The organism is Melioribacteraceae bacterium (genome assembly GCA_019638015.1).
GTDB lineage: Bacteria > Bacteroidota > Ignavibacteria > Ignavibacteriales > Melioribacteraceae > JAHBUP01.
This window is the reverse complement of the sequence record JAHBUP010000001.1, coordinates 1-115,343: the sequence shown is the minus strand read 5'-3', so window position 1 is coordinate 115,343 and position 115,343 is coordinate 1. Positions and strand designations below refer to the sequence as shown.

The 115,343-nt window shown below is 34.4% G+C and carries 99 protein-coding genes (1 of these 99 running past the window's edge); 54 read left to right on the top strand and 45 right to left on the bottom strand.

Annotated features, from left to right (window positions below; all coding sequences use genetic code 11):
- Nucleotides 1-603 carry the 5' portion of a glycogen synthase GlgA gene (glgA, locus tag KF816_00495; protein ID MBX3006480.1) on the bottom strand. Its footprint begins 879 nt before the window's first position, so only the first 603 of its 1,482 coding nucleotides appear in the window; the start codon lies at nucleotides 601-603; its stop codon lies beyond the left edge, outside the window.
- Nucleotides 604-847: 244 nt separating this feature from the next.
- Between glgA and KF816_00490 the strand changes: the two genes are divergently transcribed.
- Complete coding sequence (locus tag KF816_00490) at nucleotides 848-1,918, top strand: hypothetical protein (protein ID MBX3006479.1); 1,071 nt, start codon at nucleotides 848-850, stop codon at nucleotides 1,916-1,918.
- A gap of 114 nt (nucleotides 1,919-2,032) precedes the next feature.
- On the opposite strand, the gene KF816_00485 is transcribed toward KF816_00490, so the two are convergent.
- The 15 genes from KF816_00485 to dgt form a co-directional block, all read right to left on the bottom strand.
- Nucleotides 2,033-3,253, bottom strand: coding sequence for a 4-hydroxy-3-methylbut-2-enyl diphosphate reductase (locus KF816_00485; GenBank protein ID MBX3006478.1), 1,221 nt, complete (start codon nucleotides 3,251-3,253; stop codon nucleotides 2,033-2,035).
- A 4-nt stretch (nucleotides 3,254-3,257) separates the two neighbouring features.
- Nucleotides 3,258-4,106, bottom strand: a complete 849-nt coding sequence (locus KF816_00480; protein ID MBX3006477.1) for a DUF2911 domain-containing protein — start codon at nucleotides 4,104-4,106, stop codon at nucleotides 3,258-3,260.
- Between the two features lie 95 nt (nucleotides 4,107-4,201).
- Nucleotides 4,202-4,588 (bottom strand): hypothetical protein, encoded by a 387-nt coding sequence (locus KF816_00475; GenBank protein ID MBX3006476.1) that lies wholly within the window; start codon nucleotides 4,586-4,588, stop codon nucleotides 4,202-4,204.
- A 113-nt stretch (nucleotides 4,589-4,701) separates the two neighbouring features.
- On the bottom strand, nucleotides 4,702-5,163 hold the full coding sequence (locus KF816_00470; GenBank protein ID MBX3006475.1) for a hypothetical protein: 462 nt from the start codon (nucleotides 5,161-5,163) through the stop codon (nucleotides 4,702-4,704).
- Between the two features lie 170 nt (nucleotides 5,164-5,333).
- The gene (locus KF816_00465) at nucleotides 5,334-5,996 is read right to left on the bottom strand and encodes a hypothetical protein (GenBank protein MBX3006474.1); all 663 of its coding nucleotides are present in this window, start codon (nucleotides 5,994-5,996) and stop codon (nucleotides 5,334-5,336) included.
- 21 nt (nucleotides 5,997-6,017) lie between these two features.
- Nucleotides 6,018-6,860, bottom strand: coding sequence for a hypothetical protein (locus KF816_00460; GenBank protein ID MBX3006473.1), 843 nt, complete (start codon nucleotides 6,858-6,860; stop codon nucleotides 6,018-6,020).
- Between the two features lie 46 nt (nucleotides 6,861-6,906).
- A complete protein-coding gene (locus KF816_00455; protein ID MBX3006472.1) occupies nucleotides 6,907-8,784 on the bottom strand; it encodes a 5'-nucleotidase C-terminal domain-containing protein in 1,878 nt (625 codons plus the stop codon).
- Between the two features lie 100 nt (nucleotides 8,785-8,884).
- Nucleotides 8,885-9,568, bottom strand: a complete 684-nt coding sequence (locus KF816_00450; GenBank protein ID MBX3006471.1) for a response regulator transcription factor — start codon at nucleotides 9,566-9,568, stop codon at nucleotides 8,885-8,887.
- Entirely contained in the window at nucleotides 9,543-11,945 is a 2,403-nt protein-coding gene (locus tag KF816_00445; protein MBX3006470.1) for a hypothetical protein, read from the bottom strand. The genes KF816_00450 and KF816_00445 overlap by 26 nt, the downstream gene beginning before the upstream one ends.
- 159 nt (nucleotides 11,946-12,104) lie before the next feature.
- Nucleotides 12,105-12,587 carry a hypothetical protein gene (locus KF816_00440; protein ID MBX3006469.1) on the bottom strand — a complete coding sequence of 161 codons (483 nt, stop codon included), beginning with the start codon at nucleotides 12,585-12,587 and terminating at the stop codon, nucleotides 12,105-12,107.
- 14 nt (nucleotides 12,588-12,601) lie between these two features.
- A complete protein-coding gene (locus KF816_00435; protein ID MBX3006468.1) occupies nucleotides 12,602-14,542 on the bottom strand; it encodes a hypothetical protein in 1,941 nt (646 codons plus the stop codon).
- 123 nt (nucleotides 14,543-14,665) lie between these two features.
- Nucleotides 14,666-15,079 (bottom strand): hypothetical protein, encoded by a 414-nt coding sequence (locus KF816_00430; GenBank protein MBX3006467.1) that lies wholly within the window; start codon nucleotides 15,077-15,079, stop codon nucleotides 14,666-14,668.
- A gap of 272 nt (nucleotides 15,080-15,351) precedes the next feature.
- A complete protein-coding gene (locus KF816_00425) occupies nucleotides 15,352-16,773 on the bottom strand; it encodes a sigma-54-dependent Fis family transcriptional regulator (GenBank protein MBX3006466.1) in 1,422 nt (473 codons plus the stop codon).
- Between the two features lie 10 nt (nucleotides 16,774-16,783).
- The gene (locus KF816_00420; protein ID MBX3006465.1) at nucleotides 16,784-17,977 is read right to left on the bottom strand and encodes a PAS domain-containing protein; all 1,194 of its coding nucleotides are present in this window, start codon (nucleotides 17,975-17,977) and stop codon (nucleotides 16,784-16,786) included.
- Nucleotides 17,978-17,984: 7 nt separating this feature from the next.
- Complete coding sequence (dgt, locus tag KF816_00415; GenBank protein ID MBX3006464.1) at nucleotides 17,985-19,253, bottom strand: dNTP triphosphohydrolase; 1,269 nt, start codon at nucleotides 19,251-19,253, stop codon at nucleotides 17,985-17,987.
- A gap of 65 nt (nucleotides 19,254-19,318) precedes the next feature.
- Here dgt and KF816_00410 point away from each other — a divergent pair, with 65 nt between their 5' ends.
- The 6 genes from KF816_00410 to KF816_00385 all read left to right on the top strand — a co-directional run bounded on the left by KF816_00410 (nucleotide 19,319) and on the right by KF816_00385 (nucleotide 23,329).
- A complete protein-coding gene (locus KF816_00410; protein MBX3006463.1) occupies nucleotides 19,319-20,236 on the top strand; it encodes a cation transporter in 918 nt (305 codons plus the stop codon).
- Nucleotides 20,237-20,332: 96 nt separating this feature from the next.
- Nucleotides 20,333-20,914 (top strand): YceI family protein, encoded by a 582-nt coding sequence (locus tag KF816_00405; protein MBX3006462.1) that lies wholly within the window; start codon nucleotides 20,333-20,335, stop codon nucleotides 20,912-20,914.
- Complete coding sequence (locus tag KF816_00400; GenBank protein MBX3006461.1) at nucleotides 20,914-21,363, top strand: MarR family transcriptional regulator; 450 nt, start codon at nucleotides 20,914-20,916, stop codon at nucleotides 21,361-21,363. The genes KF816_00405 and KF816_00400 overlap by 1 nt, the downstream gene beginning before the upstream one ends.
- Nucleotides 21,364-21,378: 15 nt before the next feature.
- Nucleotides 21,379-22,335 carry a ring-cleaving dioxygenase gene (locus KF816_00395; protein MBX3006460.1) on the top strand — a complete coding sequence of 319 codons (957 nt, stop codon included), beginning with the start codon at nucleotides 21,379-21,381 and terminating at the stop codon, nucleotides 22,333-22,335.
- The gene (locus KF816_00390; GenBank protein MBX3006459.1) at nucleotides 22,332-22,682 is read left to right on the top strand and encodes a hypothetical protein; all 351 of its coding nucleotides are present in this window, start codon (nucleotides 22,332-22,334) and stop codon (nucleotides 22,680-22,682) included. Before KF816_00395 ends, KF816_00390 begins: the two co-directional genes overlap by 4 nt.
- Nucleotides 22,679-23,329, top strand: coding sequence for an alpha/beta fold hydrolase (locus tag KF816_00385; protein ID MBX3006458.1), 651 nt, complete (start codon nucleotides 22,679-22,681; stop codon nucleotides 23,327-23,329). The genes KF816_00390 and KF816_00385 overlap by 4 nt, the downstream gene beginning before the upstream one ends.
- 11 nt (nucleotides 23,330-23,340) lie before the next feature.
- Here KF816_00385 and KF816_00380 read toward each other — a convergent pair whose 3' ends face one another.
- Complete coding sequence (locus KF816_00380; GenBank protein ID MBX3006457.1) at nucleotides 23,341-24,033, bottom strand: response regulator; 693 nt, start codon at nucleotides 24,031-24,033, stop codon at nucleotides 23,341-23,343.
- A gap of 8 nt (nucleotides 24,034-24,041) precedes the next feature.
- Nucleotides 24,042-25,586 (bottom strand): DUF4118 domain-containing protein, encoded by a 1,545-nt coding sequence (locus KF816_00375; GenBank protein MBX3006456.1) that lies wholly within the window; start codon nucleotides 25,584-25,586, stop codon nucleotides 24,042-24,044.
- A 237-nt stretch (nucleotides 25,587-25,823) separates the two neighbouring features.
- Here KF816_00375 and KF816_00370 point away from each other — a divergent pair, with 237 nt between their 5' ends.
- Both KF816_00370 and KF816_00365 read left to right on the top strand, forming a co-directional pair.
- Nucleotides 25,824-27,158: a hypothetical protein gene (locus KF816_00370; protein MBX3006455.1), complete on the top strand. Its 1,335-nt coding sequence runs from the start codon at nucleotides 25,824-25,826 to the stop codon at nucleotides 27,156-27,158.
- A gap of 12 nt (nucleotides 27,159-27,170) precedes the next feature.
- Nucleotides 27,171-27,830, top strand: coding sequence for a TrkA family potassium uptake protein (locus tag KF816_00365; protein MBX3006454.1), 660 nt, complete (start codon nucleotides 27,171-27,173; stop codon nucleotides 27,828-27,830).
- Nucleotides 27,831-27,869: 39 nt separating this feature from the next.
- On the opposite strand, the gene KF816_00360 is transcribed toward KF816_00365, so the two are convergent.
- Nucleotides 27,870-28,247, bottom strand: a complete 378-nt coding sequence (locus tag KF816_00360) for a hypothetical protein (protein ID MBX3006453.1) — start codon at nucleotides 28,245-28,247, stop codon at nucleotides 27,870-27,872.
- A 311-nt stretch (nucleotides 28,248-28,558) separates the two neighbouring features.
- Between KF816_00360 and KF816_00355 the strand changes: the two genes are divergently transcribed.
- From KF816_00355 to KF816_00345, 3 genes are all read left to right on the top strand, one after another.
- The gene (locus tag KF816_00355; GenBank protein MBX3006452.1) at nucleotides 28,559-29,176 is read left to right on the top strand and encodes a hypothetical protein; all 618 of its coding nucleotides are present in this window, start codon (nucleotides 28,559-28,561) and stop codon (nucleotides 29,174-29,176) included.
- Nucleotides 29,177-29,317: 141 nt separating this feature from the next.
- Nucleotides 29,318-30,355 (top strand): histidine kinase, encoded by a 1,038-nt coding sequence (locus KF816_00350; protein ID MBX3006451.1) that lies wholly within the window; start codon nucleotides 29,318-29,320, stop codon nucleotides 30,353-30,355.
- A 54-nt stretch (nucleotides 30,356-30,409) separates the two neighbouring features.
- A complete protein-coding gene (locus KF816_00345; GenBank protein ID MBX3006450.1) occupies nucleotides 30,410-31,165 on the top strand; it encodes a response regulator transcription factor in 756 nt (251 codons plus the stop codon).
- A 26-nt stretch (nucleotides 31,166-31,191) separates the two neighbouring features.
- Here KF816_00345 and KF816_00340 read toward each other — a convergent pair whose 3' ends face one another.
- A complete protein-coding gene (locus KF816_00340) occupies nucleotides 31,192-32,064 on the bottom strand; it encodes an arsenic efflux protein (GenBank protein MBX3006449.1) in 873 nt (290 codons plus the stop codon).
- Between the two features lie 82 nt (nucleotides 32,065-32,146).
- Here KF816_00340 and KF816_00335 point away from each other — a divergent pair, with 82 nt between their 5' ends.
- The gene (locus tag KF816_00335; GenBank protein ID MBX3006448.1) at nucleotides 32,147-32,527 is read left to right on the top strand and encodes a transcriptional repressor; all 381 of its coding nucleotides are present in this window, start codon (nucleotides 32,147-32,149) and stop codon (nucleotides 32,525-32,527) included.
- 31 nt (nucleotides 32,528-32,558) lie between these two features.
- Here KF816_00335 and KF816_00330 read toward each other — a convergent pair whose 3' ends face one another.
- On the bottom strand, nucleotides 32,559-33,191 hold the full coding sequence (locus KF816_00330; GenBank protein MBX3006447.1) for a response regulator transcription factor: 633 nt from the start codon (nucleotides 33,189-33,191) through the stop codon (nucleotides 32,559-32,561).
- A gap of 89 nt (nucleotides 33,192-33,280) precedes the next feature.
- On the opposite strand from KF816_00330, the gene KF816_00325 reads away from it, so the two are divergent.
- The 5 genes from KF816_00325 to KF816_00305 all read left to right on the top strand — a co-directional run bounded on the left by KF816_00325 (nucleotide 33,281) and on the right by KF816_00305 (nucleotide 43,519).
- A complete protein-coding gene (locus tag KF816_00325) occupies nucleotides 33,281-35,218 on the top strand; it encodes a HAMP domain-containing histidine kinase (GenBank protein ID MBX3006446.1) in 1,938 nt (645 codons plus the stop codon).
- Nucleotides 35,219-35,339: 121 nt separating this feature from the next.
- Nucleotides 35,340-37,664, top strand: coding sequence for a FecR domain-containing protein (locus tag KF816_00320; GenBank protein MBX3006445.1), 2,325 nt, complete (start codon nucleotides 35,340-35,342; stop codon nucleotides 37,662-37,664).
- Nucleotides 37,665-37,680: 16 nt separating this feature from the next.
- Entirely contained in the window at nucleotides 37,681-42,465 is a 4,785-nt protein-coding gene (locus tag KF816_00315) for a PKD domain-containing protein (protein MBX3006444.1), read from the top strand.
- 139 nt (nucleotides 42,466-42,604) lie between these two features.
- The gene (locus KF816_00310) at nucleotides 42,605-42,964 is read left to right on the top strand and encodes a hypothetical protein (GenBank protein MBX3006443.1); all 360 of its coding nucleotides are present in this window, start codon (nucleotides 42,605-42,607) and stop codon (nucleotides 42,962-42,964) included.
- Between the two features lie 186 nt (nucleotides 42,965-43,150).
- Nucleotides 43,151-43,519: an anti-sigma factor antagonist gene (locus tag KF816_00305; protein ID MBX3006442.1), complete on the top strand. Its 369-nt coding sequence runs from the start codon at nucleotides 43,151-43,153 to the stop codon at nucleotides 43,517-43,519.
- Nucleotides 43,520-43,606: 87 nt separating this feature from the next.
- On the opposite strand, the gene KF816_00300 is transcribed toward KF816_00305, so the two are convergent.
- A complete protein-coding gene (locus tag KF816_00300; GenBank protein ID MBX3006441.1) occupies nucleotides 43,607-44,038 on the bottom strand; it encodes a SufE family protein in 432 nt (143 codons plus the stop codon).
- A 39-nt stretch (nucleotides 44,039-44,077) separates the two neighbouring features.
- Nucleotides 44,078-44,923 carry a DUF3078 domain-containing protein gene (locus KF816_00295; protein MBX3006440.1) on the bottom strand — a complete coding sequence of 282 codons (846 nt, stop codon included), beginning with the start codon at nucleotides 44,921-44,923 and terminating at the stop codon, nucleotides 44,078-44,080.
- 115 nt (nucleotides 44,924-45,038) lie between these two features.
- On the opposite strand from KF816_00295, the gene KF816_00290 reads away from it, so the two are divergent.
- Together KF816_00290 and uvrB are read left to right on the top strand one after the other, a co-directional pair.
- Entirely contained in the window at nucleotides 45,039-45,386 is a 348-nt protein-coding gene (locus KF816_00290) for a hypothetical protein (protein ID MBX3006439.1), read from the top strand.
- Nucleotides 45,387-45,445: 59 nt separating this feature from the next.
- Nucleotides 45,446-47,461, top strand: a complete 2,016-nt coding sequence (gene uvrB, locus KF816_00285; protein MBX3006438.1) for an excinuclease ABC subunit UvrB — start codon at nucleotides 45,446-45,448, stop codon at nucleotides 47,459-47,461.
- Nucleotides 47,462-47,521: 60 nt separating this feature from the next.
- Here uvrB and KF816_00280 read toward each other — a convergent pair whose 3' ends face one another.
- The 8 genes from KF816_00280 to dnaA all read right to left on the bottom strand — a co-directional run bounded on the left by KF816_00280 (nucleotide 47,522) and on the right by dnaA (nucleotide 58,534).
- A complete protein-coding gene (locus tag KF816_00280; protein ID MBX3006437.1) occupies nucleotides 47,522-48,712 on the bottom strand; it encodes an aminotransferase class I/II-fold pyridoxal phosphate-dependent enzyme in 1,191 nt (396 codons plus the stop codon).
- Between the two features lie 41 nt (nucleotides 48,713-48,753).
- Complete coding sequence (gene gyrA, locus KF816_00275) at nucleotides 48,754-51,192, bottom strand: DNA gyrase subunit A (protein MBX3006436.1); 2,439 nt, start codon at nucleotides 51,190-51,192, stop codon at nucleotides 48,754-48,756.
- A gap of 76 nt (nucleotides 51,193-51,268) precedes the next feature.
- The gene (locus KF816_00270) at nucleotides 51,269-52,261 is read right to left on the bottom strand and encodes a magnesium transporter (protein MBX3006435.1); all 993 of its coding nucleotides are present in this window, start codon (nucleotides 52,259-52,261) and stop codon (nucleotides 51,269-51,271) included.
- Between the two features lie 10 nt (nucleotides 52,262-52,271).
- Nucleotides 52,272-54,281 (bottom strand): DNA topoisomerase (ATP-hydrolyzing) subunit B, encoded by a 2,010-nt coding sequence (gene gyrB, locus KF816_00265; protein ID MBX3006434.1) that lies wholly within the window; start codon nucleotides 54,279-54,281, stop codon nucleotides 52,272-52,274.
- Nucleotides 54,282-54,297: 16 nt separating this feature from the next.
- On the bottom strand, nucleotides 54,298-54,597 hold the full coding sequence (locus KF816_00260; GenBank protein MBX3006433.1) for a DUF721 domain-containing protein: 300 nt from the start codon (nucleotides 54,595-54,597) through the stop codon (nucleotides 54,298-54,300).
- Nucleotides 54,575-55,687, bottom strand: coding sequence for a DNA replication/repair protein RecF (locus KF816_00255; GenBank protein ID MBX3006432.1), 1,113 nt, complete (start codon nucleotides 55,685-55,687; stop codon nucleotides 54,575-54,577). The genes KF816_00260 and KF816_00255 overlap by 23 nt, the downstream gene beginning before the upstream one ends.
- 1 nt (nucleotide 55,688) lies before the next feature.
- A complete protein-coding gene (gene dnaN, locus KF816_00250) occupies nucleotides 55,689-56,819 on the bottom strand; it encodes a DNA polymerase III subunit beta (protein ID MBX3006431.1) in 1,131 nt (376 codons plus the stop codon).
- Between the two features lie 320 nt (nucleotides 56,820-57,139).
- A complete protein-coding gene (gene dnaA / locus KF816_00245) occupies nucleotides 57,140-58,534 on the bottom strand; it encodes a chromosomal replication initiator protein DnaA (GenBank protein MBX3006430.1) in 1,395 nt (464 codons plus the stop codon).
- Between the two features lie 390 nt (nucleotides 58,535-58,924).
- On the opposite strand from dnaA, the gene KF816_00240 reads away from it, so the two are divergent.
- Complete coding sequence (locus KF816_00240; GenBank protein MBX3006429.1) at nucleotides 58,925-59,899, top strand: asparaginase; 975 nt, start codon at nucleotides 58,925-58,927, stop codon at nucleotides 59,897-59,899.
- Between the two features lie 38 nt (nucleotides 59,900-59,937).
- Entirely contained in the window at nucleotides 59,938-60,450 is a 513-nt protein-coding gene (locus KF816_00235) for a hypothetical protein (protein ID MBX3006428.1), read from the top strand.
- 35 nt (nucleotides 60,451-60,485) lie between these two features.
- On the opposite strand, the gene KF816_00230 is transcribed toward KF816_00235, so the two are convergent.
- The 4 genes from KF816_00230 to KF816_00215 all read right to left on the bottom strand — a co-directional run bounded on the left by KF816_00230 (nucleotide 60,486) and on the right by KF816_00215 (nucleotide 64,919).
- Nucleotides 60,486-61,748 carry a sodium:proton antiporter gene (locus KF816_00230; GenBank protein ID MBX3006427.1) on the bottom strand — a complete coding sequence of 421 codons (1,263 nt, stop codon included), beginning with the start codon at nucleotides 61,746-61,748 and terminating at the stop codon, nucleotides 60,486-60,488.
- 148 nt (nucleotides 61,749-61,896) lie between these two features.
- Nucleotides 61,897-64,101, bottom strand: coding sequence for a patatin-like phospholipase family protein (locus KF816_00225; GenBank protein MBX3006426.1), 2,205 nt, complete (start codon nucleotides 64,099-64,101; stop codon nucleotides 61,897-61,899).
- Between the two features lie 2 nt (nucleotides 64,102-64,103).
- The gene (gene mscL / locus KF816_00220; GenBank protein MBX3006425.1) at nucleotides 64,104-64,505 is read right to left on the bottom strand and encodes a large-conductance mechanosensitive channel protein MscL; all 402 of its coding nucleotides are present in this window, start codon (nucleotides 64,503-64,505) and stop codon (nucleotides 64,104-64,106) included.
- 51 nt (nucleotides 64,506-64,556) lie between these two features.
- A complete protein-coding gene (locus tag KF816_00215) occupies nucleotides 64,557-64,919 on the bottom strand; it encodes a co-chaperone GroES (protein MBX3006424.1) in 363 nt (120 codons plus the stop codon).
- A gap of 88 nt (nucleotides 64,920-65,007) precedes the next feature.
- On the opposite strand from KF816_00215, the gene KF816_00210 reads away from it, so the two are divergent.
- Nucleotides 65,008-65,601, top strand: coding sequence for a methyltransferase domain-containing protein (locus KF816_00210; GenBank protein MBX3006423.1), 594 nt, complete (start codon nucleotides 65,008-65,010; stop codon nucleotides 65,599-65,601).
- Here the strand turns inward: KF816_00210 and KF816_00205 are convergent.
- Entirely contained in the window at nucleotides 65,594-67,876 is a 2,283-nt protein-coding gene (locus KF816_00205; GenBank protein ID MBX3006422.1) for a tetratricopeptide repeat protein, read from the bottom strand. The genes KF816_00210 and KF816_00205 overlap by 8 nt on opposite strands.
- A gap of 188 nt (nucleotides 67,877-68,064) precedes the next feature.
- On the opposite strand from KF816_00205, the gene KF816_00200 reads away from it, so the two are divergent.
- The gene (locus KF816_00200; protein MBX3006421.1) at nucleotides 68,065-69,150 is read left to right on the top strand and encodes a hypothetical protein; all 1,086 of its coding nucleotides are present in this window, start codon (nucleotides 68,065-68,067) and stop codon (nucleotides 69,148-69,150) included.
- A 71-nt stretch (nucleotides 69,151-69,221) separates the two neighbouring features.
- Here KF816_00200 and KF816_00195 read toward each other — a convergent pair whose 3' ends face one another.
- The 3 genes from KF816_00195 to KF816_00185 are packed head-to-tail and all read right to left on the bottom strand — an operon-like array spanning nucleotide 69,222 to nucleotide 71,632.
- Nucleotides 69,222-70,085, bottom strand: coding sequence for a hypothetical protein (locus tag KF816_00195; GenBank protein ID MBX3006420.1), 864 nt, complete (start codon nucleotides 70,083-70,085; stop codon nucleotides 69,222-69,224).
- Between the two features lies 1 nt (nucleotide 70,086).
- Nucleotides 70,087-71,022 (bottom strand): NAD-dependent epimerase/dehydratase family protein, encoded by a 936-nt coding sequence (locus tag KF816_00190; protein ID MBX3006419.1) that lies wholly within the window; start codon nucleotides 71,020-71,022, stop codon nucleotides 70,087-70,089.
- A gap of 43 nt (nucleotides 71,023-71,065) precedes the next feature.
- Nucleotides 71,066-71,632, bottom strand: a complete 567-nt coding sequence (locus tag KF816_00185) for a TetR/AcrR family transcriptional regulator (protein ID MBX3006418.1) — start codon at nucleotides 71,630-71,632, stop codon at nucleotides 71,066-71,068.
- Between the two features lie 186 nt (nucleotides 71,633-71,818).
- Here KF816_00185 and KF816_00180 point away from each other — a divergent pair, with 186 nt between their 5' ends.
- From KF816_00180 to KF816_00115, 14 genes are all read left to right on the top strand, one after another.
- The gene (locus KF816_00180) at nucleotides 71,819-72,421 is read left to right on the top strand and encodes a TetR/AcrR family transcriptional regulator (GenBank protein ID MBX3006417.1); all 603 of its coding nucleotides are present in this window, start codon (nucleotides 71,819-71,821) and stop codon (nucleotides 72,419-72,421) included.
- Between the two features lie 9 nt (nucleotides 72,422-72,430).
- Entirely contained in the window at nucleotides 72,431-73,699 is a 1,269-nt protein-coding gene (locus KF816_00175) for a TolC family protein (protein ID MBX3006416.1), read from the top strand.
- Nucleotides 73,700-73,724: 25 nt separating this feature from the next.
- Entirely contained in the window at nucleotides 73,725-74,708 is a 984-nt protein-coding gene (locus KF816_00170; protein MBX3006415.1) for an HlyD family efflux transporter periplasmic adaptor subunit, read from the top strand.
- A 48-nt stretch (nucleotides 74,709-74,756) separates the two neighbouring features.
- Complete coding sequence (locus KF816_00165) at nucleotides 74,757-75,683, top strand: ABC transporter ATP-binding protein (protein MBX3006414.1); 927 nt, start codon at nucleotides 74,757-74,759, stop codon at nucleotides 75,681-75,683.
- A 58-nt stretch (nucleotides 75,684-75,741) separates the two neighbouring features.
- The gene (locus tag KF816_00160; protein ID MBX3006413.1) at nucleotides 75,742-76,485 is read left to right on the top strand and encodes an ABC transporter ATP-binding protein; all 744 of its coding nucleotides are present in this window, start codon (nucleotides 75,742-75,744) and stop codon (nucleotides 76,483-76,485) included.
- A gap of 4 nt (nucleotides 76,486-76,489) precedes the next feature.
- A complete protein-coding gene (locus tag KF816_00155; protein ID MBX3006412.1) occupies nucleotides 76,490-77,593 on the top strand; it encodes an ABC transporter permease in 1,104 nt (367 codons plus the stop codon).
- On the top strand, nucleotides 77,593-78,711 hold the full coding sequence (locus tag KF816_00150) for an ABC transporter permease (protein ID MBX3006411.1): 1,119 nt from the start codon (nucleotides 77,593-77,595) through the stop codon (nucleotides 78,709-78,711). The genes KF816_00155 and KF816_00150 overlap by 1 nt, the downstream gene beginning before the upstream one ends.
- Nucleotides 78,712-78,968: 257 nt before the next feature.
- Nucleotides 78,969-82,103 (top strand): VCBS repeat-containing protein, encoded by a 3,135-nt coding sequence (locus KF816_00145; GenBank protein MBX3006410.1) that lies wholly within the window; start codon nucleotides 78,969-78,971, stop codon nucleotides 82,101-82,103.
- A gap of 61 nt (nucleotides 82,104-82,164) precedes the next feature.
- Entirely contained in the window at nucleotides 82,165-82,806 is a 642-nt protein-coding gene (locus KF816_00140; GenBank protein MBX3006409.1) for a response regulator transcription factor, read from the top strand.
- Between the two features lie 115 nt (nucleotides 82,807-82,921).
- A complete protein-coding gene (locus KF816_00135) occupies nucleotides 82,922-85,438 on the top strand; it encodes an IPT/TIG domain-containing protein (GenBank protein MBX3006408.1) in 2,517 nt (838 codons plus the stop codon).
- Nucleotides 85,439-85,506: 68 nt separating this feature from the next.
- Nucleotides 85,507-86,088 (top strand): VOC family protein, encoded by a 582-nt coding sequence (locus KF816_00130; GenBank protein ID MBX3006407.1) that lies wholly within the window; start codon nucleotides 85,507-85,509, stop codon nucleotides 86,086-86,088.
- Between the two features lie 228 nt (nucleotides 86,089-86,316).
- The gene (locus KF816_00125) at nucleotides 86,317-87,384 is read left to right on the top strand and encodes a glycoside hydrolase family 88 protein (GenBank protein MBX3006406.1); all 1,068 of its coding nucleotides are present in this window, start codon (nucleotides 86,317-86,319) and stop codon (nucleotides 87,382-87,384) included.
- Between the two features lie 67 nt (nucleotides 87,385-87,451).
- Nucleotides 87,452-87,874 carry an ATP-binding protein gene (locus KF816_00120; GenBank protein MBX3006405.1) on the top strand — a complete coding sequence of 141 codons (423 nt, stop codon included), beginning with the start codon at nucleotides 87,452-87,454 and terminating at the stop codon, nucleotides 87,872-87,874.
- Nucleotides 87,871-88,212, top strand: a complete 342-nt coding sequence (locus tag KF816_00115; GenBank protein ID MBX3006404.1) for an STAS domain-containing protein — start codon at nucleotides 87,871-87,873, stop codon at nucleotides 88,210-88,212. Before KF816_00120 ends, KF816_00115 begins: the two co-directional genes overlap by 4 nt.
- Here the strand turns inward: KF816_00115 and KF816_00110 are convergent, their stop codons facing one another.
- Together KF816_00110 and KF816_00105 are read right to left on the bottom strand one after the other, a co-directional pair.
- On the bottom strand, nucleotides 88,213-89,301 hold the full coding sequence (locus KF816_00110) for a PAS domain S-box protein (GenBank protein MBX3006403.1): 1,089 nt from the start codon (nucleotides 89,299-89,301) through the stop codon (nucleotides 88,213-88,215).
- 113 nt (nucleotides 89,302-89,414) lie between these two features.
- Nucleotides 89,415-90,068, bottom strand: a complete 654-nt coding sequence (locus KF816_00105; protein MBX3006402.1) for a hypothetical protein — start codon at nucleotides 90,066-90,068, stop codon at nucleotides 89,415-89,417.
- A gap of 105 nt (nucleotides 90,069-90,173) precedes the next feature.
- Here KF816_00105 and KF816_00100 point away from each other — a divergent pair, with 105 nt between their 5' ends.
- Nucleotides 90,174-91,328 carry an aminopeptidase gene (locus tag KF816_00100; GenBank protein MBX3006401.1) on the top strand — a complete coding sequence of 385 codons (1,155 nt, stop codon included), beginning with the start codon at nucleotides 90,174-90,176 and terminating at the stop codon, nucleotides 91,326-91,328.
- On the opposite strand, the gene KF816_00095 is transcribed toward KF816_00100, so the two are convergent.
- Nucleotides 91,322-92,689 (bottom strand): TIGR00341 family protein, encoded by a 1,368-nt coding sequence (locus KF816_00095; protein MBX3006400.1) that lies wholly within the window; start codon nucleotides 92,687-92,689, stop codon nucleotides 91,322-91,324. The two genes, KF816_00100 and KF816_00095, sit on opposite strands and share 7 nt — an antisense overlap.
- Before the next feature lie 156 nt (nucleotides 92,690-92,845).
- Between KF816_00095 and KF816_00090 the strand changes: the two genes are divergently transcribed.
- Together KF816_00090 and KF816_00085 are read left to right on the top strand one after the other, a co-directional pair.
- Entirely contained in the window at nucleotides 92,846-93,868 is a 1,023-nt protein-coding gene (locus KF816_00090) for a serine/threonine protein kinase (GenBank protein MBX3006399.1), read from the top strand.
- Between the two features lie 20 nt (nucleotides 93,869-93,888).
- Nucleotides 93,889-94,326: a C_GCAxxG_C_C family protein gene (locus tag KF816_00085; protein ID MBX3006398.1), complete on the top strand. Its 438-nt coding sequence runs from the start codon at nucleotides 93,889-93,891 to the stop codon at nucleotides 94,324-94,326.
- A gap of 69 nt (nucleotides 94,327-94,395) precedes the next feature.
- Here the strand turns inward: KF816_00085 and clpB are convergent, their stop codons facing one another.
- On the bottom strand, nucleotides 94,396-97,014 hold the full coding sequence (gene clpB, locus KF816_00080; GenBank protein ID MBX3006397.1) for an ATP-dependent chaperone ClpB: 2,619 nt from the start codon (nucleotides 97,012-97,014) through the stop codon (nucleotides 94,396-94,398).
- A gap of 201 nt (nucleotides 97,015-97,215) precedes the next feature.
- Here clpB and mnmE point away from each other — a divergent pair, with 201 nt between their 5' ends.
- The 7 genes from mnmE to KF816_00045 all read left to right on the top strand — a co-directional run bounded on the left by mnmE (nucleotide 97,216) and on the right by KF816_00045 (nucleotide 105,216).
- On the top strand, nucleotides 97,216-98,571 hold the full coding sequence (mnmE, locus tag KF816_00075) for a tRNA uridine-5-carboxymethylaminomethyl(34) synthesis GTPase MnmE (protein MBX3006396.1): 1,356 nt from the start codon (nucleotides 97,216-97,218) through the stop codon (nucleotides 98,569-98,571).
- An 89-nt stretch (nucleotides 98,572-98,660) separates the two neighbouring features.
- On the top strand, nucleotides 98,661-100,535 hold the full coding sequence (mnmG, locus tag KF816_00070; GenBank protein MBX3006395.1) for a tRNA uridine-5-carboxymethylaminomethyl(34) synthesis enzyme MnmG: 1,875 nt from the start codon (nucleotides 98,661-98,663) through the stop codon (nucleotides 100,533-100,535).
- A 13-nt stretch (nucleotides 100,536-100,548) separates the two neighbouring features.
- The gene (rsmG, locus tag KF816_00065) at nucleotides 100,549-101,229 is read left to right on the top strand and encodes a 16S rRNA (guanine(527)-N(7))-methyltransferase RsmG (protein MBX3006394.1); all 681 of its coding nucleotides are present in this window, start codon (nucleotides 100,549-100,551) and stop codon (nucleotides 101,227-101,229) included.
- A 216-nt stretch (nucleotides 101,230-101,445) separates the two neighbouring features.
- A complete protein-coding gene (locus KF816_00060) occupies nucleotides 101,446-102,567 on the top strand; it encodes an SIR2 family protein (GenBank protein MBX3006393.1) in 1,122 nt (373 codons plus the stop codon).
- Nucleotides 102,568-102,621: 54 nt separating this feature from the next.
- Nucleotides 102,622-103,203 (top strand): PadR family transcriptional regulator, encoded by a 582-nt coding sequence (locus tag KF816_00055; protein MBX3006392.1) that lies wholly within the window; start codon nucleotides 102,622-102,624, stop codon nucleotides 103,201-103,203.
- Between the two features lie 174 nt (nucleotides 103,204-103,377).
- Nucleotides 103,378-104,361, top strand: a complete 984-nt coding sequence (locus KF816_00050) for an integron integrase (GenBank protein MBX3006391.1) — start codon at nucleotides 103,378-103,380, stop codon at nucleotides 104,359-104,361.
- A gap of 162 nt (nucleotides 104,362-104,523) precedes the next feature.
- Entirely contained in the window at nucleotides 104,524-105,216 is a 693-nt protein-coding gene (locus tag KF816_00045) for a hypothetical protein (GenBank protein MBX3006390.1), read from the top strand.
- A gap of 317 nt (nucleotides 105,217-105,533) precedes the next feature.
- Here KF816_00045 and KF816_00040 read toward each other — a convergent pair whose 3' ends face one another.
- On the bottom strand, nucleotides 105,534-105,746 hold the full coding sequence (locus tag KF816_00040; GenBank protein MBX3006389.1) for a BrnA antitoxin family protein: 213 nt from the start codon (nucleotides 105,744-105,746) through the stop codon (nucleotides 105,534-105,536).
- Between the two features lies 1 nt (nucleotide 105,747).
- On the bottom strand, nucleotides 105,748-106,029 hold the full coding sequence (locus tag KF816_00035; protein ID MBX3006388.1) for a BrnT family toxin: 282 nt from the start codon (nucleotides 106,027-106,029) through the stop codon (nucleotides 105,748-105,750).
- A gap of 245 nt (nucleotides 106,030-106,274) precedes the next feature.
- Here KF816_00035 and KF816_00030 point away from each other — a divergent pair, with 245 nt between their 5' ends.
- The 6 genes from KF816_00030 (at nucleotide 106,275) to KF816_00005 (ending at nucleotide 115,134) form a co-directional block, all read left to right on the top strand.
- Nucleotides 106,275-107,153, top strand: coding sequence for a TlpA family protein disulfide reductase (locus KF816_00030; GenBank protein MBX3006387.1), 879 nt, complete (start codon nucleotides 106,275-106,277; stop codon nucleotides 107,151-107,153).
- A 742-nt stretch (nucleotides 107,154-107,895) separates the two neighbouring features.
- Nucleotides 107,896-110,067, top strand: a complete 2,172-nt coding sequence (locus KF816_00025) for a DUF87 domain-containing protein (protein MBX3006386.1) — start codon at nucleotides 107,896-107,898, stop codon at nucleotides 110,065-110,067.
- Nucleotides 110,068-110,072: 5 nt separating this feature from the next.
- Nucleotides 110,073-111,434 carry a DNA double-strand break repair nuclease NurA gene (locus KF816_00020; GenBank protein ID MBX3006385.1) on the top strand — a complete coding sequence of 454 codons (1,362 nt, stop codon included), beginning with the start codon at nucleotides 110,073-110,075 and terminating at the stop codon, nucleotides 111,432-111,434.
- Nucleotides 111,431-112,555, top strand: a complete 1,125-nt coding sequence (locus tag KF816_00015; protein MBX3006384.1) for a hypothetical protein — start codon at nucleotides 111,431-111,433, stop codon at nucleotides 112,553-112,555. Before KF816_00020 ends, KF816_00015 begins: the two co-directional genes overlap by 4 nt.
- A 213-nt stretch (nucleotides 112,556-112,768) precedes the next feature.
- The gene (locus KF816_00010; GenBank protein ID MBX3006383.1) at nucleotides 112,769-113,638 is read left to right on the top strand and encodes a hypothetical protein; all 870 of its coding nucleotides are present in this window, start codon (nucleotides 112,769-112,771) and stop codon (nucleotides 113,636-113,638) included.
- Nucleotides 113,639-113,847: 209 nt separating this feature from the next.
- Entirely contained in the window at nucleotides 113,848-115,134 is a 1,287-nt protein-coding gene (locus tag KF816_00005) for a hypothetical protein (protein ID MBX3006382.1), read from the top strand.
- Nucleotides 115,135-115,343 lie beyond the last annotated feature (209 nt).

Sequence of the window (115,343 nt, the reverse complement as noted above, 5' to 3'; positions counted from 1 at the left end):
GCCCTCATATTCCCCTATGCCTCCATCAAGAAAATATTTGTATTCAATTTCAGCCTTGTGAAATGCCTCTTTAGAAAATCTTCCTTGGTAGGCAACATTATGTATTGTGAACACAGTCGCGGTATTATCAAAAAGTTTGTCCCACTTATAATTATCTCTCAGCATTAAGGGAATTAGTGCTGTCTGCCAATCGTTGCAGTGAATAATGTCGGGCTTCCATTTTAATCTTTGAATTACCTCAATTACTCCTTTTTGAAATAAAAGAAATCTCTCATCCTCGTCCCAGTTTTCCGTATAAATTTGCCCCCGGTAGAAATAGTAGGGGCAATCAATAAAATATACTTCCACATCGGAATCGGGCAGTAATGATTTATGAACATGCACCTGGTGAACGCGTCCATCAATTCTAATTGGCATTTCTCCAATATCCCATTGATACTCGAGACCATTTTTTTCTTCATCAATTAAATTGTACTTGGGCATAAAGACTTTTACTTCGTGCCCCATTTTTTTTAATTCAACCGGGAGCGATCCGGCAACATCGGCCAATCCGCCTGTTTTAGCATATGGGAATATTTCGCTTGACGCAAAAGCTATCTTCATTTTTCTCTTAGAATTTTGATTTTGATTGTGCAAATATATGCATAAACTTATACAACAGCGTGGGTAACTACTTGCTGTCGAGGAGTGGTCCTCGACAGCCTTGTGAATATCTCAGCCGTCAAGAACCACTTCTTGACGGCGGCAGTATTATTTTTTTTGTTACCCATACTTCTCTGTTTTTTAGATAAACTTGTCTATTTTAAAAATGCAATTTTGAAAAACTAGAATCATAAGTGGGGAATTTGTGAAACACCTTGCGATAACACTTTCAACTGCAATAATAATACTTACAGCAATCCTCTCTTGTGGTGAAGGAATAACCGAACCCGAAAAAAAAATTAAACACCCCAGAGAAATGACGTGGACTGTAGATACATTACAGATGCCTCAGGATGCCATACAAGTATTTCCGTATGATATTGTTGTATTATCCCCTAAGGATGTATGGCTTGCAACATGGGTAGGACATGGAGCAATGATGCATTATGATGGAAAAACCTGGAGTATGGTTAAAGAAATCGGGGGAGGAATAAGCCGCGTTATAGAAGGAAATAATAAAGATATATGGACAACAGGTTACATTGGGAGTGGCTTTGTTGAGGAATTTATACAGCTATCCTATTTCGGAAACTATCGTAACGGTATATGGACTGATTATAAACTAAATACGAGAAGTCAGATGCTAGGACTGACTAAGGATGACCAGGGTAATATATGGGGAGGGGGGAGAGATGGAATAATAATAAAATATGATGGAACACAATTTATTGTTGATACTATTAAACTTAATCTTGGACCAGAAACTAGCTATTTTTTGAGCGATATTTTATACCACCAAGGGAAGATACATGCGTTAGTCTGGTCATACAATCGAGAGACACATGCTGAGATACATTATTATATCCATGGTACTCTAAAAAATTGGCAGGTTGTTGAAACAATGGAGATAACAATGTTTTCAAGATGGAAGTGGGGTATTCAAGATTTATATGTAGATTCAAGTGGAGAGCTATATTCCAGCGGTCAGGGCGGGGTTTGGAAAAGAGAACAAGATAGATGGAATCCCATTTTACAATTAAATTATGGAATAAATGAAATATTTAGTTTGGATGAAAAATATATGTTCGCGTTAGGAGGCTATAGTCTAGTTTTTTTTTACAATGGAACAAATTGGGAAAACATCAGCGACCTTTTTAAAATCAAAGATCCGACAATATCATTTCAAGTAGGATGGACAGACGGATACGAAACGTTTATTGTAGGCTATGGAGAACTAAACGGCAATTTGGGCACATATATTTTTCACGGAAAATAGGGGGAAACTTTAATCCAAAGTAAAGTGCAGTCGAGGAGTGGTCCTCGACAGCCTTGTGAACATCTCCGCCGTCAAGAACCATTTCTTGACGGGATATAATTTAGAAAAGTGCTTTTACCTCACAGAGTTTTCAACTACGTCATCAATTTCAACATTGATAGAGTAAAAAGATAAAATTTTATTCAACACATCATCAACAATTGAATCGGGGCAGGAAGCTCCGCTTGTAATCGCAATCTTAACTTTTTCTTTACCTGGTAAAAATGATGAAACAACTTCAGACTTCTGATGCAAGTCGAAATGTTTTATTAATTCTTTGCTCTCAATCTTCCTCGAATCAGAAATAAAAAATGTTTTGAATTTACTTTCGAGGAGTTCAACAAGATGAGAAGTATTTGAACTGTTATACCCGCCAATTACAATTGAGAGATCGGCTTCATTTTCTAACAATCCTAAAGTTGCCGATTGATTATCATTAGTTGCATAACATAGTGTGTCCCGGGTATCGGCGAAATGATTTTTAATATTTTCATTTCCATATTTCAATATCATGGTTTGTCTTAAAAGTTCTGCAATTTCTTCAGTTTCACTGGCAAGCATTGTTGTTTGATTAACTACACCAACTCTTGTTAAGTCGGTTAATAAATTAAAACCATCAGAATATTTTCCACTAAAGAATGAATAGAATTCCTCTTCGGGACGATTGCCTAAAACAAACTCAGCAAGAATTCTTCCCTCTTCAATATCACGGATAATGATTGATTTGGCATTTCGAATACTGTGTGAAAAAGTTGCTCTTGTTTCTTCATGTTTTGCTTTACCATGAATTACCACCGAAAAGTTTTGGTTGCCAAGATCAACAGCTCTATTCCACACCTTTTCAACAAATGGACAAGTTGTGTTGTACTTTACAGTATCGATCCCTTTTTCGATCAACAATCTTTCAATTTCTATTGTTGTGCCGAATGCGGGAATAATAACAATATCATTACTTGTAATTTCTCCCCAATCAATAAAATGATTTCCGTAATTATCCATTATAAAATTAATGCCGCGACTTTTTAAATCTTCATTTACATGCGGGTTATGAATCATTTCACTTAATAGAAAAATTCTTTTACTGGGATTTTCATCAATTGTTTTGTAGGCTATTTCAATAGCGTTTTCTACACCATAACAAAACCCAAAATGACGGGCGATCAAGAAGGTAACCGCCCCGAAATCGAGAATTGTGGGGGAGAAATCCTTTTTTCTCGGGTCGAGCAGTTTTCTCTTCTCTTTAATTTTAGAAATTATCGAACTTCTGTAATGGTCGGGAATGTCAAATTTTTTCATGAAACTATTTCATTGCCGAATTAATTTGTTTTTCTAGAAAATCTATTTGAGAAACAAAACTCTGGTAGTTTTTCTCATTGCGTCCGGTTTCGCGGCATTTTGCCAGCGATTTTAATGCATCAACATAATTTTTAGATGAGTAAAGTACACGCGCTTTTTGAAAGTGAGAAACATATCCACCGCCCAACGAAACAGCTTTATCGGCCCACACAACTGCCTCATCTAAAAAAATGGAATTATCCGCGGCATATCTAACTGCTAAATTATGAATATCAGCCTTATCGGGATTTTGCGCTAGCGCTTCTTTTATTTTTTGATGTGCGTGTTTATAAATATCTTCTTTAATAGTGAATGATACTTTTAATTTTTCCCAGGAAATTGATAATGTTGCGGTTGAATCTGATACTTCTGTGAAAGAAAAAAGAAGCCGTTCGTTAAATTCAGATGTGGCCGGCTTAACGGTAAATCTCATTAAGTCATCATCACTTTTGTAATTATATGCGCCCCATTGTTTAAATGTTTTATTAAGTATGATAGTCCACTCATCTTTTTCGGGAATTGTAAATAACGAATAAATTCCGGCTGGCACACTCATTCCGTTAATTGAGACGTTTGTTGTAAATTGAATTGTGGTGGCGTCGTTAGCGCCGGTTCTCCAAATTTTTCCAAATGGTACAAGTGCGCCCCAAATCTCTCTTTCCTTTACGGCAGGACGATAATAATCAATTGTAATATTACAATAACCGATAGTTTGTGAGACTTGCGCTTTTTGGCTGACGCGTGGAAGTTCTAACTGGGCATTTATTGTTATAGCCGAAATTAAAACAAACAGAATTAAAATATTTCTTTTCATATTTAGATTACCTTTTTATTTATGAACAAAAGAAAGTGAATCGAAGTTCTACGATAGGTGAAATTGAACAGCGCAATTATTATTCTGCATTAAGATTATTTATTAATTGCAGTTACATTTTCACCCCGTTCTTTAAAAACACTAAATGCTTTTTCAGTAAACAGTTCTAATTCTTTGAATAATGGTTCATCAAATTTTTTAAAATTAAAACATGACTTTCCCTGCATCCTGTTTTTTAAAATTTCGGGTATAGAATCAATTAATTCTTGATACATATAAACCGGCATGAGATGAAAACTCACATAATTCTTTTTGATTTCTGTTCCGCCGAAATATAGATCCTGCTTAAATTTAGCCGAATATCCCCCATAATAGGAAATTGAAAATTCATTATTCACCACTACCTTAAACTTCTTATCATATTTTTTTAATATTCGTTTAAGTCGTTCAAATATTTTAAGGAACTCGATAGAATTACGCATAATTGCCCCATAAATTTTACGTAAACTTAAGAATTTGGAGTCAAACTTACAGCAAAAGAATTTTTTCTATTGAACAGACTTTGTGCAAACTCGGAGAGAGTAGATATCTGAATTTATTTTTTGTGCTTATCATTTTTCATCTTTAACAATATTTCCTGCAAAGTGGGAGTTTTTGAAACTAAATGATAGCCGAGAACTGTACCTACTGTTGCCCCCAACGCTCCCCCAAGTAAACCCAACCCAAAATTCTCTCCAATAGCATCAAACCCATTTTTTGTTTTTAACCCTAGAAATAATTTTCCTCCGGCAAGAGCAGTAAATCCGCCTAATACAATTGCGCTTGTATATTGATTGGATCTATCAATGTTATTGTTTAAATCTTCTTCGGAGATAAAGCCTAACTCATCATCATAAATTCCTAAAAACTCTATGTAACTTATATTACTTATGTTTATGTTACACGAAAAACCAGAATCATCAACAAAAAGAGAATCTTCTGAAAAGTAATAGTTAAATATTGGGCGTTCTCTCAGCAATCTTTGTTTCTGGTAGATTACTCCAGTAATGTTGTTCATTAAAGTAACTTTTACCGAGTCTTTGCAGGTGACTGTAATTTTTTGGCTAGTAAATTGTTTGTAGAGAGAGGGTTCAACTAATTTTAAATTATTGAGAGTTACTGTTTGACTAGCACATCCCATTAAACAGAAAAGGATTGAAAATATATTTTTTTCATATCAATTCTACCTCAATCAGTTTTTAATTTTAACCTTGATTCCCTGATTCTATTTATAGTTTCTTCGAAAGTAGGTTCTTTATTCGAAAAAATATACGCGCCCATTACGACACCAATCACAGCACCAACTACTCCCCCTTTAATTGAAGAAGAATTAATTTTTTTGTTATCAGATTTAGTCCCTCCACCCCATAGATTGAATTCGAGGCTAGAGAAACTTCCAATAAACGTCCCTGTTAAAAATCCGACTAATCCACCAACCGTAGCGCCCAGCAAAGCTCCACCCCCGGTGCTTAATTCAGATTGTGAAAACATATGAATTTCCTTTTCGCTAATAAATCCCAACTCATCGTGAATAATTCCCTTAAACACTATATCTCTTATTGAACTTATAGGAATACTCGATTTGAAGAATGGTTCATCAATAATTAACGAGTCGCCTTTAAAGTTATAATTTTCAATCGATCGATTTTCAAGTATAGATTTTCTTACAATTTGCCTAGAAGGATATGAGTAGTGAACTAAAACTGAATCGATGGTGGAGATTTGAATTTCCTGCCCGTTGAATTTATTAAATAGTGAGGAATCCCTAATAGTAATTTCGTCTATACTGATATGCGAAGAGGCGCAGGCTGCAAAAAGTAAACATGATAACAAAATTAAGGTTCGATACATAGTTAATCCTTTTAGAAAAATTTAAAAATTATAACAGAACCCAAGCCACGGCAAAAAAGGGAAACCGCCTGAAGCCTTTGAGCTGGTAATTAAACCGAAATCGGCGGCAAGATAATCTCCGAAAAATCTCAATCCAAAAGAGATGAGCATTTGATTGCTTCCAGGGGGAATCCAGTTTTCAGAGATTAGTTTTAAGCTATTTGAAACTTGAGCTTCACCCCCTATCACAATTACAGGCTTTTTAGCTAACTCTCCATCTGAAAAACCATATCCAATACCTAAGGTAAACGAGTGAGTTTTGCTTCCAATAGAAGTTACGCCATAAACAATTCCAAAATTGACCTCCTCTGCTGAAGCATAAATGATTCCTCCGCTTAATGAATACTTATCGCTTTGTACTACCCCGATGCGAGGTGCAATATAGAACAACTGATTATTCGCACCAGGGAAGAGAGTCATTCCTCCGCTTAGAGTGAAAAAATCAGTAATTCCCATTGAAATAAAGGGGAAGAACAGCCAGTAGTCCGAAATATATCCTTCACCGCCTTTCAACATCCTCCCAGTAGGCGCAAAGAAAAGTCTTGTTCTGTTAGGATCTATGCGAACATATTTATCATTTTCAAAATAACCGTTCAACAAATCTTGATCTGAAATATTTTTTTTATCAACTCCCAACTTAATTCCTAATGGGGTGGCAAAAAAGATAGAATCCGTTGTTTGATTTATAATCTTTGCAATAATTTCTGTATTATCTTTTAATGTAATACGAAAAACTTTAGCTGTGTCAGCTTGGGCACATGCACTGCTAATAACAAAACAAATAATGATACAAGCGTTGATTAAAGTATTTATTAAAATTTTCATGTTTATCTCCAAACTTTTATAATTAGGAAGTCATCAGCGACACTAATTATTTAATGAATAACATTTTCTTAATTTCTGAAAAGTTACCACACTTGAGCTGATAGAAGTAAATTCCACTAGCAACGTTCTCTGCATTCCAGAATGCTTTATAGTGTCCGGGTGATTGTTCCTTATTAACTAGTGTTGAAATTAATTGCCCAAGACTATCGTAAACCTTTAACTCAACAATTCCTTGTTCTGCAATTTGATATAAAATTGTTGTGCGTGGATTAAAGGGATTGGGATAGTTTTGTTCTAGTAGATATTGATTAGGAATTACCGCTTGTGTTTCCTCGAGCCCGGTTACCGGGGCTTTTAATTCGGGCACAAGAATTTCTTTTGCCATAACATAGTTTAGCACAACTTCAAATTCGGTGAGATCCTCAAAGACCTGGATGTTAGAAATATTAATTCCAAACATCGGAAACGCGTTAATTAGAAATTCATTGGTTGCTACAGAATATGTTGCAGTTGGATCAATCATTTTTCCTTTTACTTCAATATATTCGACTCTCTTGCCAACTGGACTATTAATATTAAATAGATATCTCATACCCGAAACTTGAGCTAATAGCTCATCATTTATTTCCATTTGCGACACACATGTTTCAATTCCTTTCCAAAGTTCCTCTCCTGTAATATTAAAGGTGGCAATTCTGTAACCAAGACCATTTTTTTCATTAAAGCCATAACCAATCATTCGAAAAACATCCACTGGTGTAACCGGACCTTTAAAAAGTTTTTGAGCGGATGACCCGCCTGTAATTAAAGCAATATCTGTTTTCATAGTTTCTAAAAAGGCGGTTGTTATTAAATTACCAACTGGAGTATCATACATTCCCGATGAATTCGAGTTTGCAACTTCTTCAAAATCATCCTGTGCATAAGCTATTGCTTTTGAAAAAAAAGGAATTCCAAAAGTTGATTCTAAATCAGAGATTAACTGATCAACCATATGTTTAACTGGCTCTAATTCGGGAATGGATTCATCCAGCGGTATCAATTCGTAATCTAGCAAAGATAAAGCATCGTTTTTCTGTTCTATCTTCATTACTCCTACGTATTTATAAAAGGCATCTGCTTGAACAATCCAGGTTTTATTTAATGGGTTTGAAATTTCAATTGGCGAAAAAAGCGCGAGATGATCATGTCCTCCCACAATTATATTAATACCAGGAACATTTTCTGCTATTTGTTTATCAATTGAGAGACCTAAGTGAGATAAGCATATTATAATATTACAACCCTCTTCCTTTAGCTGTGTTACGGTCTGTAAAGTCAGTTCAGGTAATTTATCATCAAATACAATCGGAGCGGGTAAGGAAAAAATATTTGTCTCTGGAGTGGTTAGTCCAAAAATTCCAATTTTCATTTTCCCCATATTCTTTATTATATAAGGATTAACAAAATTTTTAAGGGGCTTTACTTTTTCATTTTCACATAAAGCATTTGCTGATAATATGGGAAATCCACCATCGACAAAAGCATTTTGAAATACACCAAGAAGTGTTTCTGGTGTTAAATCAAATTCATGATTTCCAAGTGCCATTGCGTCAAAGCCAATTTCTTTAATTATATGCAGTTCGGGAACACCAAAGTAAAGGTTGAAAAAAATATCGCCTATAAAAAAGTCCCCAGCATGCAATGTTAAAACGTTCTTTTCAGTTGATTTCAAATTATAAATTAAACTTGCTGCTCTTGCGATGCCTCCTTTGGTTCCCAGAAGCGATTCCATTCTTGGTGCAAGCGGGGCTAAAGTTGAATGAGTATCGTTTAGGTGAATAATTGTTAAAGTATCGGCCGATTGTCCGTATATGCCAAATTTTGGGTAACAAAAACACTGAAGAATTATTAGTAGTCTAAGTAGAAATGTAAACTGTTTCATCTTGTTGCTCCTTGTGTTGTGATTTACGGAAGCAACATAAATTAACAGTAAGAGTGATTTGTCACAAAATTGTCATTAATATGTAAATGTTTTTACTAACTCATCTAACGAATTTGTAACCCGCCTTATGAATTGTTAACAAGTGTTTCGGTGCAGATGGGTTTTTTTCAACTTGTTTTCTGAGTGAAAGAATAAAATTATCAACCGTTCTTGTGGTGGGATAACTTTCGAATCCCCAGACTTCATCAAGCAGCATCTCCCTTGTAATTACTTCCCCCTCGTGCATAGAAAAATATTTTAGGATTTTAAACTCCATCGTGGAAAAATTAAGAGGATTTTTGTTTTTGAAAGCTTCTTGTTTTTTAAAATTGATAGAAATATTACTAAAATTAATTTCTTCGATGTCGTTTAAGGCGTACTTGTTTCTTCTTAATATTGCCTTTACTCGCGCACTAAGTTCTCTCAAGCTGAATGGTTTTGTAACATAATCGTCGGCGCCAATTTCTAAACCTATTATTTTGTCCACCTCATCCCCTTTACTCGTAAGCATTAAAATCGGAGTACTATTTTTTTTCATTCTTAAATCTCGACAAATCTCCATGCCATTTTTACTGGGGAGCATTAGATCAAGAATTATTAAATCAATTTTTGAATTACAGGCTAGCAAATAACCCTCTTCGCCATTATGAGAAGCCAATACTTCATAATTTTCATTACTAAAATATTCGCACAATCCTTTGGCGATGGAAACATCATCCTCAATTATCAAGAGTATATTTTTCATTTATTATTCCAGAAAACTGAATTGTAATTATTGTTCCAGCATTAATTTCACTCTCAAGATTAATTTGAGCATTGTGAGCATCCACAAAATGCTTTACTATAGCCAGTCCCAATCCTGCGCCTGCAATTATATCTTTATTCATCGATCCTCTTTCAAATGGAAGAAATATTCGAGATCTATCTTGTTCACATACACCAATTCCAGCATCTTTAATTTTGAAATAAATATGTTTGCCTTCTTTGTAGCTTGTTATTGTGATGAATTTTGTGTCAGTAGAATATTTAATTGAATTAGAGATAAGATTAATAATTGTTTCAACCAGCGAATCTCGATCCCCCCATAAAAGTAATTTATTTTGATCCAGATTTATTTCGTATTCAAACGCATCTCTTTCCAACTGATATTTCATAATACGCACTGCCTCTGTAATACATTCATTAAGGTTTACTATCTGATGCTGATACGTCTTAATTCCCTTTTCAATTTTAGTTGTATTTAGAACATTGTCTATCAGGCGTGTTAGTCTATCTGTTTCGTTTATAATTATTTCTGAGTACTCATTTTTTTTCTCGTCACTTAAACTTGAAGAATCTTCTATAAGTTCAGCAAAAAGTTTTATTGCTGTTAGCGGTGTTTTTAATTCATGTGTTACTGAAGAAACAAAAAATGACTTTAGTTCATTGAGTTCTTTTAATCGACGAGACTCTAATTCCTCACATATGAGCTTTTGCTGGAACAAAATTCGATCCATAGCAAGCGCTGTTTGATCGCAAATGCTAGAAATTAGGTCAACGTCCTCTAAGCTGAAACGGAAATGCGATTTCTTTTTACCGAGAAGCAATAAACCAATATATCCATTTTTGTTGGAGGCAATAATAAAAACCGCCGCCACGTTTGTTTGTCCATAAATGCCTTCAAGATTAATAAAATTAGACCCGGGTTCCATAACTTCTTTTTTGGCATAAGGCGGTATTTTGGTGCTATAATCAAGAGGCGGGAAATCATCAATCTTGTAATCTGAATCTCCACTAAACACAAGTCGAACGAATTCACAAGAGATGTATTTGTTGATAGTATTAACCACTAAATTATTTACTGAAATTTCATCATGACAAACAAGCAGTTGTTCTATAAACTCTCTTTCAACTTTTCGATATACATACTTCACATTAAAAAATTTTTTGTCAACAAATTGTGTTGACCAATTTTTTATAGGATGAAAAAGAGCGGCTATAATAACGGCCGAGATCGTTGATGAAATTAATGAGGTCGAAAATGAAAATGAATCAATAAATATTGTGGTTACGATTACCGAAATAATATAAATGATCAAAACAAAAAAGAGTACAATTAAATAAATAGTCCCTCGCTTAAATATAGAATCAATATTTAAGAGCTGATATTTAACAATTGCTATTGAACATGTAATTGGCACTGAGAGCATCCCTAGAACTACGTACTCTTCTGCTATTAATCCTTGTGAGAAAACAATTTGAGGTAATATCCACAAAAAAATTAATGCTGCCGGTCCAATTGCAAGACCAAGAAGTATCCATCTCAATTTTCTTCTTTCATATTCTTCTTTAGCTCGTATATACGATATAAAAATATTGTATATTCCCGCTATCACTGATAACACAAAGAAGATTCTGATAATATTAAAAGTCTGCATGTATTTCGAGAAGTAAACCAGATCAAAGTTGCTTGTAGCAATGTGAAAATAGGTCGCGCTGATTAAAGTCAATATAATTGCCGCCGCGTATAAATAAGGAAGCCCGCGATTCCATCTATTTTTTTTGGATGGAAATATTAGTGTAAAGTGTAAAAACATCACTCCGGTAAGAGAATAAGATAATCCGAACACACTCCTAATAAAATGTCCTACTCCGTGCGGGTCAATTGTATATCTTCCCCAAGTAGTGCAAATGATAATTGAGGAAAACATAAAAATCCAATTGAACATTTGGGCGCCAGGATCTTCTTTTCTTTTTACATAAACAAATAACGCTAGTGAAATAAATACTAGCGATGCAAAAAGCTGCATCACAAGATAGATTGTTGAATAGAATTGAACCAGTCCCTCTGTTAAACTTATTAAACGATAGTTTCTTTTAATAGTTAATAGAACGCTATCCTTTTTCGATTTTGAATCGAGAATAAATTCCAATTCTTCTTGAGAATTAATTGGATAATTATTAACCGAGACTATGCTGTCACTTCTCTGAAGAGTTGAGTTGCTCGAGAAAATTTGTTCGATTATTAGTTTATTATCTTTGAATTTTACAGGAATCCCCGCCTTTTCATAAACCTGATAAATTCCAAATAAACAGATTAGAATAAGAATAGAATTGATAAAATAAACCAACCGATTCTTCATTTTGTAAATATATAATCTATCTATAATTAATATTAAATCGCCGACTAAAAGCTAATTGAATAACGTGGACAAATCTATTTGCAAAATGAAGAAACTCAGTTTAAAATCAAACAAAATTCCTTACTGTCGAGGACCACTCCACGACAGTAAGCAAATTATCTACTCCTCAACCTCTTTTTTATAAGTAACAGAAAAGTTTTTCTTTGTAGGAAAAAGACATGTTTGATCGTTACATGGCTGATAAGAAACTTCACCCTCAATAGTAAAATTATTCTTATTAAAATTCCCTTTAGGACTCAATATTATTTTAATTACTGTTATATCATGAAAAAGAGCAAGTTCTGTTTCAGAAAATTCTAACTTTAAAATATCGGGGGCGGGGTATTCAATAGTTACTTCCGAAAAAAGCGTGCTATCTTTAATTGATACAAATGTCGGTGTTAAAAACTCATCAAGGGGTTTATTAGAATTTATATGCCATCTCTCTTTAATATCAAGTTTCAACTCAATTACTACCGGATCTGTATTAATTAATTCTGCGCTGATATCTAATACATCTTTTGAAGAGAGCATCTGGGCGCTCACATATCGGGTAATCAAGAGAAACCCAACTACAATTATTAATTTAGATCTGTATTTCATTTTAATTATTTCTCTTATTTAATATCAAAATACTTTGCCTGTATAATTTTTTTAGAAGTTACATCTTGGACATATACAGCAATACCCAAATTTGTGCGGTTAATATTATCAGGGCGTGCTCTCCATCCCGTAAATTTAGTTCCCTTTCTCCACGAAGGATGATTTTCCGGATTATCAAGATATTCCTTAATTCTTCTTTCAATCTCATAAACATCTATTATTTGACTGATTGTTTGGCTTCCTTTCTCTAAATTTAACAACACTCCCTCAGCACCATTAATTAAACTGCGAACCACATAAATATGTTTGCTTACTCCGTTAGCTCCGGTATAATCAACCGATTTTTCCAACAAAGCAATCTGCACAATGCTATTTTCAATTTGATTTTCTGATTTAAGTGTTACGTCTATGTTTATTATATCCTCTTTTGTGGTTGTCTTTCCAGAAATTTGAAGTTTGGGATTTTCCTTGTAATATTTATTAATTGAATGCTGATAAATATTTGCTCTGCTCGAAGCCACAAAATCGGGACCGCCCCCGACAAGTTTTTCTACTCCCTCAATAAATACGGTTGGCGTTCCAAAATTTGCTCCGTAAAATTGATATTTACTAAATGTATCTGGGTTAGTCATTGGATCGGGCCCCGGAATATGAAGATGATACTCAAGAATTAATAAATTTTCCTTTGAGTAATGCTCGGCGAGTTTATCGAAAGCTTCATCAGCGGCAACACATGGAGGACATTCCGCTCCTGTAAATAATTCCGCAACAACTACTTTTTTGCTCTCGGTTTTAAAGTGTCCCTCAAATTCAAAATTTCTAAATTCAGTTTTAATTGCCTCTGATTTTTCATCTAATTGAACTTGGGTTAAATTTAATTTTTGTGAAATTGTTTTGATTGCTTCAGCAACCTCAAAATTACCACCAAATAAATTTCCTGTTAAATATGATTTCAGCGCTTCCTCATCATTATTCATTTTTTGATAAATTTTTCCTTTTAGCAGATAGAAATCTGAATTGAAGGGGGCGGTAAATTTTTCGGCTTTTTTTAGTTCTTCTAGCGATTCGTTGAATTTATCCTTAGCAAAATATACCAGCGCAAGATTTTGCTTTATCATTACTATTTCATCGGCAGATGATTCATCATTTAACACCGAAGATGCTTCACTGGCTAGTTTGAGAGCTTTATCAAGATTTACTTTTAATGAAGCAAAAAAAGCAGCGGCTATTGATTTCATTACCGGCGTTTCTCCGGCGGCAAAGAAATTATTTGCTGTTTGATCTGCAACTTTTGTTCGCTCGTTTTGATCTGTAAGCCAGTTATTTAAATATTCTATTGATTTTGGATTTCTACCAAAAAGAGCAGAGAACCCCATATTTTTAACCGCTTCCTCTTTATTCCCCAATTCAAAAAGATAGATGCCATAATTCATCAAATATTCGGGATTTGAATCATTCCCGGCAAGGGCTTCCTCTTGAACAGTTACAGCCTCTTTAACTTTTCCCCGTTTGAAAAGAACGGAAGCTTGTGTATTTAAAATAGCATTGAGCCTTCTTGAATTATTCTTTCTGGCAAGCTGAACCGCTCTGTTCACGAATGATTCGGCGCTATCTAAAGCAATCCCCTTTTCGGCCAACTGGAATGCAAAATTTGAGTAGGGCGCTTCTTTCGAAACTTCCGGTACAGTTAAAATATATTTGTGTGCATAAATTAAAGCAGAGTCGGCATTTCCAAGTTGAACATATGCGCTAAACGTTTGAGATAATGAGTTCGAAAAAAATGAACTTGTTGGATAATCAGCTCTAAACTTATTTAAAAGGTCAATCCTTTCTTGGGGATCAGGGGTTCTGAATAATTTGGAATACTCCGCGGAGGTTAAATCTTGTGCAATATTGGCGGTAAAAGAAAAGAATAATACTGCTAACAAACAGGTCAGTTTCTTGCTTATGTTCATAAACTTCCTCAAAAAATTATTAACCTAAAAATAAAGAAGTTGTGCTATTAGACAAGAGGGAATTAATTTGGATTGTGTTAAAAAAAGAAAAGCCCTGCTTCGGGGCAAGCAGGGCCTAACTCATTAATAGGAGGCCAATGAGTTTTTTACCAATCTTTCGTTTATTAATAAGTAATACTTATCCGGGTTTTCATTATCTCTGAAGTCCAAATCCGAAAACAGTTCTGGAAAATTAACATACATTAAAGCTAGTTGAGCTTTATAACGTATGGTTAAGTTTTTTGATTCTTGAGATAGTTCCGAAATTTTATTTACTGCTTTTGTTAAATTTAGTTCAGGATAATATTTTTTAGCGCTCATTAAAATTAAGATAGAAGCTTCAACAACTCCCTTATTTTCGCTATTCAAGGAAGCAACTATATTGCTGCCAAAATTCTTGTTGAGAGAAGTCACTCTTTCTGGGTTTAATGCGTAGATGTTTACGCTAACCAATGTTATCAACATCACGCTTAATATAAATAATTTGTTCAATTTCATAACCATCACCTTTCTGTTTGTTATTATGATCGTCTCATATTAAACAAATGAAGTGCCAACTTCATTTTGTTTGAAAATAGAACGATTTGATTATTAACATTAAAATTGGGGTGCCACAAAAATTCTCATATATCTTAAGTTTGTGAAGTATTGTGGCGGTTTTGGGTGTAGTTGTTACACTTTTGAGAATTGGGACATGCTTATAATGTTGCTTTCTTTCAAAAATATATTTTATACTCTTGTATCATCTCTCAATTTAAAACTTACATTGCTCATTCAACTTCATCTTTTTTTCTATGGAGTCTGTTGTTCAGAGCTCTCCTGCTAATTCCCAATAATTCCGCAGCAATTGTTTGATTTCCATCCGCGCGATTTAATGCTTCCTTTATTAGAGCTTCTTCAATTTCCTTTAGCGTGGGCAGATTTTCTGAAAATGAAATTAATTCCTCCCCCAATTCAGAATCAGAAAAAAGGTCCCGGTTTCTATTTTTATAAAAAATTTTCTCTTTAATTTGATCAAGAGACATAATCCCGGAAGAATGAACACTAACCGCATCAAAAATAATTCCCTCTAATTCTCGAATATTTCCCGGAAAGTTATATGTCGAAAGAAGAGTATATAGTTCTTTAGGTACAGTCGGCTTTGGTTTCTGTAGCTGTGCGGCAGCTTTTTCTATAAAATGATTTATTAATAATGAGATATCTTTTTTTCTTTCACGTAATGGTGGTATATGTATATGATGAGTTTGAAGTCGGTAATAGAGATCCTTTCTAAAACTTCTGCTCTCTTTCATAAAATTTATATCAACATTGGTCGCGCATACAATACGCACATCAGCTAATTTTGCCAAATCGGAACCAAGTGGATAATACTTGCCATCCTGAATTAGTCTCAATAATTTGACTTGAGATTCGATAGCCAAATCACCTATCTCATCTAAAAATAGAGTTCCCTTTTCAGCCTGTTCAATCAATCCTTTTCTATCGGTATCGGCTCCGGTATATGCTCCTTTTTTGTGTCCGAACAAAGTATCAGAAAAGAGATTATCGTCAACTCCGGCAACATTCAATGAAACAAGCTCTCCCCTTCTTCCACTGGTTTTATGAATAGCGTGAGCAATTAATTCTTTACCAACTCCGGTTTCTCCCGTTACAAGAACCGGAAGAGGTGATTTTTCTATTGCCTCAATGTATTTAAAGATAGAGCGCATTGAACCGCTTTTCGTAATTATAGTTGAGAATGCTTCGGGATTGTGCAGTTTATCGGTCAGCAGATAATCTTTTAGGCGCTTATTTTCCTGTCGTATATTTTTAATATCAATTGCCCCTTTAATTGTAGAGATCAACCGACTATCATCAACGGGTTTGAGAATGTAATTAAATGCCCCTGCTTTTATACAATTAACCGCGTTTTCAATATCGTTAACTGCAGTAAGAATTATTACGGGCATGTCTGGAAATTTTTCGATTATTTGAGGCAATAATTCTGCTCCAGTAATGTGGGGCATGTTCATATCCATCACAACTAAAGAGTGTTCATTCTGCGATAAAATTGTTATTACTTCCCTGCTGTCGGTTGTATAGTTTATATTATTGATTCCATTGCTTATCAGAGATGTTTCAGCACTAAAAATAAATTGTTGTTCATCATCAACTAATAAAACTGGATATTCGGGGTACACAGCTCCTCCCATAACGATTACCTCATTTTTTTAACGGTAATATTATTTCGCATGTGGTTCCTTTTCCCTTTTCACTTTTAATAGATAGCTCGCCGCCATGACTTTTAATAATATTGTATGAAATATAAAGTCCTAGTCCCGTTCCACCCGAATTTCGTTTTGTTGTATAGAAGGGATCAAATATATATTTCAGATTCTCATCATCAATTCCAACGCCTTCGTCACTAATTTGAATTACTAAATTATTTTTTTCAGGATGCGTAAAAATACTTATTGTAATTTTTTTCTTTTTATCGGAAAGGGATTGACATGCATTATTTATAAGATTAATTAGTACCTGTTCTAACTGTTGTTTATTACCCTTAATTAGAGGTAAATCTTTTTCGTAAATAACTCTAAAGTTATCTGTGGATTTTTTTATAAGGTTTTCTGTAATTGTAGTTGATATTTCGGTAACGGCAATTATGTCAACATCGTTATTTAATTCACCGGGATCTTTACGGGCAAAATCAGTTAGACTTCTTGTAATTTTTTGAATTCTTTGAGCTCCTTCAAGGGTGCCTTTAAGCGAGCGAGCTATTTTTTCTTTTGCTTTTTCAAATGGAATTCCCCCAACTAAAAGATCCCCTTGATCTTTGAAGTATTCATCAAGTATTGGTTCGATATCGGCTAATACTTTCTGTATAAAAACAATATTAAGCATTATAAAATTATTGGGATTATTAATTTCGTGCGCAATACCGCTAACCATAGTTCCAAGCGCAACCATTTTATCAGCCTGAATTAATTCCTTTTGCTTTAGGGCATTTAATTCCTCTGCTAACTTTAAATCAGTAATATCTTTTATAAGGCCATCATATGAGGTGAGATATCCCTCAGCATTGAATGAAAGCACAATTGTATTTTTAACCCATCTTGTTGAGCCATCTCGATGAATAATCCTGTGTTCGAGCGGTTCTACTTTAATTCCTGAAAGCGCATCTTTTGATAATTGCAATACTTTTGGTTTATCATCCTCGTGAACCATTCTGTACCACAATTCCGGATCAATTAGATATGCTTCCGAATTATATCCTGTTACCGAAATACATCCGGGGCCATGATACGTTTCGAGGACTTTACCGTCATATACTTTTACAGTATAAATATAGTCGGTTAAATGTTCGAGGAGTCTGTTATATCGCTGTTCGCTATCTATTTGAACATTATAATTCATTATTAACTCATACCAGATCAGATATTGAGCTGTAGTCGGGATCAAACATTCGACGGTACAGTCGCATTGCGTAGCCATCGGTTGCGCCGGCAATATAATCGCAAATTAACCGCGCTCTTCTTTTTGTTGTTTTTTCTGAAGTTAATATTTGATCATTGAAGTCGGGTAAAAGCTTAATCCCTTTTGCGGATTTAATATAGTTCGTAAAAAACAAATTGAATAACTGCTCTATCATCAGGTTTCCTTTGTATTCAATTTGATGAAGCTGTGATGATCTAAAAACAAGATCCACCGAAATAGTTTTATAAACTTTGGCTCTCTCCAATACATCATCATTAATAGTAAGAGAATATTTGTATCTGTTTGTTATTCCGCTCATAAAGTTTTTTTCTTCATGGAGACCGCAAGCGCTTATAAATGATCCGATTTGGGCACCAAACTTCTTTTTAAATACGGATTTCGTAATCCATTCAATTATTTCATCAATGATATGTTTTTGAAACTCGGTTTCTGCTTTTTCTTCTTTCCATTGAATTAGTTTTGGAATTGTGATGAACCCGCCCGATATTGAATCTACTAAGTCATTAATAGCGTAAGCCGTATCATCTGCCCAATCCATTATTTGGCATTCAATACTTCTAAACGAATTAATTTTTGAGGGATGTGAAATTATTTTGGGAATTTTCAAACCGCTAAACACAAAAGTTATATATTGTTTTTGTTCATCATAAATAAAATGATTTTCCGGCTTTTTAAATTCACTAAACGTGGCTTTGTATTTGAGAATACCATCAAGAAATGCTCTTGTGGGATTCATTCCACGGTGATGATCATTTTCTCTATAAAAAATATCAGCTATCAATCGAAGAGTTTGAGCGTTTCCCTCAAATCCTCCATATTTTTTCATTAACTCATTTAACTTTCTTTCTCCGGCATGCCCAAATGGCGGATGCCCCAAATCGTGCGCAAGACAAATAGATTCAACCAGATCCTCATCAATAAAATATTCTTTATTTAGAATTTCTTTTTCCTTCGAATATAGAAACGTCGATATTGATCTTCCTATTTGTGCAACTTCAATTGAATGAGTTAATCGAGTTCTGTAGAAATCATATTCACCGGGGAGAAAAACTTGTGTCTTCCCCTGTAGCCTGCGGAATTCCGATGAATGTATTATTCTATCCCTATCAATTTGAAATGGGGTGCGGTAATCATCATCCCTTGAATTTTTTTTTAGTCTTTCTGTATCAAACTGAGTATAAAATTTGTTTTTCATCTTCCCTATTCAGATTTTTGCTACACATGGGCAAATTTATGAAATTTGAAAGAGATAAAGAATTAATGAGCGGGAAACATTCACATCACCATCATAATATTTCATTAAATACCACAACTGGGCGACTGTTTATAACAATTGCGCTCAATCTTGTTATTACGGCAGTTCAGATTATTGGGGGAATAATTTCGGGAAGTTTATCTTTAATAACTGATGCGCTTCATAATTTTAGTGATGCCGTTTCGGTCGTACTAACCTATATAGCAATTAAATTAAAAAGTAAAGAAACCTCCTTTAAACATACTTTCGGTTTGAAACGGGCGGAAATTTTAGCCGCGTTAATTAACGCCTCTGTGTTAATTGTGATATATGTTTATCTTTTTTATTTGGCACTTCTTCGCTTTTATGATCCGGTAGAAATTGAATATCAATCAATGACCATTGTTGCGGTTGTTGGTCTTGTTGCCAACATAATTGGAACCTTATTATTAAAAAAGGATGCCGCCAATAATATTAACATCCGCTCCTCCTACCTTCACTTGTTGAGTGATTCAATTTCTTCCGTTGCAATAATTATGGGAGCAATTGCAATTGCTGTTTGGAACATTAATTGGATCGATCCCCTATTAACAATAGTAATTGGTTTATATATAATAAGAGAAAGCTATATCATTCTTAAAGAAGCTGTTCACGTGTTGATGGAGGGTGCGCCATTAAATGTATCTATAGATGATATTCAACAGGAAGTAGTTAAATTTTCTGAGGTTGATGATATTCACCATATACATCTTTGGATGGTTGGGGATAACGATATCCATCTTGAGGCTCATGTAAATGTTAAAGATATGCAGATTAGTCAGAGCGACATCCTGAGAAAAAAAATAGAAGAACAACTACACCATAAATTTGGAATTCATCACATAACCCTTCAGTTTGAGTGCAATCAGTGTCCTGAAATTGGTCTTTTGGGAAAATATCGATAATATATTTTGGCTTTGGGGAACTTTCTATATAATAATATATGTTACAACATATATTAAAGTTAAAAACACAAAAACCAAACCAAAAGGAGACATAAAATGCGCACAATAAAAATCTTTTCTTTACTGCTTTTAATGACAGCAGTTTCAATTGCCCAGACCAAATGGGAATTAGATAAATCACACTCCAAAGTAGGATTTAGCGTTTCTCACCTTGTTATTACCGATGTTGATGGGCTATTTAAAGATTATAGTGGTTCTATTACTACTAATGGCGACGATTTTTCCACGGCCAAAATTGACTTCACAATAAATACCGCAAGCATTTCAACCGAAAATGAGGGTCGCGACAAGCACCTCCGTTCAGATGATTTCTTTAACGCCGAAAAATTTCCCCAAATGACTTTTAAAAGTAAATCGATGAAAAAGGTAAATGATAAAAATTATAAACTGGTTGGAGATTTAACAATCCGAGATGTAACAAAACAAGTTGAATTGGATGTTCGTTTTAATGGTATGGTTAAAGATCCTTGGGGAAATACGAAAGCCGGTTTTAAAATTTCGGGCGAGATCAACAGATTTGATTACAACTTGAAGTGGAATAATACTGTTGAAACGGGTGGATTAGTTGTTGGTAAAGAAGTCACTCTTAAAATTGATCTTCAACTTAAAAAATCATAATGAAATTAGAAGACGAAATTCAACAGAAAAAATTTAGAAATGAATATCATAAGCTTGCCGTGAATATAATTTTTACTCACGGCTGGCTTATTGAATATCAAAACAGTCTGCTAAAAAAATACAAAGTAACCGGAGCGCAATATAATATATTAAGAATATTGAGGGGTCAGCACCCAAATCCCGCATCGGTTAATCTACTAAAAGAAAGGATGCTTGATAAAATGAGCGACGCTTCCCGACTGGTAGACCGGCTAATTTCAAAAGGTTTAGTTGATAGAAAAATTTGTATGGAAGATAGAAGAAGAGTGGAAGTTAAAATAACTCCCGAGGGATTATCACTACTTAAAAAAATTGATGAGCACAATGAAGAGTTTGATAATAATTTAGTCAAGCTTAGTGAACAAGAAACAAAAACGCTAAATGATTTATTAGATAAACTCCGCGGTTAGATGAAAGGAACTCAGATGGAAAATAATATTACAGGAATACATCACATAACAGCGATGGCGGGAAATCCACAAACCAATTACGACTTTTATACACATATACTTGGTCTGCGATTTATAAAAAAAACCGTAAACTTTGACGCACCTGACGTGTACCATTTTTACTATGGTGATGAAACTGGAACCCCCGGTACAATATTAACATTTTTCCCGTTTCCTGATGCACGACGAGGAAAACGGGGTATCGGAGAAATTTCAAAGATTTCATTTCGTATACCTGCTAATTCGTTGGATTATTGGGTTGATAGATTATCAGCACTAGCTGTTTCATTTAACAGTCCATCAGTTCATTTTGGTTATCCATATCTATCTTTCCTTGATCCTGATGGTATGCTGGTAGAATTAGTCGCCGACCCAATTGCTGATTCAATTCCCGGATGGAACAATGGAGATATTCAAGCAGAGCATTCAATTCGCAACTTTTTTGGTGTAGAATTTTTATTAAATGATTCTACCGAAACAGAAACTCTTCTCTCTAATGTGCTTGGCTTTAAGTTTATTGAATCAATTAATAATATTAAAAGATACTCAACCGGAGACGGGTCTTCTTTATCTTTTATTGATTTGAAGACAAATCTGCAAATTGGTCCCCCGCAAAATGGCGCTGGAACTGTTCATCATATTGCATGGCGAACCGCGAATGATGAGACTCAAAACAACTGGCGAAATAAAATAATTGAGACTGGGCTGTATCCAACAGAACAGAGAGATAGAAATTATTTTCGTTCAATTTATTTTAGAGAACCGGGAGGAATTTTATTTGAGATTGCTACAGATGAACCCGGTTTTCTTATTGATGAAGATTTACATTCACTTGGTACAGAACTAAAATTGCCCAATTGGTACGAAAGCAAAAGAGATATTATTGAATCACGACTCTATCCTTTAATTACAAAAGAAGTTGTACGGAAATGAAAGTAACCCGATTATTTACCGGCGAAGATAGAGAAGCTCATTTTGAGGTTCTGGATTATGATTTATTCGATGAAGGTGAGATTGGAAGACTTTCTGAAAAAATTGCCGTTAAAGAATTAATCTTTCGAGAAACAGACGGCGATTATAATTATGATTTCCATCCGGCTCCGCAAAAACAATTTATAGTTTTGCTTGATGGTGAAATTGAAATTGAAACGGGGCTTGGAGAAAAAAGAAGATTTAGCGCGGGAGATATTTTACTTGTTGAAGATACTTTTGGTCGAGGACACAAAACTAAAAGCATTGATAAAAAATTACGAAGATCAATTTTTATTACTATAGAATGATGAATCTTACAAATATAATTGCACCGCATAACGCACATCCCTTTGTTTATTCCGGAACAACGCTGGAACATGCAAAAGCTGTAATGATAATGATTCATGGGCGTGGCTCTACTGCCCAAAATATTTTATCGTTGGTCGATGAATTAAATGTTGATGGAATTGTCTACATTGCTCCACAAGCCAGTGATTATTCATGGTATCCATACAGTTTTCTTTCTCCTGTAAAAATGAATGAACCGGGAAGATCATCGGGTTTATCAGTGATTGATTCAATAGCTAATCAATTGAGTGAATATGGTTTTACTTCGGATAAAATTTTCTTATTGGGTTTTTCCCAAGGGGCTTGTTTGAGTTTGGAATATGCGGCTCGTTTTCCAAAAAAAGTTGCGGCAGTTTTTGGTTTGAGCGGTGGATTAATTGGTGATCGATCTGAACTAATAAATTATTATGGCGATTTGCAAGGAACCGAGATATTCCTAGGTTGCAGCGATATAGACCCCCACATTCCCCTTCAACGAATTAATGAGACAGAACAAATTTTTCTTTCACTAAACGCAAAAGTTGAAAAAAGAATATATAATGGAATGGGGCATACTGTGAATAATGATGAGATTGATTTTATAAGATGTGCCTTATCAAAAAGTTGAAATTTACTGCATTAACTTTCTTGCAGCTTCATTCTGTAACCAACTCCCGATTCGGTAATTATGTATTTGGGATGCGCGGCATCTTCCTCAATTTTTTTCCTTATTTGCCCAATAAAGACTCTCAAATATTGAGAATCCTCCGTGTGTGAGGGTCCCCATATTTCTTTTAACACAAAATTATATGTTAAAACTTTTCCCATATTTTTAAAAAATAGCATAAGTAGAAGATATTCTGTATTTGTCAATTTTACTTCCTCATTTTTATTATAAACTATTCTTTGCGATAAATCAATTTTAAGATTTCCGTTATTGATTACATGGCTGTTGTTGATTTGATGCGCCCTCCGTAAACTTGCCCTAATTCTAGCAAGCAGTTCAAAAGTATTAAATGGCTTTGTTACATAATCATCTGCTCCAAGATCAAGGGCTTTCACAATTACTTCTTCCCTGCTTCGAACCGACAAAACAATAATTGGCACACTTGACCATGTTCTAATTTCCGACAATACGGTTAATCCGTCTTGATCGGGAAGTCCAAGATCAAGTATGACTAACTGAGGATGATAATTTGCGACGGCGATTATGCCATCTCTTCCTTTAGAAGACTCAATTACTTTATACTCTTCTGCCTCTAAAGTTATTGAAAGGATTTTTCTTATTTGTGCTTCATCATCAATAATTACAATAGTGTCTTGAACTTTCATCTCAACTCTCAACTAATTGGTAAAAATATTATAAACTCTGCTCCACCGGTGCTTTTGTTTTTTGCGGAAATGGATCCTCCGTGAGCTTCGATAAAACCCTTAGCAATTGATAACCCAAGTCCCGTGCCTCCCGTTTTGGTGCCCGGAATACGGTAGAATTTTTTAAACAAATTTTGGATCTCTGCTTCTGGAAATCCCCTGCCGTTGTCAGCTATTGTTATTACTGATTTATCTTTAGTTCTTCTTAAAACAATATTTATTATACAATTTTCATCTGTGTACTCAAGAGAGTTGTGAATTATGTTAAATAAAGCCTGCTCAATAAGACCGTAATCAATCGGTATTAATCCAAGTTCGTTTTGAATTTCTACCTTTATTGTTTTATGGGAATTATAAATCTTAAATTTATCCACTATGCTGTTTACTAAATCATCTAATGAGTGCCATTCTTTTTTAGGTTTTAGATTTCCGCTTTCCAGTCTTGTTATATCTAATAAATTTTCAACTAATCTATTTAATCTTTCAGCCGCAATTGTTGTTTCTTGAACTAATCTTTCCATGATGAAATGATTTTGTAAAATTTTTTTCTCTTTAAATGAGCTAACAGCTCCAAGAATTGTAGTAATCGGAGTTTTTAATTCATGAGATATAGAGTCAAATAAATTTTTATAAAGTTTTTCGGACTCTAATACAACTAGATGATTTTTAGTCGATTCTTTTAATAGCTCTCTTTCAATCGCTATCGCAATCTGGGAGAGAAATGTAGTTATCAACGATTCAAGGTCATTATTCAAAATTGTGTTTTCCTTGAACAAAAAACCAACAACCCCCAATTTCTTATCTTTGGTTGATAGCGGGTAATAAGTCAGCTCTGTAATCGGCATCGTATCTGTAAATCTTCCCGCTTTTTGTGAATTATAAAATACCCAGTTAGCTATGTTAATTTCGGTATCATCAATTGATGTTGTGCTAAATTTGTGAACTTCCGTCTTTGGGCTTGGTTCGTTAATATAAATCAAAAACACTATCTCGGCATTAAAAGTAGTTTTTAATTGCTCAACAGAACAACCAACAACATCATCCAAGCTCTTCGCGGACGAAAGTTCTTTTGCGAGATTGTACAACGCATTCGTTTTTATCTCTCTCGCGTTTATTATTAACTGCTGTGTCTTTATTCTTGAAATTAACAATCCGGAAACCGATGCTATAATAAAATACATACCGAACATCATTGTATCTTCCACTTTTCCAATTCTTAGAGTATAGTAAGGAGGAATAAAAAAGAAATTCCAAACAAAGGCGCTTAATACTGCTGCAAAAAATATTTGCCCCGGTTTATAATTCATTATTGGCAAAAGGGAGATTACAAAAAGAAATATCAGCGATACCGATTGATATCCAATTTGAAAATGTATGTAGTATAAAAATAAGCTTAGTAGTGATATTAGCATCAATACTGATATGTACTTTCCGGTGGTTGATTGTAGGTGTCGGGTCAATCTGACAAATATTCCACTTTTGTAATTCGCTTTTTTTGAACTATTCGGTTTCATTTTTCAAACACACTCGTTGTCAAGGATTAATCAAAATCGCAAATCAAAATTAAACAACAATTAATAAGTACGCTCTAAAATTAAATTGATTTTATATAAAGAAATTATAAATAATGCTACTTTATAAGGGAAATATAAAAACATCGTCACCAATATAAAGATGGTATAAATAATCACGATTTATCTTGCTTATAAATTATTAAAGATCATTTTAGCCCCACAAAAATTTTTAATTATATGTTCAGCAAATTAACTCCAATACAAATATTAACTTTTGGTTATGCTGTTCTAATACTCATGGGGGCAATACTACTTTCTCTACCATTTGCTTCGGCGTTAAATCAATATACTAACTTTGTTGATAGCGCTTTTACTGCGGCTTCGGCGGTTAGTACAACTGGACTAGCCGTTTATGATACGGGTAGCTATTATAGCATTCCAGGACAAATAATAATATTGATACTTATTCAAATTGGTGGTTTGGGGTATATGATTTTTGTCGCTTCAATATCTTTTGGGTTGGGTTCAAATCTGTCTCTTAACGGGAAAAAATTACTTGCCGAATCAATTTCCCGCCCCAGTGGTATTGAGTTGAAAAAATTTATTAAACTTGTCATTATTTTTACTTCGGTTATTGAATTGTTCGGAGCGGTAACCTTGACTGTTATTTTCGCTAAAGATCAACCCTTGGATAGCGCGCTCTATTCGGCCATCTTTCATTCAATATCGGCATTCTGTACGGCTGGCTTTTCATTATACTCATCAAGTTTTGTTTCTTACTCAAACGAATCTTTTATCAATATAATTATTGCGATACTATCAATTACCGGAGGTATTGGATTTTTTGTTTTATACGATGTTTCAAAATATTTTAAAAATATTTATCAAAATAAATATCCAAGAAGACTTTCTTCTCACACAAAACTTGTCCTTTGGGTAACAAGTCTATTAATCGTAGTATCGTGTATAATAATATTTATTGCTGAAGGAAATCATAACCAACCTCAATCATTTTATGATAGAATATTAACGTCATCATTTCAAGCTATATCTGCTTCAACAACAACCGGATTTAATTCGGTTGAGATAAGCTTAATGAAGCCATTGAGTTTATTTATAATAGTTATTGTAATGTTTATTGGTGCTTCTCCTGGCGGTACCGGGGGTGGAATTAAAACCTCAACTTTTGGTGTTGTTCTACTTTTTCTTCTAAAAATATTACGAAACAAAAACGAGATTCATTCATTTCGAAGGTCAGTAACTGATTCGACTGTAAATAAAGCTTTGGGAATAACAATATTTGGTTCCTTTTACCTGACCACTATTGTGTTTGTTCTGTTTGCCTCGGAAAACTTTTCTCTACTTCAAATTATCTTTGAAACAACCTCGGCGCTTGGTACTGTGGGATTATCAATGGGCGTTACCTCATCCTTAAGTGTTTTCGGAAAACTATTAATAACCTTAACTATGCTGGTGGGCAGAGTAGGTCCGCTTGCAATTGCATATTCAATAGTCGGAAAGATCAAATCAACAAATTACAGTTATCCCACCGGTAATGTAATGGCGGGCTAACCAGGAGAATTTATGAAACAATTTGTAGTAATAGGGTTAGGTACTTTTGGTTTTAACTTAGCAATTGAGCTTGCAAAAAACGGTCACGGAGTTCTTGCCATTGATAATGATAGGCAAATAGTAGATAGAATAAAGGATCTGGTTACCGATGCCGTTGTTGGTGACGCAAAGGACAAAGAGATGCTGTCGGAATTTGTTAAAGATACAATCGATACGGCAATATTGGGTTTGGGAGAAATTTTCATGGAAGAAACTGTTTTGGCAATTATCCACTTAAGGGATTTGGGTATAAAAAATATAATAGTTAAATCTATGAATGATTTACGTGGTGAAGTGTATTTATCAGTAGGAGCCACCGAAATTATTTATCCCGAAAAGGAAACCGCTGTTCGTCTAGCGAAAAGATTAACAATCCCTATGTTGATTGATCAAATATCGCTCGCTCCCGAATATGGAATTGTTGAAATTGCTCTTCCAGATTCGCTTGTTGGTAAATCAATTAGAGATTTAAAACTTCGCGAAAAATTTGGTGTTATTATCATCGCCGTTAAAGATATACTCCGTGATGAAATGAACCTTGTGCCTGAGCCAAACTTAATATTAAAGCCCGATGTAGCACTAATTCTTCTTGGCAAACATGTCGACATTAACAAACTGAAAAAATTCATGTAATGAGAACACACTTATAATCTTCATTATGATTTTTGTGTGTTAAAACATTCCATTTTCATTTATCACTTCTTCAGGGAATGCTTGTCCCAAATCCCACATCTCTATAATTCTATTCTCCTCAAACCGAAAAATATGTACAACCGCCCAGCCTAATTCTGCTTGCGATTGCTGAATGAATGAGTGAGTGGCAACAAAATTGTCATCGCACAATACTCTTTTGATATCGAATATTTTATTAGGATTTGCTTTAGCGCTATCTTCCATCGCAATCATTAAGGTTTCGGCATCACCTTTAAAGTATGCGTTGTGATGCTTAAAGTTTTTATGCGCGTACAAATTGAATGCCTTTCTTGATTCCCCGCCTGCCGCTAGATTCAAAAAGTCAACGGCTATTTCTTTAAAAGATATTTCACTCATGTTAATTATCCTTTGGTGATTAAAATGCTGTTGGGTACACTTAGATACTGTTTACTTCAAATTGCTTTTTCAATTCAATTTATTTTATTTACAACAGTTCTATAGTTGGTCTTACTGTTTTAATTGTACATCAATCGTTTAAAAGTTTAAAATAAATTATTCGCTTTAATTTGGGGAAATTTCATCTCTTAAAAAAGCGGACTCATCCTTCATTTTTACCGACTCATCATCAAAAATTTTTAAATCGTCTCCTTCACACTTAGTTTTCCCTCAGAAATTAAAAAACTCTATAAACAAAAAGGAGAAATAAAATGAAAACTAAATTATTATTAATCGTTTCGTTGGCTTTAGCGGCCACACTTATTGCCCAGCCAAAAGAAAAAAATCACCTTTTTACTTTAGGTGAAACAAACTTGGGCGGGTATGTTGCTCTTGGTGGAAAATACACCACTGTAAATTCCGACAATGCCGGTATCCTTGACATTCGTGCGGCGTTAACATTTGATAGCGGCTGGGCAATAGGTCTCGGTGCATCGGGTTTTTCCTACGACAAAAAGTTGAATGCTCTCGTTACAGATGGAACTTATCATCTTGAAGCTGGCTATGCCGGGCTTTTCGTTGAAAAAATATTTTCGATTACCGATGATCTTAAATTCTCCGCCTCTGTTTTGATGGCAAGCGGTTTAACAAAATACAGGTATGATAAAGATTACAGAAAAAATAAAACATGGGTAGAAGAAACAATAGATCAAACAACTTTTTTTGTTACCGAGCCTGGCATAGAGCTAACACACAGAATTGCTGGTAATTGGTGGGTTGCTTTAACGGGCAGTTATAGGCTTTCATCTCCTGTAGAAATGATTGGGACCGATGAAGAAATATTCAAGAATTTTGGCGGCGGCATTAGTTTGAAGTATGGTTTGTTCTAAAACATTTTACATTAAATCTGTTTTGTTGAAGCCGGGATAGTTGCCCGGCTCTTTTATTCATAAATAATTAAATAAACTATAATTCATTTTGTATTATTTTAGAGACCAAATTACTTGAACTCTCAAAACACTATACTATTTGTGATAAATAAAAAATCCATATTCTATGTTATCACCGCAACATTCATTCTTCAGTTCATACTGATACTATACAATAACTTTATTGGGTTTATTCATATTAAAAGTATTGTAGAATTTATTATTCGGTTGTTTTACGGTACTTTTTTTGCCGGTATAATTACTTTATATCTTTTTGTGCTTAACATTAAAACTCTTAATCAGCTCAATAAAAAGTATGGTTGGAAAGAAGCGCTGGCAAAAAGATTATTTGTGGAACTATTTTATGTATTTGTAATTGGGGTTAGCGGAGCAATTATAATTACTACAGTTGTTCAAATCATTTCTCCATACAAAGAATCGTTTGAATGGATTCTTTTCATTAATTCCGTTATCGCCTTTATTGGCAACGTGATTATGATGGCAATTCTAGAATCAATTCATTTTTATAAAAATATCCAGGAATCTAAATTATTAACCGAGACTCTCGAAAAGGAAAATGCTCAAATTAAATTGGAGACTTTAAAGAGTCAGCTTAATCCTCACTTCTTATTTAACAGTTTAAATGTGCTTTCTATATTAATTAAAAAGGATACGGCAAAGGCACAACAATTTGTTGATCAGTTTGCCCTGGTTAATCGCTACTCGCTTGATGTAATTGACAAGCCGGTCGTTGAGCTTAGAGAAGAGTTGGAGTTTTCTAAATCATATCTGTTTCTTCAAAAAATTCGTTTTGATAATTCTATTATTTCAGAAATAAATGTTGACGCCTCAAAACTTAATTATTTGGTACCCCCGCTCGCGGTTCAAACTCTGCTTGAGAACGCGCTGAAACATAACCGGGCATCGGAGGAACACCCGCTTCTATTAAAAATTTTTATTGAGGATGGTTATCTCGTGGTTTCTAATAATCTTCAACCCAAATTTAATCAAACCCATTCAAGCGGAGTTGGGCTTAACAATCTGAAAAAAAGGTATGAGGTTTTAGGTAATTTTGTCCCAGAGTTCATAATTACTGATAAAGAATATATCGCCAAGATTCCTCTTATAATTCAAGAATAGTATATTTTTTTGTGTAAATAGCGCACCCTGCACTTTTATCGGAGCAAAATGAAAATGAACGCTATAATAATAGAAGATGAAAAATTAGCCGCGGAAAGATTAGAAGAATTAATTCATGAGGTTGATTCTTCAATCAAGATTTCTACTAAACTTCGTTCTGTTGAGAAATCAGTTGAGTGGTTAAAAGTGAACAGGCCCGATCTAATATTTCTCGATATTCAGCTTGAGGATGGGCTGAGCTTTGCTATCTTTGAGCAAATTGATATTGATGTCCCCATTATTTTTACAACAGCTTATGATCAGTACGCCATTAAAGCATTCAAACTCAATAGTATCGATTATCTCTTAAAGCCAATTAAATTAGAAGATTTAAGAGAAAGTATAAACAAATTCAAAAATACTAAAACCTCCCGCTTGATCGATTTTGAATATTTAATTAAAAGTATCCAAAACAAAGAAATCAATTATAAAAAAAGGTTTTTAATTCAATACGGACAAAAGATTCGAAAAGTAGAAACTGACGAAATCGCTTATTTTTACGCTATGGACAAAAATGTTTTTCTAACATCATTTTCGGGAAATACTTTTCCGGTTGATTACACACTTGACAAACTTCAAGAAATTTTAGATCCCGAAAACTTTTTTCGGATAAACAGAAAAATGATAATTAGCTTCAAGTCAATAAAAAGTATGATTCCCTTTTCACGCTCTAGAATTAAGATAGAACTGATTCCAAATGAACCCAAAGACATTGATGCGCTTGTTAGTGTTGAACGTTCAACCGCGTTTAAAGAATGGATGGATAAATAATAATTTTACCAGTCTGGGTGGATGAATTAGAAAAAGTAATTGATTACCAATCCCCACCCAATTGAAACCATTATTATCACAGAAATAATTTTAATCCAAATTTTTACAGGCGCTTCTTTTATAAGAATTATTGGACCATACCCCGCGTTAACGCTTAAACCCGCAATTACCGCACCGGCAGATAGACCCGCGTGAAGAAATGATTCGGCAATGGCAATAGAAGCGGCACAGTTTGGTATCAAACCAAAAATAGAGGCTATTAATACTTCTATCCATAAATTTGTTTTCAATGAGCCGATAATTTCCTCGAAGTGTAAAAATGATATTCCCAATCCAAGTATAATGGTTACCGCAAGCACCCAAAAATATATTTTAAAAGTTCTGTTAAGAGCGTGATTAATGATTTTCGTAAAATTAGTTCTTTGTAACTCAGTTTTTATTTCAATTACATGCGGCTCGGAACTTAGTTTTTCGGGACCTTTATAAAGTTCTTTGTTTAAGAAAAAATCTACCAGATACCCGGTTGAAACGGCAATCGCAAATTTTGCCCCTAATAGATAACCAATGAATTGAATTTTTTCTGTGTGGGCAAGTAATACCGGAATGGCTTCATCCGATGTTGCTAAATAGGCGGCAATCAATGTTCCTATTGTTACTTTTCGAGAGATAAAAAGAGATGTTACGAATACCGACATTCCACATTGAGGAATTAACCCCAATATCGTCCCGGCTAATGGCCCCAGTGGACCCGAGATTTTTAGCTGATGAACAAGATCAAGATTTTTAGTGTGTGAAAAATATTCGAGAAGGAAGTAAAGAATAAACAGAATAGGAATCATTAAAAAAGTATCGACAAAGGCGCCAAAGATAATTCCATCAATCCCACTATGTTGATGCACTATAATTTATCCATCTATCATTTCAAAGTGTTGCAAAATTAGGAAAGTTATTTTATTATTGCAACATTGTTGCATTAATCTTATGAAAAACTCAAGAAACACACAGGCAAAGGCCAAAATATTCGAAATTCTTTCATCCTCCCGGGTAGCGTTATCACACCAGGAGATAAAGGAATTATTGGATGTTAGTTGTGATAGAGTTACAATCTACCGCGTACTTGATCGCTTATCATCAGAGGGAAAAGCACATAAAGTTGTTGGTACCGATGGCGTGATGAGATTTGCTCTGTGTAAAGAATGTTTAACCGAACACCACTACGATAAACATCTCCATTTCTCATGCGAAAAATGTGGCGCTGTTCGTTGTCTGGATGAAGATGTTCCTCATATTTCTATTAACAAAAAATATAAAGTCACCGGAGTAAATATTATTGTAAGCGGGATTTGCCCAAGCTGCAAATAAATGAATAATATAAATAATGAGTATCTAATAGTTAGTCTAAAATATTATTTTCTAGTGCATATAGAGCAATTTGAGTGTTGCTGTTCATCCCCATTTTTTGAAGTATCCGAGCCCTGTAGGTATTGACTGTGTTAACGCTGATAGAGAGAAGATCGGCTATTTGACTCACCGATTTACCCAGCGCAATGTGTCGCATAATTTCAAATTCACGATCCGATAAGCGTTCGTGAGGCAGTTTGTCGATATCTTTGTCGACTTCATTTGCTAATATTTCAGCTAATTCCGGCGTAATATATTTTTTGCCGGTTTTTATTTTTCTAATAGCGTCTATTAGGTTTGATTTTGTATCCTCTTTAGAAATGTATCCATTTGCGCCGGCCTGAATTGCGCGCAAACCATATCTATCTTCTTGATAGCCGCTGTACATTAAAACCGGAACTTTTGGGTAAAGCTTCCTAATATCTTTTAATATTTCTAATCCACTTCTACCCGGCAATCCAATATCAAGGATAACAACATCAAATTCTTGATTGTCTAATTTGGATAGAAGTTCCTCTCCACTCTCAGCTTCGAGCACTACCTTCATATCAACTTCTTTGTTGATGTTTTGAATCATCCCGCTTCTAAGCATGGGGTGGTCGTCGGCTATAATTATTTTAATCATAAAAACAGTATTTTAAATAAGTCCTAATTTCAATATGAAATTAAGAAAAAATAAATCAACCTTCATTATTAACATTGGATTAATAGTAAATGTTAAAAAGATTCACTAATAAAATTCCCTGGCAGATTAAACTGGTAATTCTGATGTTATTTATGGCCATAATTCCAGGATTATTGATTAGTTATGGTATAACGGGAGTAATTAGAGATGAGTTAAAAAGCAATATAAATGGGCAGTTAATTTTTTCTTCTAATTCTATTGCCGCGAGTATCGACTCGGAAATCAAAAAAAATATAGAGTTTATTGAATTCACAAAAAACATTATTGAAAACCCCCGACTTGGTGCCGAAGAAAAAATTGCATTAATGGTTTCCAGTGTTGAAAAGATTGATAATCTACTTTTATTAAATCTTTCTATAAACGAAAATAACCGACTTGTTGAAGTATTAAACACAAATAAAGATGTTGTTCATACAAACAGTAATAATCACATTTCGTTTCCAAATAACTTAAAAGCTAAATTAATTTCCGAAATCGATTTTATAACTATTAAAGAAATTCTTGTTTGTAGACCCTTTTATAGTAAAGAACTTGGAACCTGGGTATTTGCTATTGTATTGCACACAAATTCGCCATCTCTGCCAAATGGATATTTGACGGCTCTTTTTAATCTTACTGAAATAGCTTCAGAAATTGAGTCGAATATTTTAAGTAAAATAGGAAGCGTTTTCATAAGTGACGTATCCCAATTAAAATTTCTTTCCAACAAATTTCTGACCGATGTTCCCGATATTGTCTTAAAGGATGCCGTTTCGCTATTAAATAGTAATACAGGAATGACGCTGGTAAATAATTATTATGATAATAAAACTGGCGGAATTGTTTCTTGTTTTTCGCGAACAAAAAATACCAACTGGATTGTAATTTCCAGCATTAAAGAGAAAGCGGCTTATGCGGTTGTTAACGAAGCTTTTATGTTTTTCTTAATTTTTATAATTATTAGTGTTCTGCTTTCATTAATTACGGCATATATTTTTTCAAATCATATCAGTAAACCAATTATAAAAATGGCCGAGGTTTCAAAAGAAATATCGGTTGGCAATTTTGACGCCCGTGGCGATTATGCGGCAAATGATTCTATTGGTCTTTTGAGTGATTCACTTGGTCAAATGGGAGAACAGTTAAAGAAGAACTTTAGTGAAATTGAAAAACAAAAGAAGGAGCTTGAAGATTACAGCAAAAACCTTGAAACAAAGGTTGAGCAAAGAACCGCTGAATTGAACGAATCAAATAGAGAGTTGAAAAAAGCTTATCATCGTGTGTTGGAATTGAATGAAGAGAAAAACGAATTTCTTGGTATTGCCGCCCACGACCTAAAAAACCCACTAACGGCAATAAGCGCATTCGCAGAAATTTTAAAGGAAGACAAAGAACTGCCCGAGGATCAAAGGGATGACTTTTTGGACGAAATTGCCAAAGCATCCAGTAGAATGTTTTCTATTGTAAAAAACTTACTTGACGTAAATGCAATAGAACAGGGCAAATTAAATACTACAATGGAAGAAGTGTCGATTAAGGCAATAAATAGAGAGCTTATTTTGCAGTTCAAAGACGCTATTTCAAAAAAGGAAATTAAAATAATAGAAAATTATTCCACCGACAATTATACTGTTTATGCAGATCCAAACTTAACAATGCAGATATTGCAGAATATTCTTTCCAACGCAATAAAATTTTCACCACCTAATAAAAATATATATTTACTAGTGAGAGAATCCGCTGATCCCGACATTGTTGAAATATGTATTAAAGATGAGGGACCAGGTTTTACTGATGATGATAAGAAAAAATTGTTTCAAAAGTTTGCCCGTCTTTCTGCGCGGCCAACTGCTGGAGAGCACTCAACCGGATTGGGATTATCAATCGTAAAAAAATTAGTTGAAATGATGGGAGGAACCATTCGTCTTAAAAGCGTACCGGGAGAGGGAGCCGAGTTTATAATTTCGTTACCTGTATTCAATAAGTAATATTGTTTATAAATAATGCGATAAACCCGAATCAACCTTTGAATAGTGGTTATAGTCATCACATAGAAATTATTTTCCTAAATGTGTTTAATGGAAAATCTTTCACTCGGAAATGAAACAAATGAATAAATATAGAACAACCCTTTTTTTAATATTTCTGCTTTTTGCTTCACTTAGTACTAGCTCATATTTAGTAGCTCAGCAGAAAGAACCCTCAATAAAACTTGAGTCCGGTTTTAATATAAGACAGTTAGCAGATAAATATTTTGGAAGCGCCGATTTATGGCCGTTTATACTGAAACATAATAGAGTAAGAGAATTGACCGATTTGAAAGTTGGAGAGGTAATAGTAATTCCTCAAAAAAAAGTTGTTCAAATGCTCCAGTCAATCGAAAACGTAAAAGGTTCAATTAAAAAAGCTGTTGAAGTCGGAGCAAAGGTATTGGCAGCCGAACTGCTTACAGACGCAGAAGTGGCTTATAAAAACTCATTAAAGCAGAAAGAATCATTTGAGATTGATTCTTCGATTGACTTTGCAAAACAAGGAGTTTCTCTTGCAGAAAGAGCACACAAACAGACTATTGAAATTAGAGACAAAACAATTGATGCAATTGTTACTTTTAAAAAAGGAACTTTGCAAAAAAGATTTGCTTCTGCACTATCATGGCAGAGCGCAGAGCTGCATGAAAATTTAAGAGAAAATGATGTGGCCAGAACACTTGCTCTTTCGCTGGCAAGAATAACCTTTCACGATTTAAGTCAAATAAAGTTAAATGAAAATTCTCAGGCGGTTATTCAAAAAACAAGAGTTGATGCTTTAACCAATAGATCATCTTCTAAGATTAAAATTGAAAAGGGGGATGCGTATGCCATGCTTCTTAACAGTCCCAAAAAGGATTTTAATTTAGAAATACCGGGGGTTAAAACTAAAATTAACTCAAAATATTTTTGGATTGAAAAGGGGGCCTCCGATACTAAAGTCGCAAATTACAATGGCGAAATCACTCTCGAGACAAGCAACAAAACTGTGGTAGTACAAAAAAATCAAGGCTCTGTTATCAATCAAACTGGCACTCCTTCTGATGCTAAAGATTTGCTTCCTTCGCCTAACATAATTTCTCCCGCCAACATGCTAAACGTTCTCTCTCAAACACAAGAATTTGTATGGAATTCTGTTGATGGCGCTCATAGTTATTGGATTGAAATAGGGCTCGACAATAATTTTAAAACAATGTACGATACCAGGAAGAACATCACTGAGACAAGAACCACTTTCAATAATTTTCAAAAGGGAGTTTATTACTGGAGAACTTGTTCTGTAGATAATTCAGGCTTACCGGGTCCTTTTTCTGAGACAAGATATTTTGTAGTATCTCCAGATAATGACAAACCATTTATTAGTCTTGATTTTCCGCCAAATAATTTTTCTACTAAGGAAAAACAAATGGACCTCTCAGGCAGAACTTCCCCCGGAAGTAAAGTATTTATAAATGACCGGCAAGCCAAAATAACAAGCGAGGGATCATTCAAATATTCTCTTTCACTAATTGAAGGGAAAAGTGAAATAGCAATAAGGGCGCTTAATAATAGTGGATTGGAATCCATTGTAAAGCGAACTGTGTTTTATGAGGGCGATCCTCGAATAATTATTTTAAACGAAACCGGATTAGAGATTGAGGAAAACACTAAAATTACGATCAACCCAATGACACAAAAACTTGTGTTTAAAACAAGACCAATGTCATCGATAGAAATTAATTCAGAAAATGATTCATGGAAGCGAACAGGATACGCTGATACACTTGGCAATTGCAATTTAATTTTACCAATGTTATTCAAAGAAGAAATTATTAGAATAACAGTAAATTCTCTGGCGGGCTATAAACGCACAATTACCGCAATACTTGTTCCCTATTCTGAAAAGCCAGAGATAATTCTTGTGAGTCCCACCTTATCATTTACAAACCGGGAACAAATATCTTTTGTGGGAACGGTTAAAAATGGAAATGCTTTATTTATAAACGATCAAGAAGTAGAACTTGATAACGACAATGGATTCAACATCCAAAAAACTCTTGGTGGCTCTAATAACATCTTTTTATTAAAAGCCCTAAATCCAAACGACGAATATTCTGTTTTAGAAAAAAGGATTTTCTTAGATAAATCCCCCCCCAAATTAATATCGCATAGAGTTCAAAAGGATAACTCTAACAATTTTTTGTATAAAATTATAATTAAAGCCCAAGACAGTTCTCCGCTAAGAAAAACTGCTGAGGTTGAGTTACAGATAAGGGGGTTTATTCAGAAAGAAATATTACGGTTAAACGAACAAAGTCAGACTTACGAAGGATTTGTAAGTGTAGGGCTTGATCAAGCTCCGGTTATTAAGAAAATAGTATTGCATGATTTCCTTCTAAATTCAGAGACTTATCAAATTAGCAAATAAAGTTGGAATTATATAAATGAATCGATTAATATATTTTTCATTATTCTTTCTTATTAGTCATATCTTAATTGGCCAATCTATTAGATATGTTAATTATGGGCCAGCGGCAAGCATTACCGAGGGGGATAATAATTTTATTCAAGTAATTAACATAAAACTACCTCAGGATATTAGTGATAATGTTTACCTTCGTTTATATGATATGAGCTGCGGCTCAAGTTATGATTCTCCCTTCGGAGCGTGGGATTCACGATTTAGATTTAGTCTATTTAAAAATGAATATGCTGAAGAGACTTTTTACCGTCAACCAGATTCACGGGCTACATTGAAACCAGACTTAATTTATACTTTTGAGATTGCTCAAGATAACCGCTATTATAATAAGTGGTACACATTGGCTAATCTTAAAAATTTTGCCAGTGAGACATCTCAATTTACCTTGGTTGTGGAAGGGGTTAGCGGTAACGATGCAAACAATTTTGATTTATTTTTTAGTTCCGATTCATTAGAAAATTTTTCGGTTAATAAGGTTGAAGTGTATTCGTTTGAACCAACACTATCATTACGTAAAAACAATGAAAAGTTCTCCTTTAAGTTTCTTCCGAGCGAAGAGGACAATGAAATTACAATTCATATTTTTGATTTTGATGGTACAAAAACAACCTTCAGCACAGCAATTCAGAACGAATCACCAATTGCAGATAATAATCCTTCGGGCTGGTCGAGCGTAAAATTTTCTCTTGAAGCAATTGAACGAGAAAATTATTGTACGTTCGATATTGCTATCGAAAACAAACCGGTTAACGATATTACTTTTTATATAACCGACAGTAAGGGAAAAAAGTTACCCATTATTCTTCCCGCTTACGTAAAAGAAATTGGACCAGTTCCTACCGCAGAATATTCTTCTCGTTACATTGACTGTAACACACACGAGATAGATTATTCATCATCTTATTCGAAAGAGGGTAACGAAATTCGCTTTCACTGGTTTTTTGATGATGGTTTCAAATCAACCGATTCGAAAGTAGTTAGATCTTACGAGGAACCTGGAATTTATAAAGGCAAAGTAATTATTGAAGAAATTAATAATCGAATTACACGCGCCACGTTGGAAAAATTTCAAACGATTATTAATAACAAACCTAAAGCTGTTATAACAGCTCCTATTGTCGCCGCAGAAAATAGTAATGTTACTTTTAGCGGTGATAAATCATTCGATAAAGATGGAACAATAATAAAATATAGTTGGGATTTAGGAGATGGAAATAGCGCTTCCGGTAAAGCTGTCTCATATAAATATTCTAAATATGGAAAATATACTGTTACTCTCCGCGTAGAGGATAATTTTTCTGATAGCTGTAATTATGACATTGACACTATGAACATAACTATTAATGCTCAACCAATTATATCCGTAGAACCTGTAATCTATGGCGCTCCAAATCAAACTATTAAATTTGATGCTTCCGCCAGTATTGATCCCGATGGTGAGATTATTGATTATGAGTGGAGCTTTGGTCAATTAGGATTAAAAAATGGATCTGTAATTGAAACCTCTTTTGAAAAAGCTGGCGTTTATTCTGTTAAGATTACTTTAATCGATAATTCAAGAGCGCCAAATAATCAATCCTCAGAAATAGTAAAAGTAATAATTAACGATTCTCCGGTTGCTGTTGCCGGATTAGATAAAATTAATCGGCTTGGACAAATTACTCGCTTTGATGCTGGGAATTCGCGCGACTCCGATGGCGATATAATTGATTATGAGTGGGATCTGGGCGATGGAACGCTGTTGAACGGAAAAGTAGTTGAACACAGCTATAAATCAACCGGTTTATATGTTGTGAGGTTGAAAATTAAAGATAATTCTAATATGATAAATAATTGGGCGGTTGATTCTCTACTCGTGGGAATTAATGATTACCCCTTTATTGAATCGAACAATCTCATTTCATCAAATAATAGTAATATTAATTTTAATTACAAGAAGGAGCATTTGCCTACTTCGATTGATTCGAAATACTTTTGGAATTTTGGTGATGGTTCAACCGGGATAGGAAAAACGGTTTCTCACACTTATAAACTTCCAGGAAAATATTTTGTAATCGCAAAAGAAGAAAACAGAATTGGTAACGAGGTTACTACCTTTCAAGATAATTTAAGTGTTGTAATTAATAACCGCCCAATTTCAGATCCGGGACCGGATAGAGTTGTTGCTCCAAACAAAAAAGTAGCATTTACTTCTGCCAACTCTATCGACCCAAATGGCAATATAGTGAAGACTGTATGGCATTTAAATAATGTCCCGATTAGTGAAGAAAAGATTTTTGAGTATGAGTTTGCAAATCCGGGCAATTATTTAGTTGGGCTAGAAGTTGTTGATGATTTTACCCCCCCCTTAAGTGATATAAAATTTATCAGCGTTGCTGTAAATAGTGCCCCGGTTGTCATTATAAATCACACTCCCGTCGCAGCGCCAAATCAAAAAATTACCTTTGACGCATCTAAATCCTACGACGAAGATGGCAAAATTTTAGAGTATCTCTGGAATTTCAGCGATGGATCTTCTCTCAAGGGAGGTGTTGTACAAAAAGCATTTACTTCTCCTGGAATTTATAATGCTCAGCTTACTATTAAAGATAATGCGAATGTTGAAAATTCCATTTCAACAAAAACCGTACAAATCAAAATTAATAGCTCGCCGGTAATCAAAACCGAGGGACTTATTGAAACGTGCGGCAGTGTTGTAAAATTTGACGCTTCCGGTACATCGGATCCCGATGGGGACCCACTTTCATTTACATGGAAATTTCCGGGAGACCAGGAAATTAAAGGAGGGAGTATTATTTCCTATAATTTTAATGAACGCGGGTTAATACCAGTTTTATTAACAGTTGACGATGAAACTGGTTTAACTAATTCTTCAAACTCAACCACCATAATGGTAAATCTTCATGATGCGCCAATTGCAAATGCCGGTGCCGATACAACTGTTTGCGCTGGGGATATAGTAATTTTTAGCGGTTTACAATCAAAATCTTTTAGTGATAATTTATTGGAATATGAATGGCTTTTTAGTGACTCAACAAAATTGTTTGGAAGCAGTGTTTATAAGGTTTTTAGAAAGAGCGGACTTTATAATGTTTTATTAACAGTAAGAGATAATTCCGGTTTGGAATGTGGTTTCTCCCAGGATTACAAAAGTATTAAAGTTACTGAAACTCCCACAGCTAACGCTGGTGATGATTTTACAGCATGCGCAAATAGACCGGTTAAATTTGATGGCTCACAGTCAAAAGATGTTGATGGTATAGTTAATAGTTATGAATGGGATTTTGGTGACGGAGAAGTTGGTGGCGGTGAAAAACCGGAACACATTTATACAAAACCGGGCATCTATAAAGTTACATTAACAATCACAGGCGATATTGTTGGTAATTGCGACAACACTGACAAAGATGAATTAATTGTAACTATCGTAGATGCGCCAATAGCCCGTATTAATTCTATTAATGTATCGGCGCCAAATGAAGATATTCTTTTTGATGGATCGGAGAGCTCTGTAACTTCTGGCATCATTAAAAATTATTATTGGGATTTTGGTGATGGTCATCGTTCAGAAGGGAAAAAAACTAAATATAAATATGCCTCTCCAGGTAACTATAAAGTTACTTTGACCGCCGTTGCGGATTCCAGCACGGAGTGTGGATTTAATTCCATCTCAAAAAAAATTATTATAAATAATAGACCAATTGCTGTTGCCGAAGGGAATATCAACGCCGCGGTTAATCAATTTGTAAATTTTGAGGGAATAAAATCAATCGATCGAGATGGGCAAATAACTAAATATTTGTGGGATTTAGGGGATGGAAAAACAAAGGAGGGCATCAATATTTCTCACAGATATTCCGCTCCCGGAAAATATCATGTTGTATTAAAAGTGGTGGATGATCTTTCAACAAATAACAACTATAGCTTTGATACTTTATATATAACTATTAATAAAACACCGGTTGCTTTATTCGAAGGGCAAAGTTATATATATGAATCGGAGAGTGCGGTATTTGATGCCTCAAAAAGTTACGATGATGATGGCCGGTTAGTGTCATACGATTGGTTTATTGATGACGAGAAGGTTTTTTCCGGGAATATATTTACCAAAAAATTTGAAAAAGCCGGAATTTACAGAATTAAATTAGTGGTAACCGACAACTCAAATGTTGAAAATGGCTCATGCGAAAAAACAGAATATTTGCGTGTAATTAATTATCCTTTAATTACTTTGCCAAAAAGTTTAGTGGTTTGTGAAAATGAAACCTTTAGTATAACACCAACTATAAATTATGAAGCGGGGAGTCCTCCGCTTAACCATAGGTGGGTGATTGATGGAAAACCAGTTGCAGAAAAAACAATTACTTTCGCCGGATCAATTTCGAGCAATCAATTTTCTAATGTTATCTTTGAACTTCTGAACAGCGCCAATAATGTGGTATCCTCAGCCACAACAACAATATTGCGAAACTCGGTCCCGGAAATAACGGCAATTAGAGATACAACAATTGTTTTGGGTGGCGCCAACGATGAGTTATTGTTCTTGGCAGAAGTTATTGATGTCGATGGTGATAATGTTTTATATCGGTGGGATGCGGGAGATGGAACAACTTATTCAAAGCCACAGGCTATGCACAGATACAAGAATCCTGGAATATATAAGGTTACACTTACCGTTGATGACCAAAAAAATACAACATGCAGTACAACGGTCACCTCATTTACTGTTAATGTGGTAAAGAAATAGAAAAGGCCAACATGTGCTTGTCACATTTTCTGTGACAAGCTTTACCTCTTTTTGTTTACAATTCTTTCACATCTTAAGCTATACAGAAGAAGCAGGCTAAAGATCATTTTTACATCAGAAATTTTGATGGAGTTTGAAAATGGTATTAGCATATTTTATTTCTTCGGTATTGGCAATGATCGGATTATCGGGGCTTCTTTTTTATAAACTGGGCGCTACCAGTGCCCGCCGAAAATTGGTTCCTAATAATTCCCACTACATCCCTCATATTGTTCGACACATTGAGGATTCTGCACCTTCTATATTTCTGTCAAAATCAATTACAGCGAATAATCACAATTCCGAATCCGGTTCAGATAACCCGCAACTCAAGTACATCTCAACTCAAGAACAAAAAGAAAATTCAAGGCCAGTTTATGATCAAATCTCATATAAACATCTTACAAAAAGAATGACGCTGGTGAGCGCACCCACAAACCCGAGAATAAAAAATGCTTAACCTAAGTGATTACCCTCAAAATATTTCTCTTTCCGGTATAAAAGAAGATTTTCTGATAAAGATGTTTTATGAGCTACGACTTGAACGAGAGGAGGAAAAGAAACTAATGTTTTCAATCCTCAAAATACTCGTCTCTCGCAATAAATTATATTTATTAAACAATGGTAATAAAATCATGGAGAACCGATGATGAGCCTAAAATCAAAAATTAGTGAGATTAATAACATTACGGTTATTAAGCTTGGCGGAGAGTATGACTCCAGATCTCGCGAGGAAATTAAAGATATTATACTAAGTGGATTAAAGCGGGCAAACAACAAAAAACTCGTAGTTGATTTTTCGGAGCTAACAGGACAGCGTTCAATTGTTGAAACAATACAGAGAGCCGAATCAATGCCCAAAGAATTTAAAACTGTAAAAATTGCTCATATCGAATCTGTATTAAATATGCGACTTGCCAACGATGAAGAAACAATTCATAGAAACCGTGGATTCAAATTTAAATCCTTCCTTAACATCAATGATGGTATTAATTGGCTTAAGGGGCAATCATAAATTTTTTGATGAAACTATTGATTGATTCGTTATAACAAAAATCCACAAGGCTAACAGCTATATTAATTTAATAGTGTATTTATAAACTTAAGTTTTTTTTGCAACTATAGATTTAAATACTGCCGCATATAACTGTATCTGCTTCATCATTGCACCTAATCCATTTTTCCTTGTTGGAGAAAGGTGTTTATCAATTCCAATTTTCTGCAAAAATTCGGGCGGGTGAGAAAGTATTTCTTCAGGTGTTTCATTAGAATAAACCCTTACCAAAATTGCCACCAATCCTTTCACAATTGCCGCATCGCTATCTGCCTCAAAAATAATCTTACCATCAGTAAGCTTCGCATTAATCCAAACCTGAGATTGACAGCCGCTCAATTTATACTTGTCTGTTTTTATGCTTTCGTCTAACGATGGAAGAGATTTACCTATATCTATAATCTTTTTATACTTATCCTCCCACTCTAAAAGCTCATCAAATACTTTAACAATCTCTTCCTGTCTTTCGGTTATGGACATAATTTATCCCGAACATTACACCATTAATCTGTTTAATGATTATAAAATAGTATATGTAATACCTATCTGTAATCCTTGCCTAATTTGAGTTTTCTTCGATTGAGAAACTTCATGAAGCATTGTGTACCCAAAATTTACTTTCAGCCAGCTATTTACGCTTGCAGTAATTGAATTATCCCAATAAACATCCCACACGCCCAAATTTTCGAACCGAGAGAAAAATCGAAGCTTGCTTTTCCAATTAATATTAGTATCGATAGTATAATCGAAATCAGTGACCGATTCAACTCCTGTTTCAAACTTAAACTTCTCTATTTCCACAGTTTTGGGGTCATCGGAGTATTGGGTAAATTTATTCGTTACAACTTCCTGAAAAGCTATACCGAAACGTGTAATTATACTTTTATACTGGTCATAAGTAAAACCAAGTGTCTGAGTAATATAACCGGGATCAAAAAGATCTGAAATATTTATTGGAGAAGTTGGGCTTGTTTTATAATCAAATCCTTTTGAGATTTGTGTCCTTACGGCGTTTGAAAAAAATGGATTTACAGACCAGCCAACATTGTAGGATGCTAAATTTTCTATATATAGATCATTATCTGTTGTTCGGTATGTTGCTTCACCAACCTTTGATCTTCCATATGCCCCCTTTATCTGATTACGAAAACTCCACTTATCTCCAACTTTATCATACTTAAAATTACCGAAGAGTGTCCATGCAATTGAGTTTTCACCACCTTTTACCCAATTTGTAAACGCAATTTGATTAATTCCAACACCAACTACGAATGAGGGAACCCATGGATTAATCTTAACCGAGTCGGTTTGTGCAAAATTGTACATGGTTAAAGTTAACATTAAAAACAAAATCGATTTTTTCATCCCTTCCTCACAAGTAAAAATGTTGCCGGCTAAAATAAAAAAATTCGAATTACCTTATTTCTAAAAAAACTTTTTTTTATAATTAATCTATTGATAATCAAAAAAAAGGAATGTTATGAAGTTAGATAAACTAATATTACCGGGACTGGTTTTAATAATAGCCGGAGCTCTTTATTTAATTTATTTTTCACCAAAGGACGATTTAGGCAAGTTTTCGGATTTTGACACAAACAGTACCGCAAATAGAGATATTTTTGTTGAATATGTCTCTTCAAAAGGCATTGAGCAGGACAAAGCTAACTCGGCATCTGTTTTTTATGTTAGGGATGCAACTGGTTTAGAGATGAAAGTCATGGCTCCCCTTATTTTGCCCCCCGGAATGGACGTTTCAAATAGAATAACTTTACGCGGGCATTTTCATGGCGATTATTTTCACGCGGCGTCGGTAACGGTGAGAAATTAATTTCTCTCTTTTCCTCTCAAAACACTATTTTTGTTGTTTGATATTAAGGAAAAGAGTTAATGTCCAATTTTGAATTAGTTTCAAACTACCAGCCCTCTGGGGATCAGCCCAAAGCAATTGCTGAATTATTAGAAGGAATTAACCGGGGGGATAAACATCAGGTTCTGCTTGGCGTTACCGGTAGCGGTAAAACCTTTACAATGAGCAATATTATAAAGGAATATAACCGCCCAACTTTAATCATCTCTCATAATAAAACGCTAGCTGCTCAACTATACAGTGAATTTAAATCCTTCTTTCCAAACAATGCTGTTGAATTTTTTATTAGCTACTACGATTATTACCAACCCGAGGCTTATGTAGTTAAGCGGGATCTTTATATAGAAAAGGATTTTGCTGTTAATGAAGAGATCGATCGTTTACGGCTGAAAGCCACCACATCATTAATCGAAGGAAGAAATGATGTACTAATTGTGGCGAGTGTTTCATGTATTTATGGAATAGGCGCTCCGGAGGAATATGCCCGACAAATAATCTTTTTGCATAAAGGGCAGATTGTAGAAAGAAAAAAAATACTGCGTAGTTTAATTGATATATATTACACAAGAAACGATTCCGATTTTACTAGAGGAACTTTCCGCGCTCGAGGTGATGTGGTTGAAGTTATCCCCGCATATCAATATGAGGAAGCCGTTCGTATTGAGTTTTGGGGCGATGAGATTGAAAGACTTTCAATAATTGATTCGATCACCGGAGATGTTATAAAAGAGGTTGATTCTATTCCTATATATCCGGCAAAGTATTTTGTTACAACTAAAGAACAGGTTAACAAAGCAATAATTTCAATTGAAGAAGAGCTGAGAGAACAATTAAAGTATTTCTGGAGCCAAGAAAAATATGTTGAGGCTCAAAGATTAGAACAGCGAACAAAGTTCGATATAGAAATGATGAGAGAAATTGGATATTGTTCAGGAGTAGAAAATTATTCAAGACATATGGATGGAAGACCTCCCGGCTCAAGACCGTTTTGTTTGTTCGATTATTTTCCAAAAGATTATTTATTAATTATTGACGAAAGCCATGTTACAATTCCGCAAATTCGGGGAATGTATAATGGTGACCGTTCAAGAAAAGAGGTTCTTGTTGAACATGGATTTCGATTACCGAGCGCTCTTGATAACCGTCCTTTAAAGTTTGAGGAGTATGAAGGACTTACAAATAAAATTATATATGTAAGTGCCACCCCGGCTAATTATGAATTCGAGAAATCGAACGGTTCTTTTGTTGAGCAGGTAATTAGACCAACAGGATTGCTTGATCCCGAGATAGAAATAAGACCTATCAAAGGACAGATTGATGATTTAATAGGTGAAATTAGAAATCGTGTTGTTTTAAAAGAGAGAGTCCTTGTTACAACTTTAACTAAAAAAATGGCAGAAGATTTAACAGATTATCTCGATAAGCTGAAAATCAAAGTTCGATACATTCATAGTGAGGTTGACGCTCTCGAAAGGGTTGAAATTATTCGTGATTTGAGAATTGGTGGTTTTGATGTATTGGTAGGTGTAAATCTTTTAAGAGAGGGTTTGGATTTACCCGAGGTTTCACTTGTGGCAATAATTGATGCAGATAAAGAGGGATTTCTACGAAGCGAGAGATCATTAATGCAAACAGCTGGACGAACTGCGCGAAATTCAAATGGAAAGGTAATTATGTATGCGGATAAAATTACTGAATCCATGAGAAAAACTATTGAAGAAACAATCCGCCGACGAAAGCTTCAAATGGAGTACAACAAGGAACATGGAATTACTCCAAAAACAATTTTTAAAAGTGTTGAGGAGATTCTTAATTCAACATCTATTGCAGATGTAAGAAAGAAAGATAACGAGAAGGAAGAAGCCGCGTTTATGAGGGTTGCTGAGCCGGTAATTAAATATATGAGCCTGGACCAACGAAAAGAATTATTAGATCAGATGACTGAAGAAATGCTTAATGCCGCTAAAGATTTAGAATTTGAGAGGGCGGCACAATTAAGAGATGAAATAGAAAAAATGAAAAAATTAATCAAGTAATTTATATGGTGAGACAAAGATGTTGATTTCGCCTCACTCAATAAAAGCAATAAAAAACCATTAATCAGTAATTTTTTGTAATGCTTGCTCAAGATCCGCAATAATATCAGTCACATCTTCAATACCTACAGAAAGCCGAACCAGTCCATCAGTTATTCCCGCTTCTTCTCTTGCTTCCTTTCCCATAGTTAAATGAGTCATACTTGCCGGATGTTGAATTAGGGTTTCAACTCCTCCGAGAGAAACGGCGAGTTGACAAAACTTTACCGAGTTCATTAATATTTCACCAGCCTTGTAGCCCCCATTGAGTTCAAATGAAATCATCCCGCCAAATGCTTTGTGTTGTTTTAATCCAAGTTCATATTGAGGATGACTCTTTAGTCCGGGATAACGTACCCACTTAACTTTAGGGTGTTTCTCTAAAAATTCCGCAACCGGTAATGAATTCTCTGTGTGCTTTTTCATTCGCAACGATAAAGTTTTTAATCCTCTGTGGACTAGAAAGGAATTAAAGGGATCTATAACTCCGCCCAATTGATTCAAAACTTTTCTCATTTTTAAATACATCTCTTGATCACGAACCACCACTACTCCACCAACAACATCTGCGTGACCATTTAAAAATTTGGTCATGCTATGTAAGATTACATCAACTCCAAATTCAAATGGTTGTTGGAGTGCAGGGCTCATAAATGTATTATCGATTACAACCAATGCGTTTTTATCGTGGGCAAATTTTACCGCAGTTTCTATATCCGTTATTGACAAAGTTGGATTACCGGGAGTTTCAAGATATAGAACCGTTGTGTTTGGCTTAAATGCCGATTCAATTTCATTAAAATTTTCTGAATTAACGAAAGTTGATTCAACCCCAAATTTTGATAATACAGTTTCAACGAGTGTACGGGTAGGACCGTAAACAGAACGGGAACACACGATATGATCTCCCGATTTTAATAGGGTTGTTAAAACAGTGTTTACAGCGGCCATTCCGCTAGCGCATCCCAATCCTTTGAATCCCCCCTCAAGTTGAGCAACAGCATTTTCCATAGCTTCAATTGTTGGGTTTTTCATTCTTGTATAAATGTATCCGTCAACCTCTCCCTTAAATAATGCGGCGCCGTGTGCGGAATCTTTAAATCGAAATGTAGATGTTTGATATATTGGAGGAACGACCGGTCCAAATTCATAATCACCTATACCACCATGAACACATATAGAATCAAACTTTAAATTATTGTTGTGCGCCATTATTTACCTCAAAGTAATCATTTTGGATATTCAATTTTTTATTATTCACCATCTTCTTCTTCTGGAATTACCCGCGCGATATCTGCAATAGCATCGTCATCATTTAATCTAATTAACCGAACTCCTTGTGTATTTCTTCCCATTACTCTAATTTCTTTTAGATTTTGCCGGATGACCATTCCGCCGGTGGTTATGATAACAAGCTCATCGGTGTCATTAACCTCTTTCATTGCCATTAATAAGCCATTCTTCTCCGAAGTTTTTACTGTAATAACTCCTTTACCGCCTCTTTTTGTCAATCTATAATCTTCTATCTCGGAACGTTTTCCAAAACCTTTTTCTGTAACAACAAGAAGTGAAGTTGCATTACGAACAACAATTGCCCCTATAACTTCATCATTTTTTCCCAAGTTAATACCTCGAACTCCCGTTGCGGTTCTTCCCATATCTCTAACGTCTTTTTCCTTAAATCGTATAGCCATACCATGCTTGGTGCCGATAATTATATCATTATTGCCTTCACTTAGTTTTGCTTCAATTAAAGAATCCCCCGCAGCAAGATTAATTGCGTTAATTCCACCGCGACGAATATTTGAATAAGCAGAGAGTACTGTTTTTTTAATAGTACCATTTTTAGTAAACATTACTACAAACTTATCATCAGTAAATTCTTTAACCGTAACAAAGGCAGAGATTTTTTCCTCTTTCTCTTTTTCAATTAAATTAAGAATAGATCTACCTTTAGCGGCACGCCCTCCTTCGGGTATTTCGTGCACCTTAAGCCAATAGCACTTTCCTTTATCTGTAAAGAACATAATATAATGGTGCGTTGAGGCAACAAACATATGTTCAATAAAATCCTCTTCTTTTGTTCCGGCGCCGGTAACACCTTTTCCGCCTCGGGCTTGTCTTCTGTATCCGCTTACTGGAAATCTTTTTATAAACCCTTGATGTGAAATAGTTACAACTACATCTTCTTCGGCAATAATATCTTCTAAAGCAAACTCTTTAAAATCGTAGATAATCTCTGTTCTTCTTTCATCGCCATACTTTTCCTTAAGCGCAAGCAATTCGTCTTTAATGATTTGCTTTCTCAATTTTTCGCTCGCAAGTATTGCTTTTAACTTTTGAATAAACTTTATAACCTCTTTGTATTCATCTTCTATTTTCTTTCTTTCAAGACCTGTTAATCGTTGCAATCTCATATCAAGAATTGCTTTGGCTTGAATTTCAGAAAGTTTGAATTTACGCATCAAGTTATTTTTTGCGGTTTCAACATCGCGCGATTTCTTAATTGTATCAATTACTTCGTCTATATTATCTAGCGCAATAATGAACCCTTCCAATATATGCGCACGTCTTTCGGCGGCATCTAAATCAAACTGAGTTCTTCTAATCAACACTTCCATTCTATGATCAAGAAAATGATCCATCATTTCGCGGAGAGTTAATACTTTTGGAGCTCCATTAACAAGCGCGAGCATAATAACGCCAAAAGTTACCTGCATCTGTGTGTGTTTAAATAATTGATTTAATGTAACTGCAGGTTGACCATCTCTTTTCATTTCAATAACAACGCGCATTCCGTCTCGATCACTTTCGTCTCGAATATTTGATATACCTTCAATTTTTTGATCGCGAACAAGCTCGGCAATTTTTTCAATTAATGAAGCTTTATTAACTTGAAAAGGTAGTTCGGTAATAACAATATTTTCTCTATCGTTTTTAAGTGTTTCGATATTTGCTTTTGCTCTAATAACAACACGGCCTCGACCTGTAAGCAATGCTTCACGAACACCTTCGTATCCATAAATAATTCCGCCAGTTGGAAAATCGGGGGCTTTTACAATTTTAATTAGCTCTTCGGGTTTAAGTTTCGGATCATCAATTATAGTTACCAATCCGTCTATAACTTCACTAAGGTTATGGGGGGGAATATTAGTTGCCATCCCAACTGCTATACCGCTCGCTCCATTAACCAATAAATTTGGTAAATAAGAGGGCATGACAGTAGGTTCTTGAAGCGTGTCATCAAAATTAGAAGAAAAATCAACTGTATTTTTATCAAGGTCTCGAAGCATCTCATCAGCAATTCTTGATAATCTAGCTTCAGTATATCGCATAGCCGCTGGGGAATCTCCATCAACCGAGCCAAAGTTTCCCTGCCCATCAACTAATGTGTATCGTAACGACCATTCCTGTGCCATACGAACCATTGTATCATAAACTGAGCTATCACCATGTGGGTGATATTTACCAAGCACTTCGCCCACAATACGAGCTGATTTTTTATAGGGTTTATTAAATGGAACACCAAGCTCATGCATTCCAAACAATACTCTTCGGTGAACTGGTTTTAGTCCATCCCTTACATCTGGTAAAGCTCTTGCAACAATAACGCTCATGGCGTAATCGATGTAGGATGATTTCATTTCTTCTTCAAGTGATACGGGTACAACTTTTTCAAAAATTGTTGTCATGTTATTCTTATGCTTCTTGGTTTATTTTTTTATCATTATTTATTTGTAAACTTTTTGATTTCCACACTAAGGGTTACTATAAAATTATCGTAGCCAAACCCAAATAAAAAACAATTGTGCAAATATCTGTCAGCGCCAAAGTAATTGGTCCGGCTGCGATTTTGGGATCCAATTTTGTTTTGTGAAGAACTGCCGGAATTGTTAACCCCCAAAATGCGGCTACAATCATCACAAGCAAAATACTTAATCCTACTGCTATGGCGGTAAGAAGACTTCCCTTCCAAACCACAATAACAATGCTTACAATTACTCCACAACTTATTCCCAACAAAAAAGAGGTTTTCGATTCTTTTATTAAATTTTTAGTGTACCATTTTAACGTTGGTTTTGCAGTATGCAAAGCTTGTGCGGCAAGGGTCATTGATTGAATACTGATACTCTCTCCCAACCCTAAAATCAATGTTAAAAAGAAAGCTATTATTATGCTTTCCGAAAGAGTTGCCTCAAAAAAACCAGTTAAAATTGCACAGATTGTTCCGCTAGTTACAGTAGCTAACAGCCAGGGTACCCTTATTTTCCAAGCTTTAATAGGAGAGGCGTTTTTAATTTCGCTAATGTTAAAACCAATAGTTTCAAACACATCGTTATATTGTGAACGATCCTCAATGTCTGGGTCTAAACTTAACAACTCTTCCGTAAACAAATTTACATCAACAACCCCAACCACTTTTCTATTTTCGTCAACAACAGGAAAAGCTAAAAATTTATACGTAACAAAAAACTCGCATGCGTCATAAACAGTAGAGGTGTGGGGTAGCGCCGCAACCCGTGAAACCATAATCTCTTCTATTTTCTGCTCTGGCCTTCCAATTAGAAGTCTTCTTGTGGGAAGAACCCCCACGAGTACGTCGTTATCATCAACCACATAAAAGTAAACGATTCTTTCACCAGCGCCTTCGTTTCTTATTTTTTTTAGAGCCTCATCAACAGTAATGCTTTTATTTAAAGCAGTAAAATCTTTTCTTGCATATTCCAGTACAGATTTTTTATATGTTGATTTATCGTTCATAAATAAAAAATTATATATCTAGATTAGCATATTTAGCATGTTTTTCAATAAAGGCACGGCGCGGTTCAACTGCATCGCCCATTAGAGTCTCAAATATTTTATCGGCTGCAGCCGCACTTTCTAAATTAACCTGTAATACAGTACGGGTTTCCGGATTCATGGTTGTTGACCATAATTGTTCCGGGTTCATTTCACCCAATCCTTTATAGCGGGATATTACAATTTTTCTTGTTGTTGTTGTTGTTTCTTCAACCTCTTCTATTTCCTCTACTTCAACTTCTTCTTCTTTGGTTTTTACATCCCCCTTCATTCGTTTTAATATTTTATCTCTTTCATCATCATCAAATGCGTAATGTTCTTCTTTTCCTTTTTTAATCTTATAGAGAGGTGGTTGAGCAATATAAACCCGGCCAGATGTTATTAACTCTTTCATGTGTCTATAAAAGAACGTTAAGAGAAGAGTTCTTATATGGCTTCCGTCAACGTCGGCATCTGCCATTAATATAATTTTTCCATATCGAGACTTTTCTGCATTAAAATCTTCTCCAATTCCAGCACCAACCGCAGAAATGATAGCTTGAATTTCCTGGTTTTCTAAAACCTTGTTGAGTTTTGCTTTTTCAACATTTAAGATTTTACCACGAATAGGTAAAATTGCCTGGAACCTTCTATCTCTACCCTGTTTAGCCGAGCCGCCCGCGGAGTCTCCTTCAACAATATATATTTCGCAATGCTCGGGATCGTTTATTGAGCAATCAGCAAGTTTACCAGGAAGATGCATTGAGTCTAGAGCGTTTTTTCTTCTAACAAGTTCTCTTGCTTTTCTAGCTGCTTCTCTAGCTTCGGCGGCACGCATACATTTATCAATAACCTTTTTTGCAATTGGTGCGTTCTCTTCCAAAAACTCTGATAGCTTTTCACCGACAAGCATTTCCACAGCTGATTTTACTTCACTATTGCCAAGTTTAGTTTTTGTCTGTCCTTCAAATTGCGGCTCCATCACTTTCACAGAAATTACCGCTGTTAAACCTTCTTTATAATCTTCACCTGTTAAACTGATTTTGCTGTTTTCTTTTATCAGTCCGTTTTTTGCGGCATAATTATTAAAAGTTCTAGTAATTGCTGTTCTAAAACCCACCAAGTGAGTTCCCCCTTCAATAGTATTTATATTATTTACATAAGTATGAATGTTTTCGCTATATGAATCAGAATACTCGAACGCAATTTCTACCGGTATATCATCCTTTTCCCCTTCAATATAAATTGGTTTGTGAATTGGATTTCTGCTTTCATCGAGATACTTCACAAAATCTATTAAGCCACCCTTAAATTTAAAAACCTCTTCAAGCCCATCAGCTTCATCTTTGAGAGTCATGGTTACTTCTTTATTTAGATAAGCAAGCTCACGAAGTCTTTCTGCAACGGTATCAAAATGAAATTTTGTAGTTTTAAATATTTCTCTGTCTGGTTTAAATGTAACCTTAGTTCCTGTAGTCTCACTTTTATAAGTACCAACTTGTTTAACTCCACCTTTTGGAATTCCACACCGGTATTCCTGCTGATGAATTTTACCATCTCTTTTTACCTCAACAATACACCACTCAGAAAGAGCATTTACAACCGAAACTCCCACGCCATGTAAACCGCCAGATACTTTATATGAGTTTTTGTCGAACTTACCTCCAGCATGAAGAACGGTCATTACGACTTCAAGCGCTGACTTTTTTTCTTCGGGATGAACATCAACAGGAATGCCTCGTCCCCTATCTTCAACGGTAACGCTTTGATCTTTATGAATAGTAACAATTACTCTGTCGTTATAACCCGCAAGCGCCTCATCAATTGAATTATCAACAACTTCGTTTATCAAGTGGTGGAGTCCGCGCGAACCGACATCTCCTATATACATTGCCGGTCTTTTGCGAACGGCTTCTAATCCTTTTAAAACATTAATACTACTCGCGTCATATTTTGCTTGCGAGTTCCCGTTACCATTGCCGTTTCCATTTCCTTTTGCCATAGTTTTCTGGTACCTTTTACAAAAATTTTATGTGTTTAATTATTGGTTGATTAAAGTAATTGTTTATTTTTTCCATCAGAGCATTTTTTTGAAAATTTAATTCACTTTTCCAAACCGAGTTTTCTGTTTTTAAAAAAAGAACTTTTTTTTCAACTTTCACCGCTTTTACAATCACCGTGAGTTCAGGAAATATTTTTGAAAACTCTTCAACTACTCGGTAATTATTTGCCGTCTCTCTTAGAAGCCAAAATTCGTTTTCGACGTTTATAACTTCATCAATTTTTTTAAAGCTATTACGCCACGATCGAGTTTCCATTATTTACTTCTATTACTAATGTTCCGTTATTAATATTTAAGTTTTCTATATTAGTTAAATCAGTAAGAGTAATAAATGATTGACCAATTTCGGCGATATAATTACTAATTCTATAGGCTCTTGATTTATCTAGTTCACCAAAAACATCATCCATTAAGAACATTGGCGTTTTTGCGAGTTTATCTTTTAAATAAAAAAATTGTGCAAACCTTAATGCAATTTGAAATGTTTTATGCTGACCCTGCGAACCAAACCTTCTTAACTCCAAATCATTCACTGTAAAAATATAATCGTCCCGGTGCGGACCAACCAAATTAATGCCTCTTCTATATTCATCTTGAGCCGATGCTTCTATTTTCTTTTGCAGGTTTTTACTTATCTCGCTATAGTTTTCAAACTCGATTGTATTATACTTTACTTTAGGAATCTCTTTTTTCTCAACTATGTTTGTGTAAACATCTTTAATAAAAGGATTAAATTCCTCAATAAAATCAAACCGATGTTTTATTATTTGGGAACCCGATTTTATTAATGCTTCTGTCCATACTTCAATCTGGCTAAATAGATTTCTGTCTCGAGATTCCCTTATTTGTGAAAGAAGTGCGCCGCGTTGTTTTAAAATTTTATTATACTCAATTAATAATTGTAGATATGTTTGGCTTGCTTGCGACAGAACAGAATCAACAAATCTTCTTCTTTCGGATGGAGCGCCAAGTGTTATGGCGTGGTCTGATTGTATAAGAGCGACTATTGGAAACTTTCCAATTATGTTTGCAGAGCTAAAAATTTGTTTATCATCAAGAAAATATGATTTTTTATTTTTTTGGCTGTCATAATTAAAGCGGGATATGTTTTCTGTTCGTTCAAAAAACACTCCTTGCACCTCAAAACTATATGAACCGAACGTGGGTACATCAGACTCTGACGAGAGATTTAAATTTTTTGTAGTGCACAAGTAATAAATTGCCTCTAAAATAGATGTTTTTCCCTGTCCGTTTCCGCCAATAATAAGATTTAGCCTTTCAGAGAACTTTATTGATGTGTTTGTATGAAGTCTGAAGTTCTTTAATTCAATTTGCTTAAGAAACATTTTATGTGTTTAACCGAACCGGCATCAATAACATTATTAGTTCTTCATTCTCTTTTTCTTTAACTGGATTTATTAAAACTGCTTTTGTTGGGGAGTGTAATTTAAAAATTATTTGTTCTTCCCCTGACAAATGGCTCAACATATCATTGACGTAAGAGGAATTAAAACCTATTTCAAGTTCATCGCCAGAATATTCACATTTAACTTTTTCTTCGCCTGAAGCGCCAATATCAAGGTCTTCGGCAGAAATATTTAACATATCTTTTGTAATTGAAAATTTAACCCGGCGAGTACTTGTAGTTGAAAACAACATCATACGTTTAATTGAATCATGCACATCTTTAGTATTTACTTTTAGTGAAAACTCATTTTCCATAGGAATTACGCTTGCGTAATCGGGATATTTTTGTGATATCAATCTGGTTATTAATTCTATGTCGTTTAATTTGAAAGATGCGTATGATTTTGAAAGATGAATTTTAACTTCTTTTTCATCTAATATTTTTGATAATACAGAAACAGCTCTTTCTGGAACAACATATTGCTGACTAAAACTTGTTACAATATTTTTCTTTAGCAGATTAACTAATCGATGCCCATCGGTACTCACAAATCTTAAACCATCTTTTGAAAACTCAAATAAAGTACCCATCATAGCTGGTCTCATTTCTTCTTTACTCATAGCAAATGAGCCGCGGTCGAATGCCTGTCTTAATTCAACACCATTTATAGAAAATTCATTAATCTCGCCGGATCCTTTTTCTGAATCAACCGATGCTATTTCGGGAAATTCATCAGCTGGCAAATAACTTATCATATACTTGCCGGTATCGGTTAGCAAATTAATTTTATTGTTAGGTAAAAACTTGAAATGGATAACAGTTTCTTTCAACGACTTTACTATTTCGTTTAATAGCCTTGCCGGAATTACAACCTCAACGTTCTCATCTGAAACTATGTTAAGGGAAGATTTCAGCGAGATTTCCAAATCAGTTGCATAAATAGTCAACAAACCATCTTTAACTTCGAAAAGAAAATTTTCTAAAATTGGCATAGGAGTGCGAGTTGGAACTGCCGGAATAATTTTACTTAGAAGTTTTTCTAGTTCTTTACTGTTAACCTTGAATTCCATATAATTTCTCCAAGTTGATGCAAAAAATATCAAAAATTAGGTAGATTTTCAATTTGTTTAGCCAAATAACTATTTAAAGATATTAACCTTATTAACACCCTTATTAATCTTTTTTAGATAATTATATAATTGATTAATAATAATTAGTAATGTTGATTTGTTAATAACTCGATAAATCACCGTTTATAGATTAAAAAACCAATAAAATAATAACACTAAAAAGTTAATAATATGTATAGAATCTAATGTTAATTATACAGGGCTCATAAATATAAATTACAAACATGTTGTTCACCCCTAAAACACATGTTATTAACAGCCTAATTTACAGTCATTTCTATTTTGTTTTTGAGGGTTTCTATAACTTCTCTTGCCTGCATGTCTTTTTTAATTAACTCTTCAACTGTTGTTTGTGCGTGTATTACAGTGGAATGGTCACGTCCACCAAATTGAAGGCCAATTGTTTTGAGTGAAGATTTGGTTAAAGTTTTTGCCAAATACATTGCTATTTGGCGAGCCATTACCACCTCTTTCCTTCTGTTTTTTTCTCTTAATTTATTTTCCTCAACACCAAAAAAATCACAAACAATTTTAGTTATCAACTCTACAGAAATATTTACTTGTTTATTTGTTGATATTTCCTTTACTGTTTTTTTAACAAGTTCAAAATCTATTTCTTTGGAATTTAACGAGGAGTTTGCCAGTAATTTTATCAAACAACCCTCCAACTCTCTAATATTCGAAGTTATATTTTGAGCAATATATTCAAGGGTTTCGTTAGATAAATAAATCCCGAACGTTTCACTTTTATTTTTTAAGATCGCAATTCTTGTTTCGAAATCGGGGGGTTGAATATCTGCTGATAGTCCCCAAGAAAACCGACTTATTAACCTTTCGTTTAATCCCTTCAGATCTTTAGGAGCTTTGTCGCTCGATAACACAACCTGTTTTCCAGATTGGTGAAGAGTATTAAAAATCTGAAAAAATAAATCCTGTGTTTTTTCCTTACCAATTAAAAATTGTATGTCATCAATAATTAAACAATCCATTGTTTTATAGAAACTAGAGAACTCATTCACGGTATCATTTTGTATAGACTCAACAAACTCAACAGTAAAAGCGTCAGCAGATATATAAATTACCTTTTTTGATTTATCTTTTTCTAAAACTTTATTTCCAATAGCATGTATTAAATGAGTCTTACCTAATCCAACACCACCATAAATAAATAAAGGATTAAAAGATGTTTGTCCGGGGTTTTCGCCAATTGCAAAAGCGGCAGCTCTTGCGAGTTGATTCCCCTCCCCTTTTATAAAATTTTCAAAGGTATATCTTACATTTAAATAATTTTCAAAATCAGGTTGTCTGTTTTCTGTTTCAATAACTTGATTTTTTGATGTGGTGTCAAATTTATGCGGTTCGGCGGGCTCTTCTTTCTCTTCTAATATTAAATAAATTAGTTTTCCATCAGAACCAAGTACTTGGTGGATTGTTTTATTTATAAGAGTATTGTAGTGTTCTTCTATCCACTCAATAAAAAAACTATTGGGTACATAAACCTTTAGAATTGTGTTTTCTATATCAAAGGGTTTTATAGGAAGGAACCATGTGTTATATGTTATAAAAGGAACGTTATCTTTAATTATTTTTAAACATTCTTTCCAAACATCTACCGCGCTTTTTTGAAGATGCGCCAACTCGGCTAAATTCTGCATATTATCCACATTAAAAAAACTTTTTTATCTCAAAAAATATTTTTAAAAGAGTTCTTGATTTTTTATAAACCGAAATTATAAACAAATTAATAACATTAATAAATCACCACAAACACCTACAAACAAACAACTTGGGGGACTTTTTCAATAAAAACGAACATTATGTATAGCAATAAATATAAAACAAAATGACCGATTAGTGTCGTGAAACGTTCCACAAAACAGAGTTGTTAACAAGTTATTAACAGCCTTTTTGGGTCAACTAAAAGTGCGATTAAAATAATTTCCAAATATTTCTTGTGCAAATTATTTTTAAAACAAAAGCAAAATTTTTTCTTTGATAGTAAGACTCACTCAATTAATTTTAATAAATAATAATGTGAGATAGTAATGAAGAACATTTTAGTTGTATTTACCGGCGGAACATTTTCTATGAAAATAGATGAATCTACTAAAGCGGCGGTTCCCTATTTTTTAGGGGAAGATTTACTAAATATGATTCCTGAAGCAAAATCATTGGCTAATCTCACTACATATCAATTTGGAAATTTTCCGGGACCACACATTACCCCACCGCTCATGTTCGATTTATCGAAAAAAATAAATTCATTTGTTGATGATGATTTGGTTGACGGCATTATAATTACTCACGGTACCGATACACTGGAAGAAACCGCCTACTTCTTGGATTTGACCATTAAAACAGAAAAACCAATTGTAGTAATTGGGGCAATGCGAACTAGTTCCGAAAATAATTGGGACGGCCCAAAAAACTTATTGGACGCGATTAATATTATTAATAATCCAAACAGCACGTCGATGGGAGTTTTGGTTTGTTTAAATGGAGAAATTAACGCGGCGAGCGAAGTTACAAAAACACACACAGAAGATATAGAAACGTTTCACAGTCTCGATTTTGGAGCGCTCGGTTTTGTTGATAAAGGAAGAGTTTGGTTTAATAGAACAGCAAGAAAACTAGAATCTTTTTCGGTAAATAAGATTAATTCCAAAGTAGATTTAATAAAAGTATATGCCGGAATGGATGAAAAGTTTTTTACATATTCAGCCGATAGCGGTGCAGAGGGGATTGTTGTTGAAGCAATGGGGGTTGGTAACGTTCCGCCACCTGTATTCAAAGGAATAAAATATATTCTTGATAAAAATATACCGGTAATTCTGGTCTCGAGATGTCCCGCAGGTGAAACTTTGGATATTTATGGTTATGAAGGTGCTGGAAAATGGTTAAAACAGGAGGGAGTTATTTTTTCAGATTATTTGAATGGACAAAAAGCTAGAATTAAATTGATTGTGTGTTTAGGGATTACTCAAGATCATGAAGAGTTAAGAAAGTTATTTGAAGAATGATAACCATAAACTACAAACAAATTAAGCGGGATAAAACTATACTCGAAAAATTAAAACCATGGTTAGGATCGGTTTTTTTGTTTCCTGTAATTATATATTTTATTAGTAACGAGGGAAAGTTTCTCTTCATCGATTATATTAATCTTTTGATTCACGAAGGGGGACATGGGGTTTTTAGTTTGTTTGGGAAATTTATACATGCCTTGGGTGGAACATTAATGCAAATAATAATACCGGGAATGTTTATAGTCTATTATTTTATTCACAAAAAAATTTTTATGGCGCAGATATTTTTAATTTGGCTTGCACAAAACCTAATAAACATAAGCGTTTATGCGGCTGACGCGAGAGCAAAAAAACTTCCACTTCTTGGTGGAAATAAGGTTTATCATGATTGGGCATATTTATTGGGGGAATTAAATCTTTTAGAGTATGATAAAGTTGTTGGAGGCGTTTTCTTTTATTCGGCTATAATTGTTTTTTTTATAGTTTTATTATTGCCCCTCTATTTCAATGATGAAAAAAGGATTGATTTAGATCTGAAGATATGAGCGGAGCCGGATAATCGACCCCGCCCAAATTATGCTTATAAAAACAACCACTGTACCAATATAAAGATTGGCAATAAAACAATAATTGAGAACTTAAACATGTATGCAAAGAATGAAGGCATTTTTATATTGTTTTCTTCTGCTACAGCTTTAACCATAAAATTAGGTCCATTTCCAATATAAGTCATTGCCCCAAAAAACACAGCCGCGGTTGATATTGATTTTAGTAATATCTCCGGAATTCCCGCCACCATTGTGCCTTCGGTTAACCCTAATCCCAGAGCAAGCGAGTGAAACGTAACCGCTGTTGGTGTGTTGTCCAAGAAAGAGCTTAACAAACCGGTATAATAATAAAACTGTGTAGGTGTATTAACCCCAAGGTGAGCGGCGTTTGCCTCTAAGAAAAGTAAACATGGAACCATTGTTATAAAAATTCCCAAGAAAAGATATGCTACTTCTTTTATGGGTTCCCAAGTAAAATTATTAGATGTACGCACAAGTTTTGTAGTGAATAGTAAAGAAAGCACAGCCATTCCAAGAATAACAGCTTCGCGGATGAATTTGTAATAATGATTGTCGTTAATAAAGGTTAAGTATTGTTCGTTTAAGAATGCAACAGATAATACTACCCCAATTAACCAAACAAAGTTTAAGTTTCCTTCTAATTTAATCGGTCTTTTTACTGACTTATCTAATTTTAATGCCGAGACCGGCTCTTTTTTGTGGTAATAAATATCAACCAAGTAATAAACTACAAGAAGAAGTATGTTGGTTACAATCCATTCAGGAAATAATTTAAAGAACCAGGTAAAGGGAGCCCCTCGTAAATACATCATAAACAAAGGAGGGTCGCCAAGAGGAGTTAATAAACCTCCGGCATTAGCAACAATAGCAATAAAAAATAATATTGTATGTACCTTAAAAGTTCTTTCCTTGTTGGTTTGAATCACCGGTCTAATAAGCAACATAGCCGCACCAGTTGTTCCCATTAACGATGCGAGCACGGCTCCGATTCCCAAAAACGCAGTGTTTGTTGTTGGCTTTGCCTCAATATCCCCCGAAAGATAAATACCCCCAGTAATTGTAAATAGCGCGCCAAGTAAAATTAAGAACGGTACATAATCAAACAACATTATATGAACTAATTCATTGCTTAAACTCTGTGAGAGTAAAAATATTGTTGTTGGAATACTTAATATAACTGCAATTATTAATTTGTTGCGATTGTTTTCCCACCAATGGTGAGCTACTAGTGGAAGAACGGCAATGGCACCAAGCATTAAAACAAAAGGCAACATTGAAAGAAGAGGAATTTCGGGAAGAGCGTGTTCCATTTTATTTCCAGATTTTATTTAAAAAGTTGGGCAAAAGTAAAACAACAACTTTAACTAATCAATAAAATTCTGAGAGGATTGTCTGATTTTTTGTTTATAAGGACAGCGCATCCTAAAATTTATAACCGGCAGTAATGTAGTAATAAAGTTTTCTTGATTCTGATTTATAAGGAGATTTTTCACCATTGGCTATTATTAATTGAAGCGGGCCGAGTATAGACAAAAACTCAACTCCAACGCCAAAACCATAAATAGGATTTCCATTTATCTGTGTTTCGCCTGGAAATCCAAATCGGTAATCGAAAGCGGCATTAAATAATATTTTAAAGAATATATCTTTCTTAAACTCATATCTATAATCTATTCCGGCTATTGCAATCCTGCTGCCGAACAATTGAGTGTAATCTAATCCAATAAATTCGGCAGGACCACCCAAATAAAACAATTTATAAATTGGAACATTATTCCATCCTTTTAAATAAGAACCGCGAAATTTTATAGTGTGATAGTTATTGAAGGTTATATAAGATTCTCCACGGAGGTCAAATTTATTATAAATTATTGGGGAACCGAGCCGCGTATCGCTAATTTCTGAGTGAATACTAATTTTGGTTCCAGTTCGCGGAAGCACAATGTTGTCAAGATTGTCAAAATTAACGGCTAAATCAATTCTTGATAACTTATCACCAAAATCGGGAAAGTATCCAAAATTTCTGAATGCAATATCTGCCTTCGCATTAACATGTTCTTTATTGTATGAAACTTCCAAATCCCAATCTTTTGATATATTTACACCAATACCCCCGCCATATAAAAAAGAAGCATCTCTATATTGTGCCAATTTAGAGCCGGTGCTATCAAAAATATTTACAGGTGAACTTTTATCTATAAAATGAATGAAGGGATAAATCGGAAAATCAAGCGATCGGGAGGGATAAAACATTTTTCCTGAAATTTTATAAATACCGGCAAACTGCAATTCTAACTCCGTACGTAAACCGGGGATGAAAAGAGAGGTTGTTTGTACCTTTATTGCCCCCACCAATTTATTAAAGTCATTATAACGCAATCCAAAAAAAACTTTTTGTTTCGATTTTTCTTTAATATTAATAATAAGATGATATTCATATTTTCCGGCAGGCTCAATCTCATAATCTATTGTATCAAAATAGCCCAGGCCATACACACGCATTATTTTTTCTGAAATTATATTCGAGTCGAAAAGCTGCCCGGTTTTTATGTCGAGTAAATTATTAATAAACTCAAAATCTAATAATTCATTTCCTTTGAGAGTAATACTTGAAATTGTTTTTGTAAAATCACGGCGCAGAACAATTCTTTCTTTTTTATCAGGAGGAAATGATAGAAGCTTATTCTTTAATTCGAGTAAAGCTGGAATTTTATTTCTGGCAGCCTCTTCCCCTCTCTTAATTATTAAAGAAATTTTTTCACTATTAAAATCGGTTAACGAAAACTGATCGACATTCTGTTCAATATAAATATCGGTTTCTTTAATATTATCAAACAATCTTCTATCCCTGGGGATGTCAGCGGTTCTGCTCAGGATAGTTAATAAGTTATCATAATCTTCCATTTTGTTGGGGGGATAAATTAGATTGAGCCCAATAACGATATCTGCGCCCATTTCTCGTGCAACATCAACCGGAAAATTATTTAGCACTCCCCCATCAATTAGAAGATAATCTCCCCATTCAACAGGATTAAAAGCAGAAGGAATAGACATTGTAGCTCTCATTGCTTTTGATAGAGAGCCCTCTTTAAGAACAACTTCTTTACCAGTAATTAAATCAACGGCAATGCATCTAAAAGGAATCGGGAGTTGATCAAAATTTTTTTTGCTTTCGTGTAGATAAGTTAAATTGGAAAAGAGGAGAGAAATTTTTTGTCCAGCAATTAAACCGCTTGGAACTGTAGGAGTAAATCCATCTAAATTTAGTGATAGCTGGTATAAACCACGGTTTCTTTTTTCAAAGTAGGGTAAGTCGGATCTTTTAGGAGAGTCATCAAAAATGTCATCCCAATCGGTTGAAGTAACCAACTCCTCCATTTCTTGCGGAGAATAACCCAACGAAAGAAGCGAACCAACAAGTCCCCCCATACTAGTTCCAGCAACATAGTCTATGGGGATGTTTAGAGAGTCTATAATTTTTAAGGCCCCAATATGAGCGAATCCAAGCGCTCCTCCGCCGGAAAGAGCAACCCCAACTTCCGGGCGTTCTAAATTTTGGGGGAATATGCTGGATGAAATAATGAATATTAGAGCAGTAATTAACTGTATATTTTTTTTAACTATCACTTTTATTTAGTTTTTAAAAGATCTCTAATTTCAGAAAGCAGAACGACCTCTTCTTTTGGAGCTGGCGCAGCAGTGGGTTTTGGTTCTTCTTTTTTCTTTAATGAATTAACACCTTTAATTAACATAAATATTGCGAAGGCAACAATTATAAAATTGATTAATGTGTTTAAAAATTTACCATATAATATTTCTACCGGTTTCTCGGGAGTTAGAATTGATGGAATTTTTATAGATAAGTTAGAAAAATCAATTCCTCCAATTAATGCTCCTATAGGCGGCATTATCACATCATTAACCAAAGAAGTTACTATACCGCTGAATGCAGCGCCGATTATTATACCAACGGCCATATCAACAACGTTACCGCGCATAGCAAACGATTTGAATTCATTTAAGACCTTCATACTAACTCCTATTGTAATTTGTTGTGATTGTTTATTAAAGGCGAATCAAAATTAGGAAAACAACTCGTCATCCCTATACAACATTAATATTGCAGCTTGGGGCGCAATTATAAATTTTTGTTTTTCAATTTCAACCTCTACCGCATCCTTTTTTAAGAAGACCGCAAAGTCCCCCTCTTTGGCTTGAAGAGGAATATACTTTATTGCTTTCTGTTCTTTCCATGGCTCCTCGTCATCTCCAGGAATTCCAACTGGATAACCGGGACCAACCTTTACAACATATCCACCTTGAACTTTTTCTTTTTCTTGAACCCCCGGAGGAAGATATAAACCGCTATTTGTTTTACTTGATTGTTCTTCGGGCTTAATCAGTACCCGATCCCCTACAATTATGATTTTGTCGGTATTAATCAATATTCTATTTCCTAAATATTCTTTTATAAAATAGTAAACGATATTCTACTTCTCAATTTAGTATTTTTGTAAATAAAATCGGAGATGTATGAAAGAAACTTGGAACAATCGTTATTCTGAAAACGAGTTTGTGTATGGCACAGAAGCAAATGCATTTTTAAAAGAAGAACTTCAAAAACTTCCCAAAGGAAAAATCCTATTCCTTGGAGAAGGTGAAGGACGAAACGCGATATTTGCCGCCACTCTTGGCTGGGAGGTGGATGCAATTGATTATTCGGAAGCCGGTAAAAAGAAAGCAGAACTATTAGCAAGTAAAAGTAATGTAACAATTAATTATATAGTCGCCGATATTATTGAATCTCCTCTTCCAAAAGAATCATACGATGCGGTGGCACTTATTTATATTCATGTTAATGAGGAGACCAAGCCAATACTCCATCAAAAAGTTATTGATGCGCTTAAACCCAAAGGTAAAATTATTATTGAAGCATTTGACAAGGAACAATTGAAATATAATTCCGGCGGACCAAAAGACAAGGATCTTCTTTATGACTTACAATCTATTACCGAGGATTTTATTGATTTTGAATTTGAAAAATTATCAAGAGACAATATAGAATTAAGCGAGGGAAAATTACATCAAGGAAAAGCCGCAGTAGTAAGATTTGTTGGAATTAAGTAGAGGGTTTTTTTTCAACGCTATTTAGGGGGAATGTTACGGTAAATGAGCTTCCTTTCCCCTTTTCAGATTCAACTGAAATTATTGCTCCGATTAATTTGCAGTAATTACTAACCAACGAAAGCCCTAATCCATTGCCTTCATAACTGCGGGTATAACCCCGTTCTTCTTGTGAAAATGATTGAAACATATTTGGGAAAAAATCATGTGAAATTCCTATTCCCGAATCAATTACCGAAACAGACAATTCGTTAAAGTCGTTTCTGCGAATAATTATTTTTATCCCCCCCGAGGGAGTATATTTTATGGCATTATCTATGAGATTAACAAATATTTGAAACACATAATAATCATCCGAGTAAACAATCGTTTTATCGGTTTCATAAACACATTCCATGTAAAGATTTTTTTCCTTTGCCAAATAGCTATATTTATCGAGTAATTCATCAAGAATTGTTTCTTTAAAATCAAATTTACTGAACGAAACCTTGGCCGTACCAAGTGTCACTTCCGACATTTTTAGAACCATATCAACGGTTCTAATAATTCGGTTTGAAGCGACTTCCAAATTAGACATGGCTTTTTTAAATACGGGGGTGGCGTTATCCTGAAGTTCATCTTTGAGAATAGTATTAAATCCATTTATAATATTAAGGGGAGTTCTAATTTCGTGCGACATCTGAGCGAGAAATTCACTTTTAAGTTTATCTGAGTTCTCTGCTTTTTCTTTTGCGGCTAGCGCCTCCTTTTCAGCTCGAAGTCGTTCCGAGTTCTCCGCCTTCAGTTCTTTTGTTCTCTCTTCCACTAAATTTTCTAATTGGTCTCTATGTTTCTTTAATTCGGCTTCATTTAAGCGAAGCATCTTTTCAGTTTCTTCCCTTTTAATTATATTTTTTTGCAGCTCGGCATTAATTTTTTTCTGCTTACGGGAAGCATAAATAATTAAAACAATTATGATCGCCAGTAGAAATAAAATTATAAACAAAGAGCGTGTTACTTTTGTTTGATATTCTTTTTCGTTGTTCAGTATTTCTAGTTCTTTGTCTTTCTCTTTTAATTGCTGTTTGGTTTCAAGTTCTGCAATTGCCTTTTTTGTGGATTCAGACAATACCGAATCTTTTAATGCGCTGGCTTTTACATAAGCCTCAAGGGCTAATTTATAATTACCCATCGATTTATACACTGTAGATAATTCGAATAGATAATTTTTTTGATCGTTTGCTAAACCAAGCGGTTCAAGAATCGAGATAGCATTATTATAATAAGTGATTGATTCTCTAAAGTGATCAAGTTTTTGGGTCTCCGAAATATTATTCTGAAGGGCTAGTTTATAATTCATTTTGCCCAGGTTGGCATTTTCAAAAGCAATTCCATAACCATCTTTTAACTTTTTGGATATCGAAAGAGCCTCATTAAAAAATTTTTGTGCCTTAGAAAACTCTTTTAATTCTAAATATGCCAATCCAGCATTTCCAAGATACACAGAGTAGTTCATTTCTTGATTTAGAGCTTTAAAAACTTTTAATGCGGTTAAATAGTTTTCAATTGCTTTCTTATATTTTTTCTTCTCAAAGTAAATCAACCCAATATTCCCCAAGTTTACAGCAGCTCTTGAGCTATCACCAACGCTTTGTACAAACGACAAAGATTTATTAAAGTGATTGAGCGCGTTATCAAGATCTTTTATTGTACCATAAACATTACCAAGATGATTATGAATAATTGCAGCGCCCGATTCGTCGTTTATATTTTCATAAGTTTCGAGAGCTGAGTTTAAATACTCAAGCGCACTTTTAAAGTCAGAAATATTATAGAAAGAAAAACCCAATAATTTGTAAGTGTTTGCAATCCCACTTTTATTATTTATTGAGTTAAATATTTGTAATGCTTGCAGGTGTTTTGAAATAGCCTCTTTAATATTTCCACTTATAGATAAAATTTCACCAATATTATTTAATGCGGTAGCTTTTTCTACATCTAGACCTAATTTATTGGCAAGCGCAAATGCGGAATCGCCAAAGTTTTTCCCCGCCTCAAAATTAACATCTGCCAAATTCCAGCTTAGGGAATTGAATAAACGTACTCTTTCCGCATCATTTTTCGCAACGTTTAAAGAATCTAATAACTTTTTTACAATAGGGTTCGCTGTTAAATATAAATCCGAATTATTAGTTTTATCTGTCTGTGAATAGGAGAATGAACTGAAGAAGACTAAAAGAATTAATAAATAGTTTGAGCTAGACAAGACCACACGATTCCATAATTTATTTTTTGACATTTATTGTTGGGGTCAATATAAAAAATTTTGAAAACAGGACGATATCTTTTTGTTTCAATAGCAATCCACTAAGTTTAAGTTTGAATATCCATCCTAAAAGAAAGCCCCTTTCCGATTTTTATAGTTTATAATAACACTGATTTATATCTTCATCATATTTTACTTTGAAACCAATCCCGGAGGAAAACATGAACAGAAAAGAGATATTAGAACTGATGTCTCATAAAAATTATCCGTGTATCTCAATTATGTTACCCACACACAGAACCTCGCCTCAGAACAAACAAGACGCAATCAGATTGAAAAATTTGGTTAGAGAAGTTGAACACAGACTATCAGGAAAGGTTAATTCTAATGAAGCATCATTATTGCTCGAAAAAGTTAATGATTTGGTTGGGGCTGTTGACCATAATTACACACTCGACGGACTTGCACTTTTTGTAAATATGAATGTTGCTGTTAAGTTTGATATACCTTTTTCGGTTAAAGAACAAGTAATAATTGATGAAACGTTTGCGACCAGAAATCTAATCTATACTTTGAACAGGAGTCCAAAATATTTAGTGTTGGTTTTAAGCGGAAAACCAACAAGACTTTTTGAGGGTTTAAGAGATAGCTTGATTGAAGTTGAGAGGAATGGATTTCCTATTTATTTTCAAGAAACAACCTGGGATGAGCCAATTAGAGTTGGTGAAATAACCAACAATTCTGCTTACGAAGATGAAAAGACGAAACAGTTTTTCAGAAAAATGGATCGTAATCTTAATTCTCTAAATTCCGTTGAAGCATTACCTGTCGTAATTACGGGGGTAAAAAAATATCTTTCCATTTTTAATGAAATAACTGAAAACAAGCAAAATGTGATTGCTCAAATAGAGGGATCGTATGATAAAATCTCTCCACATGAGTTATCAAAGCTTGCTTGGCCATTAGTGTTTGAGGCGATTGAAAAGAATAAAATCAACTTATTAGCAGATCTTGAAAAAGCGGTAAATGCAAATAAATATGCATCTGGAATTGAACAGTGTTGGAGAAGGGCGGTAGAGGGCAGATGCCAAACATTATTGGTCGAAAAGGATTTTCATTGCTCTGCAAATATTGATATTGATGGATTAACGCTTCTTCCGGTTGAGGCTCCTGGTCATTCAGGAGATATTAGTGATGCGGTTGATGAGATAATAGAAATAGTAATACAAAAAGGGGGTAAAACCGCGTTTGTCGAAAATGGAGCTTTATCTTTACACCAGAAAATAGCGGCTATATTAAGATACTAATCACAGAAATAATTAATATCACTAAAGAGGCGTCAATTAAAGAAAAAATTTTGTGTGGAATTAAAACTTTTTTATTGATGCCTCAGATTATTAAGAAGTAAAAATGAAAATATTATTGATATTGTTGCTATGGTAGGCATAATAAAAACTACAGGCACAACATTCGCTCCAGCATTTGCCATAAATATTATTTTTGAAACGAGGGCGGTCATTAAAATTGAAAGAAATATTAAATATATGGGAGTAAATAATAAGCCAAATTTGTTTTTTCTAATAGCTAAGAAACCGGTTATAAAAGCAGCGGGCAGAAACAATCCTAAATCAAGCCCCTGAACTATCAATGTTGTGTAATGCTGAACCTCCTTCGGAAAAATAGAACCATTTAATAGTGGTGGTAGAATCACGCTGAGCCACAGCATGGTAATCAAGGAGGCGTTAATAATTAAAAAGATACCGGCAGTTTTCACTGGTTTATTTGATTTTGTTGAGGCAACAAGAGTTTCTGTATCGAATGAAAATAAGGTTAAAATAAAAGTATAAAATGAGATTCCCATCAATATTACATAGACCAAAAACATTTTATTGTACATTGCCATCGCGGTGTAAAGCAAATAAGTTAAAAAGAAATATAATAGTGTCCCCGATAGAAGAAATAAACCGCGCAACGACTTTCTCCTCAAATAAAAAAGAGAAATTAGAAGTAAAGGTACGCCGACAAAAAGAGTTACATAGTCTTGAGCAATTCCCTGAATGGCAACATCGGCGGACATATGCCCATATAATCCGGTACCGTAAATTGTTATTTTTTCTCCACGTATCGATTCATATTCATACTTTCCCGAACCACCACCACTTAAAATACCTAATGACGTAGGTAAAATTGTAATTAGAGAAATAAAAACAACCAATAACGAAATAATATTTTTGTTTTTCATGTTAAAGCGAACGATTGATTAAATAATTAATTGTTGCCCTTACCCCCTCTTCAGGAGAAGTTGGGGTAAAATTAAAATGACTATTAAATTTATTACTATTGAAGAAATAATCGTTTTCAACTTGGTATGAAATATCTTTTAATTCTTTTAAGACAGGAATAAAAAGTCCCAATATTCCCAGCATAAAGGTGGGTATTGCCTGTATCTTTTTTTGTTTATTCATTTCTTTTAAGAATAATTCAATCCACTTCCTGGAAGTTAATTTTATTGTTGTGGTTGGGAGATGCCAAACTTGATTATAAGCCGAGGGTGTATTTCCGAGAAGTGCCAGTGCGTGTCCAATATCTTTATTATAAGTAAAATTGTGAATTACATCCAGCTTGCCAAGCCATTGAGGATTTTTATCTTTTGTTAAATTATTTATTACCGTTTGAGTTAAGTAGCTTCCCACAACTCCCGGCCCATAAAAGTCAGCTCCTCTCGCCACTAATGCCGTAATCTCACTTCTATTAACAGCGCTCATCAGCATTTTAAAAATTTCCGCTCTAACTTTTCCCTTTTCTGAAACCGGTTTTATTGGTGTCTCCTCTGTCATGTTTGATAAATAATTTGGATCATACATATACATATTATCAACAAAGACAATTTTAGAATTATGCTTCTTACATAACTCTATTAGGTTGTTCATAAAAGGGGGCCACTTTTCTTTCCATACTTTTGAATTGTACTCGAACGCGATGGTTACATAAACTATTTCAGATTCTTTAATTGCAGTTTCTAAATTGCTTTGATTTGATAAATCAAGCGCCATAGTTTCATCAGAATCATTTACTTTTTTAGGATTACGGCTTACAATTCTAATTTTATTGGTATAGCTAATTAATTGTTTTGCCAGTTCAGTCCCGGCAGCCCCACCGGCTCCAAGTATTGTTTGCATAATTCTCTTTTTTTATCTCAATTTTATTACTGTGAACAAGTATTTATTTAATAATACTTCTCAAGAACTCGAGCGAATTATCTAATAAAAATCTTTTTTCCTCTTCGTTCATCATTTCCATGTTTTTTCTAATATAGTTTGAAGCAACTCCGTGAACCAAGCTCCACAAAGAAAAAGCAACAACATCAATATTCTGATTTTGAAAATAACCAGCATCCATACATTGCTGTACATTAGTTCGAAGCAACTGGTAACTTCTTTTACTTAAATCCCATCCCTCAAACTGTTTTATTTTTTCAGAAGGATGATGCTCAATGAAAATTAGATCGTAATACTCCTGGTTTTCGAGTGTAAATTTTAGGTATGCACGCCCATGTTCAATTAGGCGTTCTTTTGGATCCGGTATTGTTTGAACAGCCAGCTGACTTTCATAAAATTTTTTAAAGCCGAGATTATAAATTTCAAAGAAAATAGCTCCTTTATCCTCAAAATAAGTGTATAGAGTGGCGGGACTGTACTCAATTTTTTCGGCAATTTTTCTCATTGAAACATTATTATAACCATCAGTCATAAAGAGCGAAACAGCGGCATCAACGATCAATTTCCGCATTTCACTTTTCTCTCTCTCTTTTCTCTCTAAAATGCCCAAACTACTCACTAATTAATTTTAACACCCAAAAAATAATAAACACCGTTCAATAAATCAACGCCTAGAGCGGAAACTATTACTTGACAAACTAGTTTCCGTTGTTTAGTTTGGAAACCAGAAAAACTTAAATAGTTTCCAAGAGGAAAAATGGAAGAAAAAGATAAAATAATTGAGATTGGGGAGGAAAAGTTTTTTAGGGATGGATTTTATAAAACTACAATGGATGAGGTGGCCGCAGAATTAAAAATGAGTAAAAAAACTATATATAAGTTTTTTCCCTCTAAAGATGATTTAATTCATTCTATCGCTCAGCATTTTATGAATAAAATGAAGAATAGAATTCTCCCCGCTTTAAATACCGATAAAAATGCTATTGAAAAACTTGAAGCGTTAATGCAGGTGCTGGCGAAGGCGTCAGAAAAGATCAGTACAGCAAGAATGGAGGAGATGAAAAGACATTTTCCATCTCTGTGGAATGAGATTGATAATTTCAGGACCGAGATGATGCTCGGCAATATTACCAGAATTATTGATCAGGGAAAGGAGGAGGGATTATTTTTAGATTACCATACTTCATTAATTATGACCATGCTTGTGGCGTCGGTACGCAACGTTGTCAATCCCGATTTTATTTTAAACAATAACTGTTCAATTATAGAAGCTGCCCGTTATGCTTTTAAAGTTATAATCGGTGGAATTGTAACTGAAAAAGGGCGGGAAGTATTTAATCATACAATTAATAAGCAATAAGATATAATTATGAAAAGGAAATTATTATTACTAGCAGCGCTTCTCTTTTGGCTTTCGGGAAATATTCATTCTCAAACAAGTCTAACCCTTGAAGAATGTTATTTGAAAGCGAGGGATAACTATCCCCTTATCAAACAGAAAGAATATATTGAGCTGAGTAAAGAATTCAGCGTCAGCAATATCTGGAAAGGATATTTACCTCAGATAAATATATCCGCACAGGCAACATATCAATCCGATGTAACTTCTCTGCCGATCTCATTTCCCGGAATTAAAATAGAATCGCTTACAAAAGATCAGTATAAAACGGTAGTTGATTTAACGCAGGTAATATATGACGGCGGAATTATGAGCTCTCAGGCCGGAATGCAAAAATCAATTGCTGAGTCCGAAAATCAAAAACTTGAAATTGAATTGCTGAAGATAAAAGAAAGAGTCACTCAAATATATTTTGGGATTTTATTGCTTGAATCACAACTCGCCCAACTTAATTTAGTGAAACAAGATTTAAGCGCAAGTCTATCTAAGCTCTCTGCCGCTTTAGAAAATGGAACCGCCACAAAAACAAATGTAGATATTCTTAAAGCCGAAGAATTAAAAACCCTTCAAAAAGAGATTGAATTAAAATCAGCGCGAAAAAATTTTATGGACATACTCGCACTATTACTCAATCAAAAATTAGAAGAACCTATAAAGCTGAAAACACCAGAGTTTAACGGGTTATTACCAAGCGAAGAACTTAACCGTCCCGAGCTAAAATTATTTTTGTTTCAGAGCCAAATTATAGAAGAACAAAACGGATTAGCAAATTCAAAAATATTACCTAAGGCAAGTTTATTTTTTCAGGGGGGATACGGCAAGCCAACATTAAATATGCTTAAGAATGAATTTGACTGGTACTATATAACCGGCGCCCGAGTTAACTGGCCGCTATCAAACCTATATTCGTTTGGAAATGAAAAAGAAATTCTTGAATTAAATAAAAAAACGATCGATACACAAAGAGAATCATTTCTTCTTAATACCAGCATTAATCTAAAACAATATTACAACGAAATAGAAAAACTAAACTCTTTAATTGAAGTGGATAAGAAAATAATAGAGATCAGAACTTCTGTAAAAGAATCCGCGAAATCTCAACTTGAAAATGGAGTGATTACTTCTAACGATTTTATTCGAGAGCTAAGCGCGGAAGATCAGGCGCGGCAGAATTTAGCGGTTCATAATATTCAGCTGCTGCTCGCAAGGCAGAATTATTTAATAACAACCGGAAACTAATTAGAAATAAAACAGCAGATATAAAATGAAAACAATTATTAATTATTTAAAAGAGGGACAGAAAAAGAGGATGCAAACTTCCAAGAAAGACAATCAGTTTGAGAGGATATATTTATTTAAAAATAAATTGATTCCCCTTTTTCTCATATCGGCATTGATTACAGCTTGCGGCGCCGGAAAGGGCAAATTCGACGCTACCGGAACATTTGAGGCAGAGGAGATAATTGTCTCATCGGAAGCGGCTGGCAAACTTGTAGCATTTGATGTTGAGGAGGGATTCGGCATCAAACAAAACCAAATAGTTGGAGTTGTTGATACCACGCAGCTTTATTTAAAGAAGAAACAGCTTGAATACTCGATTAAAGCGCTGTTAAGCAAGCTGCCGGATGTTTCAACTCAGATCGCGGCAATTCAAGAACAAATTGAAACAGCGCTCACAGAGAAAAAACGAATTGAAAACCTGGTTAAATCGAACGCGGCAACAACCAAACAACTCGATGATATAAATTCTCAAATAGAAATTCTTAATAAACAATTGAACGCTTCGAAATCAAGTTTAAATATTACAAGAGAAGGATTGCGCAGCGAAACCTATCCTCTACAAATTCAGATCGAGCAGATACAGGACCAGATCAATAAAAGTATTATTAAAAATCCGGTTGACGGAACCGTTCTTTCCCGTTACACCAAACAAAACGAAGTAACAGCTAATGGAAAAGCTCTCTATAAAATAGCGGATTTATCTATAATGACTTTGCGCGCTTACATAAATGGAGATCAGCTTGGGCAAGTTAAGTTGGGGCAGAAGGTGAAAGTGTTTGTTGATAAGGGAGAGGGGGAACAAAAGGAATTGAATGGAGAGATTTATTGGATCTCTTCCAAAGCGGAATTCACGCCTAAAACAATTCAAACAAAAGATGAGCGGGCTAATCTTGTTTACGCCGTAAAAGTTAAAGTTAAAAATGACGGCTATTTAAAAATAGGAATGTACGGAGAGATAAAATTTTAACTAAAGGACGTTGTTTCTAGGTTGAAATCAATATTCAAAATAAATTAAATGAACGCGGTCGAATTAAAAAATATTGTTAAAAACTATCCGGCCAAGGAATCGACTGTTACCGCGGTTGATAATGTTTCCCTTTCAATTGAAGAGGGGGAACTCTTTGGGTTAATTGGTCCGGATGGAGCTGGAAAAACATCAATCTTCCGGATTCTTACAACTCTGCTGCTTGCCGATAGGGGATCGGCGGAGGTTTTGGGAATTGATGTTGTGAGCGGTTATAAAGAAATAAGGGATGTTGTTGGTTATATGCCGGGTAAATTTTCATTGTATCAGGATTTAACCGTTCAGGAAAATCTGGAATTCTTCGCGACAATATTCAATACAACTATCGAAGCTAATTATAATCTCGTCGAGGATATCTATAAACAGTTAGAACCATTTAAAACAAGGCGCGCCGGTAAACTTAGCGGAGGCATGAAACAAAAACTGGCTCTCTGCTGCGCTCTAATTCATAAACCTAAAATTTTATTTCTTGATGAACCCACAACCGGGGTTGATCCGGTTTCCAGAAAAGAATTTTGGGAAATGTTAAAAAGATTGAAAACGCAGGGAATCAGCATTCTTGTTTCAACTCCATATATGGATGAGGCTAAGCTCTGTGATAGAATCGCGCTGATGCAGAAGGGAAAAATAATGACTATAGATTCCCCTAATAATATTGTTAGTCAATTTGATAAAACTTTATTCTCCGTAAAATCAGAGAATATGTTTAAGCTGCTTACCGATCTGCGCGCTTTCCATAATATAGAGGACTGCTTCGCTTTCGGGGACAATCATCATCTCACAATGAAAGAGAATATAAATTCAGTGAAAGAACTTGATGAATATTTAATAAACGCCGGACATTCAAAAATCAACATTATGGAAATTGAACCGGGTATTGAGGATTGCTTTATGCGGCTGATGAAAAATAAAAGTTAAATCATTTGATAACGAACTCCAAAGCAGCTCAATTATTCAGGAGTGATTTATAAAGAACATGAACAGAGAAATTGTAATTCATACAGAAAAGCTTACAAAGAAATTCGGCGCATTTACCGCGGTCAACGAAATTTCATTTGATGTATATAAAGGAGAAATTTTTGGATTCCTCGGCGCGAACGGCGCCGGCAAAACCACGGCGATGAAAATGCTGATCGGTATTTCCAATCCAACATCGGGTAAAGCTTCGGTTGCCGGATTTGATGTTTATAAACAAACCGAACAGATAAAAAAGAATATCGGCTATATGAGTCAGAAGTTTTCTTTATACGAAGACTTAACAGTAAAAGAAAATATTCAACTCTTTGCCGGTATTTATGGGTTGACAAACAAGGAGATCGAGAGTAAAGGCAATCAACTTATCAGCAAACTCGGTTTAAATGAAGAAGCCAATAAACTTGCAGCTTCTCTCCCGCTGGGGTGGAAGCAGAAGCTTTCATTCAGCATCGCGATTTTACATCAGCCTAAAATTGTGTTTCTTGATGAGCCGACCGGCGGTGTTGATCCGATAACTCGCAGACAGTTTTGGGATATGATTTATGAGGCTGCCGATAACGGCATTACCGTATTTGTTACAACTCATTATATGGATGAAGCTGAATATTGCGGCCGTGTTTCAATAATGGTTGATGGAGTTATTGAAGCGCTAGATTCGCCGGGAGAATTAAAAAGGAAATTTAACGCCAATTCAATGGATGAGGTTTTTGTTACTCTTGCCCGCGGCGCGAAAAGAGGCGAGTGAAAATATGAGTCAGCTGATTACATTTATTAAAAAAGAGTTTCATCATATTCTGCGCGATACCCGCTCAATGCTGGTTCTGCTTGGACTGCCGGTAGTTCAGTTATTGATTTTCGGATTCGCCATTACTAATGAAGTGCGGAATACAAACATTGCCATTCTCGATAATTCGAAAGATGAAGCCACACAAAATATTATTCAGCGGATCGAGAACAGCCAATACTTTGATCTTAAGCGTTCGCTTGAGAATAATTCGCAGATCGAAAACGCGTTCAGATCGGGAAAAATAAAACTAGCGATAATATTCCAGCGAAATTTTCAGCAGGAGCTTTCACATTCAAATAAAGCGCAGATACAAATTATAGCTGACGCCACCGATCCCAATCAGGCCACCACGCTTATAAATTACGCCAGCTCGATAATAATAGATTATCAAGCCGAACTGAACCAGAACAATAAGCTTCCATATTCTATAAATACCGAAATGCGGATGCTTTATAATCCCGAATTGAAAGGAGCATATTCATCTGTCCCCGGAGTGATGGGAATGATTCTATTATTAATTTCCGCGATGATGACTTCAATATCAATTGTCCGCGAAAAGGAATTTGGGACAATGGAGATTTTGCTTGTATCTCCGATGAAGCCGTGGCTGGTGGTTATAAGCAAAGTTGTTCCCTACTTTATAATATCAATTATAAATGTGGTTACAATTTTATTATTAAGCGTATTCGCTCTTGGAATGCCGATTAACGGCAGTCTGGTTTTATTGTTCTCGGCGACAATCCTATATATTTTTTGCGCTCTCTCGCTCGGGATTCTTATATCAACAGTAACCCAAACACAGCAGGCGGCAATGTTGGTTTCGCTGCTTGGATTAATGCTGCCCGTTGTAATGTTGAGCGGATACGCGTTTCCAATTGCTAATATGCCTTTGATTCTGCAGATTATTTCAAATATTGTTCCGGCGAAATGGTATATAATTATTGTAAAATCCGTAATGATTAAGGGGCTTGGTATTGAACAGGTTTGGAAAGAGCTTATTATAATTTCGGTAATGACAGCGGCATTTCTGTTTATTAGTATTAAAAGATTTAAAATCAGGCTGTGATGAGAACATTATATTTTTTACTTCGTAAAGAATTTTTACAAATACTGCGCGACAAACTTATATTAAGAATGATATTGGTTGTCCCGATTATTCAATTAATTCTCCTTCCCTACGCGGCTACTTATGAAATTAAGAACATTACTCTCGCGGTGGTCGATCAGGATCATTCCGAATATTCGAGAAAGCTGATTAATAAACTTACTTCGAGCGGTTACTTTCAACTGGTGGATAATTCGGATAACTATGCCGAAGCGCTGGCGCAGGTTGAAAAAGATAAAGCGGATTTAATTATTCATATACCGGCCCGATTCGAAACAGATCTTATCCGCGAGAATCAATCAAAAATAATGATTGCCGCTAACGCGATCAGCGGACAAACAGCCGGACTCGCGATATCATATTCTAATTCGATAATCAGGGAATTTAATAATGATATTCGGCTGGAGTGGATTCAGATGCCGAGGACGAATACAATCCCAACTATCGAGATTACAAGCTCAAACTGGTTTAATCCCTCAATGAATTATAAAATATTTATTGTGCCCGGAGTTCTCGCGCTTTTAATTACTCTCGTGGGATTCTTAATGTCTTCATTAAATATTGTTAAAGAGAAAGAAGCGGGAACAATTGAGCAGCTTAATGTTTCTCCTATAAAAAAATATCAGTTCATTCTGGGAAAGCTTATTCCATTCTGGGTATTGGGAATTATTGTAATGACGATCGGTTTTGTTATCAGCTTTTTGTTTTATGGAATTTACCCCGAAGGCAGCTTTTTAGTTGGATATTTATTTGCCGGAATTTATTTGATCGCGCTTTTAGGTTTTGGATTGCTAACATCAACTTTTGCCGAAACGCAGCAGCAGGCAATGTTTATCTCCTACTTTTTTATGCTTGTTTTTATTCTGCTCGGCGGATTGTTTTCTCCGATTGAAAACATGCCCGATTGGGCACAATATTTAACTTATATTAATCCGGTCAGGTATCTAATTGAGGTAATGAGAATGATAGTGCTGAAGGGAAGCGTTTTCGCCGATCTGGCGAATCACTTTATTATAATATTAATATTTGCCGTAGTGTTTAATCTGCTTGCTATCTTGAATTATAAAAAAACCACCTAACTTTTTTTGAAACAATTTTGGGAAGCGGTTTCTGCAGTGTATTGGTTTCTATTTTCCTATATTATAGATAGAAAACAATAGAGATTTATGCCGTTTTGAAGAAAATAGTTATAGCAAAGTTCATCAGAACCATTTGTAGTCTGGTTTTAATATTTTTTTTTCAAAATATATATTCTCAACCATCATGGCAATTAATAAGCTCGCCCGACCAATCAAAACTTAAGTCGCTGAAATTAGTTAATAACACTATTTATCTTGTGGGCAGTAAAATATTTAAACAATCCAACAATGAATTTATTGAGATTGAGAGACAAGCTCCGATAAATATAGATAGAACATTTATTCTTGACCACTCAAAAATATGGGCAACAAGATTAACCGACAGTTCTGAATCACAATTATTTTTTTACAATGGTCGCAACTGGACGGAACTTAATAATCCCCTGGTTAATAATATTACCTCAATGAATTTTAAAGATGAAAAAAATGGATTCATTGGCGGACTTGGCGAGCTGGTACAAATTACTAATGGAATAAGTTATAATTTACCCTCTCCCACTATTAATACTATTGAAGAAATTGAACCAATTCAGGATGATAAAAATATAATTCGAACAGTTGCCGGTGAATTATTTCTCTTCAATAAGGGAGTGTGGCAGCAATTATTAAAAAATGATCATATTTATGATATTTATTTCACAAAAGAGAAGATCGGCTATGCGCTTGCGAGAGGAAAATTTTATAAATATTTAGAAGGAAACTGGAGTTTACATTCAGAATCAGAGTTGCTTGAGGGGATAAGTCAATTTTTCTTTTTTAGTGAGAATAATATTTGGGCGGCGGGTTATAATGGAAAAATAATACGATATTTAAATGGGAGCTGGATTTCAGAAAAAACCCCAATAAATGAAAACTTATTTGGCATACTCATGTTATCAGATGTAGAGGGTTTTGTTTGTGGAGACCACGGAACCCTTTTAAGATATTCTGAAAATAAACTTCCACCCGTAAATAACGTAATTACTTTTTCCCCGATACATTTATTTAATGCCTCCAAGACCGTTGATGATGAGTATGGTGTTTCGATAAATGATTTTGATGGTGATGGAAATCTCGACATTTTGACCGCGTGCATTTTTGAACCGGAGAGGCTATATATTAATTATGGCCTTAATTTTAGAGATGAAGCACAAGAGAGAAAAATTAATTCTGCATCTAGCCTCGAAGAAAACTCCACTACACTATTAAATTTAGGAGTTGCCGCTGGAGATATAGATAACGATGGTGATCTTGATATTTATATTACTTCTTTGAATGGTAAGAATAAGCTTTTTGTTAATAATGGAAATGGATATTTCAAGGACTTTTCAAATCAAGCGGGGGTTGAGGGATTAGATAGCGAGCGAACTTCTTCCGCAATATTTGCCGATTTTAATAATGATGGAAATCTTGATCTCCTTGTTGTTAATGAAAATTCAGGTAACCGTCTTTATATTAATAATGGGGCAGGATATTTTACCGAGGTAACCGAAAAGGTTGGATTAATAAAGGATCGAGGCTCTGTCTCCGCTATTGTTGGAGATATTGACGGCGACAACGACCTTGATGTTTATATCTGTAGATGGGGATCAAAAAATTTATTTTACCTTAACAATCTTGAAACGGGGAAATTAAATTTTACTGAAGTTGGAGAACAAAGAGGAACTTCGGGGTTAAATTATACAAAAAGTAACGGTGCGGTTTTTTTCGATTTTGATAATGATGGAGATCTAGACCTCTTTGTTACAAATCGGAAACATCCAAACAGATTGTATATAAATGATGGAGGTGGCTTCTTCACAGATTTAACCAAGTCGATGATAGGGCTTGATTCATTAAAAAGTTACGGAGTTGTTGCCGGCGATTTTGATCAGGATGGATATACCGATATTTATGTTAATAATATTGGACCGAATAAATTATATCTAAACCATAAAGGTAAATATTTCACTGAAGCTTCAGATATATACGGAGTTAATATTGAGGGATATAGTACAGGCTCAGGTGCGGCAGATATCGATAATGATGGAGATCTCGACATTTATGTAGCAAATTATCTCGGAGTAACCAGCAGATTGCTTCGCAATAACCATAACAGCACTAATTTTATTAAACTTAGTTTTAGTTGTTCGGTAAGCAATAAATTTGGATACGGCGCAAAGGTTTGGTTATATAAAAAGAATGAGAGGGGAACCAAAGCTCTGGTTGGATATAAAGAAAATAATACATTTACCGGCTATGCTTCGCAAGGACCCCCACAAATTCATTTTGGCGTGGATTCTAATTACTCATATGAATTAGAGGTTTTCTTTCCCTCGAGTAAAATCACAAAAAAAATTTTGAACATTAAAGCCGGAAGCTCACTCATTATTTATGAAGAAGAAGGGGTTCAATTTTATTTAAGTACGATTTGGAGAGTAATAACCAAACTTTCTGTAGATCGGAGATTCTACATTGAATTAATTAAAATAACAATATTCGGGTTTCTTCTCTTTTTATGGAATCTTTTTGTTTTCAAGAAAGAGATAACTAGAATATCGCGTATTGTCCACTTGATGGTAATTCTCATTAATTATTTTGTATTAGTTATAGTGCTGTATGACGAAAATTTTGTATTTGCTCATCTTTTTCCGGTAGTTACTTCGGCAATACTTTTTACAGGTTCCTATTTTTATATCGAAAGAAGAAAAGCCATAGAAGAAAAACAGACACTTCGGGAAAAAATATCAAGGGATTTGCATGATGATCTGGCTTCAAATCTTAGCGCAGTTTCTTTGTTCGCCGGTTCATTAAAAGGAGCTCAAAAAAATTATAACAAACAAAACGAAATTATTAATAAACTGGAAAGAATTATTACTGAAGCTCAACAATCATTGACCGAAATTGTCTGGTCGGTTACTCCCCAAAACGATAAACTGGAGAATCTCATTGAGAAAATAAGAAGCTATTCTAAAAATATTCTTATAACAGCAAATATGAATGTTAAACTTGAAATCGAATCCAACTTTGAGAATAAAGTAATTACACACGAATTTAGAAGAAACATATTTCTAATTTTTAAGGAAGCAATAGCCAACACAATAAAACATTCTCAAGCAAAGAATGTAAATATTTCTTTTTATGATGAAGGTTCGAAATTCATAATGATTATTAAAGATGATGGTGTTGGATTTACCGATAAAGAAATTAGTGAAGTTGAAAATTATGACGACAGCAATACTATTAAGAAGAGAAGCGGGGGCAACGGATTGAGAAATATGGTATCAAGAGCTGAAGAATTAAATGCACAACTGGAAATTGAATCAGCTCTTAACAAGGGCGTAAAAATAAAATTAAAATGTAAAATGATTTAAATGCATCATTGACTATTCCTTTTTTTTTGTTCTCTTTTTTAATAGCCTATTTGAGAAATAAATGAAAATAAAAGTTGCGGTAGTTGAAGATCACAAACAATTGCGTGACGGACTCGTAGAGTTTATAGGTTTAAGTGATGAGATTATGTGTATCGATGCAAGTTCATCTGTTGAAGAATCACTTGAGAAAGATTTTGCTGCAGACGTTCTACTTTTGGATATTGGGCTTCCTGGAATATCCGGAATTGATGCCATATCATTATATAAGAAGAAGTATCCTACGATTAAAATAATAATGATTACTGTTTATACAGATGACACTAATATATTTAATGCAATATTGAAGGGAGCTGATGGATATATACTTAAAGAAACTCCTCCACAGCTCATACTTCAGGCAATTAAAGATGGATTTGATGGGGGAACGCCTTTAACTCCCTTAATAGCAAAAAAGGCTCTTGAGTTCTTTAAAAATTCAGTAACACTTCCAACAGAGGATTACAATTTATCTGAAAGAGAGAAGGAAATATTAAGATTTATGGTAGAAGGGTTATCCAATAATGAAATTTCTGACCGGCTATTTATAAGTGTTATTACGGTTAGAAATCACATTGGCCATATTTATAAAAAGCTACACGTTCATTCTAAAAGTCATGCCGTCTCAAAAGCGGTAAAAGAAGGCTTGACCATCACATCTCACTAAAAACTTAAATGATGTATTTGCATCATTGAGGATTCTTTCCCAACCTCGTACCTTAATTTAAGCAGATTATGATTTTAGAAGTAAAAACTATAATCCTATTTAAGGAGAGATAATCATGCCTCAAAGAATAATGATGATTATTAAAAGAGTATTATTTGTAACAACAGTTACAGTTACTTTAATAATGTGTACAAAGAAGGAAAATCCCGTTGAGCCTGAAGAAGTAAAACCACCGGGCTCTAACTTAGTTGATACAACTATAAATAATGTAAGCGGTGAAGTTAAAATTACTGTTCCATCAAAAGTTAGTATTGTAATACCCGCGGGGGTAATTCCAGCCGGCACTAAACTTACTGTTCAGGAGCTAAACATTTCGAGTTTGCCGAGTGATAAGAACATGGACTTCAATTCCGCCTATGAAGTTAAGCTGAGCAGTGGGAAATCCTTTTCTAAAGATCTAACAATCAGTATAAACTACAATTCCCAAAAGCTGAACCCCGGAAAACTAAAATACAAACTTGGCGCCGCTTACTTTAATGATGACACTAAAAAGTGGATTGCATATAAAAATGTTATTATTGATTCGGTCAAAGGTACGGTCACATTTAAAACGAACCACTTAACAAAATTAAGTGTATGGAATGTTAATAGGACGGTATATGGATATACCGATTATTTGGAGTCGCAAAATTTTACAGTTTACTGGAAAGAGGGAACGGTTCCGAGCAACACTACTTACGATAGCCCCAATAAAGCTTCATACACAGGCACAGATCCTCATTATGTAAGAGACGTACTTAAATTCTTGGAAGATGGATATGCAAAATATAAGTCATTGAATCTTACTCTGCCATCCGGCAAAACTAATGTATTTGTAACCAATATTACTGAGGATGGAGAAACTGGACTAATTACCGGCAACATCGCCATAAACCAAAATATTCAATTCAACACGTCTCGTGGAGAAACTCAAAGTAAGATGTTAAAGAAGTCTTGTGTACACGAATTAATGCACGTTGTTCAAGATTATTATTATACAACAAATTTTACATGGGGAGCAAACCGTTGGTGGATGGAAGCAACCGCAACTCTTGCCGATAGGATTGTATATCCAGATGATTCACCATTCGAATCGGAAATGTACGCTAAAGAGAATGTTAGAATTCATAGAGCATGGGATGACTGCGGAGATGACCCCAGCTGGTACATTGCTGGTGGTTTTTTAACCTACTTAAATTTTTATAGACCGGGAGATAAAGTCTCCGTTGTTAGCTTAATCAAAGAAGGGGGAGAAATTAAAAATGGAATTACTTTCAGGAATATGGTCAATAATCATTTAATAAATAACGTACATAAAACAATCTATGAAGAATATCACAATTACCTTTTGTGGTATATAACAAATGGTGACTCATGGTATTCACCAAGAAGGACTGATGATCAAACTCCCTTTACCGATTACAGTCTTTTGACTGAAACAGATAACACTAAAGAGAGGACATATACTACCATTCCTGTGCTAGCTGGAAGAATTATTCGTGTTGCAACCAGCAGTAATAAAGATGAAAAACTAAAACTAAATTATAAATCAAGGAATAGTGTTCGAGCTTATTATTATGTAAACACACAAGTGGGAGCTGTTCAAAAACAGACTTTTTTAAAAGAACTTGCGGGAAATGATTCCCTTGAAGTTGTTCTTTCCAAAGATCAAAAAACATGGATTGATATTTATGTGATAAACGAATCAGCATCACAACAAGGTGGCTACGATGTAAAAATGAAACTCCTTCAAGTTCCTAGTATTACTTCAATAACTCCAAATCAAGGAAAAGCGGGGACAGACGTAACAATAAACGGATACAATTTTGGCACCACTAAAGGAAAAGTCTTTTTCGGAACAACAGAAGTTACAAATATAACCGATTGGCATAATACCTTTATAAAAGTGAAAGCCCCTTCAACTATAGGCGCACATAATGTATATGTTGAGATCAACGGGGTAAAGAGTAATTCTATGCAATTTACTGTTACAAGCGATGTTGATTTTGCGCCCCTTCAAAACTGTAAATATATTTCTTTTGAAGCTCCCTTTTATAATTCAATGAAAGTTGAGGTAAGAATAAATGATTCACTTGCATCCTCCTCAACATTAGTAGATGAGTTTCAGCGACTCTCCTATACCGGACAAAACACCTGGGGGCAAAACGAGATTACCCTTAATGGAACAGCTTTTTTTGATTCATGTGTAACACACAACTCAGCTACAGAAAAAGAAACTCATGCTATTAAAGGAAATTTTGACGGGGACTTTTCAAAAATCAGCAGTATTAGTTATAAATACACCTATAAGAAGACAACCAATGATTCTAATTATGTAGAGAAAGTAGCGGAGATAACATTGACAAATATTCCTTATTCAGGAAAAAACACTACATCCACTTCATATAGTTATGGTAGCTATGGAAATGTTGGAAAAACAATAATTGCCACATATTCTTATTCAAGCTATAGAATTGAGACATTACAGGTTGGTGAGAAAAAGATTAGGAAAACAGAAACTAAAGGAACCGCTACTGCTTACAGGGCCAGCGAGTTCAATTACTTCTCAGTAAACTTTAAATCTACTCCTTAGAGAGGGCAGATTATAAGCCCGGAATCTGTAATTTAACGTTATGGATTCCGGCTTAAATCTAACTTAACATGATCAGCAAAAAAACTTTTATCATCTTATCTATTTTTTTAGCATTAACAGCCACTCTTTATTTTCTCTATGTTTTTATTACAGAGGGGAATAAACAGTCACAATTAGAAAGGGAAATATTTGAAGAAAAACTAAACTCTTTAACAACAAATCTGCTTGTTGCAGATGTCAAAAAATCAGTTGCCTTTTACAAAGACAAATTGGGATTTAACCTTTACAGCATTTTTCCCGATTCTGAAGAGGCAACCCTTGCAGTACTTCAATTTGGCAGGTTATATATAATGCTGCAGGATAAGGAAATATTTAAAGAGGATAAACCGGTTTATGTAGGTGGCGAGATTCCCGCATCATTCTCTCTTTACATAGAAGTCAATAATGCAGATTCCATTTATAAAAGGTTAATAGTTGAAGAAGTGGAAGTTGTTCAGGATTACCAGCCGATGTTTTACGGCAGAAAAGAATTTTCTATAAAAGATCCGGATGGACACATAATTACTTTTTCGGAAATTGATAAAGACCAGTTTGATGAAATTGACTCTCTCAACCTCGAGCTCGATAAATATTTTAACCGATTAAAATAATCTTATAATTATCCCTCCAATTTATTCTTAAAATTGAGTTTATTGTTTTACTTTTGCAATACCAACTTCAACCAAAAGTTTAATAACATGATATATAGAAATGCAACGCTCTCTATTTTTTTGTTACTTATCTTCTCAACAGCTATCCAATCCCAAAAAAAGTTAGAAAAACCCATTAAAGAAATTATTAATGAGGCACTAGATTTTTCCCTCAATCAAAGCCTGAGAATGGCAAAATCTTTGGAGCAGGAAAAAGATCTACTTCCAAAAACTGTAGATAGATTCGGCAATCTTCAAACATGCAAATCCGATTGGTGGGTAAGCGGGTTTTTTCCGGGACAGCTTTGGTACTTGTACGAGCACAGCAAGAATGAAGAAGTAAAAAATTATGCGGTGGAATTTTCAAAAAGAGTTGAAAGGGAAAAATTTACAACGGACAATCATGATGTTGGGTTTATCATTCATTGCAGTTTTGGAAACGGATTCAGAATTACAAAAGATTCAACCTATTTAGAGATAATAAAAACCGCGTCAAATTCACTAATAACTAGATTTAATAAAAAGATAGGTGCAATCCGCTCCTGGGATACCGGTCAATGGAATAAGCAATGGCAGTATGCCGTTATTATTGATAATATGATGAATCTTGAAATGCTGCTCTGGGCTGCCAAAAAATTTAATAAGCCTGAATTTTATGATGTTGCTATTAACCACGCAAACACTTCAATGCGGGATCATTACCGTTCGGATTTTAGCTCATTTCATGTTGTAAGTTATGATACAATTACAGGAGCGCCGGAATTAAAACATACCGCGCAAGGATATAAGCATGAGTCGGCATGGGCTCGTGGACAAAGCTGGGGGTTTTACGGATTTGTAATGATGTACCGGTTTACGAAAGATGAAAAGTATTTAAATCAAGCAAAATCAATTGCCGGGTTTTTAATTAATCACCCACGAATGCCCGAAGATAAAATTCCTTACTGGGATTATGACGCGCCGAATATTCCGGATACATACCGGGACGCTTCCGCCGCATCAATTATGTGTTCGGCGTTAATAGAGTTAAGTAAATATGTTGATGCTGAGTTATCAAAAAAATATTTAGCAATAGCCGAAACCCAGATTAGAAGCTTGTATTCTAATTTTAGAAATGCTCCCGGAAATAATGGTAATTTCATTCTTAAGCATAGCGTGGGGCATATGCCTAATAATACAGAAGTAGATGTTCCACTCACTTATGCCGATTATTATTTTGTTGAAGCATTAATGAGATTTAAGAAAATATATGATTAAAGTGAGTGGGCGTGAACATTTTAAAGAGTAGATATTATGACTGTTGGTAAACTTAAAATAACTTGATATGTCTAAACTAATCATAGAAAATAAAAGTGAAAACCTTGAAAGAGTTTTAGACTTTGTTGAGCAATTTGCTCTATCAATTAATCTAGAGGATAATATCACCTATGATATTAAATTGGCCGTGGATGAAGCTGTATCAAACATAGTGAGGCATGGATACGTTGATAACGAAAATCACTTAATTGAAATCGAATTAAATCAAAAGGATGATGAAATAAATATTACAATAATAGATGACGCACAAGAATTTAATTTGCTTGATTATGAGGTGGTAAATTTTGATAAGCCAATAGATGAAAGAAGTCCAGGAGGATTGGGAATCTTTTTAATTAAGGAAACCATGGATCAAATTAAATGGCAAAGGAAAGAGGGGAAAAACATTTTATCTTTGACAAAAAATATATTGAAGCAGGAGAATAAATGAAGATAGAAGTGTCTAAAACCAACAATTATACAGAAATTAAATTAACCGGAAGGCTCGATTCAAATTCATCAAACATGCTTGAGAAAGTAATTACCGATACAATTAACGAAGGCAACGAGGACATATTAATTAATTTTGAAGAACTCATATATATTAATAGCTCGGGACTTAGAGTATTTTTAGTTGCCGCTAAAATGTTAAAAGCCAAAGGAAAAAAATTAAACTTTTTTGGTATGAGAGATTTTATTAGCGAGGTGTTTAACATCGCTGGATTTTCCAGCATGTTTAATATCGGTAAATCTCGAGTTGAAGTTATCTCAATTTCAGAAAATCAATAATTATTTGGGCAGACGAACAATAAATTTAGAACCCTTTCCCGGCTCACTAATAACATTTATTTTTCCTTCGTGCAGTTTTACAAACTCATAACACAACATCAATCCCAAACCTGTGCCTTTTTCGTTATTAGTCCCGAGCCGTGAAAAATTAAATCCCGGTATAAACAAATTAGCAGCTACAGTTTCACTCATTCCCAGTCCATGATCCTCAACAACAAGAGAATGCATGTTTTCAAATATGAATGATTTAACATTTATACTAGAATCGGGAAAAGAAAATTTGATACTGTTTGAAACTAAATTTCGAATAATGGTTTTAATCATGTTCTCATCAGCATGTAGCATATAATCGGGAGGCACAGCGTTAATCAGTTTTATTTTTTTTAATTCTGCCGATGGTCCCAGCATCTCTAAAACTCTGGCCACCATATCAAAGAGATTAAAATCTACAGGATCAATCTGAAGTTTTTTGGTTTGAACCTGAGCCCAATTTAGTAGATTATCAAGCAAATCATATGTTTCTTTTGAAAGCCGATTGATTGTGTTAAACATTTCCCCAACTTCTTTATCAGATACCCCCTTATGATCTTCAATCATCAATTCAGACAAACCCATTAAAGCCATTAATGGATTTTTTAAATCATGTGCAATAATAGAAAACAATTTATCCTTGCTAATGTTAGATTCATTCAACTCATTATTTTTTCTAATCAACTCGGTCTCATATTTAAGTCGTTCCCGCGCGTCTCTCAAAGTAGTCATTACATAGTTCAACAAATTATTATCAAAAGTATTTATTGTCATATCAACAGGAATATAACCGCCAGATTTTGTTTTAAGCATTCTATTTATTAAAACATCGCCAAACATGTTTACATTCTGAGGAGAAACTTCCAAATTGACTGCTGAACGGTCGGCGAAGAATGAATTCAAATGTTTACCAATCAATTCTTGTTCTCTAAAACCTACGAGATTACAGAATGATTTATTTACTTTTACAATTTTACCCGTACTGCCGTCGGTTATAATTAATGCGTCAATAGTTTCATTAAACGCTGAGGCGAAAAGTAAATCAGTTTCGTTCTGCATTTCAAAATCCAGGATTGTTTATTAATACTCGATTCAAAATAAACATTTAATAATTATAATTAAATCTATTACCGTAGTTTCTTTCGCAGATAGGTACAGTAAAGGAGAAGCGCCTATTCTATCAATACTTTTCCGGGCAGAAATTCTTTCAATATTTTTAAATAATAATTAAATAGGTGGTCGGAATTTGTATTCACCCGAAACTTATATTCTTTATCGGCCACAAAAATTAATTTTATTTGAGAAAACCATCTTTGTCTTTTGATCTTAATTGCAGTTACAATTTCATATCGAAGTATAAAATTGTGTTTGTTGGCAGAAACAATTCCCGCCGAATCGAAAGAAGCAACCTCCGCGGTCACTTCACTTCTTCTATTGGATAGAAAATAATCAATCAAGCCCCCAATTGCTCCAGCAAGATTAGCTTTTGGTCCAGCTCCACCCCAATATGCTCTTTGGCCCCCCGCTATATCGGTCGATCCAATTCCCGTTTTTGCAAAAACCAATCCATCAGGCATAAAGAATAATGTAAAGATTTTTCCGGGAAATCCTGGCTGGGTTAGATCGCTTAGAATTGTTGGGGGTTTTAAAGAAGAATTAACCGGGGCACGAATGATGGTTTTAGAGGTTTGTTTTTTCTGATTTAAGTCTTTTGGGGGGAATAATTTTTTTTTAAAGAAACCAAATAACTTTAAGATGAACCAAAGAATAAACCAAAGGAGAGTTAATACAATCAAGATTGCGACTAGATTGGATATCGTTTCCACAAATTCTCCAAAGTCTGATTGACAAATAAATTGATTTAGAGGATAGTGTCAATAAAAATAATTATATTTTTAGCACAGAATCTTAAATTGTAATGGGGAGTTGATATGAAAAAAACAGCTGTATCTTTATTCATCTTAATAATTATTGTCGCTAATGTTTATTCTCAGGGAAAAAAATCTAAAGAGGACGCATACGAATTCAAAATTACACATAATATAAAAACAACCCCGGTTAAAGATCAGGGAAAAACGGGAACCTGCTGGTCCTTCGCTACAACATCCTTTATTGAAACCGAATTAATTAGAATGGGCAAAGGGGAGCACATACTTTCTACAATGTACAATGTTAGATTTGCTTATCCCCAAAAAGCGAAAAGATATGTTCGCTACTCGGGGAACGCTGCTTTTGGAATGGGGGGACAGGCGCATGATGTTTTTAATGTCATTAAAGAATATGGGATTGTGCCGGAAGAAATTTATCCCGCTATGAATATAAAAGAAGAGAAACATAATCACGGTGAACTTGATGCGGTAATCAAAGCTATTACCGATGCAGTAATTAGAAATAAAGGGGGAAAAATAACTCCGGTTTGGCCCAAAGTTATAGATGCGACGCTCGATGTTTATCTTGGCATTCCTCCAAAAGAATTTTTTTATAAAGGAATAAAATATTCACCTAAAAGTTTCGTTGATTCACTTGGGTTTAATGTTAACGACTATGTTGAGTTTACTTCATTTACGCATCATCCATTTTATAAATGGATCGATCTGGAAGTCCCGGATAACTGGAGCCGTGATAAATATTATAATATCCCAATTGATGTAATGATGCATATGATTGACTCATCACTAATAGCCGGATATTCGGTTTTGTGGGATGGAGATACATCTGAAAAAGATTTTTCGAAAAAGGGAATCGCGATAGTACCCGAAGAAGAGGACTCAACAGTTGATGATGACGAGGAAAAAGATAAAAAGTATGAGCCGGTGAAGGAAAAATTTATTACTCAAGAAATGAGGCAGGAAACATTTGACAATCAAACTACTACCGATGATCATTTAATGCATATTACAGGTCTCGCGAAAGATAAAAGAGGGTACACTTTTTATTACACAAAAAATTCGTGGGGCACCAAAGATAAGAAGTTTGAAGGGTACTGGTACATCTCAGAGCCATACTTACGCCTAAAGACTATTGCGGTGGTTCTTCACAAAGATGCAATACCAGATTGGTTGAAAAAAAAGATAAATATTTATTGAACAACTAATCGGAGTTTATCAATTTTTAACCTTGCGAGCAACCAGGTTTCAAGCTTTTTGATTTCTGCGCCGCTTTGTCTATAATTAAATTTTGTATAAACCACCGACAAAGTATCGAGTCCTTTTTCTGTTGACGAGGCCAATATTACTCTAGTTATAAAGAGCTCTTTCAAGCTTTTATTTAGTGATTTCGCCTCGTTAAATATATCTTTTACAAGCGCGTCATCAAATCCGGTTTTTGTTAATTCTCTTTCAAGGAGTGCGATTTTCTCATCTTTGTTTTTTATTAACTCTTCATTTTTACGATATAAATCTTCAATCAAGCCGGAGCGGATATCGGCAAGGTTTATTTTTTGATTCTGATTGCCGCTCTGTTTTACTACAAGATTTGCCTCTTCAAGATTGTAATTCTTTAATTTAGATTTTGCCGAAGCAATTTTTTCATTATTAATTTCTCCAATTGTGAACACTTCAATTAGTTTTTGCTTTCGATCGTAGACAATATTTTTACCTACTATAAAGACATTACTAAAATTCATTTCATTGTTTAAAAACAAGTTTGCGTTTCTTGTGAAGATACTTTTTTCAACAATCTCGTATCCCAGGTAAACACTAGGGATTACAGTAATCCCCACTATAATTAGAATATACATTTTTACTTTTCTTTCAAATTCTTTGTTAGGATACTCTTGCTGAGGATATTTAAGAAAGCGTACTATAATAAAGGTAGAAAGACTAATAAATACACTGTTAATAAAGAACAAATAAAACGCTCCCAAAAAATAGGAGAGATTTCCCTGAGCAAGTCCATATCCGGCTGTGCACAAAGGGGGCATTAACGCGGTTGCGATTGCTACGCCCGGTACTACGTTGCTCACATGCTTACGTGAGGCCGCAACAATTCCCGCTAGTCCTCCGAACAGAGCAATTAATACATCCCAAATTGTTGGGGTCGTTCTCGCCAATAATTCCGATTGTGCATCACCAAGCGGGGATATCAAAAAATATAGGGTTGAAGTTAAAACACTAAAAACAACCGAGATGGCTAAATTCTTAAATGAAGTTTTTATCAACTTTAAATCATTAATCCCAACCCCCATTCCAATTCCCATAATTGGACCCATCAAAGGAGAAATCAACATCGCGCCAATTATCACCGCGGTGGAGTTAACATTTAATCCCACAGAAGCAATCATAATGGCAAATATTAAAACCCACAAATTTGTTCCTCTAAACTCAACTCCCTTTCTAATTGTTTCTATGGTTTTTAGTTCGTCTTCTTTATCTTCATCTAAGTTAAATCGGTCTTTAAGTATATCTTTTATTATGACCAAAAGGCGTGATCGTTTTGAAACTTTCATTTCTGTTTCCAAATTTTTACTTAATATATTAAAATCACGAATTAATTTCTGTTTCTTTGTTTTTGATATGGTGAACTTGACAAACATCAATAATTATTAATTTACGTTTGTTTAAATTTTGTAACCGAACAAAACTTAATTAGAAAGCATAACCCTTTGGAAAACCTAATCGGTAGAAAAGTCGATCACTATAAAATTGTTTCTCTTCTTGGGGAAGGCGGGATGGGGGTTGTGTTTCTTGCGTTCGACTTACGGCTTGAACGCTATGTAGCAATAAAGTTTATGCATTCACGAATTGTTAATGATAGAGCCTATCGAAAAAAATTTAAGAATGAGGCAAAACATCAAGCCGGGATGTCTCACCCCAACATTGTTACGGTTTTCGGCTTTATTGAAAATGAAAATCTGCTTGGCATTGTTATGGAATATATTGATGGTGAAACAGCAGAAAGTTTAATTAAAAGAAAAAGAAAAGTTTCTGTTGAAGAATCGCTCCACATTCTTAAACAAGTTTTAAAGGGAATCCATTACGCTCATACACTTGGGTTTATTCATCGGGATATAAAACCATCAAACATATTAATCGGTAAAAATGGCTCGGTTAAAGTAGTGGATTTTGGTATTTCTTCTTATTCCTACTATGATGAAAATTATACCCCAACGGATGGAAGATTTGGAACGGTTCTTTATTTAAGTCCAGAGCAGATCAAAGGTCAAGCAGTAAATTTGAGAAGTGATATTTATTCGATTGGCTGTACTGCTTACGAGTTGTTGACCGGATACCCCCCATTTTATTCTCAGTCAGATTTTGAGATATTAGAACATCATGTACATAGGGCGCCGCTGCCCCCATCTAAATATAATCCGGAAATAGTCCCCGAACTTGATAATCTTATTTTAAGAGCTTTAGCTAAAACTAACATTGACCGGTTTTCTAATTGTGAAAAAATGTACGATGAAATAAAATTGTTGAAGATTAGTAGAATTTCTACGACAACTGCCGAGTTTAAATATGTTCCCCAAAAGAAAAAAATTGGGCCAGTAATTGTTACTTTGTTGTTCTTATCAATTATAGTGCTCGTTACCTGGTTCGTTTATAAAAATGTAAAATTCAATACTACACCCGAATCAAAACCAGATTCAACCACTGTTCAGCCAATTGAAAGATTTGTTAAGTAACTAGTTTAATGGAGAATAAATTGGAAAAAAAAGAAAAAGCATTAGGATTATTCAATAGTTCATTTAACTGTTCACAAGCTGTATTCACTGTCTTTGCCGAAGACCTTGGTTTAAAAAAAGAGGAAGCGCTAAAAATCGCATGCGGCTTTGGTGGTGGAATGGCTAGAATGGGAAATACTTGCGGAGCTGTTACCGGCGCCTATATGGCAATTGGATTGAAATATGGAAAATCAAATAAAGAAGATAATGAAGCGAGAGATATAACTTTTTCAAAAATTCATCAATTTGCCGATGAATTCAAATTGAAAAATAATTCATTAGTATGCAATGAATTACTCGGTTGCAATTATGGTACTCCCGAAGGAAGACAATTTGCGGCAGATAATAATTTGCATTCCAAAATCTGTAATAACCTGGTTACAGATGCGGTTGAGATAACAGAAAAGTTACTTAAATAAAGTCGCTAGACATTTTTATTATCATTTATTATCCTTCTAAACTAGTGGGGCAGCGATTTTGTTCAATTACTAAATTTTCTCAAAAACCAGTTTTCCTGCCCCAGGGTATTTAATTGAAACCGTATCCCCGTTCTCGAATTTTCCCATTAATAATTCAGCCGAAAGGGGATTGATAATAAATTTTTGCACCGTTCTTTTGAGAGGGCGGGCGCCATAATTAATATCATACCCATGTTGAAGAAGAAAATCTTTTACATCTTCTTCAACAGCAAGCGCAATTCCCTTTTCCATCAGCATTTTTCCAACCCGCTGGAGCTGTAAATCTATAATTTCTTTAATTTCTTTTTTGAGTAGAGGTTTAAAGAAAACTATTTCATCTATTCTATTTAAAAATTCGGGTCTAATGGTTCTTCTCAATAATTCGGAAAGAGTAACACGCAGTTCTCCCAAAATGTTTTCAAGATTTGATTCATTTATTTCAGATAGTTTTTCCTGAATTATATGTGAACCAAGATTTGAAGTCATAATTATTATTGTGTTTTTGAAATCAACAGTCCTGCCCTGATTATCGGTCAGTCTTCCATCATCCAATACTTGAAGAAGAACATTAAATACATCGGGATGAGCTTTTTCGATTTCATCAAGCAGAAGAACTGAGTATGGTCTTCGCCGCACAGCTTCAGTTAGTTGACCCCCCTCATCATAACCCACATATCCTGGAGGCGCGCCAATTAATCTTGAGACTGAAAACTTTTCCATATACTCGCTCATATCAATTCTTATCATTGCGTGCTCATCATCAAATAAAAATTCGGCGAGCGCTCTCGCCAATTCTGTTTTCCCAACCCCTGTAGTTCCTATAAAAATAAAAGAACCAATGGGTTTGTTCGAGTCATGCAATCCCGCGCGCGATCTTCTTATTGCGTTAGCTACAGCAGAAACCGCGTCATTCTGTCCAATAACTCTTTTATGAAGTTCATCTTCCAATTTTAAAAGTTTTATTCTCTCACTCTCCAGCATTCTACTAACAGGAATTCCTGTCCATTTTGCAACAACTTCCGCTATATCCTCGGCATCAACCTCCTCTTTCAACATTTTAGTTTCTTTTTGAATTAAAGCAAGCTCCTCGCTTTCGAGCTTCATTTTTCTCTCGAGCTCATTAATTACGCCGTAACGCAATTCCGCGACCTTTCCCAAATTTCCTTCGCGCTCAAATCGTTCGGCATCGGCTTTCGCTTTTTCAATATCACTTTTCATAGCTCTTATTTTTTGAATTTTTTCCTTTTCAAGTTGCCAGTGACTTTTTAATCTATTTCTCTCTTCCTGTAATTCGCTCAATTCCTTTTGAATATCTTCAAGTCGTGAAAATGATTCTGAATCTTTTTCCCTTTTAAGTGCTTCACGCTCAATTTCCAGTTGCTTAACTTTTCGTTCAATTATATCAAGTTCTTCCGGCATCGAATCAATCTCAATTCTTAATTTAGAAGCGGACTCATCAATCAGATCGATTGCTTTATCAGGAAGAAATCTATCGCTTATATATCTATTTGAAAGTTGAACCGCCGCTACAATTGCGCCATCAGTAATTCTAACTCCATGATGAACCTCGTATCTCTCTTTCAATCCTCTTAATATTGAAATAGAATCTTCTTCATTAGGTTCCGATACAATTACCGGTTGAAACCTTCTCTCGAGAGCGGCATCTTTTTCTATATATTTTCTATATTCATCTAAAGTTGTTGCTCCAATTGCATGAAGTTCACCACGGGCCAGAGCCGGCTTCAAAATATTTGCGGCATCCATAGCGCCATCAGTTTTTCCGGCGCCAACAAGCAGATGAAGTTCATCAATAAATAAAATTATTTCACCCTCAGATTCCTGAACTTCTTTAACAACCGCTTTGAGTCTATCCTCAAATTGACCACGATACTGCGCGCCCGCAACTAACGCCCCCATATCTAATGCAATTATGTTTTTTGTTTTCAAAGATTCTGGAACATCTCCCGAAATAATTCTATGAGCTATCCCCTCGGCAATTGCGGTTTTGCCAACGCCGGGCTCACCAATTAACACTGGATTATTTTTTGTTCTGCGGGATAGAACCTGAAGAACACGCCTTATCTCATCATCACGTCCAATTACCGGATCCAGTTTACCGCTGCGGGCAAGCTCATTCAAATCTCGTCCATATTTTTTTAATGATTGATAAGTTTCTTCGGGATTTTGTGAAGTTACTCGTTGATTTCCCCTAATATCTTTCAATGCAGCAAGAATGATGTTTTTATTTATACCGTTATCATTTAATAATTTTCCGGCTGCACCTTTTTCTTGTGAGAGGGAAATAAGAATATGTTCGTTAGAAACATATTCATCTTTTAATGCCTTTGCCTCTTCTGAAGATTGATCAAATAATTTTGCGCTATTCTGCGACAACTGCTGATTTCCAATTCCAGCGCCCGAAACTTTTGGTAACCTTTCAAGCAGTTCGCCAATTTTTATTTTGATCTGATTCAAATTGCTTCCCGATTTTTGCATAATTGAAACTGCAACATTCGATTGATCCTGCAGCATTGCTGCTAGAACATGTTCCGGCTCCACAATTTGATTGTTGTAGTTTTGTGCAATCTCTATCGCGTTCTGAATCGTCTCCTGAGCTTTTACAGTAAACTTATTAAAATTAAATGGCATCTAATTTCTCCCTGAATCAATATTATCACATTAAATTTACCGCTCATACATGAAAAAATCAGCAAAAGTTTCACAAGAGTTAGTATATAACTAATTATTATATTACGAACTCGTAATATATTGAAAGCTTATCACATATTATGATTAATTGAGACTGAGCGCCAATTAACTTATTTTTGCAAGCACATTTAAAAGTTCTACATGATTTATGAAGATGATACAATAGTTGCGCTTGCTACACCGGCCGGCGTTGGCGCTATTTCAGTAGTTAGAGTAAGTGGTAAAAATAGTTTTGACTCAATTGATAAAATTTTTTCCGGTAAAATTAAAATCTCTGATGCGCCGAGCCATACCATCCATTATGGAAAAATTCTATTCTCTAACGATGAAGTAATTGATGATGTTTTAGTTTCTGTTTTCAGATCCCCACATTCTTTCACCGGCGAAGATTCTGTTGAAATCAGCTCTCACGGAAGCCCCCTCGTAGTTCAAAAGATTATTCAAAGAATATTAACAGAGGATATTCGAACTGCAGAACCGGGAGAATTTACAAAAAGAGCATTTTTGAATGGAAAATTAGATCTCTCACAAGCCGAAGCTATTGCTGATATAATTAATGCAAGGACGGAATCCTCGCTACGTGGTGCAAGAAATCAACTCGATGGAATATTATCAAAAAAAGTTGAGTTATTGAGAGAAATGTTAATAAACACATCTTCTTTGCTGGAACTAGAGTTAGATTTTGCGGAAGAGGATTTGGAATTTGTAAATGCTGATCAGGTAAATGAAAGAATTGATTCGATAATGAATGAAATCAACGAATTAATAAAATCCTATTCTTTCGGTCGTGTAATTAGAGATGGAATAAATGTCGCGCTAGTTGGAAAACCAAATGTTGGCAAATCCTCACTTCTTAATTATATATTAAAAGAATACCGCGCAATTGTGAGTGACATTCCGGGTACAACTAGAGATATCATTAGAGAAGAGGTTTCAATTGAGGGGGTATTATTTAGGTTAGTAGATACGGCCGGTATTAGATTCAGTGATGACACAATTGAGATTGAGGGAATTAACAGAAGCAGAGATGCTGTTAAAAATGCAGATGTCGTTTTGTTTATAAACGATGTGTTAAGCGGTTTTGCCCTTGATCTATATAATCAACTTTTAGAATTAACCGATGAGGAAAGAATTATTTCGGTTATGAATAAAATCGACCTCAATCCACACGAAGAGTTTAATGCCGATGTACAAATTTCTGCTATAAATGGGGATGGAATTGATAAATTATTTAGAAAAATGAAAGAAGTCGGGTTAGGGTCAAATGTTTATAGCGAGAAATCGGCAATAGTAACTACAATCAGACACTATGATGCGCTTCAAAAGACAAATGAATATTTATTGAATGCTAAAAGATCTATTTTGAACAAGCTAACCGGGGAGTTTGTTAGTGTGGATCTAAGAAATGCAGAAAGTACACTTGGGGAAATTATTGGAAAGGTTACTTCAGACGATATTCTTAATAATATATTTTCAAAATTTTGTATTGGGAAATAGTAAGTTCCACGTGAAACGGATCTATGGTTTTGTGGGTTTCTGAATAATCTTAGTTTCACGTGAAACAAGACAATGTTAGAAAGGAATAAATGAGAAATTTTGATGTTATAGTTGTTGGCGGTGGTCATGCCGGGATTGAAGCAGCATCAGCGGCTTCGAGGATGGGTTGTTCGGTAGCTTTAGTTACGATGGACAAAAATGCTCTGGGGAGAATGTCCTGCAATCCTGCTATTGGCGGTAGCGCAAAAGGGCACCTTGTACATGAAATAGATGTTCTTGGTGGTGAAATGGGGTTAATAGCAGATCGTACCGGAATTCAATTTAGAACATTAAATAAATCGAAAGGATCTGCCGTGTGGGCGGGGAGATGCCAATCTGACCGGAAAATTTATTCCGAAGAAGCGGTGAGAGTTATTGGCGGGTTAAATGGGGTAGAGATAATTGAAGATTCTATCAACGAGGCCTTTGAGTCGGGGAAGAAGATTACGGGAGTAAAAACAACCAAAGGTGAAGAAATAGGTTGTAAAGCATTGGTTGTATGTTCGGGCACATTTCTTAACGGATTGATGCATACCGGATTAAGTGCAACCAGCGGTGGAAGGTTTGGTGAACAACCGGCTCTAGGATTATCAGAATCTCTTGTTAAAATGGGATTCGTTTCTGGAAGATTAAAGACCGGAACACCTCCAAGGTTAAACAGAAATACAATTAACTGGGATATACTAGAAGAACAACCGGGGGATAATCCTCCTTTACCATTTTCGTTGAGAACACCGAAAGATCAGTTTCCTTATCTACCACAAATTAGTTGTCACATCACCTATACTAGCCAAAATGTTCATCAAATACTTGAAAAGGGATTCGACCGATCACCAATGTATACCGGTTTAATTTCGGGAATTGGTCCAAGGTATTGTCCTTCAATAGAGGATAAAGTAAAAAGATTTAACGATAAAGAGAGACATCAATTATTTTTAGAACCGGAGGGACTGGATACAGATTTAATTTATATCAATGGATTTGCAACTTCTCTTCCGGTTGAAATTCAGCTTGAAGCGCTGGCAAAAATTAAAGGATTAGAAAATGCCGAAATGGTGCGCCCGGGTTACGCTGTTGAGTATGATTATTTTCCTCCCCACCAGGTTGATTTGACCCTCGAAACAAAGCTAATTGAAGGGCTCTATTTTGCGGGACAAATAAATGGTACATCGGGCTATGAAGAAGCCGCTGGACAGGGATTGATTGCGGGAATTAACGCCGCGCTTAAAATTCAAAAAAGAAAAGAGTTTGTACTAAAAAGAAGCGAAGCATATATAGGAGTGCTGATTGATGATCTCGTTGGAAAATCTACCAACGAACCATATAGAATGTTTACTTCCCGCGCCGAGCATAGATTAGTTTTAAGACAGGATAATGCCGATAGAAGATTATTAAAATATGGATATGAGTTTGGTTTAATACCAAAAGAAATGTTTGATGAACTTAATAGAAGAGAAGAATTAATTAGTGTTGGAAAAACATTTTTATCAAAGAAGAAAATTACTCCGGCGGCGATTAACAAATTAATGATCCAAAAAGAAATCAACTTAATTGACAATTCAGAAACAATCGAGAAAATAGTAAAACGCCCGGAGCTATCACTCAAGGAAGTTTTGGATTGTTTGGATGATAAGGAAGAGGTAATATTAAATCTTGAAAAGGATGAGCGGGCATTATTGCAGGTTGAAATTGAATTTAAGTTTGCCGGCTATATTCAAAGACAGGAAGAATTAATTGGGAAAATGGAAAAATTAGAGAAAGTTAATATCCCCTTAAATTTCAATTATCACAATATAAAGACTATTTCGGCAGAGGGAAAAGAAAAGCTGGCTAAAGTTAAACCAAGAACCATTGGGCAGGCCGCAAGAATATCGGGGGTAACGCCTTCAGATATTTCTATTTTATTAGTATATTTGAAAAACTAAATTTGAGAGTTTGGTGGATCTTCAAGAGCAATACTTAAGGGAACTTAAAAAGCTATTTTGGGAAAACCAGTTAAATCCTGATGAATATCAACTTGAACGACTTGCTCATTTTTCGCAATTAGTTGCTGATAAAAACGAAAAAGTAAATTTAATTTCCCGAAAAGATGTAGAAAAGATAATTGAAAATCATGTTTTTTTATCCTCGCTTGTTGCAGAATTTTTACCTCCAAAAATTCAGAAATTTTTAGATATTGGAACCGGTGGCGGATTTCCCGGAATTCCACTTTCCATTACCAGACCAACACTACGCGGAGTACTAGCGGACTCAACAACTAAAAAAATAGAAGCGGTAAAAGAATTTATTAGTAATCTAAAATTGAATAATGTTGTAGCTGAAAATTTTAGAGTTGAGAGTGATGAGTTTAAAGAAAAATATGCCAACACTTTTGATATGGTAATTAGCCGCGCTACAGTTCCTCTCATCATACTGTTCCGTTATTCACTTCCCCTAATAAAAGAAAAAGCATATTTAGCGGCGGTTAAAGGGGGAGATATTATGGATGAATTTAAAACCGCTGAACTTAAATATAAAGCGCACATAAAAAAATCAACCGTATTCGAACTCGCCTATAAACCCTCGAACGCTAGAAACGAAAAGGGAAAAAAGCTTATTCTAATTGAACTGAATAAGTAGTTTCGCTGATTAGTATCTTTTTGATTAATTCTACCACAGCATGAATTAGATTGTTGTTATTAGCAATCTCACTACCTAATTTAAATAAACAGATTGGGGGCTGGATTTTAATATGTTGAGAAATATTTATTACTTATTTATTGCGGTGATATCGAATTGTAATATTTATAGTAAATTAGAAAGTAATTATATTGAATTGGAAATAGGAAAAAATGATTGGAAAAATTTCTTAAATATAAAGATGCGCGTGATGTAACATTTGTGCTTGGTGCAGGCGCATCAAAACCGGATGGAGTTCCATTACAAAGAGAGCTTCTTCCATTAATTATTTCGGGGGAGATAAATGAAATTGAAAACTCTGAAATTGGAAAAATTGTTGTTGAGTTTATAAGGGATAATTTTAAATACAATGCAAACACACACCAATTTCCACAGCTCGAAGCTGTGTTCGGATTTATAGATTATTTTATTCAGCAAAACGAAAGTCTAAATAAAAAATACACTACTGATAGATTTATAATTATAAAAGAATACTTAATAAAACTAATTCATTATGTGGTAAATTTTCAGACAGAAGAAAAAAGCGATCACTACTTTCAATTTTGGAAATCAATTCAAAAATATTCTACAAACAGCTCGGTTATAACTTTAAACTACGATACTCTACTCGAACATGCTTTTGGGTTTATGTTCCGCACGCAGGCATATATTGATTACGGCATTCCTCTAATGAATTTTGAAAAGCTCCCTCAACTTAAGAATTACAATTTTTGGGTTAATCCAAAGGAACCGGTAAATGTTAACGAAAACGAAAACCCGGTTCCAATCAAAATATTAAAACTTCATGGCAGTTTAAATTGGAAATACTGCAACTGCTGTAATCAAACTTTACTAACCCCATGGGACAGAAAAATTGAATTAAGCAGGGGAAAATTTTTAGGCTACACCTATCCCGAGAATGAGGAATATGAGTATACTTGTCCGCTGGATGGAACAGATTTTCAAACCCTAATAATGCCCCCTACATATTTAAAGACTTTGAATCACCCGATAATATCTCAACTATTAAGCGAAGCCTCACGAGAAATAAGGGTATCGAAAAAAGTTGTATTTATTGGATACTCGTTATCGAACGCAGATCTTCATATAAAGGCGCTATTTCAGAAGCATCTGAATGAAGGAAAAGAGGTAATTGTAATAAATCCTAAAAAGCAGGAAGCACTTGAACTTAGATATAAATCAATTTCGCCGAATGCAAAATTTATTACCACCTCATTTGAAGAGTTGGTTGAATCCCCCGATATATTTCAACAAATCTATGCACCCCCTCTTGATTAAGCAAAAATCAAGCTCTATCTTTATACTACTTCACTAAAAGAGTTTGAAAAACGAATGCTTTCTAAACTAGCCGCATTAATATTAGGGATACTTGCCGAGCAGGAAAGGAATCCTTATGAAATCACCAAGATGCTTGAAGAGTTAAATACAAAAAAATGGCTCCCTGTAGCCGACTCAACAATTTACGCTACAATCAATATTTTAAAGAAAAAAGGTTTTATTGAAGGAAGGCACGAGAAGAACGGGAATCTTCCGGAAAAAACAATTTATAGCATAACGACCTCTGGGGATACTGAATTAAAAGATTCAATAACCGGATTTCTTGAAGAAGATGCTTCGATGGCAGCCGAGTTTGATATTGGAATTTTATTGATGCATAATTTGAGTAAAAATGATATCCTTCAAAAATTAAAGAAGAAATTGGAAAGAATTGAATCGAACACATTTACGATAAGAAAGCAAGTCTTTGCTCTGGAGATGGATCCAGGAAAAATTGCGTTTACCAGTTTAGCGATGATGAAACACAGACTTCACCTTTTGGAAGCGGAAAGCAAAACAATTAGAGAACTAATAAAAGAATTAAACATAAGAAACAGTATCTCGGACCTCTCCCCATTCGATTTGAGAATGATGTAGGATGGTGAAGAAGTGTAGAGTAGAGAGTGATGAGTAAGTGTTAAAAAACCAGCCATAAAATAGCCGTCAAGAAACTCATAAAAATCAAATATAAAGAGATTGCTGCTCTAAGTTTAAATAACTTGATTTTATTTTTATCATAACTTAAATTCATGTCAACTTTATAATAAGTCGATGATAAAAACATCTCTTAAAAATGGGGCCCCAAAGCTTTTAGACCAGGTTAGAATTTGCTTAAGAACAAACCATTACAGTCCTCGTACAGAAGAAAGCTATATCGGTTGGATTAAAAAATTCATTATCTACAATAATAAAACGCATCCTGAAAAATTAGGTAAGGAAGAGATTCAAAAATTTATAAACCATCTTGCCGTTGATAAATATGTTTCGGCATCAACACAAAATCAGGCGCTGCAAGCTATTCTATTCTTATATAAAAATATTATTAAGAAGGATATTGGATGGCTAAAGGAAATTAAGTATGTAAAAAAAATAAAGCGCTTGCCGGTTGTTTTTACGCGGGGAGAAACAGCAACAATAATAAATCAGCTAAGCGGAACACTAAGGTTGGTGGTTAGTTTGTTGTATGGTACCGGTATGCGATTGAATGAATGTTTAAGATTGCGGATAAAGGATGTTGATTTTGGAATGAACCAAATAATTGTTAGAGATGGGAAGGGAGAAAAAGATAGAATAACGGTATTGCCTCAAAAATTAGCTATCGAATTAAAATTACACATTGAGCGGGTTAAAGAGCTTCACGCAGAAGATTTAAAAAACGGTTTAGGAAGAACCATTTTGCCTTATGCGTTAAAGAATAAATATCCAAACGCTGATATTGAAACCGGGTGGCAATATGTTTTTCCATCGAAGTCGTTTATTTATGATGAGCAGAAACATTTAAAGTACCGGTATCATATTCATGAAAGTGTAATTCAGAAAGAAGTTAGAAAGGCATTATTAAGAAGCGGAATAGACAAGCCCGGGAGTCCCCACACATTAAGACACAGTTTTGCCACTCATTTATTAGATGCGGGTTATGATATTCGAACGGTTCAGGAGATCTTGGGACACAAATCGGTAAAGACCACAATGATATATACGCATGTACTAAAGAATGTAACGGGGGTGAGGAGTCCGCTGGACACAATTATATAGTAGGAACAATATTGCGCAAAAAGATTGGAAATTTGTAAATAATAAAAACAATACCGGTCGGATATAATTCCAAAGCGAGTGATAATCCCGGCGGGTTAATTAATAGTTATACGTTTAATTAATATGAAAAATATTCTAATAATCTTACTATTATTTTGTTATGTGATTGCTAATGCACAGTCTCATAAATCTCATTTTCCGCTAGCTAAAGGGAATAAGTGGTTTTATTCTTGGTCTTATGGTGATATTGGCACAATTCGAACATTTCTAGAGGTAGTAGGTGATACATTAATGAATGATGGTAAATTGTATTCACGGATTGATAGCTTTGAAAAAAAAGATTCTATATGGGAAAGATTCATTGGTTTTGAATATTTACGTGAAGAAAACAATATCCTTTATGAATTTCGGAGAGGTATATTACTCAATTATGATTGGAATGATAATACGTCCAGTTCAGAATTAAATGGAATCTATAGTAAAGTTATTGTAGAAAGAAAACAAATCTTAGGGAAGATTACCTTAACATATGTTTTATATTATAATCAATATGAAAGCTCATCTATTTCTGATAGTATTGGTTATTTTGAATTATATAACTTAAGCCGGAATGATTGGACTCAATCAAGTAGAACACTGATTGGATGTATTTTGAATGGAAATATTTATGGAATTATTATTACAGATATTAAAAATAATCAAGTGAGATTACCTAAAGAGTATGTTCTTACTCAGAATTACCCAAATCCTTTTAATCCAGTAACTAAAATAAAATACTCTATTCCCCATAATAACCAAGTTATAATAAAAGTTTATGATGTTCTCGGCAAAGAAATATCAACATTAGTTAATTAGTTTATAAATGCTGGTGAATATGAGGTTGAATTTAATGCAACCAATTTACCAAGTGGAGTTTACATATGTAGAATGGTTTCTGAAAATATTGTGAAAGCAAGAAAGTTATTATTACTGAAATAAAACGTATAACAAGTTCTTCAAGCCGCCCGCTTTAAACATTGCGGCATTTTTATAATTATAAAGTTGTGTTGATAAAGTTAGTTGCTCTTTAAGTTTATTGAACAAAATTAATTTATAAATAATTATTGGCAAAGTTTTTCAAAGTTGCATTGCTGTTCTGGGCGGCGGCTTAAAAACAACGCCGTTAGGGGCATTTACTTTTGCCAATTAATATTAGGTTTAAAATTATTTTGAGCGCATTCTCTTAAGTACATATTCATGAGATTTTGATAAGGGATATCAATTTCTAAAGCTAGTTTTTTGAAATACTCAACCGTTTCCTTTTCAATACGAATGGAAATTTGTTTTTTAAGCTTCTTTATATAAGGATTCTTGATGGAATCGCTGAAGTTATATTCTTTTTTCATTTTATTTTACCTCATGGTAATATTTACTTTCAGATTTAGTGGCTTTGCGAGCGGAAATAATTCTAATTGTTTCATTGTTTTCTTTATAAGTATGGACAACAACTAAGAGTCTTAATTTGGATGTAATTCCTAAAATAATAAAGCGTTCTTCATTTATTGAGTGTTCTGGATCAGATATAAGTCGTGCGTTGTCATCAAAAAACACTGTTTTGGCTTCATCAAAAGAAATTTTGTGCTTTTTGATATTAGCAAGGTTTTTGCTCTGATCCCATTGAAAACGCATATAGTATTAACCGCTATAATAATTATTAAATAATGCTATTAGAAAATAAAACAATAGCCCCTAACAAGCAACTCAAACCGACTGCTGTAGCCGGTCGCAATGTTTGTCGTGGGACATGGTTGTATTTTATGAAAGAGAGAAGTAACAAAATAACACAAACAATAAATCGTGGTATTGGTAACGTAAACCTTTTGGCAGCGGTTTAGTTGCCACGCCGTTATACACATTAATATGGGAGTATTAATATGAAGCGTCTTCTTTTGTTGATTTTAGTTTTATCTAATATATCAGTCCAAGGTTCTAATCCAGATGGTAAATGTGGGATTGTAAAATTAGTTACCGGAATACCAAAAGAAGCTGAGAAACAAGCAAAAAGTTTTGTAGAACCATATTATGCTTCCATTCCAACAAATAATGCTTTTAAGAAAGTGTACGTTCTCTGGGATAAAGCAAAGCCAAAAAGTTATAGATTGATGGTTGTATATAATGACGATTTCTGGAGCTTTATTGGGACTTCTTTCAAAAACAACAATGAAGTATTCTATAGTGATTCGTCATCATTTCAGAACCGAGATGATTATAAAAGTATTGTTCCATATCAGCTTAAGTTGGATGTAAAAAAACAAGAGTTACATTATTATTGGGGTAAATCGAAAGAAAAGGGAATTACCCAGCGTGGCGGAGTTCCACAGTTTATAAGACCAAGATTAAGTAAAGATAATATGATGCCGGAATTTAATTTTAAGACATTTGAAGGGGAGACAATATCATCAAAAAAATTGAGAGGTAAATTTGTTTTTATAGACTTTTGGGGAACTTGGTGCGGAGGCTGTATCTATGAAATGCCTTATGTAAAAGAACTGAGAGAAAAAATAAGTACGAACAAGCTATTTGTCGTTGGTTTTGTAAATGATAATAAAGATTCATTGAAAAAATATCTGTCTGCTAATTCGTTTAATTACCCGAATGTGTTACTAGACTCATTATATCTTGAAAAATGTAAAGTAGAGTCATATCCAACAAAAGTATTGTTAGATCCAGAAGGAAGAATAATAAGTACAGATTTTATTGCGGATAATTTAACAGAGACAGTATTAAAAAAAATAAACAACTATAAAAAGTAAATGTGTATAACCCGCACTTCAGCCCGACCGCTTCTATCGAATCGGTCGTAGTGAAAAGTAATTGGGTTTGGCTTTTCAAAGTTGGTTGCTTTATAAAGTGTGATTGTAATACAAAACAGATTAATAAATAAAGTTGTGCATTTCAAACCGTCATTGTAGTTATTGGCGGCGGGCTAAGCGCAACGCCGTTAGGTTTCAAAACTAATTGCGTTGTCATATTAACATCAGTATTTAGTTTTGTGCAAAAATTTGTATTCGTTCATTACAAGTTCTAAACAAAGGGAAACCGGCTCCGGTATCAACCAACCTGCATTTGATTAATAATTGGGTTTGAAATTAAAATTAGTGCAAAAATAATGAGTAGTTAAAAATTGAGTTGGTTGAAAAAATTAGGTGGCAAAAAAGTAAAATAGTGGCAATATTGGGTTGAGAAAAAACATAAATCTCATTTCAATCCTAAAAAGTTCTTCAAAAAAATTGGGCGTAGGAAATAAAAGGTAAAACCTAACCAGCGGGTCAAAGCGACCGCGTCTCCGCCAAAGGCGGACAAGTACGAAGCGGTCGAAGGGAAAAAAGTTAGTTGGGTTTTACAAACATAAATAGTAGAAGTGGTGGGATTCATACAGTAAAAAACTAAAACAAAAAGGTATTCAGGTAAAGTAAAAATAGCTGCTATTGGCGGCGCTTTACCCGCAACGTCGTTAGGTTTATTTTGAGAAATTAAAAAAAATAGGTAATAAATATGGCGAATGATTTAAAAACATCTATTGAACAAGAGCATCAAAATATTCAGAAAACAAATGCTCAAAAAATATTCTCTGAACTAATTCAAAAATCACAATATATTGGTGAATTATTTTCAATCAATTACGAAACTGCAAAAGTCCAGATTCACGATAATGAACGTAAAAAGGTCGGCGGGATTCCTAGTCTCAGTTTCCTTATCGCTACACGTATCGATTCAGATTCAACGGAGACTAATTTTAAAGAAGAAGATGCATCTATAATTTTATTACGTGTTACTGATGCTGCTCAACTACCTAATAGTTCCGAAGCTGAAAGAATTAGAGTCGAGTCGGCTCAAAGAATTAGTGGCGAAACAGATAAACATTGGGATGCTGATGGCATAATGGATACAAAAACACGTGTTTATTTAGGATATGCCGGTGTTGAATGCAGAATTATTGGAACGTTTTTTTTGGAGGCCGAAGATGATGAAAATCCTGAATCACCTCTAAGACTTAATTTTGGAAGCGATATTTCAAATTATTATCCGAACCGTGGACTAAAAGTATACAAACCAAATGCAAAGGCTTTGGAAAAGATTGTTAACTATGTTGATCCTAAAAATATAGCCGACCATTTTGAAAAATATAAAAATCGTTCGACTGTTGAATTAGGAAACATTAGATATGCATCTACAAATAGGAAGTATCAACAGATAAGTGGAGTCCCAGTTTCAATTTACCCAGCAGATCTTCTTTCACAAAAAACAGCACTTTTTGGAATGACAAGAACGGGAAAGTCAAATACTACTAAGATTATTTCTAAAGCAATTTACGAATTACGCCAACCTTCAGAAGGAGAAGGTGAACCATTAAGAATCGGGCAGTTAATTTTTGACCCTAATGGTGAATATGCGAACGAAAATGTTCAAGACAATAACAATGCATTAAAAAATATATGGCAACTTCATTGCAACACAGAAGAAGAAGGAGCAAGAAAACAATTTAAAGATAGCGAAGTGGTAAGTTACGGTATTTCAAGGCATCCGAATGATGAAGACAGAAAACTTATGTTAATTAATTTTTATTTAGATGAAAACTTGCAAATTGGAAAAGAAATAATTGATAATTCTTTTAGAAAAGATGAATCTAAATTTATTGAAAATTTCAAACAAATAATTTTTGAGCGACCAGAGTCAACAGATAGAAGCGCTACTACGAGATATAATAGAAGAATTCTTGCATATAAAGCATTACTAGCTAAAGCTCAATTTGATATTCCAGACGGAATAAATATTTCTACACGCGGATTATTTACAAGTGAATTATTTGAAGGTCGTCCAAGAGCAAGGAATGAAGCTGACAGATTTAATGGAATGCTTAATGTTACAAGTGATCCAGATAATGCATCAAAATACCAATCTGCTGCAAGGATTTTTCAATCGAGTAATCCCTCGCTATCAAGTTTAGCAAACGCTTTTTCTATACTTTATGAATATATGAAAACCGCTGAATATCGCGCTTTTGACAGATGGTATATAGATCAAAGTTCCTCTGGAGAAAATTGGGCAGATGAAGATTTACTGAAAATACTTGAAATGATTTATAGACCAAATGGCGCCAAACAAATAGGTAAGGTTCGTGATAATCATTCTGCATCAACCTCGTCGGATTATGCTGAAGATATCTATAATGATTTAGTCAAAGGAAAATTAGTAATAATAGATCAATCAATTGGCGACCCAATACTAAATAAATCTTCCGCAGATAGAGTAATGAGCTTTATTTTCCAAAAGAACCTTGAAAAATTTAGAAATGGAGAGATACCACCCGAAATTATAATTTATATTGAAGAAGCTCATAATGTACTTCCGGCTGGCGGTGATCTTGATTTAAGAGATGTTTGGGTAAGAACGGCGAAGGAAGGTGCAAAATTAAGAATTGGTTTAGTCTATGCGACACAAGAAGTTAGTAGTATTCAAAAAAACATACTGAAGAATACAGCAAACTGGTTTATCGGGCATCTAAATAATACTGATGAAACCAAAGAATTGTGTAAATTTTATGATTTTGCTGATTTTGAACCATCAATTCGAAGAGCACAAGATAAAGGATTCTTAAGAGTAAAAACTCTTAGCAACCCGTTTGTAATTCCAGTTCAAATCAAACTTTTTAAAGTTACGGAGTAATAAATATGCCTTATGATAATGAATTCGCAAGTTACGAACCATTAAGAAGGATATTAGAAAATCCGAAGGTAAAAGCACTCCAAAATAGGCTAAAGATTCGTAGAGTAAATGAAACTCAAGAGGAAATTAAATCCAGTTTAACTGAATTTTCAAAAATGACACCAAGTGATTTTCAACCCGATTTAGTAATTGCTATTGATGGTAGTCATCATGAGGTAAAAATCGAGAATGGTTTTCCCGGTGCTGAAATAGGTTATGTTACCGTATCGTCTGTTTTGTTATTCTTAAATAAAGTAAGAGAACATGCGAAAGATGAATTTATTGATCCTAAAAAGTTTAGGGAAACGGAAAAAGCTGAGACAATTGATTCTGTTTTTCCAGGATGCAATGTAATTATTGATAATGAAAATTCTGCTAAAGCATCAATGAGAAAAACCCTCTATGAAGAAATGAAAGGAAGTTCAGTATTTAATGGATCAGAATCATTGCTCAATACATATGAAGAATTATTAAGAATTAAACTTGAGAAAGGGACTAGTGACAAACCGCCAAAATGTCCTCACGATGATTGTGATGGAAAATATACCTACGGTTATGGTGAGTATAAATGCGGGGAATGTGGAGGAATTTTGTATTCCACAGACGCAATGAGATTGCATGAATTAATGAATCCTGTCGGAAGTAATGGTGAATTGTTTGGTCAAATAATGTCAACTATCGAACGTTTATGGCTTGTACACATTCTTCGTTCATTTGAAAAACAAAATTGGATGTCAACACTAAGACGTGTAGCATTTTTCCTTGATGGTCCCTTAGCGGTATTTAGTACTTCATCTTGGTTAACAAAATCTATTATTTATGAATTAGCTAGGCTTAATGATGTTGCAAATAAAAAGTACGGACAAGATTTAATTATATTAGGCATTGAAAAATCTGGAGCATTCTATAATCATTTTGAAGAAGTAGATACCTCAAAAGAAGGAGAAAAAGATATAATACCAAGACAATCAGCTTTTTTACTGTATGATACTTATATTAAAAATAATATTGTGTTTTCTACCAGTTCAAAAAATTATGGTGCGGACACCTATTTCGGAAGGAAAATATTCTATAAAACTCTTAATGGTTACAGAATAGTGCCTAATATTGCATTTTATAACGAGTCCCAAAGTAACATTAAAACAGCACGAACTGATCAATTTCCAAGATTGGCAGATGTACTTAATTTACTTGATCAATTAGTGTCGAGTAGATACCCACATTCAGTTACACCGTTAATCTCGGCACATGCTGAAGCTTCAATTCCATTAAATCTTGGCAAAAAATTATTTGAAGAAATTGCAAAAGAAATTAGAGATAGAATTTGAAAATTGAAAGCAAATATGAAAAATATTTAAAGGGATACTCAACTTCTATCTCAAGATGGTTGCGTTTTGGACCGTATTATGCAATGTTCCCAATGGAATTTGCTTTCGATGTTATTGAAAGATATAGTAATCCTAATGAATATATTCTTGATCCTTTTTTTGGTCGGGGCACAAGCATAGTTGCCGCAAGTGTTTTAAATAGAAGGAGTTTAGGAATAGAAATTAATCCGCTTGGTTGGCTTTATACTAAAACAAAATTAAATCCAGCAAGTCCTGTGAGTGTTTTAAAAAGACTTGAAAAAATTGATTCAATTTCAAAAGACTATCGCAAATCAATAAATAATTTGCCTCAGTATTTTCGAATGTGTTTTTGTGATGATGTTTTAGTTTTCCTACTATCTGCAAGAGAAAATTTGAATTGGCGTAGATCAAAGATTGATGGCACATTAATGTCATTTATTTTGGTTTACCTCCACGGAAAAATTGGTGAGGGATTATCAAATCAAATGAGGATGACAAAATCAATGGGTTATAATTATTCAATTGAATGGTGGAAAAAAAATGGTTTCGTAAATCCACCTGAAATTGACCCCGTTGAATTTATTAAAAAAAGAATTTATTGGAGATATGATAAAGGAAAACCAGAATTGAATCACAACGAGATTCATCTTGCTGATTCATCAAAATATCTAGATAAATTACTTGCCCAAGGAAATACTTCAAAGTATTCTTTATTATTTACTTCCCCACCCTATTGGTCAATCACGAATTATCATATTGACCAATGGCTTCGAATGTGGTTGCTCGGTGGAGAAATGGAACCTAAATCATTACAAGATGATCATCGTGGGAGGTTTTTATCAAAACAAAAATATTATGATCTTTTAGATAAAGTTTTCAGTGCATCTGCAAAATTGCTCAAAAATAAAAGCGTTGCCTATGTCAGAACTGATGCAAGAGAATTTACATTTGAAACAACCAAGGAATTGCTAATTAAACACTTCCCCAAACATGAACAGCAAATATATTTCAAGCCTTTTAATAATAAAACGCAAACTCATTTGTTTGGAGATAAATCTAAAAAACCTGGTGAAGTTGATATTATAATGGTTAGGAAATAAACCTAACAAGTGCCTCAAGCCGAAAGCGTTTTCGCATTTGACATATGTGCAATTAAAAAGTTTGTATTTCCGTTTTGGCTTTGCTATTCAGCGTAGTTTATAAATGAAAGTTTGTTCTAATTAAAAAGTTATTTAATAAATGTAGCATTGTTGTATTGGGCTTCGGCTTAGGCACAACGTCGTTATACTTACCAATTAAATTATAGTATTGAAATGGAAATTGGGTTTACAGATGAATTAAGAAATAAGATTGCGGAGACAATTCAAAATATTGACCCTAAAATCTTGGATAAGTCAATTTCTATAGAATTCAAACAGAGCGAAGCTTTTAAGTATACCCAACAGTATGAAACAGCTCAAGCGAATAAAATATATGCACTAAATTATTTCTTCGACTTAGTTGATTTATTTAACGAGATAAGATATTCAGCAATTTCCGCAGAGTGTTGTCGTGAATTATTAAAAAAGTCGGAAGCTCAATTACACGAAAGACAAGAATTAGGTTGGCGATTTAAATATTATGTTGATAGTGCAATCTATAGGTATTATTCATATTGGGAATATGTCGGAAGATTTTTCAATGAGTATTTTGATTTAAAACTTGATGTCGATAAAAAGGACAATGAAAAAGAGAAAGATTTTTATTTCGCGCGCCAAGTCTTAAACATTCTAATTAAGGAATACAGTCATAAAATATTGGTAAGTCTATTGGAATTGTGGGCGCAGTCTAAAGAAGTTTTTGATTATAGGATTGTTAAAACGCACAAACGGAATACAAGAATTGGTGAAGAAATATTAAAGTTAACAAAAGAAAGAAGTGCTGAAGGAAGAACATTAAAATTTGATGTTGGCAAAGATTACTCTGGTGATGATTTATTACGATTGCTAAAGTCCACTTACAAAAATGCTCGTTTGGGGCTCGGATACATTAGTGAAATATTTGAAAAAGGACATGATGAATTCATCAAAAATTCATCTGAGAAAGAGAATAAATCTCATATTATAATTCCTGATACTAAAACAATATTACAATTTCAAAAAATCATAAAGAGTGATAGTTTGCTAATAAAACTTAGAAAGTAAGTATAACCCGCACTTCAGCCCGACCGCTTCTGTCGAATCGGTCGTAGTGAAAAGTTATTGGGCTTAGTGTTTCATTGTAAGTTGCTTTTAAAAGTGTGATTGTAATAATAAACAGATTTATAAATAAAGTTGTGCCTTTCAAACCGTCATAGTAGTTATGGGCGGCGGGCTAAGCGCAACGCCGTTAGGCAAATAATATAAGGTGATAATTGAAAAAAACGATTTTCTTTTTAATAATAAGTTTGTTGTTATTTAATTCATGCAACAAAGAAGAGCCTAATCCTTTAACTCCGTTATTAACAAAAAAAATCATAATAGAGAATATCTCTGCAAATCCATCAACAATAAAACCAGCGGATCAATCAACATTGATTTGTTTAGCAACAGCTGAAGATGGTGTTGATTTATCATATACATGGTCAACAACTACTGGCACTTTCCCAAACAATAACACGGGTTCCTATGTCATTTGGAAAGCTCCATCTTTCGAGGGCAACTATAGAGTTAAATGTGTTGTTAGCAATGGAATAGAAACTATTGATTCCACTCTAATGATAACAGTGACGAATAATGCTCAATACAAATGGAAACAAATAAACTTTACTCCTAGCAACTATAAAATTAACAAGGTGTTTTTTAAATCAGCAAATATTGGCTGGGCTGTGGGTTCATCAAATGACTCCAATAATTATGGTATAATATTAAAGACAAGTGATGGGGGCTATAATTGGGCATTGCAATATCAAGAAGAAATATTTAATCAGACTTTCGCATCAGTCTATTTCATTTCAGAAACTACTGGTATTGTTACTGGAAATAGTGAAATCATTTTGAGAACAACTGATGGGGGCAACTCATGGGAAAAACAGAATAATGGACAGTGGTCTAATTTGTTAAGTGATGTGAAATTTATTTCTTCGCAAAATGGTTGGATTGTTGGTTATAATACTAATTCTGGGGTGAATCCAAGTTTTGTTTTCAAAACCACAAATGGTGGTGAAAACTGGACTAGAAATACTGTCAATTATGGTTTTCGAGAATGTGCTTTTACTTCAGAAGGTAGTGGCTGGGCATCAAATTATTCTACAATTTATAAAACCACAGACGGTGGAAGTAATTGGCAAGAACAAATTATCACGCCTTATGTAGGTGCAATTGTCGGTCTATGTTTCCCATCCGCAGATATTGGGTATTTTGCATACTTACCGGAGAACGGTTTAAAATCATCAGTATTTAAAACGACAGATAGAGGAAATAGTTGGGTCAAGATTCATGAATTTGATTTTTGGGTTAGATCAACTCATTTTATTACAAATAATATTGGATGGATTGTCGGTAATAATGGTAATATATATAAGACTACAGATGGTGGCTTGTCTTTTATACGACAACCAACCGGTTATCCATATGTTTTTACATCTGTTAACTTTGTAAATGAGAAAAATGGTTGGGCTGTGGATGGAATTAATGGAACATTATTCAAATACATTGATTGATGCCGATTTGAATAATTATTCGTTTGAATATTGCCTAACCAGCTTTTCCACCCGACCGCTTTATTTCAGAGCGGCATTGGATAAGTTATTGGGTTGATGGTGCAATGATAAATAAGCAATTAAAGTTGTTCTAAAAAAAAAATTAGTTAAAAAATATTGTCAGTGGTTTTTCTGTTCGTCATTACTGTTCTGGGCGGACGGGTGAAAAG

Coding starts and splice junctions, on each gene's coding strand:
- KF816_00485 (MBX3006478.1), bottom strand. CDS start 3,253: ATGAAAAAATTTGACATTCCCGACCATTACAGAAGTTCGATAATTTCT.
- KF816_00480 (MBX3006477.1), bottom strand. CDS start 4,106: ATGAAAAGAAATATTTTAATTCTGTTTGTTTTAATTTCGGCTATAACA.
- KF816_00475 (MBX3006476.1), bottom strand. CDS start 4,588: ATGCGTAATTCTATCGAGTTCCTTAAAATATTTGAACGACTTAAACGA.
- KF816_00470 (MBX3006475.1), bottom strand. CDS start 5,163: ATGAACAACATTACTGGAGTAATCTACCAGAAACAAAGATTGCTGAGA.
- KF816_00465 (MBX3006474.1), bottom strand. CDS start 5,996: ATGTATCGAACCTTAATTTTGTTATCATGTTTACTTTTTGCAGCCTGC.
- KF816_00460 (MBX3006473.1), bottom strand. CDS start 6,860: ATGAAAATTTTAATAAATACTTTAATCAACGCTTGTATCATTATTTGT.
- KF816_00455 (MBX3006472.1), bottom strand. CDS start 8,784: ATGAAACAGTTTACATTTCTACTTAGACTACTAATAATTCTTCAGTGT.
- KF816_00450 (MBX3006471.1), bottom strand. CDS start 9,568: ATGAAAAATATACTCTTGATAATTGAGGATGATGTTTCCATCGCCAAA.
- KF816_00445 (MBX3006470.1), bottom strand. CDS start 11,945: ATGAAGAATCGGTTGGTTTATTTTATCAATTCTATTCTTATTCTAATC.
- KF816_00440 (MBX3006469.1), bottom strand. CDS start 12,587: ATGAAATACAGATCTAAATTAATAATTGTAGTTGGGTTTCTCTTGATT.
- KF816_00435 (MBX3006468.1), bottom strand. CDS start 14,542: ATGAACATAAGCAAGAAACTGACCTGTTTGTTAGCAGTATTATTCTTT.
- KF816_00430 (MBX3006467.1), bottom strand. CDS start 15,079: ATGAAATTGAACAAATTATTTATATTAAGCGTGATGTTGATAACATTG.
- KF816_00425 (MBX3006466.1), bottom strand. CDS start 16,773: ATGGGAGGAGCTGTGTACCCCGAATATCCAGTTTTATTAGTTGATGAT.
- KF816_00420 (MBX3006465.1), bottom strand. CDS start 17,977: ATGAATTATAATGTTCAAATAGATAGCGAACAGCGATATAACAGACTC.
- dgt (MBX3006464.1), bottom strand. CDS start 19,253: ATGAAAAACAAATTTTATACTCAGTTTGATACAGAAAGACTAAAAAAA.
- KF816_00410 (MBX3006463.1), top strand. CDS start 19,319: ATGAGCGGGAAACATTCACATCACCATCATAATATTTCATTAAATACC.
- KF816_00405 (MBX3006462.1), top strand. CDS start 20,333: ATGCGCACAATAAAAATCTTTTCTTTACTGCTTTTAATGACAGCAGTT.
- KF816_00400 (MBX3006461.1), top strand. CDS start 20,914: ATGAAATTAGAAGACGAAATTCAACAGAAAAAATTTAGAAATGAATAT.
- KF816_00395 (MBX3006460.1), top strand. CDS start 21,379: ATGGAAAATAATATTACAGGAATACATCACATAACAGCGATGGCGGGA.
- KF816_00390 (MBX3006459.1), top strand. CDS start 22,332: ATGAAAGTAACCCGATTATTTACCGGCGAAGATAGAGAAGCTCATTTT.
- KF816_00385 (MBX3006458.1), top strand. CDS start 22,679: ATGATGAATCTTACAAATATAATTGCACCGCATAACGCACATCCCTTT.
- KF816_00380 (MBX3006457.1), bottom strand. CDS start 24,033: ATGAAAGTTCAAGACACTATTGTAATTATTGATGATGAAGCACAAATA.
- KF816_00375 (MBX3006456.1), bottom strand. CDS start 25,586: ATGAAACCGAATAGTTCAAAAAAAGCGAATTACAAAAGTGGAATATTT.
- KF816_00370 (MBX3006455.1), top strand. CDS start 25,824: ATGTTCAGCAAATTAACTCCAATACAAATATTAACTTTTGGTTATGCT.
- KF816_00365 (MBX3006454.1), top strand. CDS start 27,171: ATGAAACAATTTGTAGTAATAGGGTTAGGTACTTTTGGTTTTAACTTA.
- KF816_00360 (MBX3006453.1), bottom strand. CDS start 28,247: ATGAGTGAAATATCTTTTAAAGAAATAGCCGTTGACTTTTTGAATCTA.
- KF816_00355 (MBX3006452.1), top strand. CDS start 28,559: ATGAAAACTAAATTATTATTAATCGTTTCGTTGGCTTTAGCGGCCACA.
- KF816_00345 (MBX3006450.1), top strand. CDS start 30,410: ATGAACGCTATAATAATAGAAGATGAAAAATTAGCCGCGGAAAGATTA.
- KF816_00335 (MBX3006448.1), top strand. CDS start 32,147: ATGAAAAACTCAAGAAACACACAGGCAAAGGCCAAAATATTCGAAATT.
- KF816_00330 (MBX3006447.1), bottom strand. CDS start 33,191: ATGATTAAAATAATTATAGCCGACGACCACCCCATGCTTAGAAGCGGG.
- KF816_00325 (MBX3006446.1), top strand. CDS start 33,281: ATGTTAAAAAGATTCACTAATAAAATTCCCTGGCAGATTAAACTGGTA.
- KF816_00320 (MBX3006445.1), top strand. CDS start 35,340: ATGAATAAATATAGAACAACCCTTTTTTTAATATTTCTGCTTTTTGCT.
- KF816_00315 (MBX3006444.1), top strand. CDS start 37,681: ATGAATCGATTAATATATTTTTCATTATTCTTTCTTATTAGTCATATC.
- KF816_00310 (MBX3006443.1), top strand. CDS start 42,605: ATGGTATTAGCATATTTTATTTCTTCGGTATTGGCAATGATCGGATTA.
- KF816_00305 (MBX3006442.1), top strand. CDS start 43,151: ATGATGAGCCTAAAATCAAAAATTAGTGAGATTAATAACATTACGGTT.
- KF816_00300 (MBX3006441.1), bottom strand. CDS start 44,038: ATGTCCATAACCGAAAGACAGGAAGAGATTGTTAAAGTATTTGATGAG.
- KF816_00295 (MBX3006440.1), bottom strand. CDS start 44,923: ATGAAAAAATCGATTTTGTTTTTAATGTTAACTTTAACCATGTACAAT.
- KF816_00290 (MBX3006439.1), top strand. CDS start 45,039: ATGAAGTTAGATAAACTAATATTACCGGGACTGGTTTTAATAATAGCC.
- uvrB (MBX3006438.1), top strand. CDS start 45,446: ATGTCCAATTTTGAATTAGTTTCAAACTACCAGCCCTCTGGGGATCAG.
- KF816_00280 (MBX3006437.1), bottom strand. CDS start 48,712: ATGGCGCACAACAATAATTTAAAGTTTGATTCTATATGTGTTCATGGT.
- gyrA (MBX3006436.1), bottom strand. CDS start 51,192: ATGACAACAATTTTTGAAAAAGTTGTACCCGTATCACTTGAAGAAGAA.
- KF816_00270 (MBX3006435.1), bottom strand. CDS start 52,261: ATGAACGATAAATCAACATATAAAAAATCTGTACTGGAATATGCAAGA.
- gyrB (MBX3006434.1), bottom strand. CDS start 54,281: ATGGCAAAAGGAAATGGAAACGGCAATGGTAACGGGAACTCGCAAGCA.
- KF816_00260 (MBX3006433.1), bottom strand. CDS start 54,597: ATGGAAACTCGATCGTGGCGTAATAGCTTTAAAAAAATTGATGAAGTT.
- KF816_00255 (MBX3006432.1), bottom strand. CDS start 55,687: ATGTTTCTTAAGCAAATTGAATTAAAGAACTTCAGACTTCATACAAAC.
- dnaN (MBX3006431.1), bottom strand. CDS start 56,819: ATGGAATTCAAGGTTAACAGTAAAGAACTAGAAAAACTTCTAAGTAAA.
- dnaA (MBX3006430.1), bottom strand. CDS start 58,534: ATGCAGAATTTAGCCGAGTTGGCGCATCTTCAAAAAAGCGCGGTAGAT.
- KF816_00240 (MBX3006429.1), top strand. CDS start 58,925: ATGAAGAACATTTTAGTTGTATTTACCGGCGGAACATTTTCTATGAAA.
- KF816_00230 (MBX3006427.1), bottom strand. CDS start 61,748: ATGTTGCCTTTTGTTTTAATGCTTGGTGCCATTGCCGTTCTTCCACTA.
- mscL (MBX3006425.1), bottom strand. CDS start 64,505: ATGAAGGTCTTAAATGAATTCAAATCGTTTGCTATGCGCGGTAACGTT.
- KF816_00210 (MBX3006423.1), top strand. CDS start 65,008: ATGAAAGAAACTTGGAACAATCGTTATTCTGAAAACGAGTTTGTGTAT.
- KF816_00205 (MBX3006422.1), bottom strand. CDS start 67,876: ATGTCAAAAAATAAATTATGGAATCGTGTGGTCTTGTCTAGCTCAAAC.
- KF816_00200 (MBX3006421.1), top strand. CDS start 68,065: ATGAACAGAAAAGAGATATTAGAACTGATGTCTCATAAAAATTATCCG.
- KF816_00195 (MBX3006420.1), bottom strand. CDS start 70,085: ATGAAAAACAAAAATATTATTTCGTTATTGGTTGTTTTTATTTCTCTA.
- KF816_00190 (MBX3006419.1), bottom strand. CDS start 71,022: ATGCAAACAATACTTGGAGCCGGTGGGGCTGCCGGGACTGAACTGGCA.
- KF816_00185 (MBX3006418.1), bottom strand. CDS start 71,632: ATGCGGAAATTGATCGTTGATGCCGCTGTTTCGCTCTTTATGACTGAT.
- KF816_00180 (MBX3006417.1), top strand. CDS start 71,819: ATGGAAGAAAAAGATAAAATAATTGAGATTGGGGAGGAAAAGTTTTTT.
- KF816_00175 (MBX3006416.1), top strand. CDS start 72,431: ATGAAAAGGAAATTATTATTACTAGCAGCGCTTCTCTTTTGGCTTTCG.
- KF816_00170 (MBX3006415.1), top strand. CDS start 73,725: ATGAAAACAATTATTAATTATTTAAAAGAGGGACAGAAAAAGAGGATG.
- KF816_00165 (MBX3006414.1), top strand. CDS start 74,757: ATGAACGCGGTCGAATTAAAAAATATTGTTAAAAACTATCCGGCCAAG.
- KF816_00160 (MBX3006413.1), top strand. CDS start 75,742: ATGAACAGAGAAATTGTAATTCATACAGAAAAGCTTACAAAGAAATTC.
- KF816_00155 (MBX3006412.1), top strand. CDS start 76,490: ATGAGTCAGCTGATTACATTTATTAAAAAAGAGTTTCATCATATTCTG.
- KF816_00150 (MBX3006411.1), top strand. CDS start 77,593: ATGAGAACATTATATTTTTTACTTCGTAAAGAATTTTTACAAATACTG.
- KF816_00140 (MBX3006409.1), top strand. CDS start 82,165: ATGAAAATAAAAGTTGCGGTAGTTGAAGATCACAAACAATTGCGTGAC.
- KF816_00135 (MBX3006408.1), top strand. CDS start 82,922: ATGCCTCAAAGAATAATGATGATTATTAAAAGAGTATTATTTGTAACA.
- KF816_00130 (MBX3006407.1), top strand. CDS start 85,507: ATGATCAGCAAAAAAACTTTTATCATCTTATCTATTTTTTTAGCATTA.
- KF816_00125 (MBX3006406.1), top strand. CDS start 86,317: ATGGCAAAATCTTTGGAGCAGGAAAAAGATCTACTTCCAAAAACTGTA.
- KF816_00120 (MBX3006405.1), top strand. CDS start 87,452: ATGTCTAAACTAATCATAGAAAATAAAAGTGAAAACCTTGAAAGAGTT.
- KF816_00115 (MBX3006404.1), top strand. CDS start 87,871: ATGAAGATAGAAGTGTCTAAAACCAACAATTATACAGAAATTAAATTA.
- KF816_00110 (MBX3006403.1), bottom strand. CDS start 89,301: ATGCAGAACGAAACTGATTTACTTTTCGCCTCAGCGTTTAATGAAACT.
- KF816_00100 (MBX3006401.1), top strand. CDS start 90,174: ATGAAAAAAACAGCTGTATCTTTATTCATCTTAATAATTATTGTCGCT.
- KF816_00095 (MBX3006400.1), bottom strand. CDS start 92,689: ATGAAAGTTTCAAAACGATCACGCCTTTTGGTCATAATAAAAGATATA.
- clpB (MBX3006397.1), bottom strand. CDS start 97,014: ATGCCATTTAATTTTAATAAGTTTACTGTAAAAGCTCAGGAGACGATT.
- mnmE (MBX3006396.1), top strand. CDS start 97,216: ATGATTTATGAAGATGATACAATAGTTGCGCTTGCTACACCGGCCGGC.
- mnmG (MBX3006395.1), top strand. CDS start 98,661: ATGAGAAATTTTGATGTTATAGTTGTTGGCGGTGGTCATGCCGGGATT.
- KF816_00055 (MBX3006392.1), top strand. CDS start 102,622: ATGCTTTCTAAACTAGCCGCATTAATATTAGGGATACTTGCCGAGCAG.
- KF816_00050 (MBX3006391.1), top strand. CDS start 103,378: ATGATAAAAACATCTCTTAAAAATGGGGCCCCAAAGCTTTTAGACCAG.
- KF816_00040 (MBX3006389.1), bottom strand. CDS start 105,746: ATGAAAAAAGAATATAACTTCAGCGATTCCATCAAGAATCCTTATATA.
- KF816_00035 (MBX3006388.1), bottom strand. CDS start 106,029: ATGCGTTTTCAATGGGATCAGAGCAAAAACCTTGCTAATATCAAAAAG.
- KF816_00030 (MBX3006387.1), top strand. CDS start 106,275: ATGAAGCGTCTTCTTTTGTTGATTTTAGTTTTATCTAATATATCAGTC.
- KF816_00025 (MBX3006386.1), top strand. CDS start 107,896: ATGGCGAATGATTTAAAAACATCTATTGAACAAGAGCATCAAAATATT.
- KF816_00020 (MBX3006385.1), top strand. CDS start 110,073: ATGCCTTATGATAATGAATTCGCAAGTTACGAACCATTAAGAAGGATA.
- KF816_00010 (MBX3006383.1), top strand. CDS start 112,769: ATGGAAATTGGGTTTACAGATGAATTAAGAAATAAGATTGCGGAGACA.